The sequence below is a fragment of the Sanguibacter sp. Z41_6 genome (assembly GCF_059621145.1).
In genome coordinates, this window is record NZ_JCAQIF010000003.1 from 456,818 (window position 1) to 538,336 (window position 81,519).

Here is an 81,519-nt window from a genome sequence, read left to right on the forward strand (position 1 = left end):
TGCTGGCACGCGCCGTCCGGTGGCACGCTGAGCACCGGGTCCTGCTCAACGGCCACCGGACCGTCATCTTCCGCTGACGGCCCCGCGCGCGTCCCGGACCGTCACCAGCGCCCCGGGGTCGCTCTCGAACGGGCGCGCCGGGCAGCGGTGTCGATCATGATCGCCAGGACGAGCACGACGCCGGTCACCATGTAGTAGACGTCGACGCCGAGGTTCATGAGCGTGAGCCCGCTCGAGATCGCCTGGATGACGAGGATCCCCAGGAGCGCAGCCCACGCGCTCCCGCGCCCCCCGAACAGGCTCACGCCCCCGATCAAGGCTGCCGCGATCGCCGTGAGGGACGCCTCGGTCCCGCCACTGCCCTGGTTCGCGGCGGCGAGCCGGCCCACGGCCAGCACCCCGCCCACCGCGGCCAGGGAGGAGCAGGCGACGAACACGGACACCGTGACCCGCCGGACCGGCAGCCCCGCCCGGCGTGCCGACTCGACGTCACCGCCCACCGCGCGCACGACACGCCCCCATCGTGTCCGGCGCAGCAGGAGGTCCGCCGTGGCGACGAGCCCGACGAAGACGGTGAACATGGCGGACAGACCACGATCGGTCCCGAGGTGCGCCACGCCGCAGACGAGGACGACCGCCAGGACACCCACCCGCAGCCACAAGGACCGCCAGGACGCGACCGGCAGGTCGGCGTGCGCCCGACGGGAGCGCTCGATGAGACGGCTCGCGGCGTACCCGGCGACGACACACCCGACGAGCGCGTACGCGAGAGGTTGCGGCAGGAACATCTGCTGGGCGAACCGCACGAGCCACGAGTCGAGGGGCATGCTCACGGACCCCGTGCTGCCCAGGACCCGCAGCTGCAACCCGAACGCGACGAGCAGCCCCGCGAGCGTGAGGACGAAGCTGGGCAGGCCCAACCGTGTGCTCAGCAGGCCGTAGACGAGACCGAAGGCCGCGCCCAGCGCGACCGCGGCGACGATCGTCACCGCGAGCGGGGCGTCGAGCCGCATGAAGGCCACCGCGACGACGGCGGACCCCAGTCCGCTGACGGCTCCGACCGAGAGGTCGATCTGCCCCACGAGCAGGATGAGGACGACGGCGAGCGCGAGAACGCCGCTCGAGCTCGACTGGAGGGTGAGGTTGACGAGGTTCTCGCTCGCCAGGAAGGTCGTGTCGAGCACCTGGAAGACGACGGCGATGAGGACGAGCACGCCGACGACCGGGAGCGCACCGAGGTCCTCGCCGCGCAGCCGCGCCAGCACCTGCGCGCTCCGACCCCCGCCTGTCGGGGTGGGGCCTGCCGTCACCGAGCGCGCGGGGGCGGTCATCGGGCCAGCCCCGGTGCGGCACCGGTCACGGCAGCGAGCAGGTCCTCGTAGGTGGTCTCGCGCGCCGGGAAGAGTCCGTTGACGCGGCCCAGGCGCAGGACGGCGATGCGGTCGGCCACCGCGTGCACGTCGGCCATGTTGTGACTGATGAGGACCACGGCATGACCCCGTTCTCGGAGGCGTTCGATGAGATTGAGGACCTCGGCCGTCTGCGTCATACCGAGGGCTGCGGTCGGCTCGTCGAGGATGACCACACGCGGCTCGCCGAGGAGCGCGCGGGCGACGGCCACGGCCTGCCGCTGGCCTCCCGAGAGCGCGGCGACGGACGCGCGGACGGACGGCACCCGTGCGGCGAGCTGGCCCAGGAGCTCCCACGCCCGACGTTCCATCGTCACCTCGTCGAGCAGGGCACCGCGCCGCAGCTCGTTGCCGAGGAACAGGTTCTCGACGACGTCGAGGTTCTCGCACAGCGCCAGCTGCTGGAACACCGTCGCGATACCCCAGGAACGGGCCGCAGCGGGCGACGCGAAGACGACCGCCTCGCCGTCGACCAGCACCTCGCCCGCATCCGGCCGTGTCACCCCAGCCATCACCTCGACGAGAGTCGACTTGCCCGCACCGTTGTCGCCGACGACGGCGAGCACCTCGTGCGGGCGGACGTCGAGGTCCACACCGACGAGCGCGCGCACCGCTCCGAAGCTCTTCGATACCCCGCGCAGGCTGAGGACGGGCGTGCCGCCCGGGGCCGCGCTCGCATTCGTCACCATGATCACCTCTCCTCCGCCGGGAGCAGACCCACGGCGGCGCACGCCTGCTCGTACGGCTGGACGCAGATCTCGTCGACCGTGAAGACTCCGCCGTCGATGAGCACCTCCTGGATGGTCTCGCGCATGACCGCGACGGGCTGCAACAGCTCGGCCGGCACACCGTCGACGGTCTCCGAACCAGCGGTCCCAGATCCGTCGAGCAGCCCGACCGCCAGCTCCGCGGCCGTGCGGGCCTGCTCGGCGATCGGCTTGTAGACGGTCATGTGCTGGTCCCCCGAGACGATCCGCTGCACCGCCATGAGCTCTGCGTCCTGACCGGTCACCGGCACGCTACCGAGCCCTGCCGCCCGCATGGCCGCGACCGCGCCGCCCGCTGTGCCGTCGTTCGCCGCGTACACGGCGTCCACCTCCGCGCCATACAGGGCCAGCTGTCCGGACACCCAGTCCTGGGCCTTGTCGGGGCTCCAGTCGGGGGTGTCGTACTCGGCGAGCACCCGCACACCGCTGCCGGCGAGGGCGTCGTCCAGACCTTCGCGCAGTGCTGCGGCGTTCGTGTCGGTCACTGCTCCGTTGACGACGAGGATCCCACCCTCGGGCTCCCCCGCGGCCTCGAGCGCGGCGAGGAGCGCCTCACCCTGGAGCCGTCCGATGCGCGTGCTGTCGAAGGACACGTAGTGGTCCGCACCGGCGAGGAAGCGGTCGTACGCGACGACCGGGACGCCACGGTCCTGGGCCGCGGCGACGATGCTCGCCGCAGCCGCCGCGTCGACGGCGTCGAGGACGAGGACGTCCGCGCCCTGGGTCAGGGCAGACTCGGCCTGCTGCTGCTGCCGCGCGGGGTCCTGGTTCGCGTTGGCGTAGATCACCGCACAGTCCGCGCACCGGTCAGCCACGGCCCCGACGAACACCGGCCTGTCGAGGCTCTCGTACCGGGCCGTCTTGGACTCCGGGAGCAGGAACGCGATGGTTCCTCCTGCGGCACCGGGGGTGGCGCAGGCGACGAGCGGCAGGACGAACGCGGCGAGCAGCGCACCGGTCGCGCTGCGACGTGCCGCGGCCCGCCGTCTCCGGGGCCCGCTGCTCGGGGGCATGGTCGTCATGGTCGTCCTTCGTCCTGCGTCAGCACTGCGGGCAATGGTCCCCCGGCGATCTGTGCGCGGTCCATGGCAAGCAGCAGGGCGCCCCGCACCTCGGCCAGGTTGCCGAGGTCCGACGTGACGACGGGCACCGGCCCCGCCGTGCTCTGCACGGTGTCGCGCGCGAGCGCTGCTCGGAGCGGGTCGAGGACGAGGTCCCCGGCCCGGGCGAGGGGGCCGCCGAGGACGACGACCTCGGGATCGGCGACGGCGCACAGGACGGCGACCGCGTGCCCGATCCGCTCCCCTGCCGCGGCCAGCACCTCACGGCAGAGGTCATCTCCGCTCGCGGCCAGGGTCAGCACCTCGTTGAGGCTGAGGTTCCCGTGACTGTCCTGGAGCGCACCGAGCAGGGCGTCGGTGCCCGCGTAGGTCTCGAGGCATCCGCGCTGCCCGCAGCGACACAGGGGTCCGCCGGCCTCCACCTGGAGGTGGCCGATCTCACCGGCTGCTCCGCTGCGACCGTGCATGAGCGACCCGCCGACGACGAGGCCCGCGCCGATGCCGTGCGAGGCACGCACGTAGACGGCGTGCTCCCGGCCCCGCGCCGCTCCGGCGCGGACCTCGGCCAGCGCGCCGAGGTTCGCGTCGTTGTCGACGTACACCGGTACGCCGAGCTGCTCAGAGAGGAGGTCGGGCACGCTCACGCTCTGCCACCCGCGCAGCACCCCGACCGTCGACACGCGCCCCGTGCGGGGATCGACCGCGGCGGGCACCCCGACGCCCACCCCGAGAACCTCGGCCATCGTCGCGTCGACCTGGTCGACGAGCTCCGCGAGCAGGATCCCGGCACGGTCGAGGCCGTTGTCTCCTCGATGATCGGGCGGGAGGGGCATCCGCTGCTCAGCGATGATCCGGTGGGCGGTGTCGGCGAGCGCGACGCGCAACGACCGGGTGCCGAAGTGCACCCCCGCGACGAGCCCGAGGTTGCGGGCGAGCGTCACCTGCTGCGCCCGCCGCCCGCTCCGTGACGTCGGAGCCGTGTGCAGGACCCCGATCGAGCTGAGCTCCTTGACGATGTTCGAGACGGTCGCCGGCGACAGCCCTGTGACCCCGGCGAGCTCGACCTGCGTGAGCGAGCCGCGCTGCTGCACCGCGGTGACGATCCGGGCCCGGTTCGCCTCGCGCAGCGAGGTCTGCGAGCCGGGCGTCGTCCGGTCCTGTCTCACGGTCGCCAGCGTACCGTCGGGCGGGCCTCGCGACCTTCGGCGCCCGACGACCTCCCCGCACCGTCGGCGGAAGAGGAGTCGGCACGGGCCGACGGGACATGACGTCGCCGGCTGGGCCGCGCGGTGAAATCTATCGGGCGCCATCCGCCGGGGAGACCCCCCGGCGGCGACCGGTGTACGGATGAAGCCCTCGGGGCGCCTATCCATGCCGGAGATGAAACGTTTAAGGGGGTGTCGAAAGTTCACGAAACTTGTCGCAACCTCTTGACCGCATCGGGTGAAACGGTGAGTGTGTGACGAGCGCCCCAATCCGGGCGCTCCGGCCGCGCAGCGACGCGTCGACCGGGAGAGTCCAGTGGAGGATCAATGACGAACCCACCCATGTTGACGCGGTTGAGGGGCGGCTCCGCGAGCCGACGCTCACGCGCCAGCCGTACAGTCTTCGGCGCACTGGCCACGGCCTGCGTCGCGGCAGTCACCCTCAGCACGATCCCCGCAGCAGCGGCCGGATCGACGCTCGCGGCGGCAGCTGCCGAGACGGGCCGGTACTTCGGCACGGCGATCGCGGCCAACAAGCTCAACGACTCGGCCTACACGACCATCGCGAACCGCGAGTTCAACATGATCACGGCCGAGAACGAGATGAAGATGGACGCTCTCGAGCCCAACCAGAACCAGTTCAACTACACCAACGGCGACCGCATCGTGAACTGGGCCCTGCAGAACGGCAAGCAGGTGCGAGGCCACGCCCTCGCCTGGCACTCCCAGCAGCCCGGCTGGATGCAGAACATGTCCGGCACCGCCCTGCGCAACGCCATGCTCAACCACGTCACCCAGGTCGCCACCCACTACAAGGGCAAGATCTACGCCTGGGACGTCGTCAACGAAGCCTTCGCCGACGGCAGCTCCGGCGCCCGCCGCGACTCCAACCTCCAGCGCACCGGCAACGACTGGATCGAGGCCGCGTTCCGCGCCGCCCGCGCCGCCGACCCCGCCGCCAAGCTCTGCTACAACGACTACAACACCGACAACTGGGCGCACGCCAAGACCCAGGCCGTGTACAACATGGTCAAGGACTTCAAGGCCCGCGGCGTACCGATCGACTGCGTCGGGTTCCAGGCCCACTTCAACAGCGGCAACCCGGTCCCCTCCGACTACCACACGACGCTCAGCAACTTCGCCGCCCTCGGCGTCGACGTCCAGATCACCGAGCTCGACATCGAGGGCTCCGGCTCCTCGCAGGCCCAGCAGTACGACGGCGTCGTCCAGGCGTGCATGGCCGTCGCCCGCTGCACCGGCATCACCGTCTGGGGCGTCCGCGACCCCGACTCATGGCGTGCGAGCGGCACCCCGCTCCTCTTCGACGGCTCCGGGAACAAGAAGGCGGCCTACACGTCCGTCCTCAACCGTCTCAACGGCGGCGGCGGCAGCCCGGCGAACCCGGGCACCGGCAACCCTGGAACAGGCAACCCCGGAACCGGCACCCCCACCGACCCTCCGCCCACGGACCCCGGCACCGGTGCAGCCTGCACCGCGACGTACTCCGAGGGACAGAAGTGGAACGACCGGTTCAACGGGACGGTCACCATCCGCGCCAACCGCGCCATCACCAGCTGGACCTCGACCGTCACGCTGCGCTCACCACAGCGCATCACCGCCACCTGGAGCGGCACCCCGACCTGGGACTCCTCCGGCAACGTCATGACGATGCGTCCGGCCGGTAACGGCAACCTGGCCGCTGGCCAGACCACGACGTTCGGCTTCACCGTCAACCACGGCGGCCAGTGGGCATGGCCCACGGTCTCCTGCTCCTGAACCTGACCCGGGCCACTCACCCCTGACCAACCCGGGTCACCACACGACGGCGGTCTGCGCGAGCAGGCCGCCGTCGTCGTCCCCACAGGGCGACGACACGTCCCGCAGGATCGGCGCGCACCCCGCGCTCCCGGCCCGGCGCGTCATCACGACCGACCCACCACCTCGCCGCCAGGGCACGAGCGTGTCGCCGAGCGGCTCCTCCTCACGGGCGACGACGCCCGTGAGTCCACTCCCATGGAGGACCCATGACGAACCCACCACCCCTCGCGCGCACGCGCAGGGTCACCCGTGGATGCGTGTCCCGCGCTTACCGCGCTACGTTCGGCGCCCTCGCGACCGCGCTCGTCGCGGCGGCCACGCTCACCGCTCTCCCTGCTGCGGCGGCCGACCCGCCGACGTGCTCCGCGGGGTACGTCGCGCTCACGTTCGACGACGGTCCGACGGCGGCCACCACCTCGCGTCTCATCGAGATCCTGCGCACCAACAACGCGACCGCGACCGTCTTCCCCACGGGTCAGAACATCCAGAGCAACCCCGCAGGGCTGCGGGCGTACAACGATGCCGGCCTCGTCGTGGGGAACCACAGCTGGAACCACCCGCACCTGACGAGCATGAGCAGCGCAGACGTGCGGTCCCAGCTCGAACGGACCCAGCAGATCGTCCAGCAGACCATCGGCAAGACGCCCAACCTCTTCCGCCCCCCGTACGGCGAGACGAACTCGACGCTCCGGTCGATCGAGTCGTCCCTGGGTCTCACCGAGGTCATCTGGTCCGTCGACTCCGAGGACTGGAACAACCGGACGTCGAGCCAGATCCGTCAGCGCGTCGCGGCGGTCCAGGCCGGCGGAGTCGTACTCATGCACGACTGGCCCACGGCCACGCTCGACGCACTCCCGGGCATCATCTCGGACCTCCGAGCCCGCAACCTGTGCCCCGGTGTGATCTCCCCGACGACGGGGCAGGCCGTCGCACCGACGACGACCGCGCCGACGAACCCGACCGACCCGGGCACGCCGGCCAACCCCACCAACCCACCCGCGACCGGTGCAGCCTGCACCGCGACGTACTCCGAGGGACAGAAGTGGAACGACCGGTTCAACGGGACGGTCACCATCCGCGCCAACCGCGCCATCACCAGCTGGACCTCGACCGTCACGCTGCGCTCACCACAGCGCATCACCGCCACCTGGAGCGGCACCCCGACCTGGGACTCCTCCGGCAACGTCATGACGATGCGTCCGGCCGGTAACGGCAACCTGGCCGCTGGCCAGACCACGACGTTCGGCTTCACCGTCAACCACGGCGGCCAGTGGGCATGGCCCACGGTCTCCTGCTCCTGAACCTGACCCGGGCCACTCACCCCTGACCAACCCGGGTCACCACACGACGGCGGTCTGCGCGAGCAGGCCGCCGTCGTCGCGCTCCGGCGTGACGACGCTCGGGCAGCGAAACGTTTCAGACTCGCTGAAATCGCCATGAACAGCACGAAACGCTTGACCTCGCAGGGATCGCCCACGACTCTGAGAACGCGCCGCAGTGCGCGACCTTTCTCGTAGACGCTGGGGTCTGCGGGGCCACTCTCCTGGAGGATCGATGACGAACCCACCCCTCACGCGTGCCCGCAGCGGATCCCGCCGCGCTCCGTCGCGTGGATGCCGCGCTGTGTTCGGTGCCCTGGCCACGGCCTGCGTCGCTGCAGTCACCCTGACCGCCCTCCCCGCCTCGGCGGCCGGCACGACTCTGGCGACCGCGGCAGCCGAGTCCGGTCGGTACTTCGGCACGGCGATCGCGGCCAACAAGCTCAACGACTCGACCTACACGACCATCGCGAACCGCGAGTTCAACATGATCACGGCCGAGAACGAGATGAAGATGGACGCCACCGAGCCCAACCAGAACCAGTTCAACTACACCAACGGCGACCGCATCGTGAACTGGGCGCTGCAGAACGGCAAGCAGGTGCGAGGCCACGCCCTCGCCTGGCACTCCCAGCAGCCCGGCTGGATGCAGAACATGTCCGGCACCGCCCTGCGCAACGCCATGCTCAACCACGTCACCCAGGTCGCCACCCACTACAAGGGCAAGATCTACGCCTGGGACGTCGTCAACGAAGCCTTCGCCGACGGCTCTTCCGGCGCCCGCCGCGACTCCAACCTCCAGCGCACCGGCAACGACTGGATCGAGGCCGCGTTCCGCGCCGCCCGCGCCGCCGACCCTGCCGCCAAGCTCTGCTACAACGACTACAACACCGACGACTGGACCCACGCCAAGACCCAGGCCGTGTACGCCATGGTCAAGGACTTCAAGGCCCGCGGCGTACCGATCGACTGCGTCGGGTTCCAGTCCCACTTCAACCCGCAGAGCCCCGTCCCGGCCAACTACCAGACGACCCTGCAGCGGTTCGCCGACCTCGGCGTCGACGTCCAGATCACCGAGCTCGACATCGAGGGCTCCGGTGCATCACAGGCCCAGAACTACGACGCGGTGACCCGGGCGTGCCTCGCCGTCACCCGCTGCACCGGCATCACCGTCTGGGGCGTCCGTGACACGGACTCCTGGCGCGCGAGCGGCACCCCGCTGCTCTTCGACGGCTCCGGGAACACGAAGGCTGCCTACACCTCCACCCTCAACGCTCTCAACTCGGCCTCGAGCACCCCCGTGGACCCCACGGATCCCACGGATCCGACCGACCCCACCGACCCGACCGACCCCACGGACCCGACGGATCCCGTCGAGCCGCCAGCGGGGACATGCTCGGCGACGCTCGCGGTCGCCAACTCGTGGCCCGGTGGGTACCAGGGCACGGTGACCGTGACGGCGGGCTCCGCCTCGGTCAACGGCTGGTCCGTGGCGCTGACCCTGCCCGGCGGCTCCTCCGTCTCCAACCTGTGGAACGGAACTGTCTCCGGGTCCGGCCCGTACACGGTGACGAACGCGCAGTACAACGGCTCGCTCGGCGCGAGCCAGTCGACGACGTTCGGCTTCGTCGCGTCCGGTAGCGCACCGAGCGCTGGAGCGGTCACCTGCCGGTGACGACCAGGCTCAGCTCCCGGGGCGCACGGCCCCGACGATGACGAACGGCGTGGCACCGACCCGGTGCCACGCCGTTCGCGCGCCCGACCGTCCGGGCGTCAGAGGAGGCCGAGCTCCCGCACCGCGTCGCGCTCCTCGATGAGCTCCGCCACCGACGCGTCGATGCGCTGCCGGGAGAAGTCGCTGATCTCGAGCCCTTGGACGATCTCCCACGCCCCGCCGCTCGAGGTCACGGGGAACGACGACACCAGGCCCTCGGGCACCCCGTACGACCCGTCGGACACGATCCCGGCCGAGGTCCAGTCACCCTCGCGCGTGCCGGTCACCCAGTCGCGCACATGGTCGATCGCGGCGTTGGCCGCTGAGGCGGCCGAGGAGGCCCCGCGTGCCTCGATGATCGCTGCGCCACGCTTGGCCACGACAGGGATGAAGTCGTCGACGAGCCACGCCTCGTCCTCGAGGAGGGCGGTCGCTGGCTCTCCGCCGAGCACCGCGTGCGAGATGTCGGGGTACTGCGTCGCAGAGTGGTTGCCCCAGATCGTCAGACGCCGGACGTCATCGACACCCACCCCCGCCTTCTTCGCCACCTGGGTCAACGCCCGGTTGTGGTCGAGGCGCATCATGGCGCTGAACCGCTCCTTGGGGATGTCCGGCGCGTGCGCCGCGGTGACGAGCGCATTCGTGTTGGCGGGGTTCCCGACGACGAGAACCCGGATGTCGTCCGCTGCCCCCGCGTTGATCGCCTCGCCCTGCGGCTTGAAGATTCCCCCGTTGGCCTCGAGGAGGTCTCCGCGCTCCATGCCCTTCGTCCGGGGCCGGGCTCCGACGAGGAGGGCGATGTTCGCGCCGTCGAACCCGTCGCGCGGGTTGTCATGGATGTCGATGCCGGCGAGCAGCGGGAACGCGCAGTCGTCGAGCTCCATCGCTGTGCCCTCGGCCGCCTTGACCCCCTGCGGGATCTCGAGCAGGCGCAGGCGCACCGGTACGTCCGGGCCGAGCAGCTGACCCGACGCGATCCGGAACAGCAGCGCGTAGCCGATCTGACCGGCGGCGCCGGTCACCGTGACGTTCACTGGCGTGGCACTCATGTCACAACTCCTTTGTCAGTACACCGGGTGGCCGTAACGACGAAGTGCGTGACCGCCGACCGGATCACGAGGGATCTCGGGTCAACGATCACGCACTCCGCGCGGTTGTGCTACCTCAGGCCAGGCGTGCGGCGAGGTTCTCGTCGAGCGCTGCGAGGAACTCTTCCGTGGTGAGCCACGGCTGCTCGGGGCTGATGAGCAGCGCGAGGTCCTTCGTCATCTTGCCGGACTCGACCGTCGCGATGACGACGTCCTCGAGCGTCTGGGCGAACTCGGTGACCTCGGGCGTGCCGTCCAGCTTTCCGCGGTGCATGAGGCCACGGGTCCACGCGAAGATCGACGCGATCGGGTTCGTCGACGTCGGCTTGCCCTGCTGGTGCTGGCGGTAGTGACGCGTCACTGTGCCGTGGGCGGCCTCGGCCTCGACGGTCTTGCCGTCGGGGGTCATGAGGACGGACGTCATGAGGCCGAGCGAGCCGAAGCCCTGGGCCACGGTGTCGGACTGCACGTCACCGTCGTAGTTCTTGCAGGCCCAGACGTAGCCGCCCTCCCACTTCATGGCCGAGGCGACCATGTCGTCGATGAGGCGGTGCTCGTACGTGAGCCCCTTCTCGGCGAACTGCTCGGCGAACTCCGCGTCGAAGACCTCCTGGAAGAGGTCCTTGAACTGACCGTCGTACGCCTTGAGGATCGTGTTCTTCGTCGAGAGGTACACGGGGTAGTTCCGCTGCAGGCCGTACGCGAAGGAGGCCCGAGCGAAGTCCTTGATGGACTCGTTGAAGTTGTACATGCCCATCGCGACGCCGCCCTCCGCGGGCATGGTCACGACGTCGAACTGCATCGGCTCGCCACCGTCGGACGGCTCGAAGGCCATCGTGATCTTGCCGGGGCCCGGGACCTTGAAGTTCGTCGACTTGTACTGGTCACCGTGGGCGTGGCGGCCGATGATGATCGGCTTGTTCCACCCCGGCACCAGACGAGGGATGTTCGAGATGATGATGGGTTCGCGGAAGACGACGCCACCGAGGATGTTGCGGATCGTCCCGTTGGGCGAGACCCACATCTTCTTCAGGCCGAACTCCTTGACGCGGTCCTCGTCGGGCGTGATCGTGGCGCACTTGACGCCGACGTTGTGCTCCTTGATCGCGTTCGCCGCGTCGATCGTCACCTGGTCGTCGGTGGCGTCGCGGTTCTCGATCGACAGGTCGAAGTAGCGCAGGTCGACGTCGAGGTACGGGTGGATGAGGCGGTCCTTGATGAACTGCCAGATGATGCGAGTCATCTCGTCGCCGTCCAGCTCGACGACCGGCCCTACAACCTTGATCTTGCCCATGCGGGAAACACTCCTGTGTGGTTTGGTCCTGTGTGGTGCACTCGGTGCTGCTTCCGAGATTACTCGATTTCTCGACGTCAAGATATCTCGGCCGTGTCCACCGTCGTGGTCGCACCGTGCATCGCGGTGGCCACCGGACTACCGTTTCCTGAATCGCCCCGAACCGGGCGACACGTCTCCACCCTCACACGACAGGACCACCATGCCTCACGACGCCCCTGCGCAGCAGACGGCCCTCGACGGCCCTCAGACCTCCTCCGCGCACGACGCCAAGGACGGCCGTGCGGTCAGCAGCCCCTCGACGCTCGCGATCGTCGGGGCCGAGCTCTTCGGCTCCTTCCTGCTCGTCTTCCTCGGCGTCGGCGTCGCCCTGTACGCCGCGCAGCAAGACGCCGGCTCGCTCGCCGTGGCGCTCGCGTTCGGGGTCGCGCTCCTCGCCGGGATGGCCGCCGTCGGGCACCTCTCCGGCGGGCACTTCAACCCCGCCGTGACGTTCGGCGCGGCCCTGGCCGGGCGCACACCCTGGAAGCTCGTGCCGGTCTACTGGATCACCCAGGTCGTCGGGGCGACGGCCGCGGCAGCGGCGCTCTTCGCGACGATCCCCGAGCAGCTGTTCCGCGGTGCCGAGGCCACGTTCGACAACGCGCGCGACGCCTTCTCGCAGACGTCCAACGGCTTCGACGAGCACTCGCGCACCTTCATGGAGGGCACGGACGCCTTCTGGGCACAGTTCGCCTCCTACCCCCGGGAGCAGGTCGACGCAGCGATCGCCTCGGGTGAGCTGCCCGTCCCGGAGTTCGCGACGTTCGACCTCGTCGCCGTCGCCATCATCGAGGCCATCGCGACCGCGCTGCTCGTCGGCGTCTACCTCGCCGTGACGGACCGCCGGACCCGCAACCGCTACGCCCCGGTCGTCGTCGGCCTGACCTTCGGCTTCCTCGTCCTTCTTGCGACTCCCATGTCGGGCGGCTCGCTCAACCCCGCGCGCTCGCTCGCGACGGCCATCTTCTCCGAGGGCTGGGCCCTCGAGCAGGTCTGGCTCTTCTGGGCAGCACCCCTCCTGGGTGCCGCGCTGGCGGCACTGTTCTACCGCGGGTTCGCGGTCGCCGAGCCGGTGACCGAGTACGACTACGACACCACGGAGGCGGTCGTCGTCAGCGGCCCTGCCGGGACCACGGCCGCGGTCGTCGCCACCGACACGGACGCGGCAGCGCTGGACGTCGACGCCGTCCTCGAGGCGGAGCGGGACGCCGTCCTCGAGGCCGACGCCATCCCGGCGCTCGAGCGTGAGACCGAGGCTGAGACGGCCGCACGCCTCGACGCCATGGCCGACGCCCGCGCGGAGGTCATCGACGAGGCGATCGTCGAGGCCGAGGCCGTGCAGGAGTCGACCGACGTCGCGTCGCCGACCACCGACGAGGACGACACGGAGCGAGGCACGGACAAGGGCACCCCGCCCGCCTGAGTCCCACGACCGTGCCCCGCGACGGCCCGGTACGGAGCGCTCCCTGAGCGCCCTGTACCGGGCCGTCGTGCCGTGGTGGCGGCGTCGTGCCGTACCGGGCCGTCGCGCCGTGGTGGCGGCGTGCCGGCGACTACAGGTTGGGAGCGGTCCGGGCGAGAACAGCGATCGCCAGCGCCAGACCCAGGAACATCGTCACGTCCACCGGACGCGAACGGATCGTGATGCCGATCGGACCGGGGCCGGGGATGATCGCGCGCGCCAACCCCGCCGCGGTGAGCAGGACGACGAGCGCGACGGCCCCCTGGGTCGCGCCGAAGAGCACCGTCGCCGCGACGACACCGGCGAGCCCGGCGCACACGAGCCACACGGCCATCCCGCGCGCAGGTCGGTCCGCGTGCGGGTTCGGGGTCCCGGCACCGTCGGACGGCCCGGGCGCCTCATCCACCATCACGCTGCCTGTCTCCTTCGGCGGCCTTCTCACGTCACCGAGACTACCGTTGCGCGCATGACTCCCACGCACCTTCCCGGCACCCCCATGTCCGTCGTCGTCGTCGGCGCGGGTCTGGCGGGCGCGGGGACGGCCGCTGCGCTGCGGGCTCGCGGGTTCACCGGGACCCTCACCGTCCTCGGCGCGGAGGACGTCCAGCCGTACGACCGCCCCCCGTTGTCCAAACAGCTGTACAGCCGCCCCGAGCCGGCGTGGCTCCTGGACGAGCTCGGCATCGACCTGGACGCCCTCACGGACGAGCTCCTGCTCGGCGACCCCGCCGTCGCGCTCGACCTGCGGGGGCACACGGCGGAGGTCACCACCCGCTCCGGCCGGCTGATCCACGCAGACGCCGTCGTCCTGGCCTGCGGCGCGGACCCGGTCCGCCCCGCGGGGTGGGAGCACGCCGTGACCCTGCACAGCGCACCGGACGCGGAGGTGCTGCGCGCACGCGCGACCCCCGGCGCCCGGCTCGTGTGCGTGGGCGCCGGGTGGATCGGCGCCGAGGTCGCGGGCGCCGCGGCGACGGCGGGCTGCGAGGTCACCGTCGTCGAGGCCGCGACGACTCCGCTGGCCCGGCCGCTCGGGACGGAGGTCGGAGCCCATCTGGTGCCCTGGTACACCGCCGCCGGCATCCGCCTCCTCACGTCGACGACCGTGGACGGCATCGACCCCACAGGCATCCACCTTCGGCCGACCGGCAGCCCCGGACCCGGACGTGCCGCGGAGCAGGTCGACGCGGACGAGCCGGGCGGCCCGGGCCACGTGCGTGCCGACGTCGTCCTCGCGGCCGTGGGTGCCCGCCCGGCGACCGCGTGGCTCGCGAGCAGCGGTCTCGCACTCGACAGCCGCGGTGCGCTCCTCACCGACGAGACCGGCCGTGTCATGGCCTCCGTGCAGCCCGGCACACCTGCCGTCTTCGCCGTCGGCGACTGCGCCACCCGGGCGGACGGGCACTGGTCCAGCGTGCCCGGGGGGCGCTGGTCCGGCGCGCTCCAGGACCCTGATCTCGTCGCCCGGGCGGTCGTGGGCGCTGCATCGGGGCCCGTCCCGCGACCGCACACGCCCTACGTCTTCTCGAGCCAGCTCGGCCACGACCTGGCTCTCGTCGGGCTTCCCGACCCCGCCCGGGACACGGTGACGTTCCGTGGCGACCCGGGACGCTCGGACGCTGGCTGGGCGGCGTTCTACGCCCGACCGGACGGCGCCGTGACCGGGATCCTCGTCGTCGACTCCCCGCGCGACGTGTCGGCCGCGCGTCGGCTCCTCGCGAGCGGTCCGGCTGTCCTCGACCTCGCGCGCGCGGCCGACCCGTCCGTCCCCCTGCGTAGCGTCGGCATCGTCGGGTGACCCCGCACGACGCTCACTCCCCGTCCACCGGTGCGAGGAGGTCGGAGCTGGTGACGAGGTCGGTCGCGAGCGTCTTGTAGCCCTGCTCGTCGAACATCACGGTGATGCGGTCGTCCTCGACGAGGGTGACGTCGCCCTGGCCCCACTGCGCGTGCTCGACGCGCTCCCCCAGCGCGAAGGGGCCGGTCTCTGCCGTGCGGCTCGTGCCCCGCTCGCAGTTGTCGCACGTCCCGCACGGCTCCGGCTGCCCCTCACCGAGGAGCTCGAGCAGCACGCGGCGCCGGCAGTCGAGCGTGTCCGCGTACGTCCGCATCATCTCGACGCGGGAGAGGTCGACACGCTGCTGCGTCTCGCGCCGGTCGGTGATCGTCCTCATCGTCGCGGCGATCGTCCCGTCGGCGATCCAGGTCCACGTCCCGTCCGGCGCCTCGGCGACGGCCCCGACCTGGAGGAACGACCCGAGCACGCGGGAGACCGTGCGGGTCGTCAGCGACGTGCTCCCGACAAGGTCCGTGCGCGTTGCGGGCTGCTTGCGCAGCCGCTTGGCCACCGTGCGGAACGTCGAGTCCGCCGGCGCGCCGCCCGACCGGAGGTACCTGCCCAGCGAGAAGTCCTCGGCACGGTGGAAGAGGGTGGCGACCGCTGGCTGCTCGTCCCGGCCGGCACGGCCCACCTCCTGGTAGTACGCGTCGAGCGACGGGGACGGTGCCGCGTGCACGACGAACCGCACGTCCGACCGGTCGACGCCCATCCCGAACGCGCTCGTCGCGACGACGAGGTCGCCGCGACCCGTCATGAACGTGTCCTGGGCCTCGTCGCGCTCCCCCTGCGGCAGCCCCGCGTGGTACCTGAGCGCCGGACGGCCTGCGCCCGTGAGGAGCTCTGCGAGCGCCTCGACGTGCGCGCGGGTCGGCGCGTAGACGATCCCTGCGCCCTCGCTGGCGAGGACGAGCTCGACGACGGCGGCGTCCCGCGCACCTTCCTCGGTCGCGTCGCGTGCTGTGAGCCGGATGTTCGGCCGGTCGACGTCGTGCACGACGACCGCAGGGTCGACGAGCCGCAGGCGCTCGACGATGTCCGCGCGGACCGACGCGGAGGCGGTCGCGGTGAGCGCGAGGATCCGCGGCCGCACCCCGTCTCCGAAGCGGGCGGCAGCCGCGGCGACGTGGAGGTAGTCGGGCCGGAAGTCGTGCCCCCACTCGCTCACGCAGTGCGCCTCGTCGACGACGACGAGGCCGACGTCGGCGGACGCCAACGCGTCGACGACCTCGGTCCGGACGAGCTGCTCGGGAGCGAGCAGGAGGATGTCGAGGTCCCCCGACGCGGCCGCGGCGAGGGCGTCGCGCTGCTCGACGACGCCCAGCCCGCTGTTCACCGCCCGGACGCGCAGGCCGACGTCGGACAGCGAGTCCGTGTGGTCGCGCTGGAGCGACAGCGTCGGGGACACGACGATCGCCATCCGGCCGGTGAGCAGCGTCGCGATCGCGTACACGGCGGTCTTCCCGGCGCCGGACCGCGCGACGAGGAGCGTGTCACTCGTCGTGAGCGCCTCGAGCGCCTCCTGCTGGGCGTCGCGCAGCTGCGCGTCCGCGCCCAGGACCTGGTGGACAGCAGCCTCGAGAGCGGTCATCACTGGGCAACGCTATCCACGCAGCCGCGGCGGCGCCCGCCGAGCGGGCGCCGCCGGTCCGTCAGTGGGCGAAGTGCCTGGTACCGGTGAGGTAGAGCGTCGCGCCGGCCGCCTGGGCGGCTGCGACCACCTCGTCGTCGCGCACGGACCCACCCGGCTGGACGACGGCGCGGACCCCCGCGTCGAGCAGCACCTGCAGCCCGTCCGCGAAGGGGAAGAACGCGTCCGACGCTGCGACCGCACCGCGGGCACGCTCGACGTCGCCGGAGTTGGCGCGTGCGACGGCCAGCTTGCAGGAGTCGACGCGGTTGACCTGTCCCATGCCGACACCGACGGATGCCCCGTCGGCGGCGAGGAGGATGGCGTTCGACTTCACCGCGCGCACCGCGCGCCACGCGAACGCCAGGTCGGCGAGGGTCTGTGCGTCTGCGGGCTCGCCGGCCGCGAGCACCCACCCTGCGGGGTCGTCGCTCGCGCCGTCGCCGGAGGCGTCGATCCGGTCGACGGCCTGCATGAGCATCCCGCCGCTGATCGGGCGCAGCTCGATGCTCGCCGTCGGGGGGGCGTCGACCTGCAGGAGCCGGATGTTCTTCTTCGCGGTGAGGATCTCGAGCGCCTCCTCCTCGAAGCCGGGCGCCACGACGACCTCGGTGAAGATCGGCGCGATCTGCTCGGCTGCGGCGCGGGTGATGATGCCGTTGGCCGCGATGACGCCACCGAAGGCCGAGAGCGGGTCGCACGCGTGGGCCCGGGCGTGGGCGTCCGCGATGTCGGCGCCGGTCGCGATCCCGCACGGGTTGGCGTGCTTGATGATCGCCACCGCCGGGCCGCTGTGGTCGTGGGCGGCGCGCCACGCCGCGTCAGCGTCGACGTAGTTGTTGTAGCTCATCGCCTTGCCGTGCAGCTGGGTCGCCTGAGCGAGCCCGGCGGTGCCGTGGGCGTCGGTGTAGAGCGCTGCGGGCTGGTGCGGGTTCTCGCCGTACCGCAGCACGTCGCTGCGCTCCCAGGTGGCGCCGACCCAGGCCGGGAAGCCCGTGCTCACGACACCCTCGGTGGTGACGACCTCGTCCGTCGGGGCGACGACACGGCTCATCCAGGACGCCACGGCGACGTCGTACGTGGCGGTGTGCACGAACGCCTCCGCCGCGAGCGCCTTCCGCTGGGCGTAGGTGAATCCGCCGGCCTGCACGGCGTCGATGACCGCGGAGTAGGCGTCCGGGTCGACGACGACGGCCACGCTCGGGTGGTTCTTGGCCGCGGCACGCACCATCGAGGGGCCACCGATGTCGATCTGCTCGACGCACTCGTCAGGCGTCGCACCCGACTCGACCGTCGCCGTGAACGGGTAGAGGTTGACGACGACGAGGTCGAACGCCGCGATGCCCAGCTCGGCGAGCTGCGCGAGGTGGTCGGGCTTGCGGGTGTCCGCGAGGATCCCGGCATGGACGCGGGGGTGCAGCGTCTTCACCCGTCCCTCGAGGCACTCGGGGAAGCCGGTGAGGGTCTCGACACCGATGACGGGGACGCCGGCGGCAGCGATGGTCGCGGCGGTCGAGCCGGTGGAGACGATCTCGACGTCGGCGGCGTGCAGGGCGAGCGCGAGCTCCACGAGCCCGGCCTTGTCGTAGACGCTCACGAGGGCGCGGCGCACGGGGTGCTGCGAGTCGTCGGCCAGGGGTGCGGGAACGGACGTGGGGTGGGAACCGGCGGACATGGGCGTCTCCTGTCGTGGATGTTCCGGACGACGCGCAGATCGGCACGTCGGGAGGTGGAACCCAGGCGCCCAGGCGGGCGGCGCGGCACAGGGACGATCAGCCGCTCCCCGGTGGTGAACCCCACCCTCGCCAGTTGCGACCGGGGTCGATCCTACCGGTTGCGCGCCCGGCGTGGCTGGGCCTCCCCCTCGCACCCACGGGCACGAGAGCACGGGGCCGCACGCCCGCGCGTCGGTTGAGCTACCCGACGACGGCCGAACGCCCCTCCACCCGCAGGCCCTCACGAGCGATCCGCCCGACCCACTCGACGAGCATCGCGCGCTCCTGCGTCTTGATCCGCTCGTGCAGGCCGGCCTCGTCGTCGCCGGGCAGCACGTCGACGGCGACCTGGGCGATGATCGGTCCGGTGTCGACGCCGGCGTCGACCACGTGGAGGGTGCAGCCGGTGACCCGCACGCCGTACGCGAGCGCGTCCCGCACGCCGTGCGCTCCGGGGAACGCGGGCAGGAGCGCCGGGTGCGTGTTCACCGTGCGGCCGCCGAAGCGGTCGAGGAAGGCAGGACCGAGGATGCGCATGAACCCTGCGCTCACGACGAGGTCCGCCCGGAACACGTCGACCGTCTCCGCGAGCGCCGCGTCCCAGTGCCCGCGGCTGTCGAAGTCACGCGGCGAGACGGTCGCGCTGGGGATGCCGGCGTCGGCGGCGATCTCGAGGGCACCGGCAGCGGGGGTGTCGGTGATGACAGCGACGACGCGCGCCCCGTAGGCCGCGTCCGTGTGCGCGGCGAGCAGCGCCGCGAGGTTGCTGCCCCCGCCCGAGGCGAGGACGACCAGGCGTGCGACCCCGCCGTCGCCTCCCGTCACGGGCACCTCGTGGCCGGACGGTGTCGTGGTCCGGTGGCGGCGCGGTCGGGGAGATGCTGCTGCGGTGGGGCCGGTCACGGGGGAACCCTAGCGCGTGCACCCTGCGAGATACGGGAGAATGAACCCATGGGTAACCCGTACGCGCCGCCGCCCACGGGCGCACGCTCCCCCGTCACGGACCGCCCGACGGACGACGACCGTCCGACGGATCCCGATGCCCGGGCGCCCCGCCCGGCCGACGACGGGTCCGCTGCCGACGGCCCGCCCTCCGGCGCGAAGCGAGCACCGGGGTCCGCTCCACAGACGCCACCGCCGCCTCCCGACGAACCCGTGGACCCAGCCCTCGTCGCCGAGAGCGCTCGGCACGTCCTGCGGTTCGGCGTGGTCATGCTCGTCACGCTGCTCACGAGCACGCTGCCGCTACCCGCGCGGCTGGTGAGCGTCGCGGCTGCCGTCGTCGCGCTCGTTGTGGGTGTCCAGGCCCTGCGCAGGGTCCGGCGGGCCCGCGTGCGCGGGACTCTCGTCGTCGCGCTGTCCGCAGGGATGGCCATGACGACGCTGGTGGGACTCTCGACGCTCGTCGTCGCGTCCATGTGGGACATCGAGATGGATCGCCAGACGTGCGAGGCCCGTGCGATCACCCACGGCGCTCGTCTGGCGTGCCAGGTGGAGTATGAAGAGAGGCTCGAGGAGCGTCAGGACGAGCTGTCGTCCTGAAGCACGGCGCCGTCCGCACGCACAGCTCCGTCGCGGACGGCTGACGTGTCGTCGTGGTCTCCCACGCGGCGCACACGGTGCCACGCCGTCACCACCGCACGACGCACCTCCGGGCGCAGGACGAGCAGCGCGAGCAGGGCGCCGAGCGCGACGAGCCCGGCGGCACAGAGCCCGACGAACGGTGCCGAGGCGCCGACGAACTCGAGCCGCCCGGGCCCGGCAGAGCCCGTCCCGAGCGCCGCGAGAACGCCCACACCGGTGCCCGCTCCGACCCCGACGAGCGCCCCCACCACGGGGACCTGCCAGAGCGCGACGGAGGTGAGCCTGCGGTGCGTGCACCACCCCCCGACGGCGCCTGCGAGCACGACGACGACCGGGACCCACCGGAGGATCCCGCCGCCGGAGAACGGGAGGGCCCCCAGGAGCGGCAGGCCCGGGAGCGGTGCCGAGGTCACGCCGTCGGGACCGAAGTGCGTGTCGGAACCCACCGCGAAGCCGGGCCCGGTGAGCCACGCCATGGCCCACACGACGAGGTCGGGGAGCAACGCGAGCTGAGAGACCGCGAGCGAGATCCCGCTCACGAGATCGAGCTCGAGCGCATCGATGATCTCCCTGGCCGTCGAGCGTCCCGCGACGAGCCACACGAGCACGAGGACGGAGGCGGCCGCGACGACGAGGCTCGTGGCTGCGGTGGCCCCGCGCAGGGCCACGGAGAGCGGTCGGGGCATCCGGCGGCCGAGGGCGAGGACGCTGCGGCGCAGGTCACCCGCGTCCGGGCGGGAGAGCAGACCCACCATGAACCCCAGGACCGCGACGACGAGCCCTCCGAGGGCGGCGGCCACCAGCTGGTCCGGCGCGACGGCACCCGCCAGGATGGCGATGAAACCGGTCGCAGCCGCGTAGACAGCGCTGCCGACCACGACGGCGGACCACGCCGGACGGACGGACCTGCGCGCGGAGGCGACGACGCTCAGCACTGATGCGACGCTGATGCCGAGCGGGACGAGCGTCACCGTGGCGGCGGGCGTGACGAACGGCACGCCGTGCGCGAGGAGCCAGAGGTTGGTCGACACGCCCAGGGCCGCTGCCCAGGGAGCAACGGCACCGTCGACCTGCGCGGTGGCCGCGACGCCCATGGCGGTCGCGGGGACGATGACGAGGGCGAGCGAGAGGACGAGCGCCTGGAGCGCACCAAGCACGGCGGTGAGCCACGGAGCCGTGCCGTCGTGCGTGGGCTCAGGGGTGCCGGGGACGCGCTGCTCGAGGATCGTCCGCAGGGCACCGAGCCTCGACGTGCTGCGCAGGGATCCGGATGTCACGTCCCCATCGTCCCCCTGCGAGGTGCCCACCGCCGGGAGGTCGTCCGGCGTGCCCCGCCAGCGGAGCGACGGCATGCGCGTGCCGTGCCCCCGTGGAACGCCTGATGCCCGCCCCCACCGAGCGGGACGGGCATCAGGGAGCCGGTGGCGAGCACCGGCTGGGAGGCGGGTCAGGCGGAGAGGATCTCCCGCATGAGCGCAGCGGTCTCGGACGGCGTCTTGCCGACCTTGACCCCGGCGGCCTCGAGGGCCTCCTTCTTGGCCTGCGCGGTGCCCGAGGAGCCGGACACGATGGCGCCGGCGTGGCCCATCGTCTTGCCCTCAGGAGCCGTGAAGCCGGCGACGTAGCCGACGACCGGCTTCGTCACGTGCTCCTTGATGTACGCCGCTGCGCGCTCCTCGGCGTCGCCGCCGATCTCGCCGATCATGACGATCGCCGCGGTGTCGGGGTCTGCCTCGAACGCCTCGAGGGCGTCGATGTGCGTCGTCCCGATGATGGGGTCACCGCCGATGCCGATCGCGGTGGAGAACCCGAAGTCCCGCAGCTCGTACATCATCTGGTACGTCAGCGTGCCGGACTTGGACACGAGGCCCACCTTGCCCGGGCCCGTGATGTTCGACGGGATGATGCCGACGTTCGACAGCCCGGGGCTGATGAGGCCGGGGCAGTTGGGGCCGATGAGCCGGACACCCTTGCGCTGCGCGAGCGTGAAGAACTCTGCGCTGTCCTTGACCGGGACACCCTCGGTGATGATGACGACGAGCGGGATACCGGCCTCGATCGCCTCGACGACCGCGGCCTTGGTGAAGGCCGGGGGCACGAAGATCACGGAGACGTCGGCGCCGGTCGCGGCCATCGCGTCGGCGACGGACCCGAAGACGGGGACGTCGACGGTGGACTCGCCGCTCGGGAACGACACGGACGTGCCCGCCTTGCGGGGGTTGACCCCACCGACGATGTTCGTGCCGGAGGCGAGCATGCGGGTCGTGTGCTTCTGACCCTCGGACCCGGTCATGCCCTGAACGATGACCTTGGAGTCCTCAGTGATGAAGATTGCCATAGTTGTCTGCTTCTACTCTCGTTCGGGTCCGGATCAGGCGTTCGCTGCGGCGTGGGCGAGCTCGGCAGCCTTGTCGGCGCCGCCGTCCATCGTCTCGGCGAGGGTCACGAGCGGGTGGGCGGCCTCGCTGAGGATGCGACGACCCTCCTCGACGTTGTTGCCGTCGAGGCGCACGACGAGCGGCTTGGTCGCTGCGTCGCCGAGCATCTCGAGTGCGCTGACGATGCCGTTCGCGACCGCGTCGCACGCGGTGATGCCACCGAAGACGTTGACGAAGACCGACTTCACCTGCTCGTCCCCGAGGATGACGTCGAGGCCTGCGGCCATGACCTCGGCCGAGGCACCGCCGCCGATGTCGAGGAAGTTGGCGGGCTTGACCCCGCCGTGCGCCTCACCGGCGTACGCGACGACGTCGAGCGTGCTCATGACAAGTCCCGCACCGTTGCCGATGATGCCGACCTCGCCGTCGAGCTTGACGTAGTTGAGGTCGTTCTCCTTCGCCTTCGCCTCGAGCGGGTCAGCGGCTTCCTTGTCCTCGAGAGCGGCGTGGTCCGCGTGGCGGAACCCGGCGTTCTCGTCGAGGGAGACCTTGCCGTCGAGCGCGACGATGGAGCCGTCCTCGGTGCGCACGAGGGGGTTGACCTCGACGAGCGTCGCGTCCTCCTCCTTGTACACGTTCCACAGCGTGATGAACGCGGCGGCGACCTCAGCCCTGATGTCGTCGGCGAAGCCCGCTGCGGCCACGATCTCGTCGGCCTTGGCCTGATCGATCCCGACGAGCGGGTCGACGGCGACCTTCGCGAGCGCCTCGGGGCGCTCGACCGCGAGCTGCTCGATCTCCATGCCACCCTCGACGCTCGCCATGGCGAGGTAGGAGCGGTTGGACCGGTCGAGGAGCACGGAGAAGTAGAACTCCTCGGCGATCTTCGCACCCGCAGCGATCATGACGCGGTGGACCGTGTGGCCCTTGATGTCCATGCCGAGGATCTCACCGGCCTTCTCGGCGGCCTCGTCGGGCGAGTGGGCGAGCTTGACGCCGCCCGCCTTCCCGCGGCCTCCGGTCTTGACCTGCGCCTTGACGACGACAGTTCCTCCGCCGAGCTCTTCCGCGCCTGAGCGAGCCTCTTCAGGGGTGGTGGCGACCACTCCCCCCAGCACGGGAACGCCGTGCTTCTCGAAGATGTCGCGCGCCTGGTATTCGAACAGGTCCACCCTGCTGCGTCCTTCCGTCGACCGGTAAGCAAATGTCTCGACGTCGAGACATTTTCCTCAAGAGTAGACCGGGACGGCCTGTCAGCGTCACCCCCGGCCCTGAGTCCTGGGCCACACTGCTCGATCACCGGCGCTGACGGTGCTCGGCTGCGTCCCGCGGTGGCGGGCATCGCCTGACCCTCGGACGGCTGGCCGCCACGCGTCGCGGGGACGTAGGACCCGGTCCCGGCGACGGCGCGCCTGCCTACCATGGTGGCCCGCCCGGCCGCCACGAGGAGACGCCCATGAGCCGCTACCTGTCGCTCCTCGGTGTCCTCGCGCTGCTCCTGGCGGGATGTGCGGTCCCGGACCAGGACGCCCCCGGGGCGCCGACCCCCGCGGCCAGCAGCACCCTTCTCGCGGAGCACGGGCTGGACGGGATGGAGACGACCGCGCTCGTCGACCATCTCGACCGGTTGGCGGGCGGGGACCGGCCCGAGGACCTCGTCGCGTCCGTCCGTCCGGACGAGGTCCTCGTCTCCGACGGCGAGCAGGAGGTGTCGCTCAGCCTGCCCGAGGACCTGTTCTACCTGTCCGTCGCCCCGTACGCGGACGAGACGCACGAGTGCTTCTACCACAGCCTGACGACGTGCCAGGGAGAGCTCGGTGGGCAGGAGATCACGGTCCGCATCGTCGACGGGACGAGCGGCGAGGTGCTCGTCGACGAGGCGGTGACGACGTTCGACAACGGCTTCGTCGGGTTCTGGCTGCCTCGTGACATCCAGGGCACCATCGAGGTCGAGCACGAGGGCCGGGCGGGCTCGGTCGACTTCTCCACGGCGGACGATGCCGCCACGTGCCTGACCACGCTCCGGGTGCTGCCCGCCTGACGGCGGCCCCTACAGCTTCGTGACGGGAGCGAAGCGCAGCAGCAGGCGCTTCTGGCCGTCGGCGCCGAAGTCGATCTTGGCGACCGCCTTGGCCCCGACGCCCTCGACCATGACGACCGTGCCGAGCCCGAACGAGTCGTGCGTGACCCGGTCCCCCACGGCGAGGGACGGGATGTCCGCCTCTGCCTTGCCGCCTCCGGAGCCGAAGCTCGGGCTCGCCGGCTCGGCCTGCTTCTTCCACGCCGGGATGCCGGGTGACGCCGCGCGGTTCCCGCGGTAGCCGCCGCCACCGATGGGCGCGCCGAAGTCGTCGTCGTCCGACGAGCGGCGCCGGGCTCCGGACCCGTACCCACCCGAGCCGTAGCCACCGGTGAAACCGCCGGGACCGCGGAGTGCGGCCATGCTCGACTCGCGCCGCCGCCAGTCCCACAGCTCTTCCGGGATCTCGTCGAGGAACCGCGACGGCGGGAACTCGTTCGCCATGCCCCACGCCGAGCGCACGGCGGAGCGCGAGATGTACAGACGCTCGCGCGCGCGGGTGATGCCCACGTACGCGAGGCGTCGCTCCTCCGCGAGCTCGACCTCGTCGTGCAGGGACCGCATGTGCGGGAACGTGCCGTCCTCCATGCCGGTGAGGAACACGACGGGGAACTCCAGGCCCTTGGCGGTGTGCAGCGTCATGAGCGTCACCACACCGGGGTCGACCTTCGGGGTGCCCTCGTGGCCCGCGTCGTCGGAGCTGGGGATCTGGTCCGCATCGGCGACGAGCGACACGCGCTCGAGGAAGTCGGCGAGCGTCCCCTCCGGCTCGGACTCCTCGAACTCCGCTGCCACGGCGTGCAGCTCGGCGAGGTTCTCCACCCGGGTGCCGTCCTGCGGGTCGTCGCTCGCCCGCAGCTCGGCGAGGTAGCCGGTGCGGTCGAGCACCTCACCGAGCACCTCGGCCGGCCCGGCGCCCGTCTCGGCGAGCTCGCGCAGGCCGTACATGAGCTCGCGGAACGCCAGCAGCGGCTTGAGCGACCGGGACGTGAGACCCGGGATGTCCTCGACGTGGTCGAGGGCCTCACCGAACGACGAGCGCTGCCGCTCGGCCTGGGCGACGACCATCGACTCAGCACGGTCCCCGAGGCCGCGCTTGGGGACGTTGAGGATGCGCCGCAGGTTGACGTCGTCGTCCGGGTTGGCGACCGCGCGGAGGTAGGCGATGGCGTCCTTGACCTCGCGCCGCTCGTAGAAGCGGGTACCGCCGACCACCTTGTACGGCAGGCCGACCCGGATGAGCACCTCCTCGAGGGCGCGCGACTGGGCGTTGGTGCGGTAGAAGATCGCGACGTCGCCCGGCCGGACGCTCTCGGCGTCGCCGAGGCGGTCGATCTCCTGGGCGATGAACCGCGCCTCCTCGTGCTCGTTGTCCGCGACGTACCCGACGATGGGCGCGCCGGCCCCGGCATCCGTCCACAGCCGCTTGGCCTTGCGGTCAGGGTTGCGGGAGATGACGGCGTTGGCTGCCGAGAGGATGTTCTGCGTGGACCGGTAGTTCTGCTCGAGGAGGATGGTGCGCGCGTCCGGGTAGTCGGCCTCGAACTCGAGGATGTTCCGGATCGTCGCGCCACGGAACGCGTAGATCGACTGGTCGGCGTCGCCGACGACGGTGAGCTCCCCGGGACCGAGCGGAGCGGGCTGCCCGGGCTCCGGCTCCTCTGCGCGCGACCCGACCCCGGCGAGCTCCCGCACGAGGGTGTACTGCGCATGGTTGGTGTCCTGGTACTCGTCGACGAGGACGTGCCGGAACCGCCGCCGGTAGTGCTCCGCCACGGCCGGGTGCTCCTGGAGCAGCCGGACCGTCGTCATGATGAGGTCGTCGAAGTCGAAGGCGTGCGCCTGACGCAGCCGCGCCTGGTAACGCGTGTAGACGTCGGAGAGCACCTGGTCGAACTCGTTCGCGGTCGAGCCCGCAGCGTCGGACGCACCCGACTCGCGGGCGTACTGCTCCGGCCCCACGAGCTCGTCCTTGAGCGACGAGATCTTGTGGCTCAGCTGCTTGGCGGGGTACTTCTTGGGGTCGAGGTCGAGCTCCCGCAGGATCATCGTCAGCAGGCGCTGGGAGTCCGCGGCGTCGTAGATGGAGAAGCTCTGACGCAGCCCGAGAGCAGACGCCTCCTTGCGCAGGATGCGCACGCACGCGGAGTGGAACGTCGAGACCCACATGCGGCCCGCGGCGGGCCCGACGAGCGCCTCGACGCGCTCGCGCATCTCCGCGGCCGCCTTGTTCGTGAACGTGATGGCGAGGATCTCGCTCGGCCGTGCCCGTCCCGTCGCGAGGAGGTGCGCGATGCGGTGGGTGAGCACGCGCGTCTTTCCCGACCCCGCGCCGGCGACGATGAGGAGCGGGCCGCCGCCGTGCACGACGGCCTCGCGCTGCTGCGGGTTGAGGCCCTCGAGGAGGGCGTCAGACCTGCGGGAGGCCGACTCCTGCATCTCGCGTGCACGGCCCTCCCACTCCGCGGTGCGCTCGGCGGAGGCGCGCGACCACGCCGTCCCCTCCGGGCCGGTCCCCGGTCCGGTGCCCAGCCCGGCGACCGCCGCGCGGCCGCCCGGCCCCCCGGGCTCGCCGTCGGACGGCTCCGCCGCCGACGCGTCCTGGCCCGAGGGCTCGGCGCGCGGGAGTCGGACGCGGGCGGCTTCGGGGACCGGACCGTCGAAGCCTGGGAGGTGATCGAAGAGCGATGTCATAGCCCGACAAGCCTATGCGTGCCCACGGACACCGCACACCGCGTCAGCGGGCGAAGGCGCTCACCGCGAGCTGCAGCAGCCGTGACGTCTCGCCGAGCTCCGCCGCAGCGCCGCGGACCGTGTCGATCTCGAGCGACGTCGAACGCGACGCCGACTCGATGCCCTGCAGGGTCACCGCGATGTCCCGCCCGCTGTCGGCGACCGCCACCATCGTCGTCGCCATCGCGGTGGTCGTCGCCGTCTGCTCCTCGACCGCGCCGGCGATGGTCACCTGGTAGTCGTTGATGCGCGCGATGATCTGGGAGATCTGCGTGATCTCTCCCGCTGCCCGCTCGACGGCGGCCTGGATCGCCACGACCCGCTCGGAGATGCCGCCCGTCGCCCGCGCGGTCTCCTGAGCGAGGTCCTTGACCTCGCTCGCGACGACCGCGAAGCCCTTGCCCGCATCGCCGGCCCGGGCCGCCTCGATCGTCGCGTTGAGCGCGAGCAGGTTCGTCTGCTCAGCGATCGACGTGATGACCTTCACGACGCTGCTGATCTCTGCGGACGACGAGCCGAGGGTGCACACCGTCTGGTTGGTCGCCTCCGCCGCCTGCACCGCCTCGGCGGCGATCCTCGCGACTGCGTGGACGTTCTGGGCGATCTCGCTGATCGACGCGCCCATCTGGTGCGCGCCGGACGCGACGGTGTCGATCCCCTCGCTCACCGCGACGGCAGCGCCGGAGACGGCGACGGTCTGCGACGTGGCGTCGGCGGACGCCGTGGCGATCCCGTCCCCGGTCTCGATGAGGCGCGCGGCAGAGGCATCGAGCGTCGCCGCGATCCTGCTGACCTCGGCCGCGACGGACGACGAGCGGTCGAGCATCGCGTTGAGCGACACCGCGAGGTGCTCGAGCTCCGTACGCTGGCGCCCCTCGTCGAGACGGGAGGCGAGGTCGCCGGAGGCCAGGACGTCGGCGGCCCGGCGGATCGGCCGGACGATGGATCGCGCGATGAGGATGGAGCTCCCGGCGATGAACGCGAGGACCGCAGCTGCGGCGAGCAGCAGCTTCCCCGCGTCGGCGAGCGCCGCGGACCGGACGTCGTCCACATAGACACCGGAGCCGATGATCCAGTCCCACGGCTCGTAGCCCGTCACGTAGGACACCTTCGGCTGCGGGTCCTCGTGGCCCGGCTTGGGCCACTGGTACTCGACCAGTCCTGAGCCGTCGGCCTCCACGACATCGACCATCTCGACGAAGAGGTGCTTGCCGTCGGGGTCGGTGTTCTCGGTGAGGTCGGTGCCGTCGAGCTCGGGCTTCATCGGGTGCATGATCATCGTCGGATACATGTCGTTGATCCAGAAGTACTCCTCGCCGGAGTACCGGAGCTGGGCGACCGCCTGGACCGCTGCGGCCTGGGCGTCGTCCCGGCTCATCGCACCGGAGGCAGCCAGCTCGCCGTACTGCTCGAGCACGCCCGCTGCTGTCTCGACGACGGCCCGTGTGGCGGCCTGGCGCTCGGCCATGATCCGTTCGCGGACGATGGCCGACGCGGCGAGGCAGACCACAGCCATCCCGAGAGCGGACAGGACGACCATGACCACGAGACGGGTCCGGATCGAGGTCGAGGAGAGTCGTGGCAGCATGTGCGCTCGCAGGCTCGCAGGGGTGGGTCCCCGCTCTCATCGGCCGCGGAGCTGCGGATATGACCAGGGCCGTGCCACCCGAACGCGGGGCGGACGCCTGCGAGGGGGCGTGTCAGGACAAGCCTGACGAACCGCGTCGCGATCAGGTGACGAACCGCGTCGCGATCAGGTGACGAGCAGCCCGACGATCCACGCCCCCGCTGCGACGAGCGCGCCAGCGAGCTCGATGAGGATCGTGATCCCCGTGGCCGTGAGCGCCGCGCGCGTCGACGTCCAGGCCAGGCGCTGGTCTCTGCGGCGGAGGTACTCCGCGAGGTAGACGCCGCCGACGAAGCCGATGGGCAGGCCCACGACCGGGATGACGAAGAACCCGACGATCCCCAGCGCGCCGCCCACGAGGAGCGTCCGGTTGGGAACCTCGGCGCGCTTGAGGTGGCGCCCGGCCAGCACGTACTTGACGACCGCCGCGGCGGCGATGGCGACGAAGCCGACGGCGAACACGGTCCACGCTGCGGCGCCCCCGGTCACGCCGGCCCAGACGCCGACGGCGACGAGGATGATGATGCTCCCCGGGATGATCTGGGTCAGCGCACCGAAGATCCCGACGCCGATCGCGAGCCCGACGAGAAGCTCGCCGGCTCCGTTCACCAGAAGACCGCGAGGCAGATGTTCACGATGACGAGTGCGCCGATCGTGTGCTTGATCCCGACCGGGGCGTCGTCACCCTTGCGCTTGGCGACGAACGCGAGCACGGTGACGACGAGCGCGACGAGGAGCTTGACCGCGATCTTCGTGTTGTTCGGGTCGTGGACGGCGTCGGACGAGCTGGCGATCCCCACCATGGCGATGCCGGTGACGAGGGCCGTGAGGGCCGCGTGCAGGGTGCCGCGGTAGACGCCGGGCTGGCGGATGGTCGCGATCCAGCCACCGAGGACGATGGCCCAGGCGACGAGGTGGAGGACGAGGAGGAGATCGTAGAGCGTCTGCATGCCTTCGATCATAGGGAAGGCGCCGACGCCGTCACACGCCCGACCGGGGCGGTCGGCACATTCTCGGAGCACCCGGGCATCGCGCCGCCCGGTTCGCGCACCGTCTCGCATGGTGGAAAAGTGTTTCGCATGGTGGACGCGCTCGACACTGCCGCACGCCGACCCGTAGCGTCGACGCCATGACCACGGCCCGCAGCACCCAGCAGACGACGCTCTGCTGCGCCCTGCGTCGCGCATCCAGCACCTCGTGTTGCTGTTGTTGACCCGCGCCTGACCTGACCGCGCCCACGGGCGCCGATCGACCAGACCAGGGCGCGCGAGACGACCGCTCGGTCCGGAGATCATGCTGAGCCCTCCTCCTCGCGCTGCCACGCACCACCACACCGCGAGGAACCCCCACCATGACGTCATCCGCCGAGGTCGCAGCCGCTCGCCCCGCCCGCGCGGCCCGCACCCCGAAGCCGAACGGCCAGTGGAAGATCGACGGCACCACCCCCCTCAACGGCAACGAGAGGTGGAAGCAGGAGGACGGCGGCCTCAGCGTCCGTGAGCGCATCGAGACGATCTACTCCAAGGAGGGATTCGACTCGATCACCGGCGACGACCTCCACGGGCGATTCCGCTGGTGGGGCCTCTACACGCAGCGCAAGCCGGGGATCGACGGCGGGCGCACCGCCACCCTCGAGCCGCACGAGCTCGAAGACCGCTACTTCATGCTCCGCGTCCGCATCGACGGAGGCGGGCTGACCACCGAGCAGCTGCGCGTCATCGCCGAGATCTCCACCGAGTTCGGCCGGGACACGGCCGACATCACCGACCGGCAGAACATCCAGCTCCACTGGATCGAGGTCGAGGCCGTCCCGGAGATCTGGCGCCGGCTCGAGGCCGTCGGCCTGCAGACCACCGAGGCGTGCGGCGACGTCCCGCGCGTCGTGCTCGGCAGCCCCGTGGCCGGCATCGCCAAGGACGAGCTCATCGACCCCCGCCCCGTCATCGACGAGATCACCCGCCGGTACATCGGCATCCCCGAGCTCGCGAACCTCCCCCGCAAGTTCAAGACGGCGATCACCGGCCACCCCAGCCAGGACGTCGTCCACGAGATCAACGACGTCGCATTCGTCGCCCTGGAGCATCCCGAGCTCGGGATCGGGTACGACCTGTGGGTCGCGGGAGGACTCTCCGCGAACCCGCGTCTCGGCGAGCGCCTCGGCGCGTTCGTCACCGCTGAGCAAGCCCCCGACGTCTGGCACGGGGTCGCCCAGATCTTCCGCGACTACGGCTTCCGCCGTCTGCGCAACAAGGCTCGCCTGAAGTTCCTGCTCGCGGAGTGGGGCACCGCGAAGTTCCGGCAGATCCTCGAGGACGAGTACCTCGGGTACACGCTGCCCGACGGCCCGCCGGCACCACGTCCGACGAGCCCCGGTGACCACGTCGGCATCCACGAGCAGAAGGACGGCAAGTTCTACGTCGGCGCTGCGCCGTACGTCGGTCGGGTGTCCGGGACCATCCTCAGCGGTGTCGCCGACCTCGCCGAGTCGATCGGCTCGCAGCGGGTCCGCCTGACACCGCACCAGAAGCTGCTCGTCCTCGACGTGCCGCCCGCGGACGTCCGCACGGTCGTCGACGGGCTGCGCGCGCTGAGCCTCGAGGCCGAGCCCAGCGCGTTCCGCCGCAACACGATCGCCTGCACCGGGATCGAGTTCTGCAAGCTCGCGATCGTCGACACCAAGGACACGGCCACGGCCGTCATCGACGACCTCGAGAAGCGGCTCGGCGACACCTCGCACCTCAAGCCGATCACGCTGCACGTCAACGGGTGCCCCAACTCCTGCGCGCGCATCCAGACCGCGGACATCGGCCTCAAGGGCCAGATCGTCATGAACGACGCCGGCGAGCAGGTCCCCGGGTTCCAGGTGCACCTCGGCGGGGGGCTGGCCAACCAGGACCGCGACCTCGCCGGACTGGGCCGCACCGTGCGTGGCCTCAAGGTCACCTCGGACGACCTCTCGGAATACGTCGAGCGGGTGGTGCGTCGTTACGAGGCGGACAAGGACACGACGGAGACCTTCGCCGAGTGGTCGCACCGCGCCGACGAGGAGGCCTTGCTATGACCGTCGAGGACGCCCTGAGTCCGCTGGCCGCGATGCGCGCGGCCGCGCAGGCCCGGACCGAGCACCGCGAGGCGAGCAAGGCGGCCCACGCCGAGCGCCGCGCACGCACCCAGCGCCCCAAGCGCTCCGATGCCGAGCTCCAGGAGATCGTCGCCCGCGGTCAGCTCGAGCTCGCGGGCTCAGGCGTCGGCTCCGCCGACGAGGCCGATGCCGCGGCCGTCGTCGCCTGGGCCGTCCGGGAGTTCGGCGACTCGATCGCCGTCGCCTGCTCGATGGCCGACGCCGTGCTCCCGCACGTCGTCGCCGCCCAGTCCCCCTGGGTCGACGTCCTCTTCCTCGACACCGGCTACCACTTCGCGGAGACGCGCGGGACGCGGGACGCCGTCGAGCAGCAGATGGACGTGACGATCGTCGACGTCCTGCCGCAGCTCACCGTGCTGGAGCAGGACGAGACCTACGGCAAGAACCTCTTCGCGCGGGACCCTGGCGCGTGCTGCGCCATGCGCAAGGTCGAGCCCCTGCACCGCACCCTCCAGGGCTACGAGCTGTGGGTCACCGGCGTCCGCCGCGACGAGGCCCCGACGCGGGCGACCACGCCGCTCGTGACCTGGGACGACAAGAACGGGCTCGTGAAGATCAACCCGTTCGCTGCCTGGTCCTTCGACGACCTGCTCGATTACGCGAGCGAGCACCAGATCATCCTCAACCCGCTGCTCAACGACGGCTACCCGTCGATCGGGTGCGCCCCCTGCACCAACCGCGTCGCCCCCGGCGAAGACCCCCGCTCCGGCCGCTGGGCCGGACTCGACAAGACCGAATGTGGGCTCCACGTATGACGATCACCGATGCCGACGACACGGCACTCGACCACGCCACGAGCGCCGCGTCCGTCGCCGCCGCGCCGACCGACGGGACCCCGGTCCCGGCGGCGGCGCTGCGGGCCGAGCGTCGCCTGAGCCAGCTGGACTCGCTCGAGAGCGAGGCGATCCACATCATCCGTGAGGTCGTTGCCGAGTTCGAGCGTCCCGTGCTGCTGTTCAGCGGGGGCAAGGACTCCGTCGTCATGCTGCACCTCGCCGCCAAGGCGTTCTGGCCTGCGCCGGTGCCGTTCCCGGTCATGCACGTCGACACGGGGCACAACTTCCCCGAGGTCCTCGCCTACCGGGACGCCACCGTCGAGCGGCTCGGCCTGCGCCTCGTCGTCGCGAGCGTCCAGGACTACCTCGACGACGGGCGCCTGTCCGAGCGCGCCGACGGCACCCGCAACCCGCTGCAGACGCAGCCGCTGCTCGACGGCATCACGGCGCACAAGTTCGACGCCGTGTTCGGTGGCGGCCGGCGCGACGAGGAGAAGGCCCGCGCCAAGGAGCGCGTCATCTCCCTGCGCGACGAGTTCGGGCAGTGGGACCCGCGCAACCAGCGCCCCGAGCTGTGGAACCTCTACAACGGCCGCCACCGCCCGGGCGAGCACGTGCGCGCCTTCCCGCTGTCCAACTTCACGGAGCTGGACATCTGGCGGTACATCGAGCGCGAGAACATCGAGCTCCCGCCCCTGTACTACGCGCACGACCGCGAGGTCTTCGAGCGCGACGGCATGCTGCTCGCCGTCGGGCCGTACTCCCGACCCCGGGAGGACGAGCCCGTGAGCACCGTCCAGGTGCGCTACCGCACCGTCGGCGACATGTCCTGCACCGGAGCCGTCGAGTCCGACGCGACCGATGTCGCGGCCGTCATCACCGAGGTCGCCGCGACCCGCATCACCGAGCGCGGCGCGACCCGCGCCGACGACCGCATGTCCGAGGCCGCGATGGAAGACCGGAAAAAAGAGGGCTACTTCTGATGACCACCCAGGGAACGCTCCTGCGGCTCGCCACGGCCGGCTCCGTCGACGACGGCAAGTCCACCCTCGTCGGCCGCCTGCTGTTCGACTCCAAGTCCGTGCTCGCCGACCAGCTCGACGCCGTCGAGCGCGTCAGCCGCGACCGGGGCCTCGAGACCACCGACCTCGCGCTGCTCACCGACGGCCTGCGGGCCGAGCGTGAGCAGGGCATCACGATCGACGTCGCCTACCGGTACTTCGCGACCGCGCGCCGCTCGTTCATCCTCGCCGACTGCCCCGGGCACGTGCAGTACACGCGCAACACCGTGACGGGCGCCTCGACAGCAGATGTCGTCGTGCTGCTCATCGATGCCCGCAAGGGCTTGCTCGAGCAGACGCGGCGCCACCTCGCCGTCGCCTCCCTGCTCCGCGTGGCGCACGTCATCGTCGCCGTGAACAAGATCGACCTCGTCGGCTACTCCCAGGAGCGGTACGACGAGCTCGCCGCACAGATCACCGCGACCGGTGAGGACCTCGGCGTCGCCGACCTGCGGACGATCCCCGTCTCCGCGCTCGAGGGCGCGAACGTCGTCGACCGCTCGGACAGGACCCCGTGGTACGGCGGCCCCAGCCTCCTCGAGCTCCTCGAGGAGCTTCCGCCCGCCGACGAGCCGAGCGACGAGTCCTTCCGGTTCCCCGTGCAGACCGTCATCCGTCCGCAGGGTGCGGCGCGCGACCCGGAGCACCGTGACTACCGCGGGTACGCGGGCCAGATCGCTGCGGGCGTCGTGCGCGTCGGTGACCCCGTCGTCGTGCTGCCGTCCGGGCGCCCGACCGTCGTGGAGGGTATCGACACCGCGGACGGGACCCTCGCGGAAGCCTTCGCGCCACAGTCCGTGACCCTGCGCCTGGCCGACCAGATCGACATCACCCGCGGCGACCTCATCGCGTCGGCACAGGACGTCCCTGAGGTCACCCAGGACGTCGAGGGCACGGTGGCGTGGCTCGCGGAGCGGCCGCTCCTGCCCGGCTCGCGCGTCCTGCTCAAGCACACGACGCGCACCGTCCAGGCGGTCGTCCGGGACATCGTGGGCAAGCTCGACCTCGACACCACGGAGCTCGAGCCCGCGGAGCGCCTCGACCTCAACGACATCGGCCGGGTCACCCTGCGTCTCGCGAGCCCCATCGCGGCGGAGGAGTACGTCGTCTCCCGCCGGACCGGCGCGTTCCTGCTCATCGACGCCGCCTCCGGTGGAACGCTCGCCGCGGGCATGGTGGGCGACGCGCTCGCCGCGGCCCGCTCCCCCGAGGACCGCCCCGTCCAGTACGCCATCTGAGCGCGAGCCATGACACGCCCTCGACGGTCGAGCCGGCGCGGCCCGGCGGCGGCCGTGCTCGCCCTCGCGCTCGGTGTCCTGGCGCTCACCGGGTGCGCCACCACGGGCCGCCCGGCCAACGCGACCGAGTACACCGATCGCGGGGCGGCTGACGAGGTGCGCATCGGGTACTTCGCCAACGTCACGCACGCCCCCGCCCTCGTGGCTGACGTCGAGGGCTACTTCGCCGAGGCCCTCGGCCCGGACGTCGACATCACGGTGTCGACGTTCAACGCCGGGCCCGCAGCGGTCGAGGCCCTCCGGGGTGGCTCCATCGACATCGCCTACCTCGGACCGAACCCGGCTCTCACGGGGTACGTGACGACGAACGGCGCGCTGCTGCGGATCATCGCCGGCGCGGCCTCGGGTGGCGCGCAGCTCGTCGTCGACCCCACGATCACGAGCATCGCGGACCTCGCGGGCACGAACCTCGCGACACCCCAACGGGGTGGCACCCAGGACGTCGCCGCACGCGCGTACCTTGCGGAGAACGGCTTGACCACCGACCTCAACGGCGGCGGCGACGTCGCTCTCATGCCGACCGCCAACGCCCAGGCGCTGCAGCTGTTCACGAGCGGTGAGATCGACGGCGCGTGGGTGCCCGAGCCCTGGGCGTCGCGCCTCGTCATCGAGGCCGGCGCCAGCGTCCTCGTCGACGAGAAGGACCTGTGGCCCGGCGGGCAGTTCGTCACGACGAACGTCGTCGCCACCCAGCAGTTCCTCGGCGAGCACCCCGAGACCGTCGAGGCCGTCCTCGACGCGCACGTGCGCGCCGTCGACTGGATCGGTGCGCACCCGCAGGAGGCCGCCGCGGTCGTCAACGACGCCCTCGAGGAGACGGCCGGCAAAGCCCTGTCCGACGACGTCCTGACCCGGGCCTTCTCGAACCTCACCTTCACCCCGGACCCGCTCGCGGGGACGCTCGGCACCCTCTTCACGGACGGGCTCGACGCGGGCACCACCCAGCTCCCGCTCGGCATCGACCCCGAGGGCGCCCTCGACGGGATCTACGACCTGCGGATCCTCAACCGGGTGCTCGGTGCCCACGGACACCCGGCCGTCAGCGCCGCCCACCTCGGCAAGGAATGAGCCGCATGACCACCTCCACCACCCTGCCCACGCCGCTGCGCAGCGACGCCGCCGTGCAGATCACCGGCGTCCACAAGCGGTTCGCCCCCGACGGACCCGCCGTGCTCGAGGGCATCGACCTGACGATCCGCCCCGGGGAGTTCGTCTGCCTGCTCGGCGCCTCCGGGTGCGGCAAGTCGACGCTGCTCAACATCATGGCCGGTCTCGAGAGGGCCACGAGCGGCACGGTCGAGGTGGCCGGTGACGGCGCCGCCCTCATGTTCCAGGAGGCCGCGCTCTTCCCGTGGCTCACCGCCGGCCAGAACGTCGACCTCGCACTCAAGCTCCGGGGCGTCGGCAAGAGCGAGCGGCGCCAGCGCGTCGGCGAGCTCCTCGGCATGGTCCACCTCGCCGGCGCGGCCGACAAGCGGGTCCACGAGCTCTCCGGTGGCATGCGCTCGCGCGTCGCGCTCGCTCGGGCGCTCGCCCAGGAGCGCGACGTGCTGCTCATGGACGAACCCTTCGCCGCGCTCGACGCGATCACGCGTGACCTCCTGCACGACGAGCTCGAGCGGGTGTGGAAGGCCACCGGTCGCACCGTCGTGTTCATCACCCACAACGTGCGTGAGGCCGTCCGCCTGGGCCAGCGCGTCCTGCTCATGTCGAGCCGCCCCGGGCGCATCGTCCAGGAGTGGGACGTCGAGGTCACCGGCGAGCGCAGCATCTCTGCACCCCAGGTCGCGAGGCTCGCGCACGAGATCACCAACGAGCTGCGCGAGGAGATCCGCCGCCATGCCCTCTGAGACCCTCACGAGCCCGGGGACCGGCAGCGGGCGCCCGGACGACACCCTCAGCTCCCTCGAGGCAGGGCTGGACGCGCTCCAGACGTCCTCCACGGCTCGGCCGAGCCGGTCCCGCAAGACCCTGCGTGCCGTCCTGCCGCTCGCGATCTCCGTGAGCGTCCTGCTCCTCGCGTGGGAGATCGCCTTCCGGCTCGGTCCGCAGGACGTCACGCAGTTCCCCCCACCCGCCCTCGTCGGGATGACGTTCCTGCGGCTCTGGGACGACGACACGGTCCTGGCTGCACTCACCACGAGCGTGGAACGCGGGGTCCTCGGGTTCCTCCTCGCCGCCATCATCGGCACACCGCTCGGGATCGTCGTCGCCCGCGTGGGCTGGATCCGTGCGTCGTTCGGTCCGCTCATCACGGGCCTGCAGGTGCTGCCGTCGGTCGCCTGGGTGCCCGCGGCAGTCATCTGGTTCGGACTCAGCGACGTGACGATCTACTCCGTCATCCTCCTCGGGGCGGTCCCGTCGATCATCAACGGGATCGTCGCGGGTGTGGACCAGGTGCCGCCGCTGTACCGCCGCGTCGGCCTCGTGCTCGGGGCCAACCCCGTCGAGCTCGTGCGGTACGTCATCCTCCCCGCCGCGCTCCCCGGGTACCTGGCCGGCCTCAAGCAGGGCTGGGCGTTCTCGTGGCGGTCCCTCATGGCCGCCGAGCTCATCGCCGTGGGTGGCGACATCGGGTTCGGGCTCGGGCAGCTGCTGCAGCAGGGGCGCGACCTCGGGGACATGTCCCGCATCTTCGTCGGGATCATCCTCATCCTCGTCGTCGGGATCGCGGTGGAGCTCCTCGTCTTCGCCCCCGTCGAGCGCGCCGTCATGCGCCGCCGCGGCCTCGTCGCGGACGGTGGACGCTGAACGCTGCCCTGCGGAGGGCGCCCGGCGGGATCGTCCTGCGGACCGTGCCGGACGCCCGGGCGGCGGGGCCGTAGTGTTCGGTGCCATGACGGACGCCGACCACACACCGGAGATCTTCCCCCTCGGCCTGCGACTGGCCGGACGCCGTGTCGTCCTCGTCGGCGGAGGGCTCGTCGCCGCTCGTCGCGCACGCTCGCTCGCGGACGCCGGTGCGTCCGTCGTGGTCGTCTCCCCCGCGCTCTGCGCACCGCTCGCCGAGCTCGTGGCGTCCGGCGCGGCCACCTGGGAGCACCAGCGGGAGTACCTCCCGGGGGACCTTGCCGGCGCATGGCTCGCCCACGCCGCGACCGGTGACCCCGAGGTCGACGCGCAGGTCGCGACGGACGCGGACGCCGGACAGGTGTTCTGCGTCGTGGCCGGGGACGCGGTGCGCGGCACCGCATGGGTGCCCGCGATCGCGCACGTCGACGACGTCGTGGTCGCCGTGACGTCCTCCTCCGCGAGCGAACGCAACCCGCGACGGTCCATCCGCGTCCGGGACGCCGTCGAGCGCGGGCTGCGGGACGGGACGCTGCCCGTGCGGCACGCGCCTGCCCGCCCTTCCGCCGCACAGGCGCACTCCGCAGGCGCAGCCGACGCCGCCGCCGCTCCCGCCCCCACCGGCTGGGTCGCGCTCGTCGGCGGGGGCCCCGGGCGGCTCGACCTGCTCACCGTCCGTGCCCGGGCGCTGCTCACCGCCGCGGACGTCGTCGTCATCGACCGGCTCGCACCGCGTGCCATCCTCGACGAGCTCCCGCCCGACGTCGACGTCATCGACGTCGGCAAGACCTCCGGGCTGCACCCGATCCCCCAGGAGCGGATCAACGAGCTGCTCGTGGAGCACGCGCTCGCCGGGCGCGGCGTGGTGCGCCTGAAAGGTGGCGACCCCTACGTGTTCGGGCGGGGCGGCGAGGAGCTCGACGCCTGCGAGGCCGCGGGCATCCCCACCGAGGTGGTCCCCGGGGTCACGAGCGCCATCTCCGTCCCCACCGCGGCCGGGATCCCCGTGACGCACCGCGGGCTCTCCCGCGGCTTCACCGTCCTCACCGGCCACGAGGACGTCGGCCGGGTGCCCGCAGCGCCCGACCACACGGTCATCCTCCTCATGGGCGTCGCGCACCTGCCTCTGACGACGGCCGGTCTCATCGCCAACGGGCGCGACCCGCAGACGCCTGCCGCGGTCGTCGAGGACGGGTACGGGGCGCGCCAGCGCACCACCGTCGGAACGCTCGGCACCATCGCCGAGATCGCGGTGGCGGCGGGGGTGCGACCGCCGGCGATCACCGTCGTGGGCGACGTCGTGCGCCGGTCACCGGCCTGGTGCGACCGCTAGCCCGCGCGCTTCTCCGGTCGTGGCGGGCACTCAGCCCTCGCCACGGCGGTGGTCTGCGGAGCGACCGGCCTTCGTCGCGGACCGCGACCGCTTCGCGACGAGCCGGCGCTCCACGGAGCCGCGGGTCGGGCGCGTCGCCCGCCGTGCACGAGGGGGTGGCGTGAGCGCCTCGCGGACGAACTGCGCCAGACGCTCTCTGGCCGCCATCCGGTTGCGCAGCTGGGCACGGTGCTCCGAGGCGGTGATCGTCACGCGCGCCCCAGCCCACCGTGCCGTGAGTCGGGTGAGCACCCTGTCCCGCACCGCGTCGGGCAGTGCCGCGACGGTCGGGGAGGCGGCGGCGTCCCACACGAGCTCGACGCGGCTGTCCGCGGTGTTCACGCCCTGGCCGCCCGGGCCGGACGCGCGGGAGAACCGCCACGCGAGCTCCCTCGCCGGGATGCTCACACCTGCGGTGACGACCACCGGCGCGTCGACGCCACGACCGGCTGCGTCGGACGCGCGCGTCACGGGACGACCGGCTCCCCCGTCAGTGTCGCGGCAGCGGTGCGGTACCGGTCGACGACGACGTCCGCGAGGAAGGGGTGCGCGCCCAGGGGCGCCGTGACGATCTCAGCGCCCGCGCCTGCCAGCCTGTCGTGGAAGAACCCGGGCGCCAGGAGGTACGAGGCGATGACGACCCGACCGTGGTCACCGCCACCGCGCCCGGCACGCGCGAGATCCGCAGCGACCGCCACCCGGGGGGCAGCCGCCGAGCAGTACCCGACGCTCACCGGCCCGTCCCACCCCTCGGCGACGCCTGCGACGACCTCCTCGACGTCAGCCGCGGCGCGCGCGTCGGAGGATCCGGCTGCGGCGACGACGACGGCGTCCCCTGCCCGGGCGCCCGCCCCGACGAGGCGCTCGAGGAGGATCGCGGCGAGCCTGGGGTCAGGGCCGAGCGCGTTCGCCGCGACGGTGGGCGAACCCGCCGCCGCGCGCGCCGCCACCGCCTCGGCGATGTCGACGTGCACGTGGAACCCGCCGGAGAGCAGCACCGGGACGACGACGGCCGGTCGCCCGGGAGCCACCGACCCGAGCACCTCCTCGACCTGCGGGTGCTGCACGTCCACGAAGGTCTGCAGCACCTCGACGCCCGGCAGCGACGCACGGACGTCCGCGACGATCTGGTCGACGACAGCGCGTCCCTGAGGATTGTCGGTGCCGTGCGAGCACGCGACGAGGACGGGCGCGCTCAGCGCGGCCGTGGGTGCAGCGGTCGGAGCCGCGACGGGTGCTGCGTTCTCGGAGGTCATCGCACCATCCTGCCGGATCACACGATGCGCCGGGCCGCGGCCCACCGCGTGAGCTCGTGCCGCGACGACAGCTGGAGCTTGCGCAGCACCGCGGAGACGTGCGTCTCGACCGTCTTGACGGAGATGAACAGCTCACCGGCGACCTCCCGGTAGGAATAGCCGCGGGCGATGAGACGCATGACCTCCTGCTCCCGTGCCGAGAGCCGGTCGAGCTCGTCGTCCGCGACCGCGAGGTCGGTCGACCCCGTGCCGAAGGCGTCGAGCACGAAGCCCGCGAGCCGCGGCGAGAACACTGCGTCACCACTCCAGACGCTCTCGATCGCCGCGCTGAGCTCCGGCCCCGAGATCGCCTTCGTCACGTAGCCGCGTGCACCCGCCCGGATGACCGCGACGACGTCCTCCGCAGCGTCCGACACCGACAGCGCGAGGAACCGCGTCCCCGCGAGGAGGTCCGCCGAGCGGGTGAGGACCTCCGCGCCGCCGCCGCCCGCGCCCCCCGGGAGGTGGACGTCGAGCAGGACGACGGTGGGCAGGGTCGCGCGGATCGTCGCGACCGCGGTGTCCACGTCCGCGGCCTCCCCGACGACCTCGACCCGCGGGTCGAGGCTCGCTCGGACACCGGCCCGGAACATGTCGTGGTCGTCCACGAGCACCACCCGGATGCGCTCTGCGTCGGTCATGTGCTGCTCTCCTCGCGTACGTCGGGCTGCTCGTCCCCGGGTTGTCCGCCCGCCGCTCCTGACGGGACCTGGGCATCGGGGCCATTCTTCCCTGTGGCACCGCGTGCCCCGTCTCCCGGGTCGGCCAGCGGCATGCACAGCCGCACCTCGGTCCCCCGCTCGGGGGTGCATCGCACGCTCGCCTCGCCCCCCCGGCGCTGGACGCGCCCGATGATGGACTCCCGCACGCCGAACCGGTCCCGCGGGACGGCGGAGATGTCGAAACCGTCGCCCCGGTCGCGGATGAACACCTCGGCCCGCTCGGCGCTCACCTCGAGGTAGAGCGACACGGGAGGGCGTCCGTGCACCACGGCGTTGACGAGGCCCTCGCGCGTGGCCTGCAACAACGCGCTGGTCGCCTCGGAGGGAGCGCAGTCGCCGACCACCACCGTGTCGAGCGAGACCGGCTCGTCGCCGCCCGCGCGTTCGGTCAGGGTGTTCTCGACCTCGGCGACGAGCGCCCTGAGCTCCTCCGCGAGCGAGGTGCCCGCTGCCGGGCGGTCCCGGTAGAGCCATTCCCTCAGCTCACGCTCCTGGTTGCGTGCGAGCCGTGTCACCTCGCCGGGCCGGTCCGCGCTGCGCTGGATGAGCGCGAGGGTCTGGAGCACCGAGTCGTGCAGGTGGGCCGCGATGTCAGCCCGCTCGTTCGCCCGCTCCCGGGCCGCGCGTTCCTCGCCGAGCTCCCGCACGAGGCGCAGCCACCACGGAGCGAGGACCAGCCCCGTGCCCGCGAGCACCGCGAGCGCCGCGACCACTGCGGGCATGATCGCGGTGCCGGGCATGTCGTCGCTCACGAGGAGCAGCACACCGATGAGGACGAGCACGAGACCACCCGCCAGACGCAGCACCCCGTTGGGCGTCCGGCCGCCGGCCATCGTCAACCAGCGGCCTCGTTGGCGCTCGTCGAGCTGGCTCCAGGCGATCCCGGTGCCGATGAGGGCGACGACGACGGGCATGACCCAGGACCACTCGATCTGGACACCGGCCCGGTTGGCGACGAGAGCCGCCGCGGCGACGAGGAAGAGGGCGCCGACGAGGATGTCCCGGATCGGGAGCTGCGCCCACGCGCTCACCGGGCGCTCTTCGTGCGGGACCGGGGCCCGGGGCGCCAGACGCGCCCGCTCGGGCGACGGTTCCGGCGGTGCGTACGGGTCCCCGGTCGGGATCGTGAACCACAGGAAGCCGTACGCGAGGAAGCCGACCCCGCCAGCGATGCACAGGACGGCGGTCGCCAGGCGGACCGTGTGCACCGGGACACGCAGGTGCGCGGCGATGGCCAGGCAGACGCCACCGAGCAGCCTGCCGTTGGCAGGTCGCAGGAGCGGTGGTCGGGCGGGTGGGCCCGCGACAGGTGTGGTCACCGGACGATCGTCACACGAACCTCGTCGGGCTGTGGGCCTCCGCCCGCGATCTCAGGGCAGGCTCCGGGCTGTGCGCGTGAGGTCTCAGGGTCGTTTCAGGGTGACACCCGATGGTCACCGAGCCAGGAGCAGGCAAGGATCGGGACATGGACAGCACAGGAACACCCGCACCAGGATCGGGGGCCGACACGCCCCCTCCGCCAGCAGGCCACGACAGGTTCGACGACTTCTTCGACTCCATCCGACGCACAGGGATCACCCGCGGTGACGACCGGTGGATCGGGGGCGTCGCGTCAGGGGTGGCCGCACGTCTCGGCGTCGACCCGCTCCTCGTGCGGGCGCTGCTCGGCGTCCTCGGCATCGCTACCGGCGTCGGGCTCATCCTCTACGCCGCGGGGTGGGCGCTGCTCCCCGAGCGTTCGGACGGTCGCATCCACCTGCAGGAGGCCGTCCACGGTCGCTTCGACGCAGCCCTCGCCGGCTCGGCGATCATGCTCATCCTCGGGTTCAGCGACCGGCCGGGTGCGTGGGGGAACTCCGGGAACGGGTGGTTCGACGCGGTCTTCTGGGTCGCGCTCTCCGGGTTCACGATCTACCTCGTCGTCGCGTACGTGCAGAACCGCTCCGCCAACGGTGCCCGTCCGCGCGGGTCGGCAGGCACGACCGGCGCGGAGACGGGCTCCGGCGGCTGGACCGTCACCGGATGGACGAGCGGGCAGGGCTGGTCGAACGGTCAGACCTGGTCCGACGACGAGCTCCACGGGCACGGCGCCGGTGCACCCGCACCCGGTGGCACCGGACAGCAGCCACCGGTCAACCTGTCGAAGTCGACCCCGGCGAGCGTGAGCGCGGTCGAGCAGGCACCCGCCCGCCACGGCGCCGGCGCGGCGGCGGTGTCGCTCGTCCTCGGACTGGGCACCCTCACCTACGTGGGGTTGCGCCTCGCCGAACGGGCAGGCCGCCTCGACGTCGACGGTGGGCTCATCACGATCTCGCTCATCGCCGTCGCCGTGACGCTCGTGCTCGCGGGCCTCGCGATCATCGTCGCCGGGGTGCTCGGCCGCACGAGCGGCGGCCTCGGCGTCCTCGCGGTCCTCGGGATCCTGCTGGCCGTCGGCGTCGGCTCCTGGTCGACGGAGCTCGACCTGCGCACGGCCACCCGCTCGGGGGTCGGTGACGAGCGGTTCGCCCCCACGACCGCGGGTGAGGCGCAGGACGGGTACGCGATGGGCATCGGCGACATGGTCCTCGACCTCACCGACCTCGACCTCGACCCGGGCGACGCGGTCCGCATCCCGGTCCAGATGGCGGTCGGCCAGCTCACCGTCATCCTTCCCGAGGACCCGTCGGCGTCGGCCGAGGTGGCTGTCCGCGCGGGCCAGGTCGAGTGGGTGATCGGCGACGAGGACCACCGACAGGAGCGCAGCGTCGGGGGCCTCGGGATCAGCTCGGCAACCTTCGAGACGCGGGACGTCGCCGACGGCGAGGACGCGCAGATCCACCTGGAGATCAGCCACGGCGTGGGCAACGTCATCATCAAGGAGGACTCATGAGCGGCACGAGCAGCACGCGACCGGCGACGTCCCGTCCCGGGGTCGCCGTACCGACCCTCATCTGGGGCGTGTTCGTCGCCCTCGTCGGGGCAGGTTTCCTGGCGCGCCTCCTCGGCGCGGAGTTCGACGAGGAGCTGGCGCTCATCATCGCGCTCGCCGCGGCCGGCGCCGCGCTCGTGGGAGTGTCGGTCGCGAAGGCGGTCCGGCGACGCTGACGCGCAGGGCGCGACGCTGATGCGCAGGGCGCGACGCTGACGCGCAGCCCGCGACGCCGCACGTCGCGCGAGCACATGCAGGAACGAGGACGGGCACCGGGGGTCTCCCCCCGGTGCCCGTCCTCGTTGTCGGGCGTCCCTCAGCTGCCGGACGAGCCTCGCGCGTCGTCGGCCGGCGGGACGCGGTCGGCGGGCGACGCCCATCCGGCCGGGCGCCCGTCCGTCTCCGGACGTCCCACACCATCGGGCCGGGAGCCCTCGGCGGACGAGTCCTCCGCGGAGACCGCGGGCTGGACGGCGGTCGCGTCGGACGCCGACGCGGCAGTGGCCGGCCGCAGGCCCGCCGGTGCGGGAGACGAACCGATGCGGTCGGTGCGGCTCAGCCGGACCGGGTCCTCGCGCGGGGCGACGGGAGTCGCACCCGTGGCGGGGGCGGCGTCGTGCTGGGACGCGGCCCGGCCCGAGGCCGGGACGATCGGCGTGGCGGTCGTGGACGGTGCCGCGTCGGAGCGCTGTGCGGCCGGCGTCGTCACAGACGACGCGATGGGTCCGCTGCGCCGCGTCCCGGGCTCCTTGCTCGCCTCGGCCGGCAGGCCGGCCTCGTGGCGCGTGCTGTCCGCACGCGACGTGTCGGTGCGTGCCGAGCGGCCGCCGCGGTCCCCGCGGTCGCCGCCGTCACGGTCGTCCGAGGTCTCGACGACGACCGGCGGTCCACCGGCCATACGGCGCAGCGCCCACCCGTTGATGATGAAGAGGATCCCGAGGCCCATGACGAGGGCCGCCACGCCGAACGACACGACCGACGTGAAGAGCGACGCTCGCAGGAACGACGCGTTCATCACCGTCTCGCGCCGCTCGTCGCCCTGCCCGAGCTCCGCGTACGTGTTGCCGTCGGACGCCTCGAGAGCGTGCTTGTTGATGACGTCAGCCTGGGCGAAGGCCGAGAACGGGTCGTTGACCTTCTTCCCCGCGAGGAAGGACGCGTCCTCGGAGACGGTGATCTCCTCGTCCGCCAGCTTGTCCGCGACCGCCCACCACGTGATGCCACCCGCGATGAGGAGGACCACTCCCGCGATGAGCGTCAGCAGCCCGACGACCCCCACACCCTTGCTCTGCCTGATCGTGACCTTGCTCGCCATCGTGCACTCCTTCGTTGGTCGTGCCTGCATGCTCTCTGTCCCACCGTAGCGAGAGGGCTACGGATGCGGGCGGTGAGTCACTCCCACTCGATGGTGCCCGGTGGCTTGCTCGTGACGTCCAGGACGACACGGTTGACGTCCTTGACCTCGTTGGTGATGCGCGTGGAGATGGTCGCCAGCACGTCGTACGGCAGGCGGGTCCAGTCGGCTGTCATCGCGTCCTCGGAGGACACGGGACGCAGGACGATGGGGTGCCCGTAGGTGCGCCCGTCGCCCTGCACGCCGACGGACCGCACGTCGCCGAGCAGCACGACGGGGCACTGCCAGATCTCCCGGTCGAGGCCGGCGCGCGTGAGCTCCTCGCGGGCGATCGCGTCCGCGGCACGGAGGATCTCCAGCCGCTCGCCGGTGACCTCTCCGACGATCCGGATCCCGAGGCCGGGCCCAGGGAACGGCTGGCGCCAGACGATGCCCTCGGGCACGCCGAGCTCGAGGCCGACGGCCCGCACCTCGTCCTTGAACAGGGTGCGCAGCGGCTCCACGAGGGAGAACTGCAGGTCGTCAGGGAGCCCGCCGACGTTGTGGTGGCTCTTGATGTTCGCAGCACCCTCACCACCGCCGGACTCGACGACGTCCGGGTAGAGCGTGCCTTGCACGAGGAACTTCACCTCGTCACCGTGCGCTCCCGCGTCGGCGACGACCTCGCGCGCGGCGTCCTCGAACACGCGGATGAACTCACGGCCGATGATCTTGCGCTTCGTCTCGGGGTCGCTCACCCCGGCGAGCGCCTGGAGGAAACGCTGCTGGGCGTTGACGACCTTGAGCTGCACGCCGGTGGCGTCGACGAAGTCCTTCTCGACCTGCTCGGCCTCACCGGCCCGCAGCAGACCGTGGTCGACGAACACGCAGGTGAGCTGGTCTCCGACGGCCTTCTGCACGAGCGCGGCCGCCACGGAGGAGTCGACGCCGCCGGAGAGGCCGCAGACGACCCGGGCGTCGCCCACCTGCGCGCGGATGATCTCGACCTGGTCGGCGATGACGTTGCCGGGCGTCCAGTCGGGTGCGAGCCCGGCGCCGCGGTAGAGGAAGTTCTCGATCGCCTTCTGGCCGAGGGGCGAGTGCCTGACCTCGGGGTGCCACTGCACGCCGTAGAGGTGACGCTCCGTGTCCTCGAACGCGGCCACGGGCGAGCCGGCCGACGTCGCGAGGACCTCGAAGCCCTCGGGGGCGGAGTGCACGGCGTCGCCGTGGCTCATCCACGTCGTCTGCTGCTCGGGCGATCCCTCGAGGAGGGAACCGGGGTGGTTGATCTCGACGAACGTCCCGCCGTACTCGGACAGGCCGGTCTGGGCGACGGATCCTCCGAGCGCCTTGGCCATCGCCTGGAAGCCGTAGCAGATGCCCAGGACAGGGACGCCGGCGGTGAACAGCTCAGGGTCGACGAACGGGGCGCCCGTGGCGTAGACGGACGACGGACCGCCCGAGAGGATGATCGCCGCCGGGTCCTTCGCGAGCATCTGCTCGACCGTGAAGGTGCTGGGGACGATCTCGGAGTACACGTTGGCCTCGCGGACACGGCGCGCGATGAGCTGGGCGTACTGGGCACCGAAGTCCACGACGAGGACGGGGCGCGGCAAGGAGGTTGGGGTCTGCGTCACGACCCCAGGATAGTCGGCGCACGTCGGGCGGGGTTCAAGCGCCCACGACGGCGGCCCGGATCCTCCTCGTCGCCTCCGCGGGGTCGCTCGCGTCCGTGATCGCCCGGACGACGACGACACGACGCGCACCGGCGTCGAGGACGGGTCGCAGCGTCGCGAGGTCGATCCCGCCGATCGCGAACCAGGGCGTCGTCGGGGCGAGGCGTGCGACGTCCCGCACGGCGTCCACGCCGACGGCGGACCGGCCAGGCTTCGTCGGAGTGGCATGGACCGGGCCGACGCAGAAGTAGTCGACGTCCGGGTCGGCGTCCGCTGCTACGGCCTGCTCCCCGCCGCGCGTGGAGCGTCCGATGCCGACGGACGGGCCGACGAGGCCGCGCGCGACGGTGACCGGCAGGTCGCGCTGGCCGGTGTGCAGGATCTGCGCTCCTGCCGCTGTCGCCACGTCGGCGCGGTCGTTGACGGCGAGCAGCGCGCCCTCCTCCTCGGTGAGGGCGGCCATGAGCGCGAGCAGCTCGAGCTCCTCGACGACGTCCAGGGACCGGTCCCGCAGCTGGATGACGTCGACACCGGCCCGCAGCACGGTGCGGACGAACGCCGCGAAGTCCGCCCGGTCGCCGCGGTCCGCGCGCGCGTCGGTGCACAGGTACAGCCGGGCGTCGGCCAGGCGGCGGCGCACGGACGCGCGGGCCGCGAGAGAGCCCGTGGCGCTGTCGTCGGGCAGGGGGGCCGCGCCGTGCTCCGTGAGCGTCATGGGGCGTGAGTGTACTGTGGCTGACGCACGGGAGCCCCGCACACGGCGGGGCTGAGAGGGCGTCACGCCGACCGTCGAACCTGCTCTGGGTCATGCCAGCGAAGGGAGCACAGCGCATGCGCGCACCTGTCGATCGGTCCACGCCCGCTCGCCCCACGACGAGCGACGTCCTCGTCGTGGGGCTCGGCATCATCGGTGCCACGGCCGCATGGCGCGCCCTGCGCGCAGGCCTCACCGTCACCTGCCTCGATCCGGCGCCCGGCACCGGCGCCACCCACGCTGCGGCGGGGATGCTCGCACCGGTCACCGAGGCGAGCTTCGGTGAGGAGTCGCTCACCGAGCTCTGTGTCGCGTCGGCCGGGCGGTGGCCGGCCTTCGCGGCGGAGCTCGAGGACGCGACGGGCAGCCCCACCGGACTGCAGGCGTGCGGCACGCTGTCCGTGGCGTACGACCAGGCCGACGCCGCGCAGGGCAGGCGGCTCGCGGAGCTCCACCGGGCGCTCGGCCTGAGCTCCGAGGAGCTCACCGTCTCCCAGGCGCGGGAGGAGGAGCCGTTCCTCGGCGGCCGCCTGTCCGGCGCGTACCGGGTGGCCGGCGACCACCAGGTCGACCCCCGTGCGACCCACGCCGCGTTGCTCACGGCTCTCACGGGCTCGGGTTCGGGCGGGCGGACCGCGACCATCGTGCGGCACGCGGCCGCGCGCCTCCTGCGCTCACCGTCCGGCGACGTCGTCGGCGCCGAGGACAGCGCAGGCGGGACCCACCACGCCGGCGTCGTCGTGCTCGCCGCAGGTGCGGCGTCGGGCGGGCTGCTGGGCGACGTCCCCGAGGTCGTGCTGCCGACCCGGCCGGTCATGGGCGAGGCGCTCCGGCTCGACGCGCGCGGGACGGGCTTCGGGCTGCGCCACGTCGTGCGCGGGACGGTCCAGATGCGCCCGGTCTACGTCGTGCCACGGCCCGGCGGGGAGGTGGTCGTGGGTGCGACGAGCGAGGAACGCGACGTGCCCACCGCCACGGCCGGTGGGGTCCACGCGCTCCTGCGGGACGCGCGGGCACTCGTCCCGGGCATCGACGAGCTCACGTTCGTCGAGGTCACCGCGCGGGCCCGTCCCGGGACGCCGGACAACCTGCCCCTCATCGGCCGGACGTCCGTGCCCGGCCTCGTCGCCGCGACCGGCCACCACCGCAACGGCGTCCTGCTCACCCCGCTCACCGCAGACCTCCTCGACGACCTGTTCGCGGGCCGACACGGCAGTCCTCCCCCCGCGGTCGATCCCCTCCGCTTCGCGCTCACCGGAGCGGACCGATGACCCGCGGATCGATCGTCGTCAACGGTGAGGAGCGGGCGCTCGCCGGGCTCACCGACCTCCGGTCCCTCGTCGCGCTCTACGCGCCGGCCTGCGCGTCGGACGGTGCACCGAGCGGCGTCGCGGTCGCCATCAACGACCACGTCGTCCCCCGGGGACGGTGGGCGGGCACCGGGCTCACCGTCGGGGACCGCGTCGAGATCGTCACGGCGGTGCAGGGCGGATGACCGAGGAGCCTGACGCGTTCGTCGTCGCGGGAGTCACGTTCACGTCCCGCCTCGTCATGGGCACCGGCGGGGCACCGAACCTCCTGCACCTCGAGGAGGCGCTCGTCGCCTCCGGGACCGAGCTCACGACGGTCGCGATGCGCCGCGTGAGCACGCCGCAGCCGGGTGCTGCGGGCGGCGGCACGGTGTGGGACCTGCTCGCTCGCCACGGCATCCGACCCCTGCCCAACACCGCGGGATGCTTCAACGCCCGCGAAGCCGTGCTCACCGCCGAGCTCGCCCGCGAGGCGTGCGGGACACCGTGGGTCAAGCTCGAGGTCCTCGCGGACGACGTCACGCTCCTGCCGGACCCCATCGAGCTCGTCCGGGCCGCGGACGAGCTCGTCCGGGCGGGCTTCGTCGTCCTGCCGTACACCAACGACGACCCGGTGCTCGCACGCAAGCTCCAGGACGTGGGCTGCGCTGCCGTCATGCCGCTGGGCGCCCCGATCGGGTCGGGCCTCGGGATCCTCAACCCGCGCAACATCGCCGCGATCGCCGACTGGTCCTCCGTGCCCGTCATCCTCGACGCCGGGATCGGCACCGCCTCCGACGCGGCGCTGGCGATGGAGCTCGGGTGCGACGCGGTCCTGCTCGCGTCCGCCGTGACCCGGGCCGCGGACCCGGTGCGCATGGCCCGCGCGATGCGGCTGGCCGTGGACGCCGGGCGGCTCGCAGCCGGAGCCGGCCGGATCCCGCGCAGGGAGCAGGCGCTCGCGTCCTCCCCCACGACCGGGCTGCTCGACCTCGCGCTGTAGCGGCCCGCCGCCCACCGGGCCTGGTCAGTACACGGGCAGCCCGGGGTCGACCTCGTGCACCCACGCGAGGACGCCACCGGTGACGCTGCGCGCGTCCAGACCGCGCTCGCGCGCCGCCTCGGTCACCGCGAGCGAACGACCGCCCATCTTGCAGTAGAACGCCACCGGCCGGTCTCTCGGGAGAGCATCGAGCCCTCCGCCCGCGAGCAGCTCGTCCATGGCGACGTGGACGGACCCGGGGATCGCGACGATCTGACGCTCGTAGGCCTCCCGGACGTCGACGACGAGGACGTCGTCGCCCGTCGCGAGCATCGTGGCGAGCCGGGCGGCGCTCAGCTCGATGCCGTCGTCGGCCCTCGCGTCGTCCGTCGTCGCGGCCGGCGGGAGCCCGCAGAGCACCTCGTAGTCGACCAGCGCGACAACGGGCACGAGGTCGGGGTCCGGGTGGACGGTGAGCTGGCGCCACGTGAGCTCGAGCGCGTCGTAGACGGCCAGTCTGCCCAGGAGCGGGCGACCCGCGCCCGTGATGAGCTTGACCGCCTCGGTGACCATGACCGAGCCGACGGTCGCGCACAGCGCACCGAGCACCCCACCCTCCGCGCAGCTGGGGACGGAACCAGCCGGGGGCGGCGTCGGGAAGAGGTCTCGGTAGGTCACCGGCTCGACGCCTTCGGGCGGAGCAGCCCAGAACACGCTCGTCTGACCGTGGAACTGGAAGATCGAACCCCACACGTACGGGATCCCGAGCAGCGCGCACGCGTCGTTGACGAGATAACGGGTCGCGAAGTTGTCGGCGCCGTCGAGCACGAGGTCGTACTCCCGGAAGATCTCGAGCGCGTTCCCGGCATCGAGCCGCACCGGGTGCGTCCGCACCTCGACGTGGGGGTTGAGCGAGCGGATCCTGTCCCGGGCCGAGTCCACCTTGGGCCGGCCGACGTCGGCGACGGTGTGGATGACCTGACGCTGGAGGTTCGAGGTGTCGACGACGTCGTCGTCGACGATCCCGAGCGTCCCCACGCCGGCCGCAGCGAGGTAGAGCAGGGCGGGACTGCCCAGGCCCCCGGCTCCCACGACGAGGACACGCGCGTTCTTCAACCGGCGCTGCCCGCTCGTGCCGAGGTGGGGCAGGCTCAGGTGCCGCGCATACCGGGCGAGCTCGGCGGGCTCGAGAGGGGCGGACTCGGCGACGAGCGGCGGGAGGGCGGCCGTCGGGCCGTCGGTCGCGCGACGGGCTGCGCTGCCTGGCGTGGTGTCGGTCATCGAGGCCCCAATCGGCAGGGAGGAGTCCTGCGACTCTACCGAGCGGGGCGCGTCACAGACCGCCCCTGCGTCACGAGCACGTGTACCCACCGGCATCGAGCCCCGCGGCCTCCTCGAAGTAGTTGCCGCACGGGTCCACACCGGCTGTGACGTAGAGGAGGGCGAACGTCGGACCGAAGAGCTGCCACTGGTGCACGTGCTCGCGCTCGTGCGCGATGAGGTCGCGGCCGAGGTCCTCGCGGGACCGCCTGGTGAGGTAGGTGTCCCCGTATGTCGTCCCACCTCGCAGGACGAAAGGGACGTCCACGTCGAAGCAGACCCACAGGGCCTGCTGGATCTCGCACGTGCCCCCGTTGAGGACGGCCGCGACCCGCTGATGGAGGCCCGCCACCGCGGCGAGCCCCGTGCGGGACACGCGACAAGCCCACGCACCCGCCTCCGCCGGACCGTCCGGGCAGAGATAGCCCGCGTACGGCCCCGACCGGTAGTCAGGCGGGTCGTGCGAGGTCGCAGCGTCGTCCGGAGGCGGGTCCGCCCGGGCGGACCCGTCGACCGACCACCCAGGGGCGAGGGCCGGTCCGCCTTCCTGCACGGGCCCGTGCGCCGCGATCCCGGCAGCGAGCAGCGCGGGAAGGACGCCGCCGAGGCGTCGGGCACGTCCGCCCCCAGCCCACGCGCTCCCCCCGCGCCGATGCACGAGCGGTCACCCGTTGCGAGCGGCGGCGATCCTCGCCTCGGCGTCGCGGTGCACGCGCCGCTCGACGACGAAGGACAGGACCGGCACGACGCCGCCGAGCACGAGGACCACGAGCCGCGTCACGGGCCAGCGCATCTTGCTCCACAGGTCGACGACCGTGATGAGGTACACGACGTAGATCCACCCGTGGGCGAACGGGATCCACGCGATCCATCTGGCCGAGTCGTCGCTGATCTGCACGAGGTACACGAGCACCATCTCGACGACGAGGAGCAGCAGCATGACACCGGTGACGTACGCCATGACCCGGTAGCGCGTGAGTGCGCCCTCCGCGGCGCGGATGATCTTTGCGCGCGGATCGACCGCAGGTGCTGACGTCATGAGGACCTCCCCGAATATTCCGTCGCTCCGTGTCGGAGCCACGACGTAATGTTACTGACCGTGCTTTCGCTCCCCCGCCCGGACCCCGGGACACCGCCGTCCTCGTCCCCCACCCGCTTCCTGCTCTGGCTCGCGCGCCAGCAGCGGGGGATCCTCGCTGGCTCCATCGCCCTCGGGATCCTCACCTTCCTCGCCTCCGCCGTCTCACCGTTCGTCCTCGGCCGCGCCCTCGACGAAGGGCTCGAGAAGGGCGTCGGCCCCGAGCTCCTGCGCTGGGCCGCCCTCATGCTCGCAGCCGGCCTCACCCAGGTGGTCGCCGGCGCCGTCGGGCACCGGCTCGACGTGCAGAACTGGCTGCGCGCAGCGTTCGCGACCACCCAGCTCGTCACGCAGACCGTGGGACGCAGCGGCGACGCCGTCACCGCCACGATCCCCACGGGCGAGGTCGTGGCGACCGTCGCGACCGACACCAAGCGGCTCGGCGAGTTCTTCTTCAACTGCGCCCGCCTCATCGGTTCCCTCGTGGCGTACGCCGCCGTCGCCGTCCTCATGCTCGTCACGTCACCCGTGCTCGGCGTCGTCGTCGTCGTCGGGCTGCCGCTCGTCGCCGGGATCCTCGGACTGCTCGTCAAGCCGCTGCACCGCCGCCAGTCCGTGCACCGGGAAGCCTCCGGCGCGCTGACCACCCTCGGAGCGGACACCGTCTCCGGGCTGCGGATCCTGCGCGGCATCGGCGGTGAGAGCGTCTTCACCGACCGGTACCGCGAGCGCTCGCAGGAGGTCCGGCGAGCCGGGGTCCGGGTCGCGCAGACGCAGTCCTACCTCGATGCGCTCCAGGTGCTGCTCCCGGGGCTCTTCGTCGCCCTCGTGCTGTGGCTCGGCGCGCACCAGGCCCTCGAGGGCACCATCACGGGCGGTCAGCTGGTGACCTTCTACGGCTACGCCGCATTCCTCACGTGGCCCCTGCAGAACCTCACGCAGTCGCTGCAGATCACCACGCGCGCCGTGGTCGCCGTCCGCAAGATCTCGGCGGTGCTCGCCGTCGTGCCGTCGACCGGCGCCCAGCCGGGCACGGCCACCGCGCCGCCCCCCGGCGCGCCGCTCCTCGACACGGTGACGGGGATCGAGCTGCGCCCGGGGCGCCTCGTCGCGCTCGTGAGCGTGGACCCGGACGAGTCCGCCGCGGTCGCGACCCGGATGGGCCGGTTCGACGACACCGCCGAGGCCGCGACGCCCGTCCTCCTGGGAGGCGTGCTCCTGCGCGACCTCGACAAGGCCGTCGTCCGTGAGCGGATCGTCGTCGCGGAGGCCACGACCCAGCTGTTCTCCGGCGTGCTGCGCGACGAGCTCGACGTGCGTGACCGCGCGAGCGACGAGGAGATCCTCGCCGCTCTGCACGTCGCCGACGCCCAGGACGTGCTCGACTCGACGCCGGGCGGGCTCGCCGGTGAGCTCCCCGAGAAGGGCCGGTCGTTGTCCGGGGGCCAACGACAGCGCGTCGCCCTGGCGCGCGCTCTGCTGACGCGGGCCGAGCACCTGCTCCTCATCGAACCCACGAGCGCGGTCGACGCCCACACCGAGGCGCGGATCGCCGACCGGCTCGCCGCGGCACGGCAGGGGTTGTCGACTCTTGTCGTCACCGCGAGCCCCCTCGTCCTCGACCACGTGGACGAGGTCCTCGTCCTGCGGGACGGCGCCGTCGTCGCCAGGGGGACGCACCGCGAGCTGCTGACCGGCACGGAGCCGTCCCACGCCTACTACCGCGGCGTCGTCGGGCGTGGCCTCGACGAGGACACCGAACCTGTCTCCGCCGTTCGTATCGACAAGGAGCTCTCATGAGCAGCGTGCTGCTTCCCGTGGCCGACAGCGCCACCGTCCGGCGCCACACCGCCGGACTCCTGCGGCAGCACGGCAGCCGGCTCGCGCGCGTCGTCGTCCTGCACACGTGCGCGGCGGTGGCGGGCCTGGCCGGCCCGTTCCTGCTCGGCAGGCTCGTCGACGCCGTGACACAGGGCACGACGGCGACGTACGTCAACCGCACGGTGCTCGTGCTCGTGCTCGCCGTCGTCGCGCAGTCGGTGCTCATCCGGTTCGCGCAGCGGGGCGCGATGGTCTTCGGAGAGACCGTGTTCGCGGGCCTGCGCGAGGACTTCCTCGTCACCGTCACCGAGCTCCCGCTGTCCACGGTGGAGAAGTCCGGCACCGGTGACCTGCTCGGCCGGACGACGAACGACGTCGACCTCATCCAGCACGCGGTGCGGTTCGGTGTCCCCCGCATCCTCGTCTCGATCGTCACCGTGCTGCTGACGATCGTGGCAGCGTTCTTCGCCGCTCCGCACGTCGCCGTCGCGCTCCTCGTCGGGACGCCCATCTTCGTTCTCGTCGGACGGTGGTACCTGCCCCGCGCCGCGCCGGCCTACCGGCGCGAGTCGGCCGCCTACGCGACGATCAACGGCACCGTGTCCGAGTCCGTCGAGGGTGCGCGCACCGTCGACGCGCTCAACCTCGCCGACCGCCGCCGGCGGCGCGTCCGTTCCGACCTGTCCGAGGCGTTCGAGGCCGAGCGCCAGACCCTCAAGCTCCGCACCGTGCTCATCCCCGGGATGGACAGCGCGTTCATGATCGCACCGGTGGCCGTGCTCCTGTGGGGCGCGTACATGATCTCCACGGGCAACGCGAGCGTCGGAGCGGTCACCACCGTCGTGCTCTACGCCTCACAGCTCATCGGCCCGATCTGGGAGCTCATCTTCTGGCTCGACGAGACGCAGGTCGCCGCGACCTCGCTCTCCCGGATCATCGGCGTGGGCCTCGTCGAGCGCGACCGGGAAGCCGGGGACGCCGTTCCGCAGGACGAGCACATCGTCGCCACCGGCGTGCGGTACGCCTACCGGGAGGGGCACGACGTCCTGCACGGGATCGACCTCGACCTCGCTGTCGGGGAGCGCCTCGCGGTCGTCGGGCCGTCCGGTGCGGGCAAGTCCACGCTGGGTCGGATGCTCGCGGGGATCCACCCCCCCACCGGTGGTGCGGTGACCGTCGGCGGCGTCCCCCTCGTCGAGCTGCCCCTCGAGGACCTGCGCCGTCACGTCGCTCTCGTCACCCAGGAGCACCACGTGTTCGTCGGCACGCTCGCGGCGAACCTGCGCCTGGCGGACGTCACGGCCGACGACGCCGCGCTGCTCGAGGCGCTCGACGCGGTCGACGCGCTCGGCTGGGTCACCGCACTCCCGGACGGCCTGGGCACGGAGGTCGGCTCCGGCGGGCACGTGCTCACCCCGGCGCAGGCCCAGCAGGTGGCGCTCGCGCGCCTCGTCCTGCTCGACCCGCACACCCTCGTCCTCGACGAGGCCACGTCGCTGCTCGACCCGCGAGCGGCCCGGCACCTGGAGCGCTCGCTCAACGCCGTGCTCACGGGCCGGACCGTCGTGGCGATCGCGCACCGGCTGCACACCGCGCACGACGCCGACCGCGTGGCCGTCGTCGACGCCGGCCGGATCTCCGAGATCGGTTCGCACGACGAGCTCGTCGCGGCGGACGGCGAGTACGCGCGGCTGTGGCACAGCTGGCAGCAGGCGTGAGCATGCACGGCCGCCGGGCCCCGGACCGGCGGCCGTGCCACGCTGTGTGCGGTGGGTCTCAGCGAAGTCCCAGTTCCACATGCCGTACTAGTGGCTCAACCGTCTCGCGCCCTGGAGCCTGCTCGTGAACAGAAAGCTCGTCATCGTCCTCGTGGCCGCGGTGCTCGCCGTCCTCGCCGTCGTGGCGGGCACGGCTCTGTACGCGCAGATCCAGAACGACAAGGCGCCGGACGAGCTGAGCCTGTCCCCGACCGACGACGCGTCGGCGGACCCGGACGCCCCCAGCACCCCGCCCCTGTCCGCCGAGAGCCTCGCGGGCGACTGGACCGTCGCGGCCACGTCACGGGCCGGGTACCGGGTCGACGAGGTGCTCAACGGCCAGGACGTCACGGTCGTCGGGCGGACGGACGACGTCTCGGGCACGCTCACGGTCGAGGGCACCGAGCTCACCGCCGCGGAGGTCACGGTGGACATGACGACCGTGACGACCGACTCGGACTCCCGCGACGGGCAGTTCCTCGAGATCCTCCGGACGGACGACTTCCCGACGGCGACGTTCACCCTCACCGAGCCCGTGGACGTCGCCGGGATCACCGAGGGCATGGTGACCGGCGAGGCCCGCGGCGCCCTGACGATCGCCGGCCAGACGCAGTCGGTCACGGTCTCCCTCGAGGCGCAGACCACGGCGGAGGGCACGGTGGAGGTCTCGGGCCAGATCCCCGTGACGTTCTCGGACTACGGCATCGAGGCGCCCGACCTCGGCTTCGTCAAGGTCGAGGACTCCGGCGCCGTGGAGATGCTGCTCGTCCTCACGCGCTGACGCGGTGCTACCGAGACCAGAAGGACGATGGCATCCGGGCAATCGTCTGCTGGTACAGCTCCGCGTTCTTGCAGGTCAGCAGCACCTCGGACGCTCCGGACTCGATGTTCACGCCCAACAAGGCGAACGTTCTCCCCTTCTGCGTGAGTGTGAGAACCCGGTCGTCCTCGATGAAGCCCTGCAAGCGGACCGACTTCTCGAAGGGGACGGCCAGGTTCGACCCCGGAAGGAACGGCAGCGGATGGAGCTCGTCCGTCGTGATGTCGAAGGTCCACGCGACGCCGTCCCGGTCGACGACGAGCAGCTGGGCGCTGTCGGGCGTCCACGCGAGCGAGCCGACGAGCGAGAGGCCGTCCCTGCAGACGACAACCTCGCCAGATTCCGGATCGAACACCAGGACAGAGGTGACTTCCGTCGTGTGCCCTTCCCGGAGATGACGCACGGAGAACGCGATGAAGCGGCCGTCGGGTGACCACTGCACCGCCAGGTCGTCGGGTCCCGCGCTTCTGACCCCGGCCAGGGTCAGCAGCTCTCTCGGCTGCGCGTCCGAGAAGAAGCAGACGGAGAGCGTCACCCGAGAGATGGAGCGACCAGCAGCGACACTCGCGGACGGCGCAAACCAGTCGGCAGCCACCGCGACGCGCTCCCCCTGGGGGTCCGGAGAGAACGCTCTCGAGTTCCTATAGTCACCTGGAGCGTCATATCGCGCTCGCCTTACCGCGCCGGTCGTGAAATCCAACCGGTAGATGCCGAGGCTCCGACGTTGCCTCGCTGGGACTGCTCCATCCGGGTGCTCGCGTTCGAAGATCAGGGCTCGGCCACCTGGCACGAGCACATCTCGGGAGTTCGGATGTGTCCTGTCCAAGTCTGGAAGCGGAACCAGCGCTCCAGACGTACGCAGCCACACGTGGTCGCCCCCCGACGCTCCGTCGACATTACCGACCAGAGCGATCGCTTCCCCTGTAGGACCGAGCGGTTCTTCTTGGCGCGTGCACAGTCGACGATCGAAAGGGGCGCGATGACTGAGCCATTGCGACATGCGCTGATGATATGCGTCGCACGCTGCGGCTTGCCATCCCTGCCCGCTCTGCTAGATCGATCAATCCGTCCCGCTGCGCCGCGATTATTAGTTGGCTACCGCGTTTACCCCTTGGCCCCACCTCGAACTACGCTCTTCCAGGCAGAACCGTTTGTGACTAGCCTCGCGCTCGGCGACCCGCCGGGGGACGCCGACAGGAAGGGACTGCGCAAATAGTCCGACGACCGCCGTCGGGGTCGCGCTGCCAGTGCGCGCCAATGGGCAGCAGATCCGCGCACGCGATTCGATCAAGGACTCCTGTTTCGAGCAAGCCCAGGATGCGGTCATTTCACGAGGCGCCTGCTCCGACTCGAGGATCCGACAAGCGGAACGGATCGCACAAACAAGGTTCACCCAGGCGTTGAGCACCAAAGATCAGTACCCCGAAAAAGACATAATCAGCCCTAGCACTCAGTGGGAAGTCCGCATCCCGCGCCCTTGGAATTCTTCAAATAATGGCTACGCGGACGTCATCAAGTACGACTTCACAGACGGTCGCGATCCAGCGAACGTCGTTGTCGAAGTCTGGGAAGTGAAAGGCTCCTGCACCTACAACCTCAGCCTCCTGCTCGTCCTGTAGAAGTAGCCGGTGCGACCTAGGCTCTTTACGACGGCGCCGTCGAAGTCTCGGGTCAGATCCCGTGACGTTCTCGGATCACGGCGTCGAGGCGCCGGACCTCAGCTTCGTCGACGTCGAGGAAGCAGGCACCGGCACCGGCACCGTGGGGATGCTGCTCGTTCTCCCCCGCTGACGCGGAGTCTCAGGCGCCGCGCGCCGCCTGCTCCGCGAACGGGTCGAGCTGCGCCCCACCGTTGCGCAGGCGCGTCTCGTCGCGGACGAGCCTGAGCCACAGCGCGACGGCGAAGCCTCCGAAGATCCACCACTGGAGCGCGTAGAAGAGGTTCTGGAGATCGAGGCCGTCCCCACCCTCGATGCTCGGACGCGGCAGGAGCTCGACCACGTCCGACTGCCCCGGGTCCGAGCTCGACTCGACGAGGTACCCGGAATAGATCGGACCACCCCAGACGTTCGCGAGCGCAGCCGAGCTCACGGCGTCCGTCCGACCGTCCGCGATCCCGGTCTCCCCGGTGGCTTCAGAGGACTGCAGGTAGCCGGTGAGCCGGACGGGCCCGGCGGGCGGCGCGAGCTCGTTCACCGATGCGTCGGTCGGTCCCGCCGCGAGCACGGAGTCGCCCAGCGACTGGGGGATCCAGCCGCGGACCACGGGGAGCACCGGTGCGCCGGACAGCTCGGCCCACGAGGCGCCCTAACTGCCGTCGTCCGCCACCCGCAGAGGTGTGAGCACGAGGTAACCGGTCTCGCCGTCGAGGGCTCGGCCGGTGACGAGCAGCTGCTCCGCGGCGTCGTACTCACCCTCCACCCAGACCTACTGTCCGACGATCTCGCCCGGGAACGTCGTCTGGGGCGTCAGGACGTCGGCGAGGGGTGCGACATCGGTCGCCGCGGCCTCCGCGGCAGCGTGCTCGTCCGCCAGCTGCCCGCGTTCCTGGGCCCGGTCGAGCCAGAACGACCGCGCGCCGCAGGAGCTCGGGCTCTCGAGCACGCCCCCGGCCGAGGCCGACGCCGACGTCTCGCCGCCGGCCTCCGTCGAGGACCTCGTCGGAGAATGGACGGTGACAGCGCCGTCGGAGGCCGGGTACCGGGTCGACGAGGTGCTCAATGGCCAGGACGTCACCGTCGTCGGACGTCACCGGCATCGCCACCGTCGAGGGCGACGAGCTCACCGCGGCGGACGTCGCGGTCGACATGACGACGGTGACCACCGACTCGGGTTCCCGGGACAACCAGTTCCTCGACATCCTCCGCACGGACGACTTCCCGACGGCGCAGTTCACGCTCACGACCCCCGTCGACGTCTCGGGGCTCAGGGAGGGCGTCGTCGAAGGGCAGGCCGAGGGTGCGCTGACGATCGCCGGCGAGACGCAGACGGTGATCGTCGACCTCGAGGCGCAGTTCACGGCGGCCGGCACCGTCGAGGTGTCAGGACAGATCCCCGTGACGTTCTCGGACTACGGGATCGACGCACCCGACCTCGGGTTCGTCAACGTCGAGGACTCGGGCACCGTGGAGATGCTCCTCGTCCTCACACGCTGACGCGGTGCTACCGAGACCAGAAGGACGATGGCATCCGGGCAATCGTCTGCTGATACAGCTCCGCGTTCGTGCATCTGAGCAGCAGCTCCGATTCTCCAGTGTTGATGTTGACGCCCGACAAGGTGAACGTCCTCCCTCTCTCGGAGAGGGTCAGGACGCGGTCGCGCTCGATAAGTCCCTGCATCCGCACAGTCTTCTCGAAGGGGATGGCGCTGCTCGAGCCGGGCAGGAACGGCAGCGGATGAAACTCGTTCGTCGTGATGTCGAGAAGCCCCGCGACCTCGTCTCCGTCGATGACGAGCAGCCCGGTGCCGTCGGGCGTCCACGAGAGCGACCCGCGGAGCGCAAAGTCGTCGCGGGAGTACACCAACGCGCCCGTCGCGGCGTCGCACACCAGAACGGCATCGCAGGCTCGGCGGTGACTCTCTCCCTCTCGGCGCGCCGACAACGCGATGAGGCGACCGTCAGGCGACCACTGCACTGCTAGGTCGTCGGGCCCCGCCTGATGCCAGCCGACAAGGGTCAACAGTTCTTTCGGTGGCGCGTCAGAGAAGGAGCAGATCGAGAGCGTCATGCGCGGAACCCAACCTCCACCGGGAAGGCTCGTGGACGGCACATACCACCCCGCAGCGACCGCGACCCGCTGGCCCTGAGGGTCGGGCGCGAACGCCCTCGCACCGCGATAGTCACCGGGCGCGTCGAACCGCGCTCGAGTCACCGCGCCGGTGGGCAGATCTAGCCGGTAGATGCCAAGGCTGATGCCGGTCTGGTGTCCGACCTCGTCGTCCTTCTGCTCGCGCTCGAAGACCAAGGCTCGGCCACCTGCCACGAGCACGTCCCGGGAGTTCGGGTGCCACCTGTCGAGGTCTGGCAGAGGAGCCAGCACCCCAGACTCACGCAGCCACGCATAGTCCCTCCCGGCGGATCCGTCGACGTTACCCACCAGAGCAATCGGCTCATCGGTGAGGCCGAGCGGTTCTTCCACACGCTCGCACCGCCAACGAACGGGTGGTCGACGTGGACTCAGCGGTCGGGCCATGCGCCGATGGTAGTTGCCACACGTTGCCAGTGCCCCTCCATTGCTGATCTCCGGCTGACCAACTCTCTTCCGCGCCTGACGACGCCGCGATTACCAAACTAGTTTCACACTACTTTGTTAAGAGGCTTCTCGAACGTCGATTTCGAGGGACCTCTCCCGAACAACTTCATGGCCGTCCGCGTGGGCGAGGACGAGCGGCTTTCTTCGTTCGCAGGGCCCTTCCGAGGCGATGAACAGTACAGGTTCTACGTACCGCAGCTCCCGGGCCATAAATCGGCGAGCATCGAGTTCGACCTCATCAGGTTCGGTGTTCCAGCGCCTGGCCCTGAGGAGGTCCGCTTCAGCGTCGACGACAAACCGATGCTTCTGCAGATCGATTGGTCCGAAGCAGATTTCGGGACTTCCGACAGTGGAGCCTTTTTCCGCAAGCAGCACGTGTCGGTCGAGATCGACCATCACCTTTCACAAATTGCTGGCACCTTCTCCTCTAACTCTGAGAGCGGAGCATCAGACGCCTTCGGCGTCGACAACCTCTCGGTGGAACTCGACCTAGTCCCGGCAGAGCGTTTCCCGGTCACCCTCACACAGGGGGCGCCCGTGGGGCTCGACAGTCGGTTGCGCCTCGACGGTGCCGGCGTCCTCGAGAACCGCGGGGCGAACGATCAGTACCTTTTCGAACTGCCTAGCGAATCTGACTTGATGCTCGACTGGAACTCGGCATCGGCGAGTGTGAGTTGGGACTTGTCTACTGCCGACGGAACATCAGTGGGTGCTGGTTCGAGCCGCGATGGCGACGTGCGTCTACGCAAACTCTCCGGGGCGTACGTTCTGAGCATTCGTAGTGCGGGCGCGATGCCACCTGCAGTGCAGTCCTACTCGCTTGATGCACTCTGGATTCCGGAGGCTGATTCGTTTGAGGTGACGATGCCCGGACCGGTGAACATCTCCGACGGCAAGCCCGGTGCTGGCGCCCGGAACCTCGAGACGAAGGCCTCGGTCGATGAGTACGTGTTCACCGTCGCGGAGGGGGCTCTCGGACCCTGATCGACTTCACCTATCCCACCTGGGGCGCCTACGGCACATGGGAGGTTCTCGACTCCGAGGGTGTAGTGGTCGGTCAGGGGCTCACTTCCAAGAGCGAGCGGACCTTCGATCAGATCCTGCCCGGCGGCCAGTACCGATTGCGGTACAGCGGCGAGTACGAAGGCTCAGGGACCTACACTCTGCGCATCTACCAGCCCCCCGCGGCCCAGCAGTTCGCGGTCCTGGTCAACACCACCACGCCCGTGACCCTGTCCCCCAACACCCCTGCCGCCGGAGCCGGGTCCCTGGAGACACGCCTGTCCTCAGACGTGTACTCCTTCACCGCCGGACCAGACCAGGAACTGTTCGTCGACCTCAACGGCACCAACTCCCACCTGCGCTGGCAGCTCAAGGACACCACCGGAACACTCGTCGCGGAGAACACCTTCAGCGCCGACCAACGCATCCCCCACCTCACCGCCGGCAACTACACCTTCACCACCTTCATCGACCCCACCAAGACCACCACCTACGACGCCACCTACAACCTCAGCCTCCTGCTCGTCCTGTAGAAGTAGCCGGTGCGACCTAGGCTCTTTACGACGGCACCGTCGAAGTCTCGGGTCAGATCCCGTGACGTTCTCGGATCACGGCGTCGAGGCGCCGGACCTCAGCTTCGTCGACGTCGAGGAAGCAGGCACCGGCACCGGCACCGTGGGGATGCTGCTCGTTCTCCCCCGCTGACGCGGAGTCTCAGGCGCCGCGCGCCGCCTGCTCCGCGAACGGGTCGAGCTGCGCCCCACCGTTGCGCAGGCGCGTCTCGTCGCGGACGAGCCTGAGCCACAGCGCGACGGCGAAGCCGCCGAAGATCCACCACTGCAAGGCGTAGAAGAGGTTCTGCAGGTTGATGCCGTCCCCGCCCTCGATGCTGGGGCGCGGCAGGAGCTGGAGCGCCTCGGGCTGCTCCGGGGCCGAGCTCGCCTCGACGAGGTACCCGGAGTAGATGGGACCGCCCCACACGTTGGCCAGGGCGGCCGAGCTCACGGCGTCCGTGCGACCGTTCGCGATCCCGCTCTGCGCGGTGGCTTCCGAGGCCTGCAGGTAGCCCGTGAGGCGCACAGTGCCAGCGGGCGGGACGAGCTCACTCACGGCCGCGTCGGCCGAGCCCGCCGCGAGCGCCTCGTCGCCGAGCTCCTGGGGCACCCACCCACGGACCACTGGCAGCACGGGTGCGCCCGACAGCTCAGCCCACGAGGCGCCGTCGCGGCCGTCCTGGCTCACCCGCAGGGGGGTGAGCACGAGGTAGCCGACCTCGCCGTCGAGGGCTCGGCCGGTGACGAGCAGCTGCTGCGAGGCGTCGTACGTGCCCGCCACCCAGACCTGGCGTCCGACGACCTCGCCCGGGAAGGTCGTCTGGGGCGTGAGGACGTCGGCGAGGGGTGCGACGGCGGTGGCCGCGGCCTCGGCGGCGGCGTGATCGTCCGCCAACCGGCCGCGCTCCTGGGCCCGGTCGAGCTGCCACACACCGAGCCGGGCGCAGACGGCTGCGGCGGCGAGGAAGAGAACGAGGAGCGCGATCATCCGGGGTTGGCGGGCTACCGCGAGCATCGACGGGCCCCGCTGCGCTGGCGCGTGGTCGAGGTCGGACACCTTGCCAGGCTACCGCCGGGTCACGCCTCTCCCGGCCCACTCACCCCCTCACGGGGACCGTGTGACAAGTCTCACGGGCGCACCGTCGCACTGTCGACCTCCTCGCCGCAATCGGCCCGAAGCGCTACCACGGACCGCGGGGGACCCGCGGCACCAAGGACCTAGTGCACCCCGGCCCCGCATGGGGTTGTATGAGTGGACAACCTTTCACAGGTAGGAGATCACCATGAGCATCGCTGCTGAGCCCCGCACGCCAGACCCGGATGCACCCGTGAGCACGGCGACCGCGTGGCAGCGCGGCTCCGGTGCACCGGTGAGCGACGAGACGCTCCATCGCGTCGACGCCTGGTGGCGGGCGGCGAACTACCTGTCTGTCGGGCAGATCTACCTGCTCGCCAACCCGCTGCTGCGTACCGACCTCAGCCGGGAGGACGTCAAGCCTCGCCTCCTCGGCCACTGGGGCACGACCCCCGGTCTCAACTTCCTCTACGCGCACCTCAACCGCGCGATTCGGGAGCGGGCACAGTCGACGATCTACATCACCGGTCCGGGTCACGGTGGACCGGGGCTCGTCGCCAACTCCTACCTCGAGGGCACCTACACCGAGACGTACTCGGACATCACCCAGGACGAGGAGGGCATGCGCCGCCTCTTCCGCCAGTTCTCGTTCCCCGGCGGGATCCCCAGCCACGTCGCCCCCGAGACGCCGGGGTCGATCCACGAGGGCGGTGAGCTGGGCTACGCCCTGTCGCACGCCTACGGAGCAGCCTTCGACAACCCCGACCTCCTCGTCGCCGCCGTCGTCGGTGACGGTGAGGCCGAGACGGGCCCGCTCGCCACGAGCTGGCACTCGAACAAGTTCGTCAACCCGGCGAAGGACGGCGTCGTCCTGCCGATCCTCCACCTCAACGGGTACAAGATCGCCAACCCCACCGTCCTCGCGCGCATCAGCGACGAGGAGCTCACCTCCCTCATGGTCGGCTACGGCCACAAGCCCTTCGTGTTCGAGGGCGGGTTCGACGGCGAGGACCACCTCACGGTGCACGCCCGCTTCGCGGCACTCCTCGACGAGGTCCTCGACGAGATCACGGCGATCAAGGAGCGCGCTGCAGCCGGCGACGAGTCCCGCCCGATGTGGCCGATGATCGTCTTCCGCACCCCGAAGGGTTGGACCTGCCCGCCGGTCATCGACGGCAAGAAGACCGAGGACTCCTGGCGGGCGCACCAGGTGCCGCTCGCCAGCGCCCGGGACACCCCGGAGCACCTCGAGGTGCTCAAGGACTGGATGAAGTCGTACAAGGCCGACGAGCTCTTCGACGCCACGGGCCGCCTGCGGCCCGAGATCGCGGAGCTCGCCCCCGACGGCGACCTGCGGATGAGCGCCAACCCGCACACGAACGGCGGACTCCTCACGAAGGACCTGCGCCTGCCCGACTTCCGGGACTACGCCGTCGACGTACCGACGCCGGCGGGGTCGATCAGCGAGGCGACGCGCGTCCTGGGGACGTGGCTCACCGACGTCATCCGGCTCAACCCGGACAACTTCCGGATCTTCGGTCCTGACGAGACGGCGTCGAACCGGCTCCAGGCGGTGTTCGAGGTCACGGACAAGGTGTGGAACGCCGAGTACCTCCCGGGCGACGACGACGACCACCTGGCGCGCGCGGGCCGCGTCGTCGAGATGCTCTCGGAGCACCAGTGCCAGGGATGGCTCGAGGGCTACCTCCTCACCGGCCGCCACGGGCTGTTCAACTGCTACGAGGCGTTCATCCACATCATCGACTCGATGTTCAACCAGCACGCCAAGTGGCTCAAGGTCACCCGGGAGATCCCGTGGCGTCGCCCCATCCCGTCCCTCAACTACCTCCTCTCCAGCCACGTGTGGCGCCAGGACCACAACGGGTTCTCCCACCAGGACCCCGGGTTCATCGACCACGTGGTGAACAAGAAGGCGGAGGTCGTGCGGGTGTACCTGCCGCCGGACGCCAACACCCTGCTGAGCACGTACGACCACTGCCTGCGCAGCAAGGACTACGTCAACGTCGTCGTGTCCGGCAAGCAGCCCGCCCCGAACTTCCTCACGATGGACCAGGCGGTGGCGCACTGCACCCGTGGTCTCGGGATCTGGGAGTGGGCCGGGACCGAGGTGCCGGGCGAGGACCCCGACGTCGTGCTCGGCTGTGCCGGCGACGTCCCGACCCTCGAGGTGCTGGCCGCCGCGGACATCCTGCGCCGGGAGCTCCCCGAACTCAAGGTGCGCGTCGTCAACGTCGTCGACCTCATGCGCCTGCAGCACGTGAGCGAGCACCCGCACGGGCTCGCCGACCGTGACTTCGACACCCTCTTCACGACGGACAAGCCCGTCGTGTTCGCCTACCACGGCTACCCGTGGCTCATCCACCGCCTCACCTACCGCCGCAAGGGCCACGCGAACATCCACGTCCGCGGGTACAAGGAGGAGGGCACGACGACGACGCCGTTCGATATGGTCATGCTCAACGACCTCGACCGGTACCACCTGGTCATCGACGTCATCGACCGGGTGCCTCACCTGGGAAGCCGCGCGGCTATCCTGCGGCAGGAGATGGTCGACGCCCGGCTCCGCGCCCGGCAGTACACCCGTGACCACGGGATCGACATCCCCGAGGTGCAGGACTGGGTGTGGCCCGACGCCGGCGAGACCGGCACCGAGGCAGCAGGACCCCAGCTGAGCACCAGCGATACCGGAGGCGACAACGAGTGAGCTCGACCGCACGCAGCATCTACATCACGTCCCCCGAGGGTGAGACCGGCAAGTCCATCATCGCCCTCGGGGTCGTGGACCTCCTCACCCGTCGGGTGCAGAAGGTCGGCGTCTTCCGCCCCGTCACGCGCAGCGGTCACACGCAGCGCGCGTCGGGCGGGGACGTGGCTGACACCCCGGACTACGTCGTGGAGCTCCTCCTCGCCCACGACGGCGTGGATCTCACGTACGAGCAGTGCGTGGGTGTGACCTACGACGACGTCCATGCCGACCCCGAGGCCGCCCTCTCGAGGATCGTCACCCGCTACCACGAGGTCGAGAAGCAGTGCGACGTCGTGGTCGTCGTCGGCACGGACTACACGGACGTCGCGGGCCCCACGGAGCTCGCGTTCAACGCCCGTATCGCCGCCAACCTGGGCGCGCCGGTGCTGCTCGTCCTGTCGGGCAACCGGCGCTCCCCGGAGGGCGTGCGGCAGATGAGCGACGTGTCCGTCGCCGAGCTCGAGGCGAACCACGCCCAGGTCATCGGTGTCGTCGCGAACCGGTGCCTGCCGGCGGACCTCGAGGCGATCCAGTCGGAGTTCGCCCGCAGCGACGCCCTCCCCGTGTGGACCGTCCCCGACGACCCGTTCCTCATGGCCCCGACCGTCAACCAGCTCATGCAGGCGGTGGAGGGCGAGCTCGAGCTCGGCGACCCGGCACTGCTCGGCCGCGAGGTGCTCGACGTGCTCGTGGGAGCCATGAGCTTCGAGCACCTGCTCGACCGTCTGTCCGACGGTGCCGTCGTCATCACCCCTGGCGACCGCACCGACGTGCTTCTCGGGCTGCTCACCGCGCAGACCGCGAAGAACTTCCCGTCCCTCGCCGGGATCATCCTCAACGGAGGCTTCTACCCGCCGCCGTCAGTGGCCCGGCTCATCCACGACCTCGCGCCCAGCGTGCCGATCATCCGGACCGAGCTCGGGACGTTCCGGTCCGCGAGCGCTGCCGCGTCGGCGCGGGGCCGGGTGACGAAGGAGTCCCAGCGCAAGGTCGACACGGCGCTCGCACTGTTCGAGCAGAACGTCGACGGCGCGGCGCTGCTCGCGAGCCTCGACGTCGAGCGCCCCGAGGTCGTGACCCCGCTGATGTTCGAGTACGACCTGCTCAGCCGGGCGCGGGAGGACCGCAAGCGGATCGTGCTGCCCGAGGGCGGGGACGACCGCATCCTGCGGGCTGCCTCGACGCTCCTGCAACGTCAGGTCGCAGACCTGACGATCCTCGGTGACGAGGAGGCGATCCGCGCACGGGCCGTCGAGCTGGGTCTCGACATCTCCGAGGCGCAGGTGGTCAATCCCCGCAGCGGGGAGCTGCACGAGCGCTTCGCCGAGGAGTACACGGCGCTGCGTGCCCACAAGGGCATGACCCTCGACCTCGCCCGCGAGATCGTCAGCTCGGTCTCGTACTTCGGCACGATGATGGTCCACCTCGGCCTCGCCGACGGCATGGTCTCCGGGGCCGCGCACACGACGGCGCACACGATCAAGCCGTCGTTCGAGATCATCAAGACGCTCCCCGGTGTCTCCGTCGTCTCCTCGGTGTTCCTCATGTGCCTCGAGGACCGGGTGCTCGTCTACGGCGACTGTGCCGTCAACCCCGACCCCACCGCCGAGCAGCTCGCCGACATCGCGATCTCCTCGGCGGCAACGGCCGCCCAGTTCGGCGTCGAGCCCCGCATCGCGATGCTCTCCTACTCCACAGGAGAGTCCGGGACGGGAGCCGACGTCGAGAAGGTCCGCACAGCCACCGAGCTCGTCCGGTCGCGGCGCCCCGACCTCTCTGTCGAGGGACCCATCCAGTACGACGCAGCGGTCGACGCATCCGTGGCGGCCTCGAAGATGCCCGACTCCGCCGTTGCCGGTCGGGCGACCGTGTTCATCTTCCCGGACCTCAACACCGGGAACAACACCTACAAGGCCGTGCAGCGCTCCGCCGGTGCGGTGGCCGTCGGCCCCGTGCTGCAGGGCCTGCGCAAGCCGGTGAACGACCTGTCGCGCGGCGCGCTCGTGCAGGACATCGTCAACACCGTGGCCATCACCGCCATCCAGGCCCAGGCGCTCGCCAGCACTGCTGACGCCGCGCCCGGCGCTGCCGCCCCGACCGACTCAGGAGCACCCACCGCATGAACCCGTCCGCCGTCGGCGACCGACTCAGCTCCTACAGCGCCCACGGAGCGCACGGCAGCGTCCTCGTCATCAACTCCGGGTCGTCGTCCGTGAAGTATCAGCTCGTCAACCCGGTGGGGGGCGAGGCGATCGCCTCGGGTCTCGTCGAGCGCATCGGGGAGAGCACGGGCCGCATCTCCCACAGCTTCGGGGGGAACACCGTGCGGCGGGAGGGTGCCGACGCGGTCGTCCCGGACCACGGCACGGCTCTGCGCACGGTGCTCGACCTCTTCGCCGAGTACGGTCCCGACCTCTCCGAGGCGGACGTGTTCGCTGTGGGGCACCGCGTCGTCCAGGGCGGGAGCACCTTCTCGGGGCCCGTCGTCATCGACGACGACGTGGTCGAAGAGATCAGGGACCTCATCCCGCTGGCCCCGCTGCACAACCCGGGCCACGTCCGGGGTATCGAGGTGGCGCGGGAGCTGCTGCCGGACGTGCCGCACGTCGCGGTCTTCGACACCGCGTTCTTCCAGACGCTTCCCCCGGCCGCGCACACGTACGCGATCGATACGGAGGTCGCACAGAAGTACGGCGTGCGCCGGTACGGGTTCCACGGCACGAGCCACCAGTACGTCTCCGGCAAGGTCGCCCGGGTTCTCGGGCGTCGTCTGGAGGAGCTCAACCAGATCGTGCTGCACCTGGGCAACGGCGCGTCGGCGTCTGCCGTCCAGGGGGGCGTGGCTGTCGAGACGTCGATGGGTATGACACCCCTCGAGGGCCTGGTCATGGGGACGCGGTCGGGCGACATCGACCCCGCGGTGATCTTCCACCTGTACCGCAACGCAGGGATGTCCATCGACGAGATCGACGACCTGCTCAACAAGCGGTCCGGGCTCAAGGGGATCGCTGGCGACAACGACTTCCGCGGCCTGCACGACCTCATCGCCGCCGGGAACGAGGCGGCGCAGCTGGCGCTCGACGTCTACATCCACCGGCTGCGCAAGTACATCGGTTCGTACCACGCTGTGCTCGGCCGGCTCGACGTGCTCACGTTCACCGCAGGCGCCGGTGAGAACGACGCCCGGGTTCGCGAGCTCGCCGTCGCCGGTATGGAGAGCATGGGGATCGCGATCGACCCGGTGCGCAACTACGACACGAACCGCGGCCCGCGCATCATCTCCCCCGACTGGACCTCGACCCTCGTCATGGTCGTCCCGACCAACGAGGAGCTCGCCATCGCACGCCAGTGCGCCGCTGTCCTCGACGAGCAGGGCGAGCTGCTCCAGGACTGACCGGCCCCGCACGAGCACCCCCGCGTTTCCGTGCGGGGGTGCTCGTCGTCGGTTCAGGCGATGCACAGACGACGCATGAGGGCGAGCGCATGCGTGAGCCGCTCCTGCGCGGCGCCGTCCGGGAGCGGGTCGCCGCTCGTGGCGCTCCCGGGATCCGCCAGGCCGAACGCGGCGCTGATCCGTCCAGCAGCGGAACCTGCCGTGCCCGCTGCCGCCACCGTCTGGGCGCGCGTGTAGCCGAGGATCCCCTCGCGCCCGTGCCGACGCCCCAGCCCCGACGCCTTCGTGCCACCCGCTGGCGCCGCCGGCGAGCCCCATGCCGAGGCGTAGCCGTCGTTGATGTTCACGAGGCCCGCGTCGATCTGCGCGGCGAGCCGCCGTCCTCGCGGGACATCCCGGGTCCAGATGCTCGCGTTGAGCCCGTACCCGGTCTCGTTCATCACGCGGACTGCCGACGCGTCGTCCGGAACCCGGACGACCGAGACGACCGGCCCGAAGGTCTCCTCCTGCGCGCACAGGGCGTCCGCCGGCACCGCCTCGAGGACGGTGGGGGCATAGAAGTAGGGTCCGACGTCCGCACGGTGCACGCCGCCGGTGAGGATCCGTGCCCCGCGGGCGAGCGCGTCATGGACGTGCTCCTCGACGCGCTCGAGCTGACGTGGCCCGGCGAGCGACCCCATGCCGCCGGAGTAGTCCAGAGCCGCTGACAACCGCAGAGCCCGGACCCGTGCGAGGAACCGGTCGAGGAATGCCTCGGCGACGTCCTCGTGGAGGACGAGCCTCTCGACGGACAGGCACAGCTGCCCGGCGCTCGTGAAGCACGCGCGCACGGCGCCCGCCGCAGCGGCATCGAGGTCGGCGTCGGCGGCGACGTAGAGCGGGTTCTTCCCACCGAGCTCGAGCGTGGCCGGTACGAGCCGCTCCCCTGCCTGTGCAGCGACCCGGCGTCCCGTGGGCGTCCCGCCGGTGAAGGTCACCTGGTCGACCTCCCCGACCAGCGCCGCCCCCACCTCGGCCCCTCCGACGACGACCTGCACCACGCCCTCCGGCACACCGGCGTCGGCGAGCGCGGTGACTGCCCACAGGGCCGTGAGGGTCGCGCCTGTGTCCGGCTTGAGCACGACGGCGTTCCCTGCCAGCAGTGCAGGCAGGACGTCGCCGAGCGTCAGGGCGAGGGGGTAGTTCCAGGGCTCGATGACCCCGACGACTCCGAGCGGCCGCCGGTGGACCGTGGTGCGGGTGATGCCGGGAAGCGCACCGCGCACCCGGCGCGGACGCAGGTAGGACGCACCTCGCAGGCCGTAGTGCCGGGCGACCTGCGCTACGTCAGCGACCTCCTCGAAGGCGTCGCGCCGCGTCTTTCCGCACTCCATCTGAAGAAGGTCGAGCACCTCGGACTGCCGGGACAGCACGAGGTCGTGCGCACGCAGGAGGACCCGCGCGCGGTCCCTGACCGGGCGCGCCGCCCACTCGGGCTGCGCGCCGCGGGCACGGGCGACGGCACGGGCCACGTCGGAGGCGCTCGACAGCGGGAGCTCGACGAGCGGGGCGCCGGTGAAGGGTGCCACCGCTCGGTGCGTCCCTGCCTCGTGCGTGGTGGTGACGCACGTCAGGAGCGGGGCAAGGACGTCGGGGTCGAGGAGACCGGTCGCCCGGGGGTGCGTCTCAGGGTCGATGGCGCCCGCCGGGTGCGGGACGGCGTGTCGGGGGTGGTCTGCCATGCGGCGAGGATACGTCGGGCGTCAGACAAGCCGACGGCCGAGGACCACGCACTGTGCGTCCTCGTAGCCCAGTGCCGTGTAGAACCCCACGACGTCGGTGTTCGACGTGCGCACCATGAGCTGGACCTTCTCGGCCCCCTGGGCGGCCAACCACGCCTCGGCCGCGACGACGAGGTCCCGGCCCAGACCGCGTCCCCGCCACGCGGGGTCGACGGCGAGGTAGTACACCCATCCGCGGTGCCCGTCGAACCCGGCCATGACCGATCCGACGAGGGGGCCCGTCGCGGAGCCGTCCGCCGGGGTCCCGCCGTGCGTGACGAGGACGGTGGCGGAGTCCGTGGCGCGAGCGTTCGCGATGTCACGTTCCGGGTCGTTCCACGGCCTCGTGAGGTCGCACGCCTGCCACAGGGCGATGACGTCCGCGACGTCGGCGTCAGTGATCTCGGTGACGGTGGCGCCGTTCGTCTCCCGCACCCCGTTCACCGGGGCTGGTAGGGCGAGACCACGACCTCGACGCGCTGGAACTCCTTGAGGTCGGAGTAGCCGGTCGTCGCCATCGCGCGCTTGAGCGCACCGACGAGGTTGAGAGTGCCGTCAGCCTGCCGGCCCGGGCCGAAGAGGATCTCGGCGAGCGTCCCGGCCGTTCCGACGTGCACCCGCTCACCTCGCGGCAGCTGCGGGTGGTGGGCCTCAGAACCCCAGTGCCAGCCGTGCCCAGGAGCCTCGGCCGCCCGCGCGAGGGCCGCACCGACCATGACGGCGTCCGCTCCGCACGCCACGGCCTTGACGAGGTCGCCAGCGCGACCGACGCCGCCGTCGGCGATGACGTGCACGTACCGGCCGCCGGACTCGTCGAGGTAGTCACGACGCGCCGCGGCGACGTCGGCGACCGCGGTCGCCATGGGAGCGTGGATGCCCAGGGAGATGCGTGTCGTGTGCGCCGCTCCCCCGCCGAAGCCCACGAGCACACCAGCGGCGCCTGTGCGCATGAGGTGCAGGGCCGCCGTGTACGTGGACGCCCCGCCGACGACGACGGGGACGTCGAGCTCGTAGATGAACCGCTTGAGGTTGAGGGGTTCCGCGTTGCCCGAGACGTGCTCGGCGGAGACCGTCGTGCCGCGGATGACGAAGAGGTCGACCCCGGCGTCGACGACGGTGCGGTAGAACTCCTGGGTCCGCTGCGGAGACAGGGCGCCCGCGACGGTGACGCCCGCAGCACGGATCTCCTGGAGACGCTGCGTGATGAGCTCGGGGCGGATCGGCGCCGAGTAGATCTCCTGCATCCGACGCGTCGCGACCTCGGGAGCGAGGGACGCGACCTCCGCGAGCAACGGCGTGGGGTCGTCGTAGCGCGTCCACAGGCCCTCGAGGTCGAGCACACCGAGGCCGCCGTGACGACCGAGCGCGACGGCGGTGGCCGGGCTCATGACCGAGTCCATCGGAGCGGCGAGGATCGGGAGACCGAACTGGTACGCGTCGATCTGCCAGGTGACGGACACGTCCTCCGGGTCACGGGTGCGCCGCGACGGCACCACCGCGATGTCGTCGAAAGAATATGCGCGCCGTCCGCGCTTGCCCCGGCCGATCTCGATCTCGTTGCTCACCGGACTAGGCTACCGTCCCCGACGCAGCCCGGGAGCGGACCCGGTCGGCGTCCGGCAGCGACATCGAGCGCACCGCGCGCCCTCCGCCCGGTGTCGGTGCCCCCTGGCACCCTGAGAGCCGTATCCAGGACAGAGGTCAGGAGAGCAACCATGACGTGGACAGCGGGTCCCCTGCTCGGGTTCGACACCGAGACGACCGGGGTCGACGTGCACACCGACCGGATCGTCACGGCCGCGCTCGTGCGGCGCGACGCGACGACGACGGACGTGCGGACGTGGATCATCGATCCGGGCGTGCCGATCCCCGACGAGGCAGCCGCGATCCACGGCGTGACGACAGAGATGGCGCGCGAGCGCGGTGAGCGCCCGGCTCCCGCGCTCGACGCGATCGCCGCGGCGCTCGCCCAGGCGCTCGTCGACGGGGTGCCCATCGTCGCCTTCAACGCGACCTTCGACCTGTGCATCCTCGACGCCGAGCTCGCCCGGCACGGGCTGCCGTCCTTGCAGGACCGCATCGGCCGCGAGGTGAGCCCCGTCATCGACCCGCTGGTCCTCGACCGCGCGGTCGACCGCTACCGACGCGGCAAGCGCAAGCTCGTGGACCTCTGCGGTGTGTACGGCGTCGCGGACGAGGGGAACCTCCACACCGCGGACGTCGACGTCGTCGCCACCCTCGACGTCCTGCACGCGATGGCTGCGCGGCACCCGGACCTCGCGGAGCTCGAGCTCACCGCACTGCACGCCTACCAGCACGCAGAGCACCGCAAGTGGGCGGAGAACTTCAACGCGTGGCGGGCGCGCGAAGGGCTCCCCGGGCCGGGAGCGAGCCTGGCGTGGTTGGCGGAGCACCGTCAGACCACGCGGCCAGCTGCCGCTCGCTGACGAACGAGCGTCGGAGCCCCGTGAGCGGGTCGGTGAACTCGACCGACCGGGCCAGGAGCTGCAGCGGCGCCGAGTAGTCGTCCGCCGCGACCTCGACGACATCCGGGTAGAGCGTGTCGTTGAGGATGGGGATGCCCAGCGCCGCCATGTGGACGCGCAGCTGATGCGTCTTGCCGGTCGCCGGAATCAACCGGTACCGACCCAGCCCCGCCGCCTCGCGCGCGTCGACGAGCTCCACCCGACTCTCGCTGTTCGGCTCTCCGTCGGCCTCCCACGCCGCGAGGATCCCGTGCTGCTTGACGATCCGGCTGCGCACCGTCCGCGGCAGGTCGAGCTCCGGCCGGAGACCGGCGACGGCCTCGTACGTCTTGTGCACCCGTCGCTCGGCGAAGAGCTGCTGGTACGTCCCGCGCAGCTCGCGTCTCGTCGTGAGCACGAGCACACCGGCTGTCACGCGGTCGAGCCGGTGGGCGGGACTGATCTCGGGCAGCCCGAGCTCGCGCCTCAACCGGACGACGACCGACTCGGCGACGTACGCGCCCTTGGGCGTGCTCGCGAGGAAGTGCGGCTTGTCCACGACGAGGAGGCTGTCGTCGTGGTGCAGCACCTCGATCTCGAACGGCACGCGTGCCTCCACCGGCGCGTCCCGGTAGAGGTAGACGAGCGCGCCCGGGACGAACGGTGACGACTCGTCGAAGGGGCGCCCGATCTCGTCGACGACCTCACGGGCACGGACCTTCTCCCGCAGGCGCGCCTCGTCGTGCGGGAAGCGCGCGACGAGGTACTCGAGCACCGTCGGCCGCGCTGCCAGGGGCTCGTGCGGCATCTGGAGCCGCACCGGGTTGAGCCCGTCGCGGACCGGCAGCGGCGCAGTGCGCGCCATGCCCTACCGCCCGGTGTAGTTGGGCGCCTCCACCGTCATCTGGATGTCGTGCGGGTGCGACTCCTTGAGACCGGCAGGGGTGATCCGGACGAACTTCCCGCGCTCCTGCAGCTGGGGGATCGTGTGCGCCCCGACGTAGAACATCGACTGGTGCAGCCCCCCGACGAGCTGGTGGGCGACGGCACCGAGCGGGCCCCGGTACGGGACCTGACCCTCGATACCCTCGGGGACGATCTTGTCGTCGCTCGCGACGTCCGCCTGGAAGTACCGGTCCTTGGAGTAGGACGCCTTCTTCCCCCGGCTCGCCATCGCCCCGATGGAGCCCATACCGCGGTAGTGCTTGAACTGCTTGCCGTTGACGAAGACGAGGTCGCCGGGGCTCTCGTCGCACCCCGCGAGGAGCGAGCCGAGCATGACGGTGTCGGCTCCGGCCACGAGGGCCTTCGCGATGTCGCCGGAGTACTGCAGCCCGCCGTCGCCGATCACCGGCACGCCGGCCGGCTTGCAGGCGAGGGACGCCTCGTAGATGGCGGTCACCTGGGGCACCCCGACGCCTGCGACGACCCGGGTCGTGCAGATGGACCCGGGACCGACCCCGACCTTCACGGCGTCCGCCCCTGCGTCGACGAGCGCCTGGGCGCCGGCCCGCGTCGCGATGTTGCCGCCGATGACCTGGACGTTGCGGAAGAACGGGTCCGCCTTGAGCTTGCGGATCATGTCGAGGAGCAGGCGGGCATGGCCGTTGGCCGTGTCGGCGACGAGCACGTCGACCCCCGCCTCGGCGAGCGCCGTCGCCCGGTCCCACGCGTCCCCGAAGAACCCGATCGCCGCGCCGACGACGAGGCGGCCCTCGGCGTCCTTCGTCGCGTCGGGGTACTGCTCGGTCTTGACGAAGTCCTTGACGGTGATGAGACCGCTGAGTCGGCCGGCGTCGTCGACGAGCGGGAGCTTCTCGATCTTGTTCTTGCCGAGCAGCGCTGCGGCGTCCTCGCGGGAGATCCCGACGGGGCCCGTGACGAGCGGCATGGGCGTCATGACGTCGCGGACGCGCCGCGTCGTGAACTCGCCCGGAGCGACGAAGCGCAGGTCGCGGTTGGTGATGATGCCGAGCAGCGTGCCCCGGTCGTCGACGACCGGCAGGCCGGACACCCGGTACTGGCCGCACAACGCGTCGAGCTCGGCGAGGGTCGCGTCGGGGCTCACGGTGACGGGGTCGGTGATCATCCCCGACTCGGAGCGCTTGACGAGGTCGACCTGCTGGGCCTGCGCCTCGATCGACAGGTTGCGGTGGAGGATGCCGATCCCACCCTGGCGGGCCATCGCCACGGCCATGCGGGACTCGGTGACGGTGTCCATCGCGGCGGACAGCAGCGGGACCGCGACGCTGATCTCGCGAGTGAGCCGCGCGGTGGTGTCCACCTGGCTCGGGATGACGTCCGTCTCGTTGGGCAGGAGGAGGACGTCGTCGTACGTGAGGCCGGTGAAACCGAAGGGGTCGTGGGGCTGCGTGGTGCTCGGCGCGCTCATGAATGAAGTCTACGCATCGGGCACGCAGCAGTCGGCTGTCGCGCTCGTCAGCCTCGCCCGTTCACCGAGGCAGCTCCCGGCGCTCAGCGCGCGACGGCGAGGACCTCGTGGAGCAACCCCTGGAACGTCCGCACGCGGCTGACGTTCGCGGACAGCGGGAGGTCCGCGGCCGCGTCGTCGCTGCTGAGCCCGACGAAGATGGGCAGCTGCGGCTGGGCTTCGTGGAGCGCATGGACGATCCCCAGCTCCGGCCGTGTGAGCGAGGTCACGAGCACGGTGGCCACTGGGCGGACCATCGTCACGAGCTCCATCGCCCGGTGGGCGTTGGCCGGGCCCGTGACGATCCTCGCGGTCACGCCCTGAGCGACGAGCGCTGCCGCGAGCGCGTGCATCGCGAGCGGCTGGGTGTCGTCGACCGCGGAGAAGAGCAGGACGATCTTGCGCATCTGGCTCGGGTGGGGCGAGCCGCCGCCGCTCTCCTGGGCGGCGCGCTCCTCACGTGCCCGGATGAAGTCACCGAGCACCTTGAGCGTCGCGCTCGCGAGCATGGCCTCCGGAGCCTCGCCCGGCTTCGCCAGGACCGTGCGCGCGGCCAGCTTGCGCACGGTCGGCTCGACGAGCGACGTCCACCACGTCCCCGGGTCCTCGTCGGGCTCGAGCGCGAGCAGGCGCTCGCACGCGGCGATGTTGCCTCGCAGGAGCGCGTCGACGATGTCGGAGGAGGTGATCTGCGTGACGGTCGCCGCAGACGCGAGCCGGAGCGGTGGCCGCTGGTCGTCCTGCGTCTCTGCAGCCCCCTGGCGAGGAGCCCGCAGGGACGTGACGGAGCCGAGCGTGCCCGCGCCGCGCGGGCCGGGCTGGTCCCCGGCACCCTCGACGCTCGCCGCCGAGGGCTCGTCGTCGTCGGACGCCACATCAGCGTGCGCGAGCGACGCTTGCAGCTCCGCCTCGAGCTGCTCGCGGGTCGTCGAGCCGAGGTCGAGCGCGATCGCCGCCTTGGCCGCGTCGACGGGTGCCACACCCTCGAGCGCGAGTCGCCGCATGACCATGAGACGAGCGACGTCGTCGTCGGAGTAGCGGCGGTGCGCGCCAGCACTGTGCTCCGAGGGCCCAAGTCCGTACCGGCGGTCCCAGGTGCGCAGGGTGGCCGGCGCGACGCCCAGCCGACGCGCCACGACAGCGACCGCCAGCCCGGGAGACGTCGATCCCTGGTCCGAATCAGCGGCCGGCTCATCACGTGGTCGCTCGTTCGTCATGGCTCGATTGTGCCCAGCCTGCGCGACCGATGCCACTTGGTCTCACTGCTCCCGCTGCCACACATTGTTCATAAGTTGTTCGTCGCCGGTACCTCCGCCCGCCCCGCATTCCGCGTATTCCTGCCGGTCTGACGGCTGCCGACCGCAGGCACGAGTAGGCAGACGCGCCCCAGTTCGCGGCGATTCGTCCGCTTTCAGAATCGCATCGAGCCCATGTGTCCGCAAGGGAGGCTTGAACAACCTGTGAATCGGTTGTACGTTGTGCAGACCGAAGGCGCGGTTCGACCACCAGCCGCCCACGGATCGACTTCCGCACAACTTCTGACCGAAGGATGTACCGCGATGACTGAGCTCTCCCGCCTCCCCGGCCCCGTGATGGAACTGTGGGAGTGGCAGTACCAGGGTGCCTGCCGCGACGTCGACGACACGCTGTTCTTCCACCCGGAGGGCGAGCGCGGCGCTGCGCGGCGTCGCCGGGCGGAAGCCGCGAAGGCCATCTGCCACAGCTGCCCCGTCATGATGGAGTGCCGCGAGCAGTCCCTCGCCGTCCGTGAGCCCTACGGGGTGTGGGGTGGCCTCAGCGAGGACGAGCGCACCGCAGCGCTCGCCGGCACCACCTCCACGACCGCCCGTCGGATCGGCTGATCCGAGAGTCACACACTCCAGCGCGCCCGTACCGGGTCTCGCCTCCTTCACGCAGCAACGACGAAGCCCCCACACCGATGAGGTTGTGGGGGCTTCGTCGTTGCTGCTTGCGAGGGGCTGTATCAGCCGATCACGGCGAGGACGTCGCGGGCCGAGAGGATGAGGAACTCCTGGCCGTCGTACTTGACCTCGGTGCCGCCGTACTTGCTGTAGATGACCTTGTCACCCACGGCGACGTCGACGGGGACGCGGTTGCCGTTGTCGTCGATGCGACCGGGCCCGACAGCCAGGACCTCGCCCTCCTGGGGCTTCTCCTTGGCGGTGTCAGGGATAACAAGACCGGAGGGCGTGGTCAGCTCTACATCGAGAGTCTTGACGACGATCCGGTCCTCGAGCGGCTTGATGGAGACCGACACGCGGACCTCCCCTTTCGCAGAGAATGAAGGACAGTTCAGTTGGTCACGCCCGCCGACGATCGCCGTCGCGGGGGTCGATCACGTGCGGTGCGGAACCGAGCCAAATCTACGTCGGCGTTAGCACTCGGTCAAGGTGAGTGCCAAAGAGAAGCGGCGACACCCTCGATTCGAGGGTATCGCCGCAGGTCAGAGGCTATCTGGGGTACTCACTGAGCACGTTGTTCATGCTGGCGTGTCCCCCCGGTGTCCCCCGCCCCCAGCTTCGCGTTCATGAGCGCCAGGCCGTAGGCACCCTCGGACATTGGAAGGTAATGGGCGTAGCGGTCCATCGTCATCGCGGCCGTCGAGTGCCCCAGCCATGCTTGGACGGTCTTCGGCGGGATGCCCGATGACAGCCACAGTGTGGCTGCGGTGTGCCTGAGGTCGTGGACACGGCGCCCGCGGGCGTGGACGTCCCACTTCACCCTGCACTTCCACGCCCAGCCGCCCCAGATGCGTCCCTTGCCGTTCGTGAAGAGCAGCGCGTCCGGGACGGTCTTACCGGCCATCGCGTCCGCGATGACCGGCCACACCTCATCGACGAGCGGCACCACGCGCGCGTGACCACCCTTCGTCGTCTCGCGGATGGCGTGCCCGGTTGGAGCAGACCGTGCGACCCGGACGGCCGAGGAGCTCCATCTGCTGCACGAGCAGCTGGACCGACTGCTCGCGATCGTCGTCGACGAATATCCGGAGGTGCAGCTGCGGAGCTTCCCGAAAGGCCGCCGCCTCGACGCGCTCTTCGATGGTGTGCTGCTCGGGGATGTCCTGATGGTGATCACGGCACTGGTGCGCGTCAGCGATGACGGCTTGGCCGAGACGATCGAGGACGCCGTGGAGAAGGTCGCCCGAGCGGAGGTCCGCTGGGTGGAGGCCTACCTCAACGACGTCGAGCTCGTCCGTCTGGCAGTCGAGGCGCACACCCCGCGCGACCCGGCATCCCCCTGGCGCTGGGCGACGACGTCCGGGCGGGCCAGCCGGGTGGCGATGACGACGAGGACACGACAGCCATCGCGATTAGGGTCGCGACGACGCGTGACCTGCCCGACGATGGGATCGACTGCCTAGTGCTCTACCCCGGAGCGGTACCCGGGGTGATCCCCCTCCGGCCGTGGGGCGCGATCTTCCAGACGACCGGCGACGTCACGGCGTGCCTCGAACTGGCGGACGCCGTCCTCGCGGCGCCCGCAGTGGGTGACGCCTTTCGCGAAGATGGGCAACTCGCCACGACTTAGGGAATCAGACTTCTGCGGTGAGCGGTTAGCGCAGCCCGAACAACCTGGGAACCAGCTGCACAAAAGCTGGGTCGGCCCCGCCTCGGTGCGGAGCCGACCCAGCGTTGTCGTCGCTTGCCGTACTCGGCCGGGCGATCGTTCTATGGTCAGTACGGAATTCGCTCAGTGCTACCGCGACTAACTGACCACCTTGACGAAGAAGGAATCCTCCGTCAGTATTCGGTTGGCGAGGTAGAAGTTGTTGAGCTGCGTGCCCCCCTTGCCGTTCTCGACTGCGTTGATTCGGCACCTGCTCACCGGCGCTGGGTATCGCGGCGCAGTCTGCACGGCCCAACCGCAGTTGGGCGGGACAATTATCGGACGAAGCGTTGTGTTATTGCGAATCGTTGTGCCTCCCTCGACCGTAGACGCGAACGGATATTCGTCGCATTCTGTGGTTGTGGTCCTCGGCAAGGCTATCGAGTTCGGGCAAACTTGCTTTCTGTTCTCATCCCGGTCGGCCGGAGTAGTTCGCCTCAGCCAGGTCGTCGCACCGAGCTTCTGCGCCGCTTCGATGTGGACCGCAACGCCCTTGGCAGGGCCAGTCTTCGAGTATGAGATGGTCGGGTAGTGCGTGTAATAAACGCACCCCTTACCCATGCTCTTGATGAAGTTGTTGTCACAGCGGGCCGGCATACCAGGGAGCTCGTACGACTGCCCACCCATGAGGGGGAGCGATGAGAAAGTGTAGGTCGCCCTCACCTTGTGTCCATATGTCGATTTGCCGTCGTCCGGAATGGGATATTCGAGGAGTTCTGTCACCGTGTTCCACGTCGTAGTGACGGTGTACTGACCGCCTGCCTTCAGCACCTCCCGGTTCGTTGGCGGGTCATAACGCCAGGTGGCAACTACCATCCGAAACGTCCGTCCAACCAGTGTCCCCTTCAGGCTCGAGGCCCTTACCCGAGTCTCAACCTTGACGATGCCCGATTTGGGATCCGTGCGAACTCCCGTCTCGACATTCATCATTCCAGTGCCCGTAATAGCGTTGTTGACACGCAGGGTGATAGGTGCGTTCCGCACCGCGCAAGACAGGAAACGAGTGGGGGTCAGCATCTGATCCGGCTCTAGATTCACCGAACACTCATTCGCAGGGCTAGCGGCGGCCGCGAGGGCGCGCGGCTGAACCTGTCCGAGGGCCGAGGACACAGGAGTCACTTCCGCTGGCACCGGCTGCGCAGGGCTTGGGTCCGGCACAGGCTGCGGCTGCACAGCATTCGGGTCCGGCACAGGCTGCGGCTGCACAGCATTCGGGTCCGGCAC

73 protein-coding genes, 1 pseudogene and 2 riboswitches (1 of these 76 running past the window's edge) are annotated in these 81,519 nt (G+C 71.2%); of the genes and pseudogenes, 33 read left to right on the top strand and 41 right to left on the bottom strand.

The genetic code is table 11. The annotated features are described in order from the left end of the window. A protein-coding gene (purU, locus tag AC54T1_RS09730) for a formyltetrahydrofolate deformylase (protein WP_484345398.1) crosses the window boundary here: on the top strand, window positions 1–77 show its final stretch. The gene continues 793 nt to the left of window position 1, outside the view; the window shows 77 of its 870 coding nt (coding positions 794–870); its start codon lies off the left edge, out of view; it ends in the stop codon at window positions 75–77. A gap of 24 nt (window positions 78–101) precedes the next feature. Here purU and AC54T1_RS09735 read toward each other — a convergent pair whose 3' ends face one another. From AC54T1_RS09735 to AC54T1_RS09750, 4 genes are read right to left on the bottom strand one after another with little or no spacing between them, the layout of a single operon-like run. After that, complete coding sequence (locus AC54T1_RS09735) at window positions 102–1,331, bottom strand: sugar ABC transporter permease (RefSeq protein ID WP_484344987.1); 1,230 nt, start codon at window positions 1,329–1,331, stop codon at window positions 102–104. Beyond that, complete coding sequence (locus AC54T1_RS09740) at window positions 1,328–2,098, bottom strand: ATP-binding cassette domain-containing protein (protein ID WP_496911813.1); 771 nt, start codon at window positions 2,096–2,098, stop codon at window positions 1,328–1,330. The genes AC54T1_RS09735 and AC54T1_RS09740 overlap by 4 nt, the downstream gene beginning before the upstream one ends. 2 nt (window positions 2,099–2,100) lie before the next feature. Beyond that, window positions 2,101–3,198 carry a substrate-binding domain-containing protein gene (locus AC54T1_RS09745; RefSeq protein ID WP_496911814.1) on the bottom strand — a complete coding sequence of 366 codons (1,098 nt, stop codon included), beginning with the start codon at window positions 3,196–3,198 and terminating at the stop codon, window positions 2,101–2,103. Then, window positions 3,195–4,403 (bottom strand): ROK family transcriptional regulator, encoded by a 1,209-nt coding sequence (locus AC54T1_RS09750; protein WP_496911815.1) that lies wholly within the window; start codon window positions 4,401–4,403, stop codon window positions 3,195–3,197. Before AC54T1_RS09750 ends, AC54T1_RS09745 begins: the two co-directional genes overlap by 4 nt. A 366-nt stretch (window positions 4,404–4,769) precedes the next feature. Here AC54T1_RS09750 and AC54T1_RS09755 point away from each other — a divergent pair, with 366 nt between their 5' ends. From AC54T1_RS09755 to AC54T1_RS09765, 3 genes are all read left to right on the top strand, one after another. Next, window positions 4,770–6,218 (top strand): glycoside hydrolase family 10 protein, encoded by a 1,449-nt coding sequence (locus AC54T1_RS09755; RefSeq protein WP_484344983.1) that lies wholly within the window; start codon window positions 4,770–4,772, stop codon window positions 6,216–6,218. 248 nt (window positions 6,219–6,466) lie between these two features. Then, the gene (locus AC54T1_RS09760) at window positions 6,467–7,561 is read left to right on the top strand and encodes a polysaccharide deacetylase family protein (RefSeq protein WP_496911816.1); all 1,095 of its coding nucleotides are present in this window, start codon (window positions 6,467–6,469) and stop codon (window positions 7,559–7,561) included. Between the two features lie 253 nt (window positions 7,562–7,814). Beyond that, complete coding sequence (locus tag AC54T1_RS09765) at window positions 7,815–9,254, top strand: glycoside hydrolase family 10 protein (protein ID WP_496911817.1); 1,440 nt, start codon at window positions 7,815–7,817, stop codon at window positions 9,252–9,254. A gap of 98 nt (window positions 9,255–9,352) precedes the next feature. On the opposite strand, the gene AC54T1_RS09770 is transcribed toward AC54T1_RS09765, so the two are convergent. Together AC54T1_RS09770 and AC54T1_RS09775 are read right to left on the bottom strand one after the other, a co-directional pair. After that, window positions 9,353–10,342: a malate dehydrogenase gene (locus AC54T1_RS09770; protein WP_484344981.1), complete on the bottom strand. Its 990-nt coding sequence runs from the start codon at window positions 10,340–10,342 to the stop codon at window positions 9,353–9,355. 115 nt (window positions 10,343–10,457) lie between these two features. Further along, window positions 10,458–11,675 (bottom strand): NADP-dependent isocitrate dehydrogenase, encoded by a 1,218-nt coding sequence (locus AC54T1_RS09775; RefSeq protein ID WP_496911818.1) that lies wholly within the window; start codon window positions 11,673–11,675, stop codon window positions 10,458–10,460. 202 nt (window positions 11,676–11,877) lie between these two features. Between AC54T1_RS09775 and AC54T1_RS09780 the strand changes: the two genes are divergently transcribed. Further along, window positions 11,878–13,140, top strand: coding sequence for an MIP/aquaporin family protein (locus tag AC54T1_RS09780; RefSeq protein ID WP_484344979.1), 1,263 nt, complete (start codon window positions 11,878–11,880; stop codon window positions 13,138–13,140). Window positions 13,141–13,270: 130 nt separating this feature from the next. Here the strand turns inward: AC54T1_RS09780 and AC54T1_RS09785 are convergent, their stop codons facing one another. After that, window positions 13,271–13,591: a hypothetical protein gene (locus AC54T1_RS09785; RefSeq protein WP_496911819.1), complete on the bottom strand. Its 321-nt coding sequence runs from the start codon at window positions 13,589–13,591 to the stop codon at window positions 13,271–13,273. Between the two features lie 54 nt (window positions 13,592–13,645). On the opposite strand from AC54T1_RS09785, the gene AC54T1_RS09790 reads away from it, so the two are divergent. Beyond that, on the top strand, window positions 13,646–14,977 hold the full coding sequence (locus tag AC54T1_RS09790) for an NAD(P)/FAD-dependent oxidoreductase (RefSeq protein WP_496911820.1): 1,332 nt from the start codon (window positions 13,646–13,648) through the stop codon (window positions 14,975–14,977). 13 nt (window positions 14,978–14,990) lie between these two features. Here the strand turns inward: AC54T1_RS09790 and AC54T1_RS09795 are convergent, their stop codons facing one another. From AC54T1_RS09795 to purN, 3 genes are all read right to left on the bottom strand, one after another. Further along, window positions 14,991–16,607, bottom strand: coding sequence for a RecQ family ATP-dependent DNA helicase (locus tag AC54T1_RS09795; RefSeq protein ID WP_496911821.1), 1,617 nt, complete (start codon window positions 16,605–16,607; stop codon window positions 14,991–14,993). Between the two features lie 61 nt (window positions 16,608–16,668). Next, window positions 16,669–18,321, bottom strand: coding sequence for a bifunctional phosphoribosylaminoimidazolecarboxamide formyltransferase/IMP cyclohydrolase (gene purH, locus AC54T1_RS09800; protein ID WP_496911822.1), 1,653 nt, complete (start codon window positions 18,319–18,321; stop codon window positions 16,669–16,671). Between the two features lie 60 nt (window positions 18,322–18,381). After that, a riboswitch (ZMP/ZTP riboswitch) is annotated at window positions 18,382–18,469 on the bottom strand. Between the two features lie 93 nt (window positions 18,470–18,562). Then, window positions 18,563–19,264 (bottom strand): phosphoribosylglycinamide formyltransferase, encoded by a 702-nt coding sequence (gene purN / locus AC54T1_RS09805; protein ID WP_496911823.1) that lies wholly within the window; start codon window positions 19,262–19,264, stop codon window positions 18,563–18,565. Between the two features lie 48 nt (window positions 19,265–19,312). On the opposite strand from purN, the gene AC54T1_RS09810 reads away from it, so the two are divergent. Further along, on the top strand, window positions 19,313–19,903 hold the full coding sequence (locus AC54T1_RS09810; RefSeq protein WP_496911824.1) for a hypothetical protein: 591 nt from the start codon (window positions 19,313–19,315) through the stop codon (window positions 19,901–19,903). Here AC54T1_RS09810 and AC54T1_RS09815 read toward each other — a convergent pair. The 3 genes from AC54T1_RS09815 to sucC all read right to left on the bottom strand — a co-directional run bounded on the left by AC54T1_RS09815 (window position 19,882) and on the right by sucC (window position 23,495). After that, window positions 19,882–21,222: a cell division protein PerM gene (locus tag AC54T1_RS09815; RefSeq protein ID WP_496911825.1), complete on the bottom strand. Its 1,341-nt coding sequence runs from the start codon at window positions 21,220–21,222 to the stop codon at window positions 19,882–19,884. The genes AC54T1_RS09810 and AC54T1_RS09815 overlap by 22 nt on opposite strands. 170 nt (window positions 21,223–21,392) lie before the next feature. Beyond that, window positions 21,393–22,283 (bottom strand): succinate--CoA ligase subunit alpha, encoded by an 891-nt coding sequence (gene sucD / locus AC54T1_RS09820; protein ID WP_484344972.1) that lies wholly within the window; start codon window positions 22,281–22,283, stop codon window positions 21,393–21,395. 33 nt (window positions 22,284–22,316) lie between these two features. Next, on the bottom strand, window positions 22,317–23,495 hold the full coding sequence (gene sucC, locus AC54T1_RS09825) for an ADP-forming succinate--CoA ligase subunit beta (protein WP_484344971.1): 1,179 nt from the start codon (window positions 23,493–23,495) through the stop codon (window positions 22,317–22,319). Window positions 23,496–23,779: 284 nt separating this feature from the next. Between sucC and AC54T1_RS09830 the strand changes: the two genes are divergently transcribed. Then, window positions 23,780–24,364, top strand: coding sequence for a CueP family metal-binding protein (locus AC54T1_RS09830; RefSeq protein WP_496911826.1), 585 nt, complete (start codon window positions 23,780–23,782; stop codon window positions 24,362–24,364). A 9-nt stretch (window positions 24,365–24,373) separates the two neighbouring features. Here AC54T1_RS09830 and pcrA read toward each other — a convergent pair whose 3' ends face one another. The 4 genes from pcrA to AC54T1_RS09850 all read right to left on the bottom strand — a co-directional run bounded on the left by pcrA (window position 24,374) and on the right by AC54T1_RS09850 (window position 29,713). Continuing rightward, window positions 24,374–27,097, bottom strand: a complete 2,724-nt coding sequence (gene pcrA, locus AC54T1_RS09835) for a DNA helicase PcrA (RefSeq protein ID WP_496911827.1) — start codon at window positions 27,095–27,097, stop codon at window positions 24,374–24,376. Between the two features lie 43 nt (window positions 27,098–27,140). Continuing rightward, window positions 27,141–28,724: a methyl-accepting chemotaxis protein gene (locus AC54T1_RS09840; RefSeq protein ID WP_496911828.1), complete on the bottom strand. Its 1,584-nt coding sequence runs from the start codon at window positions 28,722–28,724 to the stop codon at window positions 27,141–27,143. Window positions 28,725–28,889: 165 nt separating this feature from the next. Next, window positions 28,890–29,372, bottom strand: a complete 483-nt coding sequence (locus AC54T1_RS09845) for a DUF456 domain-containing protein (RefSeq protein ID WP_484344967.1) — start codon at window positions 29,370–29,372, stop codon at window positions 28,890–28,892. After that, window positions 29,369–29,713: a hypothetical protein gene (locus AC54T1_RS09850; protein WP_484344966.1), complete on the bottom strand. Its 345-nt coding sequence runs from the start codon at window positions 29,711–29,713 to the stop codon at window positions 29,369–29,371. Before AC54T1_RS09850 ends, AC54T1_RS09845 begins: the two co-directional genes overlap by 4 nt. 401 nt (window positions 29,714–30,114) lie before the next feature. On the opposite strand from AC54T1_RS09850, the gene AC54T1_RS09855 reads away from it, so the two are divergent. The 8 genes from AC54T1_RS09855 (at window position 30,115) to cobA (ending at window position 39,163) form a co-directional block, all read left to right on the top strand. Next, window positions 30,115–31,824, top strand: coding sequence for a nitrite/sulfite reductase (locus tag AC54T1_RS09855; protein WP_496911829.1), 1,710 nt, complete (start codon window positions 30,115–30,117; stop codon window positions 31,822–31,824). Next, a complete protein-coding gene (locus AC54T1_RS09860) occupies window positions 31,821–32,660 on the top strand; it encodes a phosphoadenylyl-sulfate reductase (protein ID WP_496911830.1) in 840 nt (279 codons plus the stop codon). Before AC54T1_RS09855 ends, AC54T1_RS09860 begins: the two co-directional genes overlap by 4 nt. Next, window positions 32,657–33,664, top strand: a complete 1,008-nt coding sequence (gene cysD / locus AC54T1_RS09865; protein ID WP_496911831.1) for a sulfate adenylyltransferase subunit CysD — start codon at window positions 32,657–32,659, stop codon at window positions 33,662–33,664. The genes AC54T1_RS09860 and cysD overlap by 4 nt, the downstream gene beginning before the upstream one ends. Continuing rightward, window positions 33,664–34,980, top strand: coding sequence for a sulfate adenylyltransferase subunit 1 (locus tag AC54T1_RS09870; protein ID WP_496911832.1), 1,317 nt, complete (start codon window positions 33,664–33,666; stop codon window positions 34,978–34,980). Before cysD ends, AC54T1_RS09870 begins: the two co-directional genes overlap by 1 nt. Window positions 34,981–34,989: 9 nt before the next feature. Next, entirely contained in the window at window positions 34,990–36,108 is a 1,119-nt protein-coding gene (locus tag AC54T1_RS09875; RefSeq protein ID WP_496911833.1) for an ABC transporter substrate-binding protein, read from the top strand. A 5-nt stretch (window positions 36,109–36,113) separates the two neighbouring features. Continuing rightward, window positions 36,114–36,890 (top strand): ABC transporter ATP-binding protein, encoded by a 777-nt coding sequence (locus AC54T1_RS09880; protein ID WP_484344960.1) that lies wholly within the window; start codon window positions 36,114–36,116, stop codon window positions 36,888–36,890. Further along, the gene (locus AC54T1_RS09885) at window positions 36,880–37,791 is read left to right on the top strand and encodes an ABC transporter permease (RefSeq protein WP_484344959.1); all 912 of its coding nucleotides are present in this window, start codon (window positions 36,880–36,882) and stop codon (window positions 37,789–37,791) included. Before AC54T1_RS09880 ends, AC54T1_RS09885 begins: the two co-directional genes overlap by 11 nt. A gap of 85 nt (window positions 37,792–37,876) precedes the next feature. Then, complete coding sequence (gene cobA / locus AC54T1_RS09890; protein WP_496911834.1) at window positions 37,877–39,163, top strand: uroporphyrinogen-III C-methyltransferase; 1,287 nt, start codon at window positions 37,877–37,879, stop codon at window positions 39,161–39,163. Between the two features lie 30 nt (window positions 39,164–39,193). On the opposite strand, the gene arfB is transcribed toward cobA, so the two are convergent. The 4 genes from arfB to AC54T1_RS09910 are packed head-to-tail and all read right to left on the bottom strand — an operon-like array spanning window position 39,194 to window position 42,538. Beyond that, a complete protein-coding gene (gene arfB, locus AC54T1_RS09895; RefSeq protein WP_496911835.1) occupies window positions 39,194–39,673 on the bottom strand; it encodes an alternative ribosome rescue aminoacyl-tRNA hydrolase ArfB in 480 nt (159 codons plus the stop codon). Beyond that, window positions 39,670–40,458 (bottom strand): sirohydrochlorin chelatase, encoded by a 789-nt coding sequence (locus AC54T1_RS09900; protein WP_484344956.1) that lies wholly within the window; start codon window positions 40,456–40,458, stop codon window positions 39,670–39,672. Before AC54T1_RS09900 ends, arfB begins: the two co-directional genes overlap by 4 nt. Window positions 40,459–40,475: 17 nt before the next feature. Further along, window positions 40,476–41,138, bottom strand: coding sequence for a LuxR C-terminal-related transcriptional regulator (locus AC54T1_RS09905; protein ID WP_484344955.1), 663 nt, complete (start codon window positions 41,136–41,138; stop codon window positions 40,476–40,478). Beyond that, the gene (locus tag AC54T1_RS09910; RefSeq protein ID WP_496911836.1) at window positions 41,135–42,538 is read right to left on the bottom strand and encodes an ATP-binding protein; all 1,404 of its coding nucleotides are present in this window, start codon (window positions 42,536–42,538) and stop codon (window positions 41,135–41,137) included. The genes AC54T1_RS09905 and AC54T1_RS09910 overlap by 4 nt, the downstream gene beginning before the upstream one ends. A gap of 146 nt (window positions 42,539–42,684) precedes the next feature. On the opposite strand from AC54T1_RS09910, the gene AC54T1_RS09915 reads away from it, so the two are divergent. Further along, window positions 42,685–44,091: a PspC domain-containing protein gene (locus tag AC54T1_RS09915; RefSeq protein ID WP_496911837.1), complete on the top strand. Its 1,407-nt coding sequence runs from the start codon at window positions 42,685–42,687 to the stop codon at window positions 44,089–44,091. Further along, window positions 44,088–44,306, top strand: coding sequence for a hypothetical protein (locus AC54T1_RS09920; protein ID WP_484344952.1), 219 nt, complete (start codon window positions 44,088–44,090; stop codon window positions 44,304–44,306). Before AC54T1_RS09915 ends, AC54T1_RS09920 begins: the two co-directional genes overlap by 4 nt. A gap of 140 nt (window positions 44,307–44,446) precedes the next feature. Here AC54T1_RS09920 and AC54T1_RS09925 read toward each other — a convergent pair whose 3' ends face one another. The 3 genes from AC54T1_RS09925 to thiE form a co-directional block, all read right to left on the bottom strand. Beyond that, entirely contained in the window at window positions 44,447–45,445 is a 999-nt protein-coding gene (locus tag AC54T1_RS09925; protein ID WP_496911838.1) for a hypothetical protein, read from the bottom strand. 77 nt (window positions 45,446–45,522) lie between these two features. Then, the gene (gene guaA / locus AC54T1_RS09930; RefSeq protein WP_496911839.1) at window positions 45,523–47,103 is read right to left on the bottom strand and encodes a glutamine-hydrolyzing GMP synthase; all 1,581 of its coding nucleotides are present in this window, start codon (window positions 47,101–47,103) and stop codon (window positions 45,523–45,525) included. A 34-nt stretch (window positions 47,104–47,137) separates the two neighbouring features. Continuing rightward, window positions 47,138–47,857, bottom strand: a complete 720-nt coding sequence (thiE, locus tag AC54T1_RS09935) for a thiamine phosphate synthase (protein ID WP_496911840.1) — start codon at window positions 47,855–47,857, stop codon at window positions 47,138–47,140. Between the two features lie 25 nt (window positions 47,858–47,882). Further along, window positions 47,883–47,966: riboswitch (TPP riboswitch) on the top strand. Between the two features lie 7 nt (window positions 47,967–47,973). On the opposite strand from thiE, the gene thiO reads away from it, so the two are divergent. Genes thiO through AC54T1_RS09950 form a run of 3 tightly spaced genes read left to right on the top strand, consistent with a single transcriptional unit; the run spans window position 47,974 to window position 50,188 of the window. Then, a complete protein-coding gene (thiO, locus tag AC54T1_RS09940) occupies window positions 47,974–49,167 on the top strand; it encodes a glycine oxidase ThiO (RefSeq protein WP_496911841.1) in 1,194 nt (397 codons plus the stop codon). Then, complete coding sequence (gene thiS / locus AC54T1_RS09945) at window positions 49,164–49,391, top strand: sulfur carrier protein ThiS (protein WP_496911842.1); 228 nt, start codon at window positions 49,164–49,166, stop codon at window positions 49,389–49,391. The genes thiO and thiS overlap by 4 nt, the downstream gene beginning before the upstream one ends. Next, entirely contained in the window at window positions 49,388–50,188 is an 801-nt protein-coding gene (locus tag AC54T1_RS09950) for a thiazole synthase (RefSeq protein WP_484344946.1), read from the top strand. The genes thiS and AC54T1_RS09950 overlap by 4 nt, the downstream gene beginning before the upstream one ends. A 24-nt stretch (window positions 50,189–50,212) precedes the next feature. Here the strand turns inward: AC54T1_RS09950 and moeB are convergent, their stop codons facing one another. From moeB to AC54T1_RS09965, 3 genes are all read right to left on the bottom strand, one after another. Continuing rightward, window positions 50,213–51,448, bottom strand: a complete 1,236-nt coding sequence (gene moeB / locus AC54T1_RS09955; RefSeq protein WP_496911843.1) for a molybdopterin-synthase adenylyltransferase MoeB — start codon at window positions 51,446–51,448, stop codon at window positions 50,213–50,215. Window positions 51,449–51,518: 70 nt separating this feature from the next. Next, on the bottom strand, window positions 51,519–51,863 hold the full coding sequence (locus AC54T1_RS09960; RefSeq protein ID WP_496911844.1) for a Fe-S oxidoreductase: 345 nt from the start codon (window positions 51,861–51,863) through the stop codon (window positions 51,519–51,521). 288 nt (window positions 51,864–52,151) lie between these two features. Continuing rightward, on the bottom strand, window positions 52,152–52,526 hold the full coding sequence (locus tag AC54T1_RS09965) for a DUF3817 domain-containing protein (protein WP_496911845.1): 375 nt from the start codon (window positions 52,524–52,526) through the stop codon (window positions 52,152–52,154). Window positions 52,527–52,574: 48 nt separating this feature from the next. Here AC54T1_RS09965 and AC54T1_RS09970 point away from each other — a divergent pair, with 48 nt between their 5' ends. From AC54T1_RS09970 to AC54T1_RS09980, 3 genes are all read left to right on the top strand, one after another. After that, complete coding sequence (locus AC54T1_RS09970) at window positions 52,575–54,365, top strand: ABC transporter ATP-binding protein (RefSeq protein WP_484344942.1); 1,791 nt, start codon at window positions 52,575–52,577, stop codon at window positions 54,363–54,365. After that, the gene (locus tag AC54T1_RS09975; RefSeq protein ID WP_484344941.1) at window positions 54,362–56,104 is read left to right on the top strand and encodes an ABC transporter ATP-binding protein; all 1,743 of its coding nucleotides are present in this window, start codon (window positions 54,362–54,364) and stop codon (window positions 56,102–56,104) included. Before AC54T1_RS09970 ends, AC54T1_RS09975 begins: the two co-directional genes overlap by 4 nt. Window positions 56,105–56,228: 124 nt before the next feature. After that, window positions 56,229–56,924 (top strand): YceI family protein, encoded by a 696-nt coding sequence (locus AC54T1_RS09980; RefSeq protein WP_484344940.1) that lies wholly within the window; start codon window positions 56,229–56,231, stop codon window positions 56,922–56,924. Between the two features lie 7 nt (window positions 56,925–56,931). Here AC54T1_RS09980 and AC54T1_RS09985 read toward each other — a convergent pair whose 3' ends face one another. From AC54T1_RS09985 to AC54T1_RS09995, 3 genes and pseudogenes are all read right to left on the bottom strand, one after another. Beyond that, window positions 56,932–57,498, bottom strand: coding sequence for a hypothetical protein (locus AC54T1_RS09985; RefSeq protein WP_496911846.1), 567 nt, complete (start codon window positions 57,496–57,498; stop codon window positions 56,932–56,934). A 1,265-nt stretch (window positions 57,499–58,763) separates the two neighbouring features. Further along, window positions 58,764–59,384: pseudogene (locus tag AC54T1_RS09990) on the bottom strand (SURF1 family protein). Between the two features lie 6 nt (window positions 59,385–59,390). Further along, entirely contained in the window at window positions 59,391–59,684 is a 294-nt protein-coding gene (locus AC54T1_RS09995; RefSeq protein ID WP_496911847.1) for a hypothetical protein, read from the bottom strand. On the opposite strand from AC54T1_RS09995, the gene AC54T1_RS10000 reads away from it, so the two are divergent. Next, on the top strand, window positions 59,684–60,118 hold the full coding sequence (locus AC54T1_RS10000; RefSeq protein ID WP_484344937.1) for a YceI family protein: 435 nt from the start codon (window positions 59,684–59,686) through the stop codon (window positions 60,116–60,118). The two genes, AC54T1_RS09995 and AC54T1_RS10000, sit on opposite strands and share 1 nt — an antisense overlap. A 7-nt stretch (window positions 60,119–60,125) precedes the next feature. Here the strand turns inward: AC54T1_RS10000 and AC54T1_RS10005 are convergent, their stop codons facing one another. Then, entirely contained in the window at window positions 60,126–61,103 is a 978-nt protein-coding gene (locus AC54T1_RS10005; protein WP_496911848.1) for a TolB family protein, read from the bottom strand. Between the two features lie 234 nt (window positions 61,104–61,337). Here AC54T1_RS10005 and AC54T1_RS10010 point away from each other — a divergent pair, with 234 nt between their 5' ends. Beyond that, window positions 61,338–62,201, top strand: coding sequence for a hypothetical protein (locus AC54T1_RS10010; protein ID WP_496911849.1), 864 nt, complete (start codon window positions 61,338–61,340; stop codon window positions 62,199–62,201). A 65-nt stretch (window positions 62,202–62,266) separates the two neighbouring features. After that, window positions 62,267–62,752 (top strand): hypothetical protein, encoded by a 486-nt coding sequence (locus AC54T1_RS10015; RefSeq protein WP_496911850.1) that lies wholly within the window; start codon window positions 62,267–62,269, stop codon window positions 62,750–62,752. Between the two features lie 181 nt (window positions 62,753–62,933). On the opposite strand, the gene AC54T1_RS10020 is transcribed toward AC54T1_RS10015, so the two are convergent. After that, window positions 62,934–63,830 (bottom strand): SURF1 family protein, encoded by an 897-nt coding sequence (locus tag AC54T1_RS10020; protein ID WP_484344934.1) that lies wholly within the window; start codon window positions 63,828–63,830, stop codon window positions 62,934–62,936. Window positions 63,831–64,056: 226 nt separating this feature from the next. Here AC54T1_RS10020 and AC54T1_RS10025 point away from each other — a divergent pair, with 226 nt between their 5' ends. The 3 genes from AC54T1_RS10025 to AC54T1_RS10035 are packed head-to-tail and all read left to right on the top strand — an operon-like array spanning window position 64,057 to window position 70,009. Then, window positions 64,057–66,573, top strand: a complete 2,517-nt coding sequence (locus AC54T1_RS10025) for a phosphoketolase family protein (protein WP_496911851.1) — start codon at window positions 64,057–64,059, stop codon at window positions 66,571–66,573. Further along, window positions 66,570–68,738 (top strand): phosphate acetyltransferase, encoded by a 2,169-nt coding sequence (gene pta / locus AC54T1_RS10030; RefSeq protein ID WP_484344932.1) that lies wholly within the window; start codon window positions 66,570–66,572, stop codon window positions 68,736–68,738. Before AC54T1_RS10025 ends, pta begins: the two co-directional genes overlap by 4 nt. Next, on the top strand, window positions 68,735–70,009 hold the full coding sequence (locus tag AC54T1_RS10035; protein WP_484344931.1) for an acetate/propionate family kinase: 1,275 nt from the start codon (window positions 68,735–68,737) through the stop codon (window positions 70,007–70,009). The genes pta and AC54T1_RS10035 overlap by 4 nt, the downstream gene beginning before the upstream one ends. Before the next feature lie 53 nt (window positions 70,010–70,062). On the opposite strand, the gene AC54T1_RS10040 is transcribed toward AC54T1_RS10035, so the two are convergent. From AC54T1_RS10040 to AC54T1_RS10050, 3 genes are read right to left on the bottom strand one after another with little or no spacing between them, the layout of a single operon-like run. After that, on the bottom strand, window positions 70,063–71,730 hold the full coding sequence (locus tag AC54T1_RS10040; RefSeq protein ID WP_496911852.1) for a succinic semialdehyde dehydrogenase: 1,668 nt from the start codon (window positions 71,728–71,730) through the stop codon (window positions 70,063–70,065). 21 nt (window positions 71,731–71,751) lie between these two features. After that, window positions 71,752–72,204 (bottom strand): GNAT family acetyltransferase, encoded by a 453-nt coding sequence (locus AC54T1_RS10045; protein ID WP_496911853.1) that lies wholly within the window; start codon window positions 72,202–72,204, stop codon window positions 71,752–71,754. A 5-nt stretch (window positions 72,205–72,209) separates the two neighbouring features. Next, a complete protein-coding gene (locus tag AC54T1_RS10050) occupies window positions 72,210–73,334 on the bottom strand; it encodes a GuaB3 family IMP dehydrogenase-related protein (protein WP_484344928.1) in 1,125 nt (374 codons plus the stop codon). 150 nt (window positions 73,335–73,484) lie between these two features. On the opposite strand from AC54T1_RS10050, the gene AC54T1_RS10055 reads away from it, so the two are divergent. After that, window positions 73,485–74,216: an exonuclease domain-containing protein gene (locus AC54T1_RS10055; RefSeq protein ID WP_496911854.1), complete on the top strand. Its 732-nt coding sequence runs from the start codon at window positions 73,485–73,487 to the stop codon at window positions 74,214–74,216. Here the strand turns inward: AC54T1_RS10055 and AC54T1_RS10060 are convergent. From AC54T1_RS10060 to AC54T1_RS10070, 3 genes are all read right to left on the bottom strand, one after another. Further along, on the bottom strand, window positions 74,116–75,099 hold the full coding sequence (locus tag AC54T1_RS10060; protein WP_496911855.1) for a pseudouridine synthase: 984 nt from the start codon (window positions 75,097–75,099) through the stop codon (window positions 74,116–74,118). The genes AC54T1_RS10055 and AC54T1_RS10060 overlap by 101 nt on opposite strands. 3 nt (window positions 75,100–75,102) lie before the next feature. Continuing rightward, the gene (guaB, locus tag AC54T1_RS10065) at window positions 75,103–76,626 is read right to left on the bottom strand and encodes an IMP dehydrogenase (RefSeq protein ID WP_484344925.1); all 1,524 of its coding nucleotides are present in this window, start codon (window positions 76,624–76,626) and stop codon (window positions 75,103–75,105) included. Window positions 76,627–76,709: 83 nt separating this feature from the next. Further along, the gene (locus AC54T1_RS10070; RefSeq protein WP_484344924.1) at window positions 76,710–77,882 is read right to left on the bottom strand and encodes a MerR family transcriptional regulator; all 1,173 of its coding nucleotides are present in this window, start codon (window positions 77,880–77,882) and stop codon (window positions 76,710–76,712) included. A 342-nt stretch (window positions 77,883–78,224) separates the two neighbouring features. Here AC54T1_RS10070 and AC54T1_RS10075 point away from each other — a divergent pair, with 342 nt between their 5' ends. Then, window positions 78,225–78,527, top strand: coding sequence for a WhiB family transcriptional regulator (locus AC54T1_RS10075; protein ID WP_484344923.1), 303 nt, complete (start codon window positions 78,225–78,227; stop codon window positions 78,525–78,527). A gap of 122 nt (window positions 78,528–78,649) precedes the next feature. Here AC54T1_RS10075 and groES read toward each other — a convergent pair whose 3' ends face one another. Together groES and AC54T1_RS10085 are read right to left on the bottom strand one after the other, a co-directional pair. Next, a complete protein-coding gene (gene groES / locus AC54T1_RS10080) occupies window positions 78,650–78,943 on the bottom strand; it encodes a co-chaperone GroES (protein WP_484344922.1) in 294 nt (97 codons plus the stop codon). Window positions 78,944–79,149: 206 nt separating this feature from the next. Next, window positions 79,150–79,656 carry a tyrosine-type recombinase/integrase gene (locus AC54T1_RS10085; protein WP_496911868.1) on the bottom strand — a complete coding sequence of 169 codons (507 nt, stop codon included), beginning with the start codon at window positions 79,654–79,656 and terminating at the stop codon, window positions 79,150–79,152. On the opposite strand from AC54T1_RS10085, the gene AC54T1_RS10090 reads away from it, so the two are divergent. After that, complete coding sequence (locus AC54T1_RS10090; RefSeq protein WP_496911869.1) at window positions 79,568–80,050, top strand: hypothetical protein; 483 nt, start codon at window positions 79,568–79,570, stop codon at window positions 80,048–80,050. The two genes, AC54T1_RS10085 and AC54T1_RS10090, sit on opposite strands and share 89 nt — an antisense overlap. A gap of 344 nt (window positions 80,051–80,394) precedes the next feature. Here AC54T1_RS10090 and AC54T1_RS10095 read toward each other — a convergent pair whose 3' ends face one another. Then, window positions 80,395–81,222 (bottom strand): NucA/NucB deoxyribonuclease domain-containing protein, encoded by an 828-nt coding sequence (locus AC54T1_RS10095; RefSeq protein WP_484344921.1) that lies wholly within the window; start codon window positions 81,220–81,222, stop codon window positions 80,395–80,397. Window positions 81,223–81,519: the final 297 nt, after the last annotated feature.

What these genes read in the sequence shown, in the direction of transcription:
- moeB (WP_496911843.1), bottom strand. Translation starts at nt 51,448, where the DNA reads ATGACCGACACCACGCCAGGCAGCGCAGCCCGTCGCGCGACCGACGGC.
- AC54T1_RS09790 (WP_496911820.1), top strand. Translation starts at nt 13,646, where the DNA reads ATGACTCCCACGCACCTTCCCGGCACCCCCATGTCCGTCGTCGTCGTC.
- AC54T1_RS09880 (WP_484344960.1), top strand. Translation starts at nt 36,114, where the DNA reads ATGACCACCTCCACCACCCTGCCCACGCCGCTGCGCAGCGACGCCGCC.
- AC54T1_RS09755 (WP_484344983.1), top strand. Translation starts at nt 4,770, where the DNA reads ATGACGAACCCACCCATGTTGACGCGGTTGAGGGGCGGCTCCGCGAGC.
- AC54T1_RS09850 (WP_484344966.1), bottom strand. Translation starts at nt 29,713, where the DNA reads ATGCAGACGCTCTACGATCTCCTCCTCGTCCTCCACCTCGTCGCCTGG.
- AC54T1_RS09745 (WP_496911814.1), bottom strand. Translation starts at nt 3,198, where the DNA reads ATGACGACCATGCCCCCGAGCAGCGGGCCCCGGAGACGGCGGGCCGCG.
- AC54T1_RS09965 (WP_496911845.1), bottom strand. Translation starts at nt 52,526, where the DNA reads ATGACGTCAGCACCTGCGGTCGATCCGCGCGCAAAGATCATCCGCGCC.
- guaB (WP_484344925.1), bottom strand. Translation starts at nt 76,626, where the DNA reads ATGAGCGCGCCGAGCACCACGCAGCCCCACGACCCCTTCGGTTTCACC.
- AC54T1_RS09920 (WP_484344952.1), top strand. Translation starts at nt 44,088, where the DNA reads ATGAGCGGCACGAGCAGCACGCGACCGGCGACGTCCCGTCCCGGGGTC.
- AC54T1_RS09870 (WP_496911832.1), top strand. Translation starts at nt 33,664, where the DNA reads ATGACCACCCAGGGAACGCTCCTGCGGCTCGCCACGGCCGGCTCCGTC.
- AC54T1_RS09925 (WP_496911838.1), bottom strand. Translation starts at nt 45,445, where the DNA reads ATGGCGAGCAAGGTCACGATCAGGCAGAGCAAGGGTGTGGGGGTCGTC.
- AC54T1_RS09735 (WP_484344987.1), bottom strand. Translation starts at nt 1,331, where the DNA reads ATGACCGCCCCCGCGCGCTCGGTGACGGCAGGCCCCACCCCGACAGGC.
- AC54T1_RS09810 (WP_496911824.1), top strand. Translation starts at nt 19,313, where the DNA reads ATGGGTAACCCGTACGCGCCGCCGCCCACGGGCGCACGCTCCCCCGTC.
- thiS (WP_496911842.1), top strand. Translation starts at nt 49,164, where the DNA reads ATGACCCGCGGATCGATCGTCGTCAACGGTGAGGAGCGGGCGCTCGCC.
- AC54T1_RS10055 (WP_496911854.1), top strand. Translation starts at nt 73,485, where the DNA reads ATGACGTGGACAGCGGGTCCCCTGCTCGGGTTCGACACCGAGACGACC.
- AC54T1_RS09855 (WP_496911829.1), top strand. Translation starts at nt 30,115, where the DNA reads ATGACGTCATCCGCCGAGGTCGCAGCCGCTCGCCCCGCCCGCGCGGCC.
- AC54T1_RS09860 (WP_496911830.1), top strand. Translation starts at nt 31,821, where the DNA reads ATGACCGTCGAGGACGCCCTGAGTCCGCTGGCCGCGATGCGCGCGGCC.
- AC54T1_RS10060 (WP_496911855.1), bottom strand. Translation starts at nt 75,099, where the DNA reads ATGGCGCGCACTGCGCCGCTGCCGGTCCGCGACGGGCTCAACCCGGTG.
- AC54T1_RS10025 (WP_496911851.1), top strand. Translation starts at nt 64,057, where the DNA reads ATGAGCATCGCTGCTGAGCCCCGCACGCCAGACCCGGATGCACCCGTG.
- pcrA (WP_496911827.1), bottom strand. Translation starts at nt 27,097, where the DNA reads ATGACATCGCTCTTCGATCACCTCCCAGGCTTCGACGGTCCGGTCCCC.
- AC54T1_RS10070 (WP_484344924.1), bottom strand. Translation starts at nt 77,882, where the DNA reads ATGACGAACGAGCGACCACGTGATGAGCCGGCCGCTGATTCGGACCAG.
- AC54T1_RS10090 (WP_496911869.1), top strand. Translation starts at nt 79,568, where the DNA reads ATGGCGTGCCCGGTTGGAGCAGACCGTGCGACCCGGACGGCCGAGGAG.
- thiE (WP_496911840.1), bottom strand. Translation starts at nt 47,857, where the DNA reads ATGACGCTCACGGAGCACGGCGCGGCCCCCCTGCCCGACGACAGCGCC.
- cobA (WP_496911834.1), top strand. Translation starts at nt 37,877, where the DNA reads ATGACGGACGCCGACCACACACCGGAGATCTTCCCCCTCGGCCTGCGA.
- AC54T1_RS09795 (WP_496911821.1), bottom strand. Translation starts at nt 16,607, where the DNA reads ATGACCGCTCTCGAGGCTGCTGTCCACCAGGTCCTGGGCGCGGACGCG.
- AC54T1_RS09770 (WP_484344981.1), bottom strand. Translation starts at nt 10,342, where the DNA reads ATGAGTGCCACGCCAGTGAACGTCACGGTGACCGGCGCCGCCGGTCAG.
- AC54T1_RS09765 (WP_496911817.1), top strand. Translation starts at nt 7,815, where the DNA reads ATGACGAACCCACCCCTCACGCGTGCCCGCAGCGGATCCCGCCGCGCT.
- AC54T1_RS09875 (WP_496911833.1), top strand. Translation starts at nt 34,990, where the DNA reads ATGACACGCCCTCGACGGTCGAGCCGGCGCGGCCCGGCGGCGGCCGTG.
- thiO (WP_496911841.1), top strand. Translation starts at nt 47,974, where the DNA reads ATGCGCGCACCTGTCGATCGGTCCACGCCCGCTCGCCCCACGACGAGC.
- cysD (WP_496911831.1), top strand. Translation starts at nt 32,657, where the DNA reads ATGACGATCACCGATGCCGACGACACGGCACTCGACCACGCCACGAGC.
- AC54T1_RS09840 (WP_496911828.1), bottom strand. Translation starts at nt 28,724, where the DNA reads ATGCTGCCACGACTCTCCTCGACCTCGATCCGGACCCGTCTCGTGGTC.
- AC54T1_RS10040 (WP_496911852.1), bottom strand. Translation starts at nt 71,730, where the DNA reads ATGGCAGACCACCCCCGACACGCCGTCCCGCACCCGGCGGGCGCCATC.
- AC54T1_RS10035 (WP_484344931.1), top strand. Translation starts at nt 68,735, where the DNA reads ATGAACCCGTCCGCCGTCGGCGACCGACTCAGCTCCTACAGCGCCCAC.
- AC54T1_RS09775 (WP_496911818.1), bottom strand. Translation starts at nt 11,675, where the DNA reads ATGGGCAAGATCAAGGTTGTAGGGCCGGTCGTCGAGCTGGACGGCGAC.
- AC54T1_RS09830 (WP_496911826.1), top strand. Translation starts at nt 23,780, where the DNA reads ATGAGCCGCTACCTGTCGCTCCTCGGTGTCCTCGCGCTGCTCCTGGCG.
- AC54T1_RS10000 (WP_484344937.1), top strand. Translation starts at nt 59,684, where the DNA reads ATGGCCAGGACGTCACCGTCGTCGGACGTCACCGGCATCGCCACCGTC.
- AC54T1_RS09905 (WP_484344955.1), bottom strand. Translation starts at nt 41,138, where the DNA reads ATGACCGACGCAGAGCGCATCCGGGTGGTGCTCGTGGACGACCACGAC.
- AC54T1_RS09740 (WP_496911813.1), bottom strand. Translation starts at nt 2,098, where the DNA reads ATGGTGACGAATGCGAGCGCGGCCCCGGGCGGCACGCCCGTCCTCAGC.
- AC54T1_RS09950 (WP_484344946.1), top strand. Translation starts at nt 49,388, where the DNA reads ATGACCGAGGAGCCTGACGCGTTCGTCGTCGCGGGAGTCACGTTCACG.
- AC54T1_RS10075 (WP_484344923.1), top strand. Translation starts at nt 78,225, where the DNA reads ATGACTGAGCTCTCCCGCCTCCCCGGCCCCGTGATGGAACTGTGGGAG.
- AC54T1_RS09900 (WP_484344956.1), bottom strand. Translation starts at nt 40,458, where the DNA reads ATGACCTCCGAGAACGCAGCACCCGTCGCGGCTCCGACCGCTGCACCC.
- AC54T1_RS10095 (WP_484344921.1), bottom strand. Translation starts at nt 81,222, where the DNA reads ATGAATGTCGAGACGGGAGTTCGCACGGATCCCAAATCGGGCATCGTC.
- sucD (WP_484344972.1), bottom strand. Translation starts at nt 22,283, where the DNA reads ATGGCAATCTTCATCACTGAGGACTCCAAGGTCATCGTTCAGGGCATG.
- AC54T1_RS09915 (WP_496911837.1), top strand. Translation starts at nt 42,685, where the DNA reads ATGGACAGCACAGGAACACCCGCACCAGGATCGGGGGCCGACACGCCC.
- purH (WP_496911822.1), bottom strand. Translation starts at nt 18,321, where the DNA reads ATGTCCGCCGGTTCCCACCCCACGTCCGTTCCCGCACCCCTGGCCGAC.
- AC54T1_RS09975 (WP_484344941.1), top strand. Translation starts at nt 54,362, where the DNA reads ATGAGCAGCGTGCTGCTTCCCGTGGCCGACAGCGCCACCGTCCGGCGC.
- AC54T1_RS09780 (WP_484344979.1), top strand. Translation starts at nt 11,878, where the DNA reads ATGCCTCACGACGCCCCTGCGCAGCAGACGGCCCTCGACGGCCCTCAG.
- AC54T1_RS09885 (WP_484344959.1), top strand. Translation starts at nt 36,880, where the DNA reads ATGCCCTCTGAGACCCTCACGAGCCCGGGGACCGGCAGCGGGCGCCCG.
- AC54T1_RS09970 (WP_484344942.1), top strand. Translation starts at nt 52,575, where the DNA reads ATGTTACTGACCGTGCTTTCGCTCCCCCGCCCGGACCCCGGGACACCG.
- AC54T1_RS09760 (WP_496911816.1), top strand. Translation starts at nt 6,467, where the DNA reads ATGACGAACCCACCACCCCTCGCGCGCACGCGCAGGGTCACCCGTGGA.